The organism is Meridianimarinicoccus roseus, assembly GCF_003172915.1.
Classification (GTDB): Bacteria; Pseudomonadota; Alphaproteobacteria; order Rhodobacterales; family Rhodobacteraceae; genus Meridianimarinicoccus; species Meridianimarinicoccus roseus.
Window position 1 is genome coordinate 221305 of sequence record NZ_QGKU01000048.1, and the last position, 94758, is coordinate 316062.

Annotated in this window: 86 protein-coding genes, 1 tRNA gene and 2 riboswitches (1 of these 89 only partly in view); of the genes, 47 read left to right on the forward strand and 40 right to left on the reverse strand. The window is 67.1% G+C overall.

Features of this window, described 5'->3' with window-relative positions; translation table 11 throughout:
* Both DKT77_RS16280 and recN read left to right on the forward strand, forming a co-directional pair.
* Positions 1–657: the 3' portion of an outer membrane protein assembly factor BamD gene (locus DKT77_RS16280; protein WP_109812817.1), read on the forward strand. Its footprint begins 147 nt before the window's first position; the window shows 657 of its 804 coding nt (coding positions 148–804); its start codon lies beyond the left edge, outside the window; its stop codon occupies positions 655–657.
* Between the two features lie 57 nt (positions 658–714).
* A complete protein-coding gene (gene recN, locus DKT77_RS16285; RefSeq protein WP_109812719.1) occupies positions 715–2373 on the forward strand; it encodes a DNA repair protein RecN in 1659 nt (552 codons plus the stop codon).
* Between the two features lie 15 nt (positions 2374–2388).
* On the opposite strand, the gene DKT77_RS16290 is transcribed toward recN, so the two are convergent.
* Positions 2389–3336 (reverse strand): hypothetical protein, encoded by a 948-nt coding sequence (locus DKT77_RS16290; RefSeq protein WP_109812720.1) that lies wholly within the window; start codon positions 3334–3336, stop codon positions 2389–2391.
* Between the two features lie 22 nt (positions 3337–3358).
* The gene (gene greA / locus DKT77_RS16295; RefSeq protein ID WP_109812721.1) at positions 3359–3829 is read right to left on the reverse strand and encodes a transcription elongation factor GreA; all 471 of its coding nucleotides are present in this window, start codon (positions 3827–3829) and stop codon (positions 3359–3361) included.
* 237 nt (positions 3830–4066) lie between these two features.
* On the opposite strand from greA, the gene DKT77_RS16300 reads away from it, so the two are divergent.
* From DKT77_RS16300 to DKT77_RS16310, 3 genes are all read left to right on the forward strand, one after another.
* Complete coding sequence (locus tag DKT77_RS16300) at positions 4067–5716, forward strand: electron transfer flavoprotein-ubiquinone oxidoreductase (RefSeq protein ID WP_109812722.1); 1650 nt, start codon at positions 4067–4069, stop codon at positions 5714–5716.
* A gap of 78 nt (positions 5717–5794) precedes the next feature.
* Complete coding sequence (locus DKT77_RS16305) at positions 5795–7510, forward strand: tetratricopeptide repeat protein (protein ID WP_109812818.1); 1716 nt, start codon at positions 5795–5797, stop codon at positions 7508–7510.
* On the forward strand, positions 7488–8336 hold the full coding sequence (locus DKT77_RS16310; protein WP_109812723.1) for a 4-(cytidine 5'-diphospho)-2-C-methyl-D-erythritol kinase: 849 nt from the start codon (positions 7488–7490) through the stop codon (positions 8334–8336). Before DKT77_RS16305 ends, DKT77_RS16310 begins: the two co-directional genes overlap by 23 nt.
* A 23-nt stretch (positions 8337–8359) precedes the next feature.
* Here the strand turns inward: DKT77_RS16310 and DKT77_RS16315 are convergent, their stop codons facing one another.
* On the reverse strand, positions 8360–9361 hold the full coding sequence (locus DKT77_RS16315) for a polyprenyl synthetase family protein (protein WP_109812724.1): 1002 nt from the start codon (positions 9359–9361) through the stop codon (positions 8360–8362).
* Positions 9362–9416: 55 nt separating this feature from the next.
* Between DKT77_RS16315 and DKT77_RS16320 the strand changes: the two genes are divergently transcribed.
* From DKT77_RS16320 to DKT77_RS16330, 3 genes are all read left to right on the forward strand, one after another.
* Entirely contained in the window at positions 9417–9632 is a 216-nt protein-coding gene (locus DKT77_RS16320; RefSeq protein ID WP_109812725.1) for a putative signal transducing protein, read from the forward strand.
* A 2-nt stretch (positions 9633–9634) separates the two neighbouring features.
* On the forward strand, positions 9635–10396 hold the full coding sequence (locus tag DKT77_RS16325) for a tRNA1(Val) (adenine(37)-N6)-methyltransferase (protein ID WP_109812726.1): 762 nt from the start codon (positions 9635–9637) through the stop codon (positions 10394–10396).
* Positions 10397–10514: 118 nt separating this feature from the next.
* Positions 10515–10691 (forward strand): YdcH family protein, encoded by a 177-nt coding sequence (locus DKT77_RS16330; protein WP_109812727.1) that lies wholly within the window; start codon positions 10515–10517, stop codon positions 10689–10691.
* A gap of 166 nt (positions 10692–10857) precedes the next feature.
* On the opposite strand, the gene phbB is transcribed toward DKT77_RS16330, so the two are convergent.
* The 6 genes from phbB to DKT77_RS16360 form a co-directional block, all read right to left on the reverse strand.
* Entirely contained in the window at positions 10858–11580 is a 723-nt protein-coding gene (gene phbB / locus DKT77_RS16335; RefSeq protein WP_109812728.1) for an acetoacetyl-CoA reductase, read from the reverse strand.
* Between the two features lie 139 nt (positions 11581–11719).
* Positions 11720–12895 carry an acetyl-CoA C-acetyltransferase gene (locus tag DKT77_RS16340; RefSeq protein ID WP_109812729.1) on the reverse strand — a complete coding sequence of 392 codons (1176 nt, stop codon included), beginning with the start codon at positions 12893–12895 and terminating at the stop codon, positions 11720–11722.
* Positions 12896–13034: 139 nt separating this feature from the next.
* The gene (locus DKT77_RS16345) at positions 13035–13874 is read right to left on the reverse strand and encodes an EAL domain-containing protein (RefSeq protein WP_109812730.1); all 840 of its coding nucleotides are present in this window, start codon (positions 13872–13874) and stop codon (positions 13035–13037) included.
* 242 nt (positions 13875–14116) lie between these two features.
* On the reverse strand, positions 14117–14890 hold the full coding sequence (locus DKT77_RS16350) for an ATP-binding cassette domain-containing protein (RefSeq protein ID WP_109812731.1): 774 nt from the start codon (positions 14888–14890) through the stop codon (positions 14117–14119).
* Positions 14890–15960: an ABC transporter permease gene (locus DKT77_RS16355; protein WP_109812732.1), complete on the reverse strand. Its 1071-nt coding sequence runs from the start codon at positions 15958–15960 to the stop codon at positions 14890–14892. The genes DKT77_RS16350 and DKT77_RS16355 overlap by 1 nt, the downstream gene beginning before the upstream one ends.
* Before the next feature lie 89 nt (positions 15961–16049).
* Positions 16050–17060, reverse strand: coding sequence for a sugar ABC transporter substrate-binding protein (locus DKT77_RS16360; protein ID WP_109812733.1), 1011 nt, complete (start codon positions 17058–17060; stop codon positions 16050–16052).
* 157 nt (positions 17061–17217) lie between these two features.
* Between DKT77_RS16360 and DKT77_RS16365 the strand changes: the two genes are divergently transcribed.
* Entirely contained in the window at positions 17218–18429 is a 1212-nt protein-coding gene (locus DKT77_RS16365) for an ROK family transcriptional regulator (protein ID WP_238547956.1), read from the forward strand.
* 93 nt (positions 18430–18522) lie between these two features.
* On the opposite strand, the gene DKT77_RS16370 is transcribed toward DKT77_RS16365, so the two are convergent.
* The 4 genes from DKT77_RS16370 to DKT77_RS16390 form a co-directional block, all read right to left on the reverse strand.
* Entirely contained in the window at positions 18523–18819 is a 297-nt protein-coding gene (locus DKT77_RS16370) for an ArsR/SmtB family transcription factor (protein WP_109812819.1), read from the reverse strand.
* 336 nt (positions 18820–19155) lie between these two features.
* Positions 19156–20145, reverse strand: a complete 990-nt coding sequence (locus tag DKT77_RS16375; RefSeq protein WP_109812735.1) for a threonine ammonia-lyase — start codon at positions 20143–20145, stop codon at positions 19156–19158.
* Positions 20142–21680, reverse strand: coding sequence for a haloacid dehalogenase type II (locus DKT77_RS21440; RefSeq protein WP_338016086.1), 1539 nt, complete (start codon positions 21678–21680; stop codon positions 20142–20144). The genes DKT77_RS16375 and DKT77_RS21440 overlap by 4 nt, the downstream gene beginning before the upstream one ends.
* A gap of 35 nt (positions 21681–21715) precedes the next feature.
* The gene (locus DKT77_RS16390; RefSeq protein WP_238547957.1) at positions 21716–23290 is read right to left on the reverse strand and encodes an MORN repeat-containing protein; all 1575 of its coding nucleotides are present in this window, start codon (positions 23288–23290) and stop codon (positions 21716–21718) included.
* Between the two features lie 222 nt (positions 23291–23512).
* On the opposite strand from DKT77_RS16390, the gene DKT77_RS16395 reads away from it, so the two are divergent.
* Positions 23513–25171: an NAD+ synthase gene (locus tag DKT77_RS16395; RefSeq protein ID WP_109812737.1), complete on the forward strand. Its 1659-nt coding sequence runs from the start codon at positions 23513–23515 to the stop codon at positions 25169–25171.
* Between the two features lie 29 nt (positions 25172–25200).
* Here the strand turns inward: DKT77_RS16395 and DKT77_RS16400 are convergent, their stop codons facing one another.
* The gene (locus tag DKT77_RS16400; RefSeq protein ID WP_109812821.1) at positions 25201–25824 is read right to left on the reverse strand and encodes a choice-of-anchor C family protein; all 624 of its coding nucleotides are present in this window, start codon (positions 25822–25824) and stop codon (positions 25201–25203) included.
* Positions 25825–26011: 187 nt separating this feature from the next.
* On the opposite strand from DKT77_RS16400, the gene uvrA reads away from it, so the two are divergent.
* Positions 26012–28876 (forward strand): excinuclease ABC subunit UvrA, encoded by a 2865-nt coding sequence (uvrA, locus tag DKT77_RS16405; protein WP_109812738.1) that lies wholly within the window; start codon positions 26012–26014, stop codon positions 28874–28876.
* 363 nt (positions 28877–29239) lie between these two features.
* Positions 29240–30211: a patatin-like phospholipase family protein gene (locus DKT77_RS16410; RefSeq protein WP_109812739.1), complete on the forward strand. Its 972-nt coding sequence runs from the start codon at positions 29240–29242 to the stop codon at positions 30209–30211.
* 6 nt (positions 30212–30217) lie between these two features.
* Here DKT77_RS16410 and DKT77_RS16415 read toward each other — a convergent pair whose 3' ends face one another.
* Complete coding sequence (locus tag DKT77_RS16415) at positions 30218–31447, reverse strand: bifunctional alpha/beta hydrolase/OsmC family protein (protein WP_109812740.1); 1230 nt, start codon at positions 31445–31447, stop codon at positions 30218–30220.
* A gap of 391 nt (positions 31448–31838) precedes the next feature.
* On the opposite strand from DKT77_RS16415, the gene DKT77_RS16420 reads away from it, so the two are divergent.
* From DKT77_RS16420 to DKT77_RS16435, 4 genes are all read left to right on the forward strand, one after another.
* Positions 31839–33104, forward strand: coding sequence for a DEAD/DEAH box helicase (locus tag DKT77_RS16420; protein WP_109812741.1), 1266 nt, complete (start codon positions 31839–31841; stop codon positions 33102–33104).
* A gap of 321 nt (positions 33105–33425) precedes the next feature.
* Positions 33426–33680, forward strand: coding sequence for a PepSY domain-containing protein (locus DKT77_RS16425; RefSeq protein WP_109812742.1), 255 nt, complete (start codon positions 33426–33428; stop codon positions 33678–33680).
* Positions 33681–33684: 4 nt separating this feature from the next.
* Complete coding sequence (locus DKT77_RS16430) at positions 33685–34260, forward strand: cytochrome b/b6 domain-containing protein (RefSeq protein WP_109812743.1); 576 nt, start codon at positions 33685–33687, stop codon at positions 34258–34260.
* The gene (locus tag DKT77_RS16435) at positions 34257–34796 is read left to right on the forward strand and encodes a helix-turn-helix transcriptional regulator (RefSeq protein ID WP_109812744.1); all 540 of its coding nucleotides are present in this window, start codon (positions 34257–34259) and stop codon (positions 34794–34796) included. Before DKT77_RS16430 ends, DKT77_RS16435 begins: the two co-directional genes overlap by 4 nt.
* 310 nt (positions 34797–35106) lie before the next feature.
* Here DKT77_RS16435 and glnA read toward each other — a convergent pair whose 3' ends face one another.
* Both glnA and DKT77_RS16445 read right to left on the reverse strand, forming a co-directional pair.
* A complete protein-coding gene (glnA, locus tag DKT77_RS16440) occupies positions 35107–36513 on the reverse strand; it encodes a type I glutamate--ammonia ligase (RefSeq protein WP_109812745.1) in 1407 nt (468 codons plus the stop codon).
* Positions 36514–36582: 69 nt separating this feature from the next.
* On the reverse strand, positions 36583–36921 hold the full coding sequence (locus DKT77_RS16445) for a P-II family nitrogen regulator (RefSeq protein WP_109812746.1): 339 nt from the start codon (positions 36919–36921) through the stop codon (positions 36583–36585).
* A 148-nt stretch (positions 36922–37069) separates the two neighbouring features.
* Between DKT77_RS16445 and DKT77_RS21445 the strand changes: the two genes are divergently transcribed.
* The 4 genes from DKT77_RS21445 (at position 37070) to tig (ending at position 40160) form a co-directional block, all read left to right on the forward strand.
* Positions 37070–37723, forward strand: a complete 654-nt coding sequence (locus tag DKT77_RS21445) for an NAD(P)H-hydrate epimerase (protein WP_338016087.1) — start codon at positions 37070–37072, stop codon at positions 37721–37723.
* Entirely contained in the window at positions 37720–38592 is an 873-nt protein-coding gene (locus tag DKT77_RS21450; RefSeq protein ID WP_338016088.1) for an NAD(P)H-hydrate dehydratase, read from the forward strand. Before DKT77_RS21445 ends, DKT77_RS21450 begins: the two co-directional genes overlap by 4 nt.
* Before the next feature lie 122 nt (positions 38593–38714).
* A tRNA-Leu gene (locus DKT77_RS16460) sits at positions 38715–38799 on the forward strand.
* A 26-nt stretch (positions 38800–38825) separates the two neighbouring features.
* Entirely contained in the window at positions 38826–40160 is a 1335-nt protein-coding gene (gene tig, locus DKT77_RS16465) for a trigger factor (RefSeq protein WP_109812748.1), read from the forward strand.
* Between the two features lie 369 nt (positions 40161–40529).
* Here tig and DKT77_RS16470 read toward each other — a convergent pair whose 3' ends face one another.
* Positions 40530–41069 carry a histidine phosphatase family protein gene (locus DKT77_RS16470; RefSeq protein WP_109812749.1) on the reverse strand — a complete coding sequence of 180 codons (540 nt, stop codon included), beginning with the start codon at positions 41067–41069 and terminating at the stop codon, positions 40530–40532.
* Positions 41070–41164: 95 nt separating this feature from the next.
* Between DKT77_RS16470 and DKT77_RS16475 the strand changes: the two genes are divergently transcribed.
* A complete protein-coding gene (locus DKT77_RS16475; RefSeq protein ID WP_238547958.1) occupies positions 41165–41722 on the forward strand; it encodes a hemerythrin domain-containing protein in 558 nt (185 codons plus the stop codon).
* Positions 41723–41731: 9 nt separating this feature from the next.
* Here DKT77_RS16475 and DKT77_RS16480 read toward each other — a convergent pair whose 3' ends face one another.
* The gene (locus DKT77_RS16480; protein ID WP_109812751.1) at positions 41732–42229 is read right to left on the reverse strand and encodes a HugZ family pyridoxamine 5'-phosphate oxidase; all 498 of its coding nucleotides are present in this window, start codon (positions 42227–42229) and stop codon (positions 41732–41734) included.
* 92 nt (positions 42230–42321) lie between these two features.
* Between DKT77_RS16480 and DKT77_RS16485 the strand changes: the two genes are divergently transcribed.
* A complete protein-coding gene (locus DKT77_RS16485; RefSeq protein ID WP_109812752.1) occupies positions 42322–42801 on the forward strand; it encodes a DUF427 domain-containing protein in 480 nt (159 codons plus the stop codon).
* A gap of 14 nt (positions 42802–42815) precedes the next feature.
* Here DKT77_RS16485 and DKT77_RS16490 read toward each other — a convergent pair whose 3' ends face one another.
* Positions 42816–43673 carry a hypothetical protein gene (locus DKT77_RS16490; protein ID WP_146205025.1) on the reverse strand — a complete coding sequence of 286 codons (858 nt, stop codon included), beginning with the start codon at positions 43671–43673 and terminating at the stop codon, positions 42816–42818.
* A 101-nt stretch (positions 43674–43774) separates the two neighbouring features.
* Between DKT77_RS16490 and DKT77_RS16495 the strand changes: the two genes are divergently transcribed.
* Positions 43775–44092: an antibiotic biosynthesis monooxygenase family protein gene (locus DKT77_RS16495; protein ID WP_109812754.1), complete on the forward strand. Its 318-nt coding sequence runs from the start codon at positions 43775–43777 to the stop codon at positions 44090–44092.
* Between the two features lie 162 nt (positions 44093–44254).
* Here DKT77_RS16495 and gcvP read toward each other — a convergent pair whose 3' ends face one another.
* The 3 genes from gcvP to gcvT are packed head-to-tail and all read right to left on the reverse strand — an operon-like array spanning position 44255 to position 48627.
* Positions 44255–47101 (reverse strand): aminomethyl-transferring glycine dehydrogenase, encoded by a 2847-nt coding sequence (gene gcvP / locus DKT77_RS16500; protein WP_109812755.1) that lies wholly within the window; start codon positions 47099–47101, stop codon positions 44255–44257.
* A 10-nt stretch (positions 47102–47111) separates the two neighbouring features.
* Positions 47112–47471: a glycine cleavage system protein GcvH gene (gene gcvH, locus DKT77_RS16505; protein ID WP_109812756.1), complete on the reverse strand. Its 360-nt coding sequence runs from the start codon at positions 47469–47471 to the stop codon at positions 47112–47114.
* A 25-nt stretch (positions 47472–47496) separates the two neighbouring features.
* Positions 47497–48627, reverse strand: a complete 1131-nt coding sequence (gene gcvT / locus DKT77_RS16510; protein WP_109812757.1) for a glycine cleavage system aminomethyltransferase GcvT — start codon at positions 48625–48627, stop codon at positions 47497–47499.
* A gap of 59 nt (positions 48628–48686) precedes the next feature.
* A riboswitch (glycine riboswitch) is annotated at positions 48687–48762 on the reverse strand.
* Positions 48763–48850, reverse strand: a riboswitch (glycine riboswitch). It lies immediately after the preceding riboswitch.
* A gap of 522 nt (positions 48851–49372) precedes the next feature.
* Here gcvT and DKT77_RS16515 point away from each other — a divergent pair.
* The 6 genes from DKT77_RS16515 to DKT77_RS16540 all read left to right on the forward strand — a co-directional run bounded on the left by DKT77_RS16515 (position 49373) and on the right by DKT77_RS16540 (position 58574).
* Complete coding sequence (locus tag DKT77_RS16515; RefSeq protein WP_109812758.1) at positions 49373–51061, forward strand: glycine/sarcosine N-methyltransferase; 1689 nt, start codon at positions 49373–49375, stop codon at positions 51059–51061.
* A 113-nt stretch (positions 51062–51174) separates the two neighbouring features.
* The gene (locus DKT77_RS21635; protein WP_109812759.1) at positions 51175–52242 is read left to right on the forward strand and encodes a homocysteine S-methyltransferase family protein; all 1068 of its coding nucleotides are present in this window, start codon (positions 51175–51177) and stop codon (positions 52240–52242) included.
* Positions 52239–54905, forward strand: a complete 2667-nt coding sequence (gene metH, locus DKT77_RS16525) for a methionine synthase (protein WP_109812760.1) — start codon at positions 52239–52241, stop codon at positions 54903–54905. The genes DKT77_RS21635 and metH overlap by 4 nt, the downstream gene beginning before the upstream one ends.
* A gap of 41 nt (positions 54906–54946) precedes the next feature.
* A complete protein-coding gene (gene metK, locus DKT77_RS16530; protein ID WP_109812761.1) occupies positions 54947–56134 on the forward strand; it encodes a methionine adenosyltransferase in 1188 nt (395 codons plus the stop codon).
* A gap of 42 nt (positions 56135–56176) precedes the next feature.
* Positions 56177–57565, forward strand: coding sequence for an adenosylhomocysteinase (gene ahcY / locus DKT77_RS16535; protein WP_109812823.1), 1389 nt, complete (start codon positions 56177–56179; stop codon positions 57563–57565).
* Positions 57566–57605: 40 nt separating this feature from the next.
* Entirely contained in the window at positions 57606–58574 is a 969-nt protein-coding gene (locus DKT77_RS16540; RefSeq protein ID WP_238547959.1) for an adenosine kinase, read from the forward strand.
* A 55-nt stretch (positions 58575–58629) separates the two neighbouring features.
* Here the strand turns inward: DKT77_RS16540 and plsY are convergent, their stop codons facing one another.
* Genes plsY through DKT77_RS16565 form a run of 5 tightly spaced genes read right to left on the reverse strand, consistent with a single transcriptional unit; the run spans position 58630 to position 62558 of the window.
* Entirely contained in the window at positions 58630–59238 is a 609-nt protein-coding gene (gene plsY, locus DKT77_RS16545; RefSeq protein ID WP_109812824.1) for a glycerol-3-phosphate 1-O-acyltransferase PlsY, read from the reverse strand.
* Positions 59235–60518 carry a dihydroorotase gene (pyrC, locus tag DKT77_RS16550; protein WP_109812763.1) on the reverse strand — a complete coding sequence of 428 codons (1284 nt, stop codon included), beginning with the start codon at positions 60516–60518 and terminating at the stop codon, positions 59235–59237. Before pyrC ends, plsY begins: the two co-directional genes overlap by 4 nt.
* Complete coding sequence (locus tag DKT77_RS16555) at positions 60515–61042, reverse strand: hypothetical protein (RefSeq protein WP_109812764.1); 528 nt, start codon at positions 61040–61042, stop codon at positions 60515–60517. Before DKT77_RS16555 ends, pyrC begins: the two co-directional genes overlap by 4 nt.
* Complete coding sequence (locus DKT77_RS16560) at positions 61042–61611, reverse strand: hypothetical protein (protein ID WP_109812765.1); 570 nt, start codon at positions 61609–61611, stop codon at positions 61042–61044. Before DKT77_RS16560 ends, DKT77_RS16555 begins: the two co-directional genes overlap by 1 nt.
* Positions 61608–62558 carry an aspartate carbamoyltransferase catalytic subunit gene (locus tag DKT77_RS16565; RefSeq protein ID WP_109812766.1) on the reverse strand — a complete coding sequence of 317 codons (951 nt, stop codon included), beginning with the start codon at positions 62556–62558 and terminating at the stop codon, positions 61608–61610. Before DKT77_RS16565 ends, DKT77_RS16560 begins: the two co-directional genes overlap by 4 nt.
* A 125-nt stretch (positions 62559–62683) precedes the next feature.
* On the opposite strand from DKT77_RS16565, the gene DKT77_RS16570 reads away from it, so the two are divergent.
* The 4 genes from DKT77_RS16570 (at position 62684) to DKT77_RS16585 (ending at position 69056) form a co-directional block, all read left to right on the forward strand.
* Entirely contained in the window at positions 62684–63553 is an 870-nt protein-coding gene (locus tag DKT77_RS16570; RefSeq protein WP_109812767.1) for a uracil-DNA glycosylase, read from the forward strand.
* Positions 63550–64092 carry a molybdenum cofactor biosynthesis protein B gene (gene moaB, locus DKT77_RS16575; RefSeq protein ID WP_109812768.1) on the forward strand — a complete coding sequence of 181 codons (543 nt, stop codon included), beginning with the start codon at positions 63550–63552 and terminating at the stop codon, positions 64090–64092. The genes DKT77_RS16570 and moaB overlap by 4 nt, the downstream gene beginning before the upstream one ends.
* Before the next feature lie 81 nt (positions 64093–64173).
* Entirely contained in the window at positions 64174–65661 is a 1488-nt protein-coding gene (locus DKT77_RS16580; RefSeq protein ID WP_109812769.1) for an efflux RND transporter periplasmic adaptor subunit, read from the forward strand.
* Between the two features lie 2 nt (positions 65662–65663).
* Positions 65664–69056, forward strand: a complete 3393-nt coding sequence (locus DKT77_RS16585) for an efflux RND transporter permease subunit (RefSeq protein ID WP_109812770.1) — start codon at positions 65664–65666, stop codon at positions 69054–69056.
* Here DKT77_RS16585 and DKT77_RS16590 read toward each other — a convergent pair.
* Positions 69044–69859 (reverse strand): protein-disulfide reductase DsbD domain-containing protein, encoded by an 816-nt coding sequence (locus DKT77_RS16590; protein ID WP_109812771.1) that lies wholly within the window; start codon positions 69857–69859, stop codon positions 69044–69046. The two genes, DKT77_RS16585 and DKT77_RS16590, sit on opposite strands and share 13 nt — an antisense overlap.
* 128 nt (positions 69860–69987) lie before the next feature.
* Between DKT77_RS16590 and DKT77_RS16595 the strand changes: the two genes are divergently transcribed.
* Positions 69988–70542 (forward strand): YqgE/AlgH family protein, encoded by a 555-nt coding sequence (locus DKT77_RS16595; protein WP_109812772.1) that lies wholly within the window; start codon positions 69988–69990, stop codon positions 70540–70542.
* Positions 70543–70565: 23 nt separating this feature from the next.
* On the opposite strand, the gene DKT77_RS16600 is transcribed toward DKT77_RS16595, so the two are convergent.
* Positions 70566–71522 (reverse strand): L-threonylcarbamoyladenylate synthase, encoded by a 957-nt coding sequence (locus DKT77_RS16600; RefSeq protein ID WP_109812773.1) that lies wholly within the window; start codon positions 71520–71522, stop codon positions 70566–70568.
* Positions 71523–71606: 84 nt separating this feature from the next.
* Between DKT77_RS16600 and DKT77_RS16605 the strand changes: the two genes are divergently transcribed.
* The 4 genes from DKT77_RS16605 to DKT77_RS16620 all read left to right on the forward strand — a co-directional run bounded on the left by DKT77_RS16605 (position 71607) and on the right by DKT77_RS16620 (position 75285).
* Complete coding sequence (locus DKT77_RS16605; protein WP_109812774.1) at positions 71607–73316, forward strand: acyl-CoA dehydrogenase; 1710 nt, start codon at positions 71607–71609, stop codon at positions 73314–73316.
* Between the two features lie 53 nt (positions 73317–73369).
* Positions 73370–74428: an MBL fold metallo-hydrolase gene (locus tag DKT77_RS16610; RefSeq protein WP_109812825.1), complete on the forward strand. Its 1059-nt coding sequence runs from the start codon at positions 73370–73372 to the stop codon at positions 74426–74428.
* 84 nt (positions 74429–74512) lie between these two features.
* The gene (locus tag DKT77_RS16615; RefSeq protein ID WP_109812775.1) at positions 74513–74647 is read left to right on the forward strand and encodes an aa3-type cytochrome c oxidase subunit IV; all 135 of its coding nucleotides are present in this window, start codon (positions 74513–74515) and stop codon (positions 74645–74647) included.
* 32 nt (positions 74648–74679) lie between these two features.
* The gene (locus tag DKT77_RS16620; RefSeq protein ID WP_109812776.1) at positions 74680–75285 is read left to right on the forward strand and encodes a hypothetical protein; all 606 of its coding nucleotides are present in this window, start codon (positions 74680–74682) and stop codon (positions 75283–75285) included.
* A 3-nt stretch (positions 75286–75288) separates the two neighbouring features.
* On the opposite strand, the gene DKT77_RS16625 is transcribed toward DKT77_RS16620, so the two are convergent.
* Positions 75289–75621, reverse strand: a complete 333-nt coding sequence (locus tag DKT77_RS16625) for an AzlD domain-containing protein (RefSeq protein WP_109812777.1) — start codon at positions 75619–75621, stop codon at positions 75289–75291.
* On the reverse strand, positions 75618–76283 hold the full coding sequence (locus tag DKT77_RS16630; RefSeq protein ID WP_109812827.1) for an AzlC family ABC transporter permease: 666 nt from the start codon (positions 76281–76283) through the stop codon (positions 75618–75620). Before DKT77_RS16630 ends, DKT77_RS16625 begins: the two co-directional genes overlap by 4 nt.
* A gap of 112 nt (positions 76284–76395) precedes the next feature.
* On the opposite strand from DKT77_RS16630, the gene DKT77_RS16635 reads away from it, so the two are divergent.
* The 5 genes from DKT77_RS16635 to DKT77_RS16655 all read left to right on the forward strand — a co-directional run bounded on the left by DKT77_RS16635 (position 76396) and on the right by DKT77_RS16655 (position 82374).
* A complete protein-coding gene (locus DKT77_RS16635) occupies positions 76396–77277 on the forward strand; it encodes a formate dehydrogenase accessory sulfurtransferase FdhD (RefSeq protein ID WP_238547960.1) in 882 nt (293 codons plus the stop codon).
* Positions 77274–77885 (forward strand): molybdenum cofactor guanylyltransferase MobA, encoded by a 612-nt coding sequence (gene mobA, locus DKT77_RS16640; protein WP_109812778.1) that lies wholly within the window; start codon positions 77274–77276, stop codon positions 77883–77885. The genes DKT77_RS16635 and mobA overlap by 4 nt, the downstream gene beginning before the upstream one ends.
* The gene (gene mobB / locus DKT77_RS16645) at positions 77882–78421 is read left to right on the forward strand and encodes a molybdopterin-guanine dinucleotide biosynthesis protein B (protein ID WP_109812779.1); all 540 of its coding nucleotides are present in this window, start codon (positions 77882–77884) and stop codon (positions 78419–78421) included. Before mobA ends, mobB begins: the two co-directional genes overlap by 4 nt.
* Positions 78418–80562: a molybdopterin-binding protein gene (locus tag DKT77_RS16650; protein WP_109812780.1), complete on the forward strand. Its 2145-nt coding sequence runs from the start codon at positions 78418–78420 to the stop codon at positions 80560–80562. The genes mobB and DKT77_RS16650 overlap by 4 nt, the downstream gene beginning before the upstream one ends.
* Before the next feature lie 153 nt (positions 80563–80715).
* Positions 80716–82374, forward strand: a complete 1659-nt coding sequence (locus tag DKT77_RS16655) for a chloride channel protein (RefSeq protein ID WP_238547967.1) — start codon at positions 80716–80718, stop codon at positions 82372–82374.
* Positions 82375–82413: 39 nt separating this feature from the next.
* On the opposite strand, the gene DKT77_RS16660 is transcribed toward DKT77_RS16655, so the two are convergent.
* The 4 genes from DKT77_RS16660 to DKT77_RS16675 all read right to left on the reverse strand — a co-directional run bounded on the left by DKT77_RS16660 (position 82414) and on the right by DKT77_RS16675 (position 88446).
* Positions 82414–82755, reverse strand: coding sequence for a DUF427 domain-containing protein (locus DKT77_RS16660; RefSeq protein WP_109812782.1), 342 nt, complete (start codon positions 82753–82755; stop codon positions 82414–82416).
* 132 nt (positions 82756–82887) lie between these two features.
* Entirely contained in the window at positions 82888–84732 is a 1845-nt protein-coding gene (locus DKT77_RS16665; RefSeq protein WP_109812783.1) for an aminopeptidase P family protein, read from the reverse strand.
* Between the two features lie 128 nt (positions 84733–84860).
* Complete coding sequence (gene cobT, locus DKT77_RS16670; protein WP_109812784.1) at positions 84861–86753, reverse strand: cobaltochelatase subunit CobT; 1893 nt, start codon at positions 86751–86753, stop codon at positions 84861–84863.
* Between the two features lie 133 nt (positions 86754–86886).
* Positions 86887–88446, reverse strand: coding sequence for a CYTH and CHAD domain-containing protein (locus tag DKT77_RS16675; protein ID WP_238547961.1), 1560 nt, complete (start codon positions 88444–88446; stop codon positions 86887–86889).
* A 139-nt stretch (positions 88447–88585) separates the two neighbouring features.
* Here DKT77_RS16675 and DKT77_RS16680 point away from each other — a divergent pair, with 139 nt between their 5' ends.
* Positions 88586–88948, forward strand: a complete 363-nt coding sequence (locus tag DKT77_RS16680) for a DUF1428 domain-containing protein (RefSeq protein WP_109812786.1) — start codon at positions 88586–88588, stop codon at positions 88946–88948.
* A gap of 49 nt (positions 88949–88997) precedes the next feature.
* Here the strand turns inward: DKT77_RS16680 and cobS are convergent, their stop codons facing one another.
* The 3 genes from cobS to DKT77_RS16695 form a co-directional block, all read right to left on the reverse strand.
* On the reverse strand, positions 88998–89984 hold the full coding sequence (cobS, locus tag DKT77_RS16685) for a cobaltochelatase subunit CobS (RefSeq protein WP_109812787.1): 987 nt from the start codon (positions 89982–89984) through the stop codon (positions 88998–89000).
* Positions 89985–90093: 109 nt separating this feature from the next.
* On the reverse strand, positions 90094–91293 hold the full coding sequence (locus DKT77_RS16690) for a BaiN/RdsA family NAD(P)/FAD-dependent oxidoreductase (protein WP_109812788.1): 1200 nt from the start codon (positions 91291–91293) through the stop codon (positions 90094–90096).
* A gap of 3 nt (positions 91294–91296) precedes the next feature.
* Positions 91297–91929 carry a DnaJ domain-containing protein gene (locus DKT77_RS16695; RefSeq protein ID WP_109812789.1) on the reverse strand — a complete coding sequence of 211 codons (633 nt, stop codon included), beginning with the start codon at positions 91927–91929 and terminating at the stop codon, positions 91297–91299.
* A gap of 96 nt (positions 91930–92025) precedes the next feature.
* Here DKT77_RS16695 and DKT77_RS16700 point away from each other — a divergent pair, with 96 nt between their 5' ends.
* Entirely contained in the window at positions 92026–92283 is a 258-nt protein-coding gene (locus DKT77_RS16700; protein WP_109812790.1) for a BolA family protein, read from the forward strand.
* A gap of 7 nt (positions 92284–92290) precedes the next feature.
* Here the strand turns inward: DKT77_RS16700 and DKT77_RS16705 are convergent, their stop codons facing one another.
* Positions 92291–92596, reverse strand: a complete 306-nt coding sequence (locus tag DKT77_RS16705) for a DUF4177 domain-containing protein (protein WP_109812791.1) — start codon at positions 92594–92596, stop codon at positions 92291–92293.
* Between the two features lie 257 nt (positions 92597–92853).
* On the opposite strand from DKT77_RS16705, the gene DKT77_RS16710 reads away from it, so the two are divergent.
* Both DKT77_RS16710 and DKT77_RS16715 read left to right on the forward strand, forming a co-directional pair.
* Positions 92854–93189, forward strand: a complete 336-nt coding sequence (locus DKT77_RS16710; protein WP_109812792.1) for a hypothetical protein — start codon at positions 92854–92856, stop codon at positions 93187–93189.
* A 316-nt stretch (positions 93190–93505) separates the two neighbouring features.
* On the forward strand, positions 93506–94702 hold the full coding sequence (locus DKT77_RS16715; RefSeq protein ID WP_109809696.1) for an IS256 family transposase: 1197 nt from the start codon (positions 93506–93508) through the stop codon (positions 94700–94702).
* Positions 94703–94758: the final 56 nt, after the last annotated feature.

The window sequence follows — 94758 nt, forward strand, 5'->3', positions numbered from 1 at the left end:
TCCGAGGTGGAGCGCCTTTACCCCTATTCCGAATGGGCCAAGCGGGCGCTTATCATGCAGGCCTTCGCGCTGCATGCGGACCGGCAGTACGAGGATGCGCGCGGCGCGGCGCAACGCTACATCGACTTCTACCCGGCGGACGAGGACGCGGCATATGCCCAGTACCTTCTGGCGCTGACCTATTACGATCAGATCGGCGAAGTCGGACGCGATCAGGGCGTGACCTTCCAGGCGTTGCAGGCACTACGCACGGTGATCGAACGCTATCCCGACAGCCCCTATGCGCGTTCCGCGATCCTGAAGTTTGACCTCGCCTTTGACCATCTCGCGGGCAAGGAGATGGAGATCGGACGCTACTACCTCAAGCGCGGGCATTATGCCGCCGCCGTCAGCCGCTTCCGCGTGGTGGTGGAGGATTTTCAGACCACGTCGCACACTCCAGAGGCCCTGCACAGGCTTGTGGAGGCCTATCTCGGCCTCGGGCTGGTCAACGAGGCGCAGACCGCTGGGGCGATCCTTGGCTACAACTACCAAGGGTCGGACTGGTATCAGGATACGTTCACGCTGCTGACCGGAGAAGGGCTCTTGCTCGAACCGGCCGGGCAGGGATGGCTTCGCAGCATCTGGCGTCAGTCGGTTCAGGGCCGCTGGCTATAGCACGGGCACAAGCCGGGCGCGGCCTGCCGCCCGCCGCACAGGGATGAACGACACGCCATGCTTCGTGGCCTCGATATTCGCGACATCCTGATCATCGACCGACTGGATCTTGAATTCCAGCCGGGCCTGAACGTGCTGACCGGCGAAACCGGCGCGGGCAAGTCGATTCTGCTGGACAGTCTCGGGTTTGTGCTGGGCTGGCGCGGGCGTGCCGACCTCGTGCGCAGCGGGGCCGAGCGGGGTGAGGTGACGGCCTGGTTCGAGGTGCCCCAAGGCCATGCCGCGCGCGAAGTGCTGGCCGAAGCAGGGCTGCCGGACGGAGATGAGCTTGTGCTGCGTCGGACCAACACCACCGACGGGCGAAAGACCGCCTATGTGAACGACAGGCGCGTGTCCGGGGACGTGCTGCGCCGCCTGTCGGATTGCCTTGTGGAACTGCACGGACAGCATGATGACCGCGGACTGCTGGACGCGCGCGGTCATGGCGCATTGCTGGATGCCTTCGCCGGCCATGACAACCTTCTGTCGGAGTTGCGCGAGAGCTGGCGCGCGCTGGCCGCTGCCCGCAAGGCCGAAGCGGTGGCGCGCGACCAACTAGAGGCCGCCCGCGCGGAAGAGGACTACCTGCGGCATTCAGTGGCTGAGCTTGACGCGCTTGATCCGCAACCGGGGGAAGAGGCCGATCTCGACGCCCGGCGCCGCGGGATGCAGGCAGCCGAACGGGTGCGCAGTGACGTGCAGCAGGCGGCGCAGGTGCTGGGCGGCGACGGTGCGGAAGCGCAGCTTGTCGCCGCGCTGCGCTGGCTGGAAGGCGCTGCGGACCAGATCGGCCCGCTGCTTGAGGCGCCGCTGGCCGCGCTGGACCGGGCGATGACGGAACTATCCGAGGCGCAGTCCGGAGTGGAACGCTGTCTGCAGGCGCTGGACTTCGACCCGTTCGAATTGGAAACCGCCGAAGAGCGGTTGTTCGCACTGCGCGCGCTGGCGCGCAAACACGATGTTCTGGCCGACGATCTGGCCGGGCTGGCCGATGCGCTGCGCACGCGCCTGGCCGGTCTGGACCGGGGCGAGGAGGAACTGGCCGCGCTGGGGCGGGCCCGCGCTGATGCCGAGGCGGCGTTCGATACCGCCGCGACGGCGCTGACTGCGTCGCGCGCTGCGGCGGCCAAGCGCCTCGATGCCGCGATGGCGGCGGAACTTGCACCGCTGAAGATGGAGCGGGCGGTATTCTCGACCCGGCTTTCCGGTGCGGCGCCCGGTCCGGCCGGGCGCGACGCGGTCAGCTTCGAGGTGGCGACCAATCCCGGCGCACCGTCCGGGCCGCTGGACCGGATCGCATCGGGCGGGGAGTTGTCGCGCTTCCTTCTGGCGCTCAAGGTCTGCCTGACGGCGTCGACGCCCGGCGTGACGCTGATCTTCGACGAGATCGACCGCGGGGTCGGCGGCGCAACCGCCGACGCGGTGGGGCGACGGCTGGCATCCCTGGCGGCAACAGGCGGCGGGCAGGTGCTGGTGGTGACCCATTCCCCGCAGGTCGCCGCGCTTGGCGCGCATCACTGGCGGGTCGAAAAGTCAGTCACCGGCGGCGTGACCGTGTCGCGGGTCGTGCCGCTGGCACCGAAGGACCGTATCGACGAAATCGCGCGGATGCTGGCCGGAGATCAGGTGACTCCCGCCGCGCGCGAGGCTGCCCGTGCCCTCTTGGGCGGGCGCTGAACGTCAGCCTGGCATTCAGTCGGAGGACCGGTCGGGCGTATCGCCGAACACGCCTGCGGCGCGACCCACCAGCATGAAGGCCCGCGCGCTGCGGGTTTCCGACAGCGCGATCAACCCGTCATCGCCGAGTTGCGGCGCGATGCCGCCCAGCGTCTGGTCGAACCGCCGCAGGAAGTGATGGGCCGTGTCGCGGTAGACCGTGTTCCGCTGAAGTTTGTCCCGGCAGCGGGCCAGCGCGGCGGGATCATGGATGCCCCCAACCGCCGCGACGGCGCGGGCCCGGTCCCCGGCGGCGAAGCGGCGCCACAGGTCCGGGTTGGCCCTGTCGTGGGCAAGATCATCCATGTAGATCCCGTCCTGAGACAGCAGCGTCAGCATGTCCTGCGCGGCCTGCACTACCAGCCGCGCCTTGTGGTCGCGCAGCGCTTTCTGCAGCGCGCGCAACCCGTCGCGGTCTTCGGGTGTTTCGGGAAAATGCAGCGCGCGGATCAGATCGGGAAGGGTCAGTTCGGGAACCGGTCCCGCGCTTGGATCGAGCGGCAGGCTGCGCTGGCGGGACGCGGGCGGGTCGCGCCTGGCGGCTTGCTGCGCCGAGGGTTCGGGTGCGTTACCGGGGCGCGCCCGCTCGCGTGCCGTGGCGGCAGGGGGCGGGTTTGAGTCTGATGATACATCTTGCGGCATCGAATGTGTCTGCCCGGCGGCTTGCAGCGCTGCGCGCAGCCGGTCGCGGTCGTCTCGGAGTGCCGCCGCTTCGTCGCGCAGGGCCTCAAGCCCCAGAGCCAGCACAGCGGCCGCGCCGATCAGCACAAGCGGCAGCACCGCCGCCAGCAGTGCCCCCGCCCCCGGCGCGTCAGGATAGAGCACAAGGGCGTAAAGCGCGCACCACAGCACTGCCGCCCCGGCTGCGATCCCGATGATCCCGCCGCGCCCGATGCCGCCCGCCTTGTCCGATCGCCCTGTCATCTGGTCGGCGCGTGCGCCCCCGTCAGGAAAACTTGATGCTGAGAATCTCGTAGCTGCGATCGCCGCCGGGGGTGCGCACCTCGACGCTGTCGCCTTCTTCCTTGCCGATCAGCGCCCGCGCCAGCGGCGAGCGGATGTTGAGCTTGCCCTTTTCGATGTCCGCCTCGGGTTCGCCCACGATCTGGTAGGTCTTTTCCTCGTCCGTATCCTCGTCCACAAGCCGCACCGTCGCGCCGAACTTAACGCTGCCGGAAAACTTGCTGGGATCGATCACCTCGGCCCGACCCATAATCGATTCGACTTCCTTGATCCGCCCCTCGATGAAGCTCTGCTTCTCGCGCGCGGCGTGATATTCGGCGTTCTCCGACAGGTCGCCATGTTCGCGCGCCTCGGCGATGGCCCGGATGACGGCCGGGCGTTCCACCGACTTGAGCTTCTTGAGTTCTTCGTCCAGCGCGACGAAACCCGCGCGGGTCAGGGGAATCTTTTCCATGTGTCTTCTGTGTCCTGGCTGCGGCCCTGCACCCTTGACGGCCGGGCGCGACATTTCACAGACCACATCAAAACGGTGACCCGATTGCAAGGGGGCGCAGCAGTCGCCGGACCATGCGGCGTTGCGGCACTGATCGTGACGTTTGAATTGACCTGCGCCGATTTCAACCGATAACCAGCGTAACGCAATTCAAGCGGCGTGCCGCACCCGCAGCATCGCCCGAGAAGAGGATGGCCTATGACCGAACACGTGCGCGAGGAAATGGAGTATGACGTGGTGATCGTCGGAGCCGGCCCGGCCGGGCTTTCGGCGGCGATCCGCCTCAAGCAGCTGGACGCTGATCTGTCGGTTGTCGTGCTCGAGAAGGGCTCCGAAGTCGGCGCGCATATCCTGTCGGGCGCGATCCTCGATCCCAAGGGTCTCGATGCGCTGATCCCCGACTGGAAGGAGCGCGGCGCCCCCATCAACGTGCCCGTGACCGAAGACCGTTTCTACGTGCTGGGAGAGGCCGGCAAACTGCGCATCCCGAACTGGCCGATGCCGCCGCTGATGAACAACCACGGCAACTACATCGTGTCGATGGGCAATGTGTGCCGCTGGATGGCGGAGCAGGCCGAAGAGCTTGGGGTCGAGATCTTCCCCGGCATGGCCTGTTCGGAGCTGGTCTATGGCCCGAACGGCGAGGTGTCGGGCGTCGTTGCAGGCGAGTTCGGGCTTCAGCCGGACGGCACGCCGGGGCCGGGTTACGAACCGGGGATGATCCTGCGCGGCAAATACGTCATGCTGGGCGAAGGCGTGCGCGGTTCGCTGTCAAAACAGGTGATCGAGAAGTTCGGCCTGTCCGACGGCAAGGAGCCGCAGAAATACGGGCTCGGCATGAAGGAGATCTGGGAGATCGATCCAGCCAAGCACAAGGCGGGGTCTGTGCTGCACACGATGGGCTGGCCGCTGGGCGGCAACGCGGGCGGCGGGTCGTTCATCTATCATCTCGACAACAACCAAGTTTATGTCGGCTTCGTGGTGCACCTGAACTACGAAAACCCGTATCTTTACCCCTACATGGAATTCCAACGCTTCAAGCATCACCCGATGATCGCGGAGCTTCTGAAGGGCGGCAAGCGCGTAGCCTATGGCGCGCGGGCGATTTCCGAAGGCGGCTGGCAATCGATCCCCAAGGTCGTCTTCCCTGGCGGCGCGCTGCTGGGGTGCTCGGCAGGGCTTGTGAACGTCCCGCGGATCAAGGGAAACCACAACGCCATGCTGTCGGGCAAGGCGGCGGCCGAAGCGGCGCATGCGGCGCTCGCAGCGGGCCGGTCCGGGGACGAGTTGACAGCCTACGAGAAGAAGCTCCGTACCGGGCCCATCGCGGATGACCTGAAGCCCGTGCGCAACGTCAAGCCACTGTGGTCGAAATACGGGCTGACCACTTCGCTGGTGCTGGGTGGGCTGGACATGTGGACCAACACGATGGGCTTCTCGCTGCTGGGCACTCTGGGCCACGGCAAGACGGACGCCGAGGCGACGCAACGCACCAGTCGGCACACCCTGATCGATTACCCCAAGCCCGACGGCACGCTCAGTTTTGACCGGCTGACCAATGTCAGTTTCGCGGCGACGAACCACGAGGAAAGCCAGCCCGCCCATCTGAAGCTGAAGGACCCGGAAGAGCCGGTTGCCTCCAACTACTGGAAATACGGCGGGCTGGCGGCGCGCTATTGCCCGGCCGGCGTGTACGAATTCGTGGGCGAACCGGGCGTGGATCAGCGGTTCGTGATCAATTTCCAGAACTGCGTCCATTGCAAGACCTGTGATATCAAGGATCCGGCGCAGAACATCGTCTGGACCACGCCACAGGGCGGGGACGGGCCGAACTATCCCAACATGTGACTTCTGCTGCCAAGTTGTGATCCGCGCATTCCCTGCGCGGATTGCCAATGTGCCAAGGCAGGTCTAGGTTTGATCGAAATGATCCGATCACGGAGCCCTGTCTTGCGCATTTCCCGCCCCCTTGTCGTTCTTGCGCTTTGCGCCCAGTTTGCCGGACCGGCCCACGCTTTCGGCACTTCCGGGTCGTATCTGGCGGCGCGGCATGCCAGCTATGAAAGCAATTACGTCGCTGCGGCGGAGTATTACACTCGGGCGCTGGCGCTCGATCCCGGCAACCCTTCCCTGATGGAAGCGGTGATATCGTCCAATATCAACATGGGCGAGGTCGCGCGCGGCTTTCCAGTGGCCCGTCGGATGATTGGCGCCGGCCTGCGCAGCCAGGTGGCGAACATGGCAGGCCTTGCCGAGCGGGTGACCGAAGGCGATTTCACCGGTCTGATCGGCACGCTGCAGGGCGGTGAGACAGTTGGCGCGCTGGTAGACGGGCTGGCGCTGGCCTGGGCCCAGTTTGGCGCAGGACAGGTGACAGAGGCGCTTGCGACGTTCGACGCGGTATCTGCCGAGCAGGGGCTGAAGTCCTTTGCGCTTTATCACAAGGCGCTGGCGCTTGCGATCGCTGGAGATTTCGAAGGCGCGGACGATATTCTGTCGGGCCGTGCCTCTGGACCGCTGCAGATGTCGCCGCGCGGCATCTTGGCCCACGCGCAGGTGCTGGCGCAACTGGACCGGCGCGGTGATGCGGCCGAATTGGTCGGGTCAGTGTTCGGCGCCAATGCATCGCCGGAATTCGAAGCTCTGGTGGCGGACCTGACCTCTGGCGCGCCGGTGCCGTACGACATCGCCACCGACGCGGGGGAGGGGATCGGCGAGGTGTTTCATGCTGTCGGCTCCGCGCTGGTGGGGGAATCCGCGCCGGGCTACACGTTGCTTTACGCGCGCCTGGCCGAATTTCTGAACCCGAACAATGTGGATGCGACACTGCTCAGCGCTGAACTGCTGGAGCAGATGGAACAGTACGAACTGGCCACGCAGACCTATGACCGCGTGCCGCAGGATCACCCGGCCTTCGTGAACGCCGAGATCGGCCGGGCCGAGGCGCTGCTGGACGCCGGACGCGATGAGGGCGCTGTCGAAGCCCTGACGCAGCTTGCCAAGCGCTTTCCGGAATCACGGATCGTGCAGTACCGGCTTGGTGACATGCTGCGCAGCCTCGACCGACACGGCGAGGCCGCGGTAGCCTATGACCGGGCCATCGCACTGACGGACGATCCGCAGCAGTCCGATTGGCCGCTCTTTTTCTCGCGAGGGATCAGCCTCGAACGGACCGACCGATGGGACGAGGCTGAGGCCGATTTCCGCTTCGCGCTTGAATTGCAGCCCGACCAACCGCAGGTGCTGAATTATCTGGGCTATTCGCTCGTCGAGATGGGAGAGAACCTCGACGAGGCGTTGGGCATGATCGAACGCGCCGTCGCCGGGCGGCCCGATGACGGTTACATCACCGACAGCCTCGGCTGGGTGCTTTACCGAATGGGCCGCTACGACGAGGCGATCGTCCACATGGAACGCGCGGTCGAACTGATGCCTGTGGACCCGATCATCAACGACCATCTCGGCGACGTGCTCTGGGCCGTCGGGCGGCGGATCGAGGCGCGCTTCCAGTGGCATCGGGCGCTGTCCTTCGACCCCGAACCCGACGAAGCGCAGCGCATCCGCCGCAAGCTTGAGGTTGGGCTCGATCAGGTCCTGAGCGAGGAAGGGGCAGAACCTCTTGCCGCAATCAACGACGGCTGAGGCCTTCGCCCCGGCCAAGGTCAACCTGTCGCTGCATGTCACCGGACAGCGTGCCGACGGCTATCATCTGCTGGACAGCCTTGTTGTCTTCGCCGGGATCGGGGACCACCTGAACGCAAGGGCCGCGCCGCGCACCAGCCTGCGTGTGACCGGACCGATGCAGGGCACAGTGCCGGACGGGGGCGACAACCTCGTTCTGCGCGCTGCCGCGCTGTTCGACCCGCCCGTCGGTGCGGAGATCACCCTGACCAAGAACTTGCCCGCTGCTGCAGGCCTGGGTGGTGGATCGTCCGACGCTGCTGCCTGCCTTAGTGCGCTGTCGGGGCTGTCGGGCCGCCCGCTGCCGCCGCGCGCCGCACAACTGACGCTGGGCGCGGACGTGCCGGCGTGCGTTGTAGGTGTCCCCCTGCGAATGCAGGGCATCGGCGAGCGGCTGACCGCGTGGCCGCCGCTGCCGCCATTGTGGTTGGTGCTGGTCAATCCCGGCGTAGGCGTTTCCACTCCGGAGGTGTTTCGCGGTCTCGACAGTAGGGACAACGCGCCGATGCCCGACATGCCCCACGCCCGCAGCGCGGCCGATTTCCTGCACTGGCTGCGGGCTCAGCGCAACGACATGCAATCCGCCGCCTGCCGCATCGCGCCGGAGATCGGTGGCGTGCTGGCGGCCATCGCGGAAACGCCGGGCTGTCAGCTTGCGCGAATGTCAGGATCCGGGGCGACCTGCTTCGGGCTTTATACCAGCCCGGACAGCGCGGGGCAGGCCGCCTTGCGGATCGCCCGTGCACAACCGCGATGGTGGTGTCAGGCAGGGGCCATTCTTGACTGAACCCGCACCGGCGGCCTGAGCGGTCAGTTGATACGGGCGACCACGTAATTGGCCAGTTCGATCAGCATGTCCCGCAAATCGCTGGGCGGATGCGCGGCAAGCGCGGTCTTCGCACGGTTCGTCCAGACATTCGCATCGGCGCGCGCGGCCTCCATCGCGCCATGTCGGTCCAGCAGCGCCAGCGCATGTTCGAGATCGCCGTCCTCCTGCTTTCCCTTCTCGATGGTTCTAACCCAGAACGCCCGTTCCTCGGCATCGGCGCGGGCGACAGCCTTGATCACGGGCAGCGTCAGCTTCCGTTCGCGGAAATCGTCACCGATGTTCTTGCCGGTCTGCATGCTGGCGCCGCCGTAGTCCAGAAGGTCGTCCGCGATCTGGAAGGCGATCCCCAGCGCGTCGCCATATGTGAAAAGCGCGCGCACCTGCGCGTCGGAAGCTCCTGCCACAACGCCGCCGACTTCGGTCGCAGCCGAAAACAGCGCCGCGGTCTTGCCGCGCACGATCTTCAGGTAGACCGATTCATCCGTGGCGAGGTTGCGCGCCGCGGTCAGTTGAAGCACTTCGCCCTCTGCGATGGTGGCGGACGCGTTTGCCAGGATATCGAGAACCTTGAGCGAGCCGGTTTCGATCATCAACTGAAACGAGCGGGCGAACAGGTAGTCTCCCACCAGCACTGACGACTTGTTGTCCCAAAGAAGGTTCGCGGTGGGCCGACCGCGCCGCTTGTCGCTTTCGTCCACCACGTCGTCATGCAGCAGCGTCGCGGTATGGATGAACTCGACCGTGGCGGCAAGGTGGATGTGATGCGGCCCCTCATACCCGCACATCCGTGCGGCGGCGAGCGTCAGCATCGGGCGTAGCCGCTTGCCGCCTGCCTCGATCAGATGGGCCGAAATCTCGGGGATGCGCGGGGCGTGTTCGGAGGCCATGCGCTCGCGGATCAGCAGGTTCACCTGTTCCATATCGGGGGCAAGCACCGACGAAAGGCGTTCAACGGGCTTCACTGCGGCTGTATCGAGGCTCATCACGGTTCCGTATGCTGTCTCGACAAGCCCGGGGGCATGCCGTAACTGACTGAATATGAGGGAGCTTCTGCGCACTACCGACCCCACGATCGTGGCCTTTGCCACTGCGCTCCTACAGGGAGAGGATATAGACTGCTTTCCCATGGACGTCCATATGAGCGTTCTTGAAGGATCGATCGGCGTACTGCCCAGACGCTTGATGGTACGCGACAAAGACCTCTTCCGCGCGCGGGCGGTTATGGTGGACAACGGCATTTCCGTGGCGGACTGACGGTGGACGGGGCGCTCACGCGCGATGCTTTTCTGGGTGGCAGGCTTCACTTGTTGCAGCCGACGCGCGGCTATCGGGCGGGCACGGACCCGGTTCTGCTGGCGGCGGCGGTCCCCGCCAAGGCCGGCCAGAGCGTTCTGGACCTCGGCTGCGGGGTGGGGGCTGCGGCGCTGTGCCTCGGGGTGCGGGTGCCCGGACTGCACCTGACCGGGGTGGAGCTTCAGCCGGACTACGCCGACCTTGCCCGCCGCAACGCGGCCGAGGCCGACATCGCCCTCGACGTGGTGACAGCGGACCTTCGGGCGCTTCCGCCAACCGTTCTGGCCCATTCCTTCGACCATGTCCTGACCAATCCGCCTTATTTCCAACGCCGTCATGGAACAGGCGCAGGCAATGCCGGGCGCGAGACCGCGATGGGGGAGGCGCTGCCGCTGGCGGACTGGCTTGATGCTTCGATCCGCCGGGTGCGGCCGGGCGGCACTCTGACGCTGATCCAGCGCACCGAACGCCTGCCGGAGGCGCTAGGCGCGGTATTGGGGCGGATGGGAGCCTGCCAGGTACTCCCGATCACGGGTCGCGCGGGCCGCCCGGCCGGACTGTTCGTTCTGCACGCGGTGAAAGGGCGCCGCACACCGTTCCGGCTTTGTGCCCCGCTGGTCACCCACACGGGCGAATCGCATACGGCCGATACGGAGCAATACACGCATGACTTGTATAAGGTGCTCCGAAATGCCGCACCCCTTCCCGGCTTCCCCGCGCCCTGAATTTTATGGGTCTGCGCGCGCCCATATGACAGACGCGTAACGGAGATGTCTGTTTTTGGTGACAGGTGCCGCGAATTGTGATGCCATGAAGGGGCTCACCCTATCAAAGGAGATATCGATGTCAGTGAATGCACATCTTCAGGAACTCCGCCGCAAACACCAGCACCTGTCCACACAGGTGGAGGAGGCGCAGCGAAGTCCTGGCATCGACGGCCTTCAGGTCGCGCAGCTGAAAAAGCAGAAGCTGCAGATCAAGCAGGAGATCCATCGCCTGTCGGAGAGCCAGGTCGGCTGACGCGACGCCTTCCTTGCGAAGACCGGGGCATGTCGGCAGGCGCCGATATGCCCTTTTTCATGTGCGGCCCGGTGCATGGCCGCGCGGGCAAAAAAAAACCGGCCACAGGGGCCGGTTTTTCTGTCTGTGTCGGGGGGGGCGGCCTTGCGCGGATGCCCCGCTCGGATCAGACGAAGAACTGTCCGCCATTGGCCGAGATTGTGGAACCGTTGATGAAGCCCGCATCGTCTGAGGTCAGGAACGCGACGCAGCGCGCGATTTCGTCGGGTTCGCCCAGACGGCCCGCCGGGATCATGCCGATGATCTTCTCGCGCACCTTCTCGGGCACGGCCATGACCATTTCGGTGGCGATGTAGCCGGGGCAGACCGCGTTGGCGGTGATGCCCTTGGCGGCGCCTTCCTGCGCGAGGCTCTTGATGATGCCCAGATCGCCGGCCTTCGTTGCGGCATAGTTCACCTGCGCGAACTGCCCCTTCTGCCCATTGATCGAACTGATCACGACGATCCGGCCGAAACCGCGGTCGCGCATGCCGGGCCAGACCGGGTGCACCGTGTTGAACACGCCCGTCAGGTTGGTGTCGATCACGTCCTTCCACTGGTCCGGCGTCATCTTGTGGAACGGGGCGTCGCGGGTGATGCCCGCGTTGGCGACAACGATGTCGATCGGCCCAAGATCCGCCTCGACCTGGGCGATCCCGGCCTTGCTGGCTTCGTAGTCGGCGACGTTCCACTTGTAGGTCTTGATGCCGGTGGCCTCGGTGAAGGCTGCCGCCTTCTCGTCATTGCCCGCATAGGTCGCCGCGACCTCGTGGCCCTGTGCTTTCAATGCCTTGGAGATGGCTTCACCGATACCGCGCGAGCCGCCGGTGACAAGTGCAACACGTCCCATGTGCGCTCCTTCCCTTATCTGAGTTGTGTAGGAGTCCTGTAGGTTTTCTGTAGGAGTCCCTTGGGTTTCGATGGCGACACGAACAGGCCGCCTTGGGGCGGGCGGGACCGCGAAGGCCCCACCCGCCCGGTGCAGATGATCAGCTGCGTTCCACGCAGAGCGCGACGCCCATGCCACCGCCGATGCAAAGCGTGGCCAGACCCTTTTTCGCGCCGCGGCGTTTCATTTCGAACAGAAGCGTGTTCAGCACCCGGCAGCCCGACGCGCCGATCGGGTGGCCGATCGCGATGGCACCGCCGTTCACGTTCACGATCGCCGGATCCCAGCCCATGTCCTTGTTCACGGCGCAGGCCTGCGCGGCGAAGGCTTCGTTGGCTTCGATCAGGTCGAGATCGGAGACCTTCCAGCCGGCCTTTTCCAGCGCCTTGCGCGACGCGTAGATCGGGCCCGCGCCCATGATGGACGGATCGAGACCGGCGGTCGCGTAGGAGGCGATGCGCGCAAGCGGTTCGATGCCGCGCTTGGCGGCATCATCGGCATGCATCAGCAGCGTCGCCGCCGCGCCGTCGTTCAGGCCCGAAGCGTTGCCGGCGGTCACAGTGCCATCCTTCGTGAAGGCCGGGCGCAGTTTTGCCATGCCTTCCACACTGGCGCCGTGGCGGATGTATTCGTCCTTGTCCACGACGATGTCGCCCTTGCGCGTCTTCACCGTGAAGGGGATGATCTCGTCCTCGAACTTGCCGGCCTTCTGCGCGGCCTCGGCCTTGTTCTGGCTGGCGGCGGCGAACTCGTCCTGCATCTCGCGGCTGATCTGCCACTTCTCGGCCACGTTCTCGGCGGTCTGGCCCATGTGGTACTGGTTGAACGCGTCCCAGAGACCGTCCTTGATCATTGTATCGATGTATTTCATGTCGCCCATCTTCTGGCCGGCCCGCAGCGCGGCGGCATGGGGGCTGAGAGACATGCTTTCCTGACCGCCGGCGGCGACGATGCTGGCATCGCCCAGCATGATGTGCTGCGCACCGAGGGCGACGGCCCGAAGGCCAGAGCCGCAGACCTGGTTGATGCCCCACGCGGCGCTTTCCTGCGGCAGACCCGCATTGATATGCGCCTGGCGCGCCGGGTTCTGGCCCTGGGCTGCGGTCAGCACCTGGCCGAGAATGGTTTCGGACACCTCTGACTTGTCGATGCCGGCACGGGCGACGACGCCTTCCAGCACCGCGGCGCCCAGATCGTGCGCCGGCGTCGTGGCGAAAGAGCCAAGAAAGCTGCCGACCGCGGTCCGGCCTGCTGATGCGATAACTACGTCGGTCATGGTGGATCCTTCCCAGTATGTATCCAGCGGCACATGCGGACTGGCCACACGCACCGTTGCGCCAAGGCATAGGGGCTGAGAGGGCAAGGAGCAACTGACAGGGTGTCTCAACACCCCGGCGGGACACGGTGCCGCAGGGTCAGCGCGCCTGTAGCGCCGCGGGTTCCCCGGGCCAGCGCGGGCACAGGGTCGGGCGCCCGAGATGGTACCCCTGCAACGCGTCCACGCCGCAGGCAGCGAGCCATGCCGCGTCTGCCGGGTCTTCCACCGCTTCGGCCACGCTGAGCGCTTCGAAATGACGCGCGAGTCCGACCAGCGCGCGCAGAAGCGCCTGGTTGTCCGGGTCGCGGTGCACGTCGCGCGAGAACGCCCCGTCGATCTTGATGATGTCGAAGCGCCAGTCGCGCAGCTGCCGGAAAGCCGTGTGTCCGGCGCCGAAATCGTCGAGCGCGAGGCTGATGCCCCACGCGCGCCACTGCGCCAATGGCGCGGCAAGCGCCGCCGGGCCGGGCAGGACGGCATGTTCGGTGACTTCGAGGATCAGCCGTTCGGCGAGCGCCGGGCAGGGTTGCAGGCGCGCGCGCAACAGCGCCTGCCAGCCGGGATCTTCCAGCGTCCGGGGATCGACATTTACCGACAGACGCAGGTCGGGCACGGCGGCCAGCGTGTCCAGCGCCAGTGTCAGCGCCCGTCGGTCGAGCGCCCGGCCCAGCGGCGTGTCCATCACCGGTCCCATGAATTGCCCCGGAGTCAGCACGCGCCCACAGGGCAGGCGAAGGCGCAACAGCGCTTCATGGAAGGCGGGGCGGGTGCGCGGTCCGTGTGCACGGTGCACCGGCTGGAATGCCAGTACGATGCGGTCGCCGTGCAGTGCTTCGGAGACGCGGGCGGAGGGAAGCTCTGGCGCAGGCAGCGCGGCGACGCGCGGGTCGTTCTGGGTGTCTGGGGTTTTTTGCGGAGATCGGGACAGGCGGCGCATGGGAACCTTCCGGGCTGGGACATGGCACCGATGCTGCGCCAAAACTGGTAAACAGAGCCCTAAATGTTCATAAAATGTTCCGTATTCCGGTCTTCGCGCCGTGCCCTTTCCCGCCTGCTGTTCATTCGATGCCGTCCGGAGCCATCGTTGCAGAACGAAGTGCCTGAACGCGCGCGGGGCCGCACGCGCCGGAATTTCGGTCCATCGGCGGACCCAAGGGATGGGCCCGCCGACGTATCCAGTCAGGCTGCGCTTTCGAAATCGGGCTCTTTCGCGCCCGTCATCAGCGCCACCGCGTCGTTCATCGTGTGGTCTTGCGGCTTGATCACGCACAGCCGCTTGCCGAGGCGGTGGATGTGGATCCGGTCAGCCACCTCGAACACATGCGGCATGTTGTGGCTGATCAGCACGATCGGAATGCCGCGCGAGCGCACGTCCTGGATCAGTTCCAGCACCTTGCGGCTTTCCTTGACCCCCAGCGCCGCCGTCGGTTCATCGAGGATGATGACCTTCGATCCGAAGGCGGCGGCGCGGGCCACGGCCACGCCCTGGCGCTGGCCGCCGGACAGGGTTTCAACCGCCTGGTTGATGTTCTGGATCGTCATGAGGCCGAGGTCGTTCAGCTTTTCGCGGGCGATCCGTTCCATCTCCTTGCGGTCGAGCTGGAAGAAATACTTGCCCATGAAGCCCGGCTTGCGCAGTTCGCGCCCCATGAACATGTTGTCCGCGATCGACAGGGCGGGCGACATGGCAAGTTGTTGGTAGACCGTTTCGATGCCGTGCTCGCGCGCATCGAGCGGCGAAGAGAAGTGCACTTGCTTGCCTTCCAGCCGCACCTCGCCCTCGTCGGGGATAACGGCACCCGACACGGCCTTGATGAGCGTGGACTTGCCGGCTCCGTTGTCCCCGATCACGGCGAGGATCTCGCCGGGATAGAGTTCGAAGTCGCAGTGATCGAGCGCGGTGACGCGGCCATAGCGCTTCACCAGTTTCTTGCCTTGCAGGATCGGTTCCATCAGACTGACACCTTTCTGATCCATTGGTCCACCGCGACCGCGCCGATGATGAGCAGGCCGATCAGCAGGTAGGTCCATTGCGGGTCGGTTCCGGCCATCCGAAGGCCGAGCGAGAACACGCCGACGATCAGCGCCCCGAAGAGCGAGCCGACGATGGAGCCGCGTCCGCCGAAGAGCGAAATACCCCCGATGACGACGGCGGTGATCGCCTCGATATTGGCCAACTGGCCCGAAGTCGGCGAGACCGATCCGATGCGCCCGATCAGCACCCAGCCCGCCAGCGCGCAGATCAGCCCGGACAGCGCGTAGACCGAGATCAGAACCTTCTTGGTCTGCACGCCGGACAGTTCCGCCGCCTCGGCGTCGTCGCCCACGGCATAGACATGGCGGCCCCAGGCGGTCTGTTTCAGTGCATAGGCGAGCACGGCCACCAGCACGAGCATCAGCACCACGCCATAGGTGAACACCGCGCCGCCGATCTTGAAGCTGTTGCCGAAGAACTGAAGAGCTGCGGCCTGTTCCGCGATGTCCTGTGCGCGGATCGTTTCGTTGGCCGAGTAAAGATAGTTGGCCGCTAGGAAGATCTGCCAGGTACCCAGCGTCACGATGAACGGAGGCAGGCGCATCACAGAAACAAGGACGCCGTTGATGAAGCCCATCAGCGTGCCCGCAGCAAGGCCGATGATGATGGAGATTTCCGCGGGCAGGCCGTAGCGGAAGGTGAACTGCCCCATGATGACGGAGGAGAAGACCATGATGGCCCCGACACTCAGGTCGATGCCCGCGGTCAGGATCACGAGGCTTTGCGCCGCGGCGGTGATGCCCACGATGGCGACCTGCTGCAGGATCAGCGTCAACGCGAAGGGCGAGAAGAAATTGCTGCCGATCAGCACGGCGAACAGGATCACGGACAGAACGAGCACGATCAGCGGCACGAGGGCGGGGTTCTGGTGCAGCGTGTGCTGGATGCGGGTCAGGAACCCGCCGTGGTGTTCGAATTCCGCGACCGTCGCCGACGCGCCGGTGGCGGCCGATTCGTAGTCGTTGGGTTTCGGGGAGGTTTCGGACATGGTGACTTCCTCTGTGAGCGGGCAAGTCTCTGGGGTGGCCGGGAACGCGAAGCGCTCCCGGCCTGTTCAGGCAGCGGCTGTCGCGGGGTTCAGCCCCAGCAGCGCGCGAGGCCCTCTTCCACCGAGATGGAATCGACACCGTCCACCGGTGCATCCGTCACCAGCGACACGCCGGTATCGGTGAAGGTCTTGCCCGGGGTCGGTTCGGGCAGGGTGCCGTCTGCGGCGTAAGCGGCGATCGCCTCGATCCCGAGGGAGGCCATCAGCAGCGGGTACTGCTGCGAGGTGGCGCCGATCACGCCGTCCTGCACGTTGGCAACGCCCGGGCAGCCGCCGTCCACGGACACGATCAGCACGTCGTTCTCGCGGCCGATGGCCTTCAGCGCCTCGTAGGCGCCGGCGGCGGCGGGTTCGTTGATCGTGTAAACCACGTTGATGAAGGGGTCCTTCGCCAGAAGGTTCTCCATCGCGCGGCGGCCGCCTTCCTCGTTGCCGGCGGTCACGTCGTTGCCGACGATACGCGGATCGGTTTCGTCGCCCCACTTGTTCGGGTCGCCCAGATCGATCCCGAAGCCCTGCAGAAAGCCCTGGTCGCGCAGCACGCCGACCGACGGCTGGCTGACTGCGAGGTCGAGCATCGCGATCTTCGCGTCGGCGGCCGCATCGCCCAGTGTGGCCGCCGCCCATTTGCCGATCAGCTCACCGGCCAGGAAGTTGTCGGTGGCGAAAGTGGCATCGGCCGCGTCGATCGGTTCCAGCGGCGTGTCGAGCGCGATCACCAGCAGCCCGGCTTCGCGCGCTTGTGTGACCGAGGACACGATGGAGGAGGTGTCGGATGCGGTGATCAGGATCCCCGATGCGCCGTCGGCGATGCAGGTCTCGATCGCTGCCACCTGGCTTTCATGGTCGCCGTCGATCTTGCCGGCATAGGATTTGAGGGTGATCCCCAGTTCGGCGGCCTTGGCTTCGGCGCCTTCCTTCATCTTCACGAAGAAGGGGTTGGTGTCGGTCTTGGTGATCAGGCAGGCCGAGGTTTCGGCGAATGCCGCACCGGACATTGCCGCAAGCGCAATGGCGCTGCTGGTCATGAGTTTCTTCATGGTGTCCTCCCAGACAATGATATGCGCCCCTTGGTTCTGAGGCGTCCTTTGGCGGCACGGTGCCGCGGAAAGGATGGAACGACCTACACGCATATTTGGCAACCCGTCAATAAATAAATCAACTTGATTTATTAAATGGGCGGTGTCAGGGTCGCAGGTGGAGGACAAGACCCTGACAGAGCTCGAAGGCCACATCCCGTCCGGGGGTGCAACACCGCACCGGATGCGAAACCACAACGAACGCCTGATCTTGTCGATGATCCATCGGCACGGTGCGATGCCGGGCAGCGACATCGCGCGCCTGACCGGCTTGTCGTCGCAGACGGTGTCGGTGATCCTGCGCAAGTTGGAACTGGATGGGCTGGTGGCAAAGGGCACTCCGTTGCGCGGGCGGGTGGGCAAGCCGTCGGTTCCGATGGCGCTTGCCCGCGAGGGGCTGCTGTCGGTCGGGCTGAAGATTGGGCGGCGCACCGCGGACCTGCTGCTGATCGACTTTCATGGCGGGGTGCTCGCAGAACGTCGCATGTCCTATCGGTTTCCCACGCCGGACGAGGTGTTCGCGTTCCTGCGCGCCGGGATCGCGGCCTTCGGGGCCGGGCTGCCAGCGGGCATCGCCGACCGGATCGCCGGCATCGGCATCGCCGCACCGTTCGAAATGTGGAACTGGCATCATTCCGTGGGCGCACCGGCGAACCGGATGATGGCATGGCGCGGGCTCGATTTCGCCCGGACCATCGCCGCCTTTTCCGACCTCCCGGTCTTCGTGCAAAACGATGCCACCGCCGCCTGCCGGGCCGAGCACGTGTTCGGACAGGGCAAGCGATTCGCGTCTTACGGGTATTTCTTCCTTGGTGCCTTCATCGGCGGCGGCGTGGTGCTGAATGGCACTGTGGTCGAGGGACAGCACGGCAATGCGGGGGCCTTCGGGTCCATGCCGATGCCGTCCCCGGACGGGCCGCGCCAGCTGATCGACACTGCGTCGATCCATCTGCTGGAAAAGCGGCTGGAGGCGGACGGGCTCGATCCGCAGGACCTATGGGACGATCCGCTCGACTGGTCCTGTTTCGAGGCGCATGTCGCCCCCTGGGTGAGCCAGACGGCGGGCCAGATCGCCCATGCCGCGATCAGTGTATGTGCCGTGCTGGATATGGAGGCGATCGTGATCGACGGCGCCTTCCCCGAAACGGTGCGCGCCGCGCTGACCCGCGCCACCGGAGAGGCTCTTGGGCGCATGGATCTGCGCGGCCTGATCCCACCCGAGGTGGTGGAAGGCCGTGTCGGGCGCAATGCGCGCGCCCTTGGCGCGGCCAGCGCGCCGGTATTTTCGCAGTATTTCCTGGACAGCACGAGCGGACTTGGAGCGGTCTGACGGTCCGGCGTCGCAGGGGCCGACCTTGCCACGCCGACGTCTTGCGCGCCGAAGGGCCTTGGCTGGCGTCAGGGGCCGGGTGCGCCCGAAGACTCAGCCCTTGCCGGAACCTTCGGCGCAGAACATCTCGTAAAGCAGGGCGATGGTGCGGGCCGCGCGTTGGTCCGAGATCGAGTAGAAAATCGCCTTGCCCTCACGGCGTGACCGGACAAGCCCTTCCATACGCAGCCGTGCAAGTTGCTGGCTGACCGCCGCCTGCCGCTGGCACAACAGGACTTCAAGTTCCGTGACCGACTTCTCGCCCATGCTGAGATGACACAGGATCAAAAGCCGACCCTCGTGCGCAAGCGCCTTCAGGAACGCCGCTGCACGCTCGGAGTTCTGCTGCATTTCCGACACGATGGCGTCGTTGCCATCGAGCGTCTCGCTGTGATCGGTACTGATATCCACGGCTCGCACTCTTACCCAATTGTCGGGTGAGTGCTGCAGCGCAGCACCGGCCCGATCCGCATACGTCGCTCCGTGTTCTTGCCGGTCGTCCGGCATGTGACGGGGCTACCCCGCGCCGCGCGCCGACCGGCCCGCACCGCACCTTGTTCATAAGGTGATATAGTATGAAGCGAATACATTTACAACTTGGCCAAATGGGGTGGCCATAGCGTGCAGGATAGGCGGCCCGCCCGGCGGCAGCGCGGCGGAGGGCGGCGCTGCGTTGCCGCAAAGCGGTCAGCCGGGCAAAGCGCCAAGCGCGCGCGTGTAGACCGCCGGATCGACATTCCCGCCCGAGGCTATTGCGATTACCGGGTCGCCCTCACGCGCCCCCCCGCCGGATGCTTCTGCCAGCGCGGCGGCCAGCGCGACGGCGCCGCCCGGTTCCAGCACGATCCGCAAATGGACGAAGGCCAGCGCCATAGCCCGCAGCGCGGCAGAGTCGGGCACCGCGAGGCCTGGCCCGGCCAGCCGCGCCAGCACCGGAAGCGTGAGGCGGCCCGGTGCCGGGGTCAGGATCGCATCGCAGATCGACCGCGCCCCGGTGGGGTTGGGGCCGGGCGTACCGCGCAGTGCGCGGGCCATGTCGTCGAAGCCCTCGGGCTCCACGGTGCGCACGCGCAGCCCCGGCGCGCCGCGTTCCAGTGCCAGCGCGATGCCCGCGCTCAGCCCGCCGCCCCCGCAGCACACCAGCACGTCGGCGCGGTCGATGCCCGCCTCGGCGGCCTGCGCGGCCAGTTCCAGCCCGACGCCGGCCTGCCCGGCGATGACCTGCGGATCGTCGAAGGGCAGCACCAGCGGCAGACCGCGGTCTGCACAGATCGCCGCCGCCAGTGCATCGCGGTCACCGGTGCTTCGATCGTAGGTCGCGATCTCGGCCCCAAGCGCACGGATCGCGACGACCTTGGCGTCGGGAGCATCGTCTGGCAGTACGATGACGGCGGCGATCCCCGCCTCGGCGGCAGCGCGCGCGATGCCCTGACCGTGATTGCCCGACGAGCAGGCCACGACGCCGCGCACGTCGCTCTGCGTGCACAGCGCCGTGATGGCGGATTTGGCGCCGCGATACTTGAACGACCCGGTGTGCTGCAGGCATTCGGCCTTCACGAAGACCGGCCGTCCTGCAACAGCGTCGAGCCCGGGTGCGCGCAGCAGCGGCGTGCGGCGCACATGGCCTGCAAGCCGCGCCGCCGCAGCGTCAATCATGGCGATGTCGGGCGCCGTCATGGCAGCGCGGCGATGAACCGTGCGATGGCGTCCTGCGCCTCGGGTTCGTCGAGGAACGGCACATGGCCCCGGTCCGGCACGTCGGCGAAGGTCATATCGGGTCGGCGTGCGCGCATCGCCTCGGCCGTTGACGCGCTCAGCAGGTCGGACCGCGCGCCGCGGATCAGCGCCAGCGGCAGGCCTGCGAATGCGTCGAACATCGGCCAAAGGTCCACCGCGCCGCCGGTTGCCGACTGTTCCAGCACCGCGTCGCGCAGCCGTCGGTCATAGCGCAGCGCGACACCGGTCGGGGTCTGCCGCCAGATCCGTTCGGCATGCAGGCGCCAGCGCTCCAGCGGCACGCCGGGAAAGCGCGCCTCGTTCCCGGCCTTAAGCGCGGCGGCGCCTTCGTCCAGCGTCCGGTAGGCTGGCGGCACGCCGAGATAGGTGAAGATGTGGCCCAGCCCCGTAGTGTCGATTTCGGGGCCGATGTCATTCAGGCACACGCCCGAAAGCCGGTTCCGGTGCGGTCCAGCCGCAAGAGCCATGGCGATCAACCCGCCGCGCGAGGTCCCCAGGATCGCCGCGCGGTCCAATCCCAGATGGTCCAGCAGGTCGATCGCGTCCTGCGCCTCGCGGGCGATTGAATAGTTGCGGTAGTCCGGGTCGTAATCCGATGCGCCGCGCCCGCGCGTGTCCAGCCGGATGATCCGCGCCCGGTCCGCGAAGTCGCGCGCCACGAAATCGAAATCGGCCATGTTGCGGGTCAGCCCGCACAGGCACATCAGTGCCGGTCCGTTGCCCGTGTCGCGGTACGCGAGCCGCAACCCGTCCGACGCGGTGAAGGTCTGCGGCGGATCTTCTGGCGCGGGATGCGCCGCGACCAGTGCAGGCAGGCCGGACAGGTCCGCCGCGATGTGGGCGGGGCGCGCCGTCAGCCGGTCTACCGGCGTGCCCGTACGATTCACCCAAAGCGTGTGAAAGCCGTAGCCCGCACCGCAGCCCGCGTCCCAGCCGTTCGAAGACACGAAGATCACCGCTTCGCGCGCGATGCCGAGGCGCTGTTCCACGAGGTCGTAGACCTGCGGCGCGGGCTTGAACACGCCGACCTCTTCCACCGACAGAACGGCGTCGATCAGATCGTCCAGCCCGGCCGAGGCAACGGCGGCCTCCAGCATGGCGGGCGTGCCATTTGAAAGGATCGCGGTTGTCAGGCCCCGCGCTTTCAGGTCGCGCAGCATCGCCGCGACCTCGGGATAGGCATCAAGCTCCATGTAGAGCGCGATCAGGCGCGCCCGCAGCACCGGGTCCGAAAGGCCCTGTGCCTCCAGCGCCCAGTCCAGACCGTCGCCGGTCACCTGCAGAAAATCGGAATGGTCTCCGGCGGCGGCGCGCAGCCACGTGTATTCAAGCTGCTTGGCGCGCCAGTCCGCGGCAAGGCGCGGCCATGTCTCAGCCAATGCCTCGAAACCGGGTTCGGCCGCGGCGCGGCGCGCTGCGGCGGCCACGTCGAACAGGGTGCCGTAGGCATCGAAGACGGCGGCGCGTAGGGTCATCGGACTTCCTTTTCCGGATCATGGCGATGGCGTTTTTATTGGGCGGGCGGCTCGGCCACATCCGCGGTGCCGCCCGGTGTATCCGGGTCCGGCCCGACGGGCGGTGGAATCGGATCGGTGGGCTGTGGCAGGGCCGGGTCGGCCGCGGGGCCCGTGCTTTGCGCCCCGTCCGCGCCTGTGGTGTCCTCCGGTGCCGGGCCGACGCCATCCCCGGACGGGACAGAGGGCGTCGCCGCCTCGACCAGCACGCCGTTGCGCCAGGTGCCGCTCAGAACTTCGCCGGTGGCGTAGGTCAGCGTTCCGGTGCCCTCGCGCTTGCCGCCCTCGAACCCGCCTTCGTAGATGTCGCCAGTGGCATAGACCGCGCGGCCCTGCCCGGTGATCGCGCCATCGAGCCAGTCGCCGGAATAGGTCATCCCGTCCGGCGTCGTCATCGTGCCCGTGCCGTGGAACTGGTCGTTGCGGAAACCGCCCTCGTAGATGGTACCGTCGCCGTAGACCGCGCGCCCTTCACCGCTGCGCAGCCCGGTGTCCCATGCCCCGTCATAGCGGTACCCATCCGGTGCGGTCAGCACGCCCTGGCCGTGCTGGCGGCCGCCGGAAAAGCCGCCCTCGTAGACCACGCCGTTCGACCGGCGGCTCACGCCGCGCCCGTCGATCACGCCGCGCACCCAGGTGCCGGAATAGCTGTCGCCGTCGGGATAGGTGATGCGCCCCTCCCCATGCGGCAGGTTCTCGGCGAAACCGCCCTCGTAGATCGACCCGTCGGGATAGACCAGCCGCCCTTCGCCGTGGTGCTGCCCGTCCACCCAGTCGCCGACATAGAGATACCCGTCGGTACCCCGGAACGTGCCGATCCCGTTTCGCTGGTCGGCCGCGAAAGCGCCTTCGTAGACATCGCTGTTGGCATAGGTCATCTTGCCGTTGCCCTGCCGTTGGCCCTGCACCAGAACGCCCTCGTAGACATCGCCGTTCACGTAGGTGACGCGACCGAAGCCGCTCATCTGGTCGTCGAGCCATGCGCCGTCATAGGTAAAGCCGTCCGGAAGCGTCAGGCGCCCGTCGCCGTTGCGCCGGTCGCTGCGCATCTCGCCGACATAGGTCGCGCCGTCGGGATAGGTGATCTCGGCCGCGCCGCTGCGCAGTCCGGCCTGCCAGCCGCCGTCATAGACATAGCCGTCGGGCCGGGTCCAGACGCCACGTCCCTCGCGCTGGTTGTCCACGAAGCCGCCCTGATAGACCGACCCGTCGGCATAGGTCGCGGTCGCCTCGCCGGTCAGCACACCGTCCTGCCAGTCGCCTATGATGACCGACCCGTCCAGCAGCGCGATCTGACCGCGCCCGTGGGGCTGGCCGTCGCGGAAACCGCCCTCATAGCTGGCGCCGTCCACGAAAACCGCGCGTCCTTGTCCGGTGCGGGCCCCGTCCTGCCAGTCGCCTTCGTATACATACCCGCCTGGCAGGGTGTAGCGCCCGGTGCCGTGGGGTTTGCCGTCCCGCATCGTCCCTTCGTAAATCCCGCCATTGGCATATTGCTGGGTCACGGTGTCGCCGTTTTCCTGTGCCACCGCCGCCCAGGTCGTCACCAGCGCCGCCGCCGCAATCGCCATCACACGTCGTTTCCGCTGTCGCGCTGCCATGCCTGCCTGCTCCCGTGGTGTTCCGGCCCTTGTGACGTGCTAGATCATCGTGCCGGGATGGGCAACAATCCACCCTGTCCGGCCATTGGCGCGGCTCGGGCGCATCAGGGTTGGAACGGGTCCGGGCGTACCTTTTTCTCGGCTTTCACATCCGACGCCGCCGTCCTAAGACTGCGACAAAGGAGACCGCAGATGGCCGACACCTTCCGCATCACGCTGGCGCAGCTCAACCCTGTGGTGGGCGATCTTGCCGCCAATGCCGCGCAGGCCCGCGCTGCCTGGGATGAAGGGCGCGGTGCCGGGGCGGGCCTCGTGGCGCTGACCGAGATGTTCATCACCGGCTACCAGATCCAGGATCTGGTGCGGAAGAACGCCTTCGTGCGCGATGCGATGGCTGCGATCGACCGTCTGGCGGCGGAGTGCGCGGACGGGCCCGCGCTGGCCGTAGGCGGGCCATTCCTCGAGGACGGTCGGCTTTACAACGCCTATCATGTCTGCGTCGGCGGGCGCGTGGTGACCCGAGTTCTCAAGCATAAGCTGCCCAACACTGACGTGTTCGACGAGGTGCGGTTCTACACGCCGGGTCCGATCAGTGGCCCGGTAAGGATCGGCCCGCTGCGCATCGGCATGCCGGTGTGCGAGGATGCGTGGTCATCCGATGTGGCCGAGGCGCAGGCCGAGTCCGGCGCGGAGGTGCTGCTGGTGCCGAACGGGTCGCCCTACCACCGCGACAAGCATGACGAGCGGCTGGCGCACATGGTCGCCCGCGGGGTCGAGACCGGGCTGCCGCTGATCTACCTGAACATGGTTGGCGGGCAGGACGACCAGGTCTTCGACGGCGCAAGCTTCGGGCTGAACCCGGGCGGTCGGCTGGCCTTCCAGATGCCCGACTTCGTGACCGCGGTGCGCCATGTGGACCTTGACCGCGGGCCTGACGGCTGGCGCATCGCGCCGGGGCCGGTGTCGGCGCGTCCGGAATCGCTGGAACAGGACTACCATGCGATGTGCCTCGGGCTGTCGGATTACCTGGCCAAATCGGGCTTTTCCAAGGTGGTACTGGGCCTGTCTGGTGGCGTGGACAGCGCGCTGGTGGCGGCGATCGCCGCCGATGCGCTGGGGCCGGACAAGGTGCGCTGCGTGATGCTGCCTTCGCGCTATACCAGCCAGGCGTCGCTGGACGATGCGGCGGACGCGGCGGGGAGGCTCGGCACGAAGCTGGACACGCTGCCGATCGGCGGGCCGGTCGATGCCGTGACCGAGACGCTGGCGCCGCTGTTCGAAGGCCGCGCGCCCGACCTGACAGAGGAGAACATGCAAAGCCGCCTGCGCGGCGTGCTGCTGATGGCGCTCAGCAACAAGTGCGGCGAGATGCTTCTGACCACCGGCAACAAGTCCGAGGTCGCGGTGGGCTATTCCACGATCTACGGCGACATGGCCGGCGGCTACAACCCGATCAAGGACCTGTACAAGACGCGGGTGTTCGACATCTGCAATTGGCGCAACGACAATCACCGCGACTGGATGCAGGCGCCGGCCGGTGCCGTGATCCCGCCACAGATCATCAGCAAACCGCCCACGGCAGAATTGCGCGAGGACCAGAAGGACGAGGACAGCCTGCCGCCCTATCCCGTGCTTGACCGCATCCTGACGATGCTGGTGGACGAGGACGCATCGGTGGCCGACGTCGCGGCGAGTGGGATTGACCGCGCGACGGTCGAGAAGATCGAACACCTCGTCTACATCAGTGAGTACAAGCGCTACCAGGCCGCGCCCGGCGCGCGGCTATCGAAACGGTCGTTCTGGCTGGATCGACGCTATCCGATCGTGAACCGCTGGCGCGACCGGGGCTAGGTCGGCCCCGGCATCGCTTTTTCGTTGCCTCAGCCCCGGCGGCGCAGCATCCCCAGCCCGCCGATGGCGCCACCCAGCAGCCACACCGCGGCAGGCAAGGGCACCGGCGCATCCACCGCCGACAGGCGCACGTCGTCCAGCGCGGGGCCATAGGCATTCGGCTCGTTGCTGGTGAAGGTCAACGTTTCCGACGTCGCATCGGCGGTGAAGTTGAACGTCTCGGTTACCCAGTTCATGTTCCCCAGCGTGTTGCCGGTCACGTCGTAGGTATAGCCGCCCGCCTCGTTCCCCACGCTCACCGACAGGGACTTGACGCGGTTGCCGCTTGTCGGGTTTCCCGACAGCGCAAAGGACAGCGCGTAGGTGGTACCGACGCTCAGGCCGGTCAGAACCTGCGAGATCGCCCCGGCACCCCCGCCGCTCAGATCAAGGCTGCGGTTGCCGTCCGCGTTCTGCCAGTAGGTTCCGATCCAGTCGACCGACGATCCGCCGACCGTCCAGCCGGTGATCGCCGTGCTGCCATTGCCGAGATTGGCGAAGCCGCCGACGGGCAGGGCGGCATCCTGCTCGAACGACCCGTTCACGACGGATGCGCCCTGCGCCGATGCCGCAGCAACGCACAGCACCAGTGCGCAAGAGAGTATGGACTTCATCGGAGCCTCCGATTTTCAATGAATTTGCATCAAGATACCACGACCGTCATCGGTAGGTAGTCTTCCGTGGGGAACTGGTTAACGCTTTTGTCGGCTGCACTTCATTTCGTGTTCACCTTTTGTGCTTTATTTCTGATTGGAGACTCACCGGCGATCCCCTAGGTTATGAACGTAACCGGGGTGCAGCATGGCCGAACTCAAGAACATCGAAGTGCGCGGCGCGCGCGAGCATAATCTTAAAAGCATCGACGTGGACATTCCGCGTGATCGGCTTGTGGTGATCACGGGCCTGTCCGGCTCGGGCAAGTCGTCGCTCGCCTTCGACACGATCTATGCCGAGGGGCAGCGCCGCTACGTGGAATCGTTGTCGGCCTATGCGCGCCAGTTCCTCGACATGATGCAAAAGCCGGACGTCGACCACATCAGCGGTCTGTCCCCCGCGATCAGCATCGAACAGAAGACGACGTCCAAGAATCCGCGCTCCACCGTCGGTACGGTGACGGAGATCTACGACTATCTGCGCCTCCTTTTCGCGCGAGCCGGCACCCCCTACAGCCCCGCCACCGGGCAGCCGATCGAGGCGCAGCAGGTGCAGGACATGGTCGACCGCGTCATGGCGCTGGAAGAGGGGACGCGCGGCTATCTGCTGGCTCCGATCATCCGCGACCGCAAGGGCGAGTATCGCAAAGAGATGCTGGAACTGCGCAAGCAGGGCTTCCAGCGCATCAAGGTGGACGGGGAGTTTCACGACCTCGACAGCCCGCCGAAGCTGGACAAGAAGTTTCGCCACGATATCGACGTGGTGGTTGATCGCATCGTGGTGCGCGAGGGGCTGGAGACGCGGTTGGCCGACAGTTTCCGCACCGCGCTCGATCTGGCGGATGGCATAGCGATCCTCGAGACTGCCCCGAAAGAGGGCGATCCGGAGCGGATCACCTTCTCCGAGAATTTCGCGTGCCCGGTGTCCGGCTTCACAATCCCCGAAATCGAACCGCGGCTCTTTTCCTTCAACGCGCCGTTCGGGGCCTGTCCCGATTGTGGCGGGCTCGGAGTGGAGCTGTTCTTCGACGAGAACCTCGTCGTGCCCGACAGCGCGCTGACGCTGGCGAACGGGGCTTTGGCGCCGTGGCGCAAGGGCAAATCACCCTATTTCCTGCAGACTATAGAAGCCATCGCAAAGCATTACGAATTCGACAGCCGCACACCGTGGGGCAAGCTTCCTGCCCACGTGCAGCAGGTGTTCCTGCATGGGTCGGGCGATGAAGAAATCCTGTTCCGCTACGACGAAGGCGGTCGTGTCTATCAGGTGACACGCGTGTTTGAAGGCGTGATCCCGAACATGGAACGGCGCTACCGCGAGACCGACAGCAACTGGGTCCGCGAGGAATTCGAAAGATACCAGAATAACCGTCCCTGCGGCACCTGCGAAGGCTACCGCCTGCGCCCCGAAGCGCTGGCCGTGAAGATCGCGGGCCTTCATGTCGGGCAGGTCGTGGAAATGTCAATCCGCCAAGCGTTCGACTGGTGCGAAGGCGTGCCCGCAAGCCTGAGCGCCCAGAAGAACGAGATCGCCCGCGCCATCCTTAAGGAAATCCGCGAACGGCTGGGGTTCCTGAACAATGTCGGACTGGAATACCTCACGCTGTCGCGCAACGCGGGCACGCTCTCGGGCGGCGAATCGCAGCGCATTCGCCTCGCCTCCCAGATCGGCAGCGGGCTAACCGGCGTGCTCTACGTGCTGGACGAGCCGTCCATCGGCCTGCACCAGCGCGACAACGACAGGCTTCTGACCACGCTCAAGAACCTGCGCGACCAGGGCAACACGGTCATCGTCGTCGAACATGACGAAGAAGCGATCCGCGAGGCCGATTACGTCTTTGACATTGGCCCCGGTGCGGGCGTGCATGGCGGGCAGGTCGTCGCCCACGGCACCCCGGCCGAGATCACCGCGAACACTGGATCGATCACCGGTCAGTATCTTTCCGGCACGCGCGAGATCGCGGTGCCGCCCGAACGGCGCAAGGGAAAGGGCAAGGCCAAGAAGATCACTGTGAAGGGCGCGACGGGCAACAACCTCAAGAACGTGACGGTCGATTTTCCACTGGGCAAATTCGTGTGCGTGACCGGCGTTTCGGGCGGCGGCAAGTCCACCCTGACCATCGAGACGCTGTTCAAGACCGCGTCGATGCGGCTGAACGGGGCGCGGCAGGTGCCCGCGCCCTGCGAGACGATCAAGGGGCTTGAGCTTCTCGACAAGGTCATCGACATCGACCAGCGGCCCATCGGGCGAACCCCGCGATCAAACCCCGCGACCTATACCGGCGCCTTTACACCGATCCGCGACTGGTTCGCCGGGCTGCCCGAGGCGAAGACGCGCGGCTACAAGCCGGGACGGTTCAGTTTCAACGTCAAGGGCGGGCGCTGCGAGGCGTGCCAGGGCGACGGCGTCATTAAGATCGAGATGCACTTCCTGCCCGATGTCTATGTCGAGTGCGAAACGTGTAAGGGCGCGCGTTACAACCGCGAAACGCTGGAGGTGAAGTTCAAGGGCAAGTCCATCGCGGATGTGCTCGACATGACTGTGGAGGACGCGCAAGGCTTCTTTCAGGCCGTCCCGTCGATCCGCGAGAAGATGGACGCGCTGGTGCGGGTGGGCCTCGGCTACATCAAGGTCGGCCAGCAGGCGACGACGCTGTCGGGCGGCGAGGCGCAGCGCGTCAAGCTTTCGCGCGAGTTGTCCAAACGGTCGACCGGGCGCACGCTTTACATCCTCGACGAGCCGACCACGGGCCTGCATTTCGAGGACGTGAAGAAGTTGCTGGAGGTGCTGCACGAACTGGTCGATCAGGGCAATTCGGTGGTGGTGATCGAACACAATCTCGACGTCATCAAGACAGCCGACTGGCTGATCGACATCGGCCCCGAGGGCGGTGACGGCGGCGGACAGGTGGTCGCCACCGGAACCCCCGAAGAGGTCGCCGAGGTAGAGGCGAGCCATACCGGGCGCTACCTGAAGCCGATGCTGAAAGCGCGGCGCGTCGCGGCGGAATAGCCGCGCACCAAAAACAAGCGGCGGAAAAACCGCGCACCAAAACGAGCGGTGGAATAGCCGCGCACCAACGCGCCCGGTCAGTTCCGCCGCAGCCCATCCGGCAGCCGCTGCGGGGATCATTCTCTGGCGGGCAATCCGGTGCGGGAAACGACACCGGCAGATCGCTGCGGGCCCGCTGTGCGACGTGGCGGTGTCCTTCGCCGGACCGCCGGCTGGGACATGAGCAACCCCAAAGGCACTTCGGTGCCCGTGCCCGGCGGGCCGACGTCGGGGCAGGCCCGCCTGTACGCCCTCAAACCGGCCTGACACCGCCCCGCACTCTGCTATCCTTGTGGCACCTCTTTCCCCTGCACGGACAGCCCAATGACACGCACCGATCCCGACCCGCCCCGCCGCCCGCGTATCGGGGTCGCGTTGGGCAGCGGCGGCGCGCGTGGCTGGGCGCATCTGGGCGTGCTCGCGGCGCTGGCAGAACGTGGCATACGCCCCGACATCGTGACGGGTGCGTCCATGGGCGCATTGGTCGGCGCGGCGGCGGCGGGCGATCGGCTGGACGCACTCGAGGCGTGGTGCCGCCGCCTGCAAAACGCAACCGTGCTGCGCTACATCGACATGCGCATCGCGGGCGGCGGGCTCGTGGCCGGACAGGAGGTCGCCCGGATGCTGCGCAAGATCGGCCTCCCCGACCGGATCGAGGATCTGCCGCTTCCCTTCGGCGCCGTTGCCACAGACCTTGAAACCGGGGCCGAGGTCGCGCTGACGCGCGGGCCTATCGCCGGGGCGGTGCGCAGCTCGCTTGCCATTCCGGGGGTGTTCAGCCCGCACTGGCATGACGGGCGCTGGCTGCTGGACGGTGCGTTGTGCGACCCGGTGCCGGTGCGGCTGGCCCGCGCGCTCGGGGCCGAGGTGGTCATCGCCATCGACCCGAACGCCAGTTGCGGCAAGCCACTGTGGCACGCGCAGACCCCCGAGGCGCCGGGTCAGACCCTGCTGTCCCGCGTCGGCATGGCCGAAGTGCTGCCGAAGGCCTGGCGCGGCATGCTGCCCGGGGCGGAGGACGGCGCCGAAGCCGAAGATGCGTCCACCGCGCCGTCTTCGCAGCCGCCGGGTTACTTTCAGGTCGTGTCCACCGCCATCGACATCATGCAGGTGCACATCCTGCGCCAGCGATTGGCGCAAAACCCCCCGGACCTGCTTCTGGAGGCGGACCTCAAGCATGTCGGCATTCTGGAACTGCATCGCGCGCCCGAGGCGATGGAGCATGGCCGCGCGCTGGTGGACCGGCACGCGACGGCACTGGACCGGCTTTGCCTGCGTCCCGCCGCCCCGGTCTGACCGCGCTCAGGCGATTTCGGTCTCGTCTGCCAGGCGGGTGACCACGGTGGCCCCGGCCTCGAGCGTGCGATGCACCGGGCAGCGGTCGGCGATCTCGCGCAGGCGCGTGCGCTGCTCGGGATCGAGTGGCCCCTTCAGCCGGATCACACGCGTGAAACGGTCGATGCGCGGGCTGACGGCTGTCTCGGTGTCTTGCGCATGCACCTTGTCATGGGTGATGTCCACCGAAACGCCTTCCAGTGGCCAGCCCTTGCGCCGGGCATACATGCGGATCGTCATCGAGGTGCAGGCGCCAAGACCGGCGGCAAGGAAACCATAGGGCGACATGCCTCGGTCGGTGCCGCCGTAGGCGCGCGGCTCGTCCGCAAGCGCATGATGCTTCTGACCCGCGCTGATGTCCTGCAGAAAGCCCTCCGGGTCGGCCTCGGTCACGCGCAGCACGCCCTCGGGCGCGCCGGGCGGCGGGGCAGGCGGGCTCAGTTCGAGATAGCGGGTGGCCCAGGCGGCGATCACGCCCGCGGCATATTCGGCATCGCGCGGGCGCGAGATCAGGTGGTCGGATTCGTCCAGCGTGACGAAGCTTTTCGGGTGCTTGGCTGCGGTGAAGATGCGGGTAGCGTTGTCGATCCCGACCACCGCATCGCGGGGGGCGTGCATCACCAGCAGCGCCTTGTCGAGCCCGTGCAGTGCATCGGTCAGTCGCGCGCCGGCCACGTCTTCGACGAAGCCCTGCCCGATGGAGACGGGGCGTCCGCCCAGATCGACCTCGGCCTGCCCGTCGCGGGCAATACGGTCCAGCGCGTGTTCGAAGTTGTGCGTCACGTGCGCTGGATCGAACGGTGCGCCCAGCGTGACCACGGCCCGTGCCGACGGGATACGCCCGGCCGCGCGCAGCACCGCTGCACCGCCCAGCGAATGGCCGATCAGCAGGTCCGGTGCCATGTCGCGCGCGGCAAGCGCTTCGGCGGCCGCGACAAGATCGTCCGCGTTGGTCGTGAAGCTGGTATTGCGGAACTCGCCCTCGCTGTGGCCCAGCCCGGTGAAGTCGAACCGCAGCACGGCGATGCCCGCCCCCGCAAGGCGCGCAGCGATGCGCCGGGCGGCAGGAATGTCCTTGCCGCATGTGAAGCAATGAGCGAACAGCGCGGTCGCCCGGTGTTCGCCTTCGGGCAGATCGAGCCGGGCGGCCAGGTCGTGCCCGGCATGGCCCGGGAAGGTGAAACGCTGTGTCGGCATGGCCGCCCTCCTCGGTGTTGGGCGAAACATGCGCGCTCGGGTCCGGCGGGGCAAGGCGGCTGTAGGATGCGTCACGCAAGGGTGACAGGCCCGGAGCCGTCTTGCGGCGGTGCAGCACAGTGCGGGTTGACTTTGCTGCCGCAAGCCGCCATGTGCCTGACCAAGTCCAACGATCCGCTGCCGCGTGAGCAGCCGCAGGCGCACAGCGCCGCACCGATCCTGGCACACCCATCCGGTTCCCACATCACGCAGGGGGTCACGCGCGCGGCAACCGTGCAGGCATCCGGCCTGGCGGACAGCGCCCCGTGCAACCACTGCGGCCCCCCGACGCCAGACCGGCGCGGGCGCGTCGTCTTGCCGGGCGCGTCCCGGCCGAAAGGAACGATCCTTTATGGATTTCGACATGCTGGGGCTCACACCCCGACTCGTGGCCAGACTGGCCGAACTGAAGATCACCGATCCCACGCCGATCCAGGCGCAGGCGATCCCGCACGCGATGAACGGGCGTGACGTGCTTGGTCTCGCGCAGACCGGTACCGGCAAGACGGCGGCCTTCGGGCTGCCGCTGGTGCACATGATGTCGAGCGTGGGCACGAAACCCGCGCCCAAGACGGTGCGCGGCCTTGTGCTGGCGCCGACGCGGGAACTGGCCAAGCAGATTTCAGACGCGCTGCGCGATTTCTCGGACGGCTCGCACCTTAAGGTCGCGCTCGTCGTGGGCGGGGCTTCGATCAACCCGCAGATCAAGCGACTGGAACGCGGCACCGACCTGCTGGTCGCAACGCCCGGTCGGCTGATCGACCTGCTGGACCGGCGCGCCGTGCGGCTGGACGAGACGCGCTTCCTGGTGCTGGACGAGGCCGACCAGATGCTCGACCTTGGGTTCATCCATGCGCTGCGCAAGATCGCGCCGCTGCTGGCGAAAGAACGTCAGACTATGCTGTTCTCGGCCACCATGCCGAAGCAGATGGCCGAACTGGCCAGCGCTTACCTGACCGATCCGGTACGCGTTGCCGTCAACCCGCCGGGCAAGGCTGCCGACAAGATCGACCAGTCGGTGCATTTCGTCGAGAAGAGCGAAAAGAGCGATCTGCTGATCAAGCTGATGGGCAAGCACATGCAGGACCGTGCGCTTGTGTTCGTGCGCACCAAGCACGGTGCGGACCGGCTGGCGCGGCAACTTGAACGGTCTGGCTTCGACGTGGCCGCGATCCACGGCAACCGCAGCCAGGGCCAGCGCGAACGGGCGATCGTCGCCTTCCGCGAGGGCCGGATCAAGGTGCTGGTGGCGACCGACGTGGCCGCGCGCGGCATCGACATTCCCGACGTGCGCCACGTTTACAACTATGATCTGCCGAACGTGCCCGACAACTATGTCCACCGGATCGGCCGTACCGCGCGTGCCGGGGCCGACGGCGCGGCCATCGCGTTCTGCGCGCCCGACGAGATGGGTGAACTGCGCGACATCCAGAAGACGATGAAGGCCGATATTCCCGTGGCGGGCGGCACACCCTGGATCGTCGCGGGCGACAAGGCGCGCCAGCCTGTGCGCGGCGGCAAGCCCGGCGGCGGTGGCAACGGTGCGGGCAACGGCCAGCGCCGTCGCAGGCCGCAGGGCGGTGGCGGTGGCCGACCCCGGTCGCGCAAGGCGGCCTGAGCGTTCCAACCAACCCGGACAATCGGAAAGGGGCCAGTTTGTGGCCCCTTTTTTGCGCCCGCTGACATTGGGCAACTCTCTCCGTCGCGGCTCTGTACATCGGGCCACCCGTGCTGCCGTGAGAGGCGGGGCTGCGCGCGGCCGAGGGCGTCAGGTGCTGCCAAGGCGCATCTCCACCATAAGCACGCGCTTATCCGGCCTCGCATAAACCCTGCGCTACTGGTTTGCAGCTCCCGTTCCTCCGAAATGACAGCACGCGGCGCATTTGATCGTCGCGATGTCGCACCGGCATTTCGGTGCACCGGATAAAGGAATAATGACATGCGGAAGCTTCCCCTGATTGCGCTGATCGCCCTCGCAACCCCGGCGCTTGCTGAAGACGTGACGATGGACAGCGTCCTCGGCACCACAATGGAAGAGGTAAAGGCCTCTCTGACTGCGATGGGCTACGAGGCTCGCAAGGCCGAAATGGAAGATGGCAAGATCGAGGTCTATTTCGTGCGTGATGGCAAGATGGGCGAGGTCTATGTTGATGCCCGGACCGGTGGCGTCACCAAGCTTGATCTGAAGAATTGATCCCATGACAACCGTTGCAGAACGGACCAGCGGGCGCGCCAGCGCCCGCCAGGTCGCCGTCTGGGACCCGTTGGTGCGGTTGATCCACTGGATGCTCGCGCTCTCGGTCCTGCTGAACGGGGCGTTTCTTGACGCTGACGGCAAGCCGCATGAATGGATCGGCTATATCGCGCTTGGTCTTGTCGGCCTGCGACTGGTCTGGGCTACGGTCGGCCCGAGACACGCGCGGTTTTCCGCCTTCCCGCCCAGCCCTGCCATGGCGCTGCGCCATCTTCGGGCTCTGCTGGCCGGGGTGCGGGACATTCACCTGTCGCACAACCCGCTCGGGGCCTTGATGGTCTACAATATCTGGCTCAGCGTCATCGCGATGGGAGTAACCGGATACATGATGACAACAATCACGTTCTTCGGTGTAAAATGGGTCGAAGACGCCCATGAAGTTATCTTCGGCTGGCTGCTGATTTCGGTCGCGTTGCACGTGGCTGGCGTTGCCTTCGACAGTTGGTGGTCGGGTGTCAATCTGGTCCGTGCCATGGTAACCGGCTGCAAGAATATTCCAGGCGGACAAGACGTGAAATGACCCTCCGGCTCTGGCCCGTTAAGACCAAGGAGAGGCGCGCGACGGTGCTTGCGGGCCTCATCCTTCTGCAGGCATTGTGCGCGCTTTTCTTCGTCAGCGACGTGGTCGAAGACTTCCGGTTGGACGGCAAGCTCGACAACCCTCACCTTGCTCTGGAAACGGTGGCTGCCTTTGCACTGATAAGCGGGGTGGTCTTTCTGATGGTCGAGTTGCGCGCCTTGCTTTCGCGTATGTCCAACATGCAAACCGGCCTCGATATCGCCCATGGGCAGTTGGCCGGGGTGATCGAAGAGTTCTTTGATGACTGGCACCTCACAGCTGCGGAACGGGATGTCGCCCTCATGATCCTCAAGGGTCTGGACAACGACTCGATCGCTCGGGTCCGAAAGACCGCGCCGGGCACGGTGCGCGCGCAGGCGACCAGCGTCTATGCCAAGTCGCGGACCGAAGGACGCGCGCAATTCATCAGCCTGTTCATCGAAGAACTGCTGGCCGGGTCGGATCATCCGGACGACGGCGTCCGAAAACTGTCATAGGTTGATCGCGATCGGGAGACGGCCCGCTCGCAGACGCCGCAAGGGGGCACCGCGACGGCCTTTGTGAGGCCCGCGGCGTAGGGTGGTCTCGTGCCAGGCACCGAGCGCTCCGCTCTGGCGGGCTTGTCCGGTGTTCCTTTCCCGGTGTTCGGCGCCAACTCCGCACCATGCATTCAACTCTCAGACAGCATCTTCCTCTACCGGCCTCCTCCAAGACTTCTGCAGAATCCGTCGCGCCCAAGCGGTCTGCCCGGCACGAAAAAGGGGCACCCGAAGGTGCCCCCTGATCCTTGCAACCGGTGCCGACAGATCAGCAGCTGTAGTACATCTTGAACTCGACCGGGTGGGGGCAATGCTCGTAGGCATAGACCTCTTCCCACTTCAGCGCGCAGTAGCCTTCGATCTGGTCCTTCGTGAACACGTCGCCGGCCAGCAGGAACTCGTGATCGGATTCAAGGCTTTCCAGTGCCTCGCGCAGGCTGGCGCAGACCGTCGGGATCTCGGCCAGTTCTTCCGGCGGCAGATCGTACAGGTCCTTGTCGTTGGCTTCGCCGGGGTGGATCTTGTTCTTGATCCCGTCGAGCCCGGCCATCAGCAGCGCCGAGAACGCGAGGTACGGGTTCGCCGACGGATCGGGGAAGCGCGCCTCGACCCGCTTGGCCTTGGGGCTTTCGGCATAGGGAATACGCACGCAACCCGACCGGTTCGACGCGGAGTAAGCCCGCAGAACAGGGGCTTCGAAGCCGGGGATCAGGCGCTTGTAGCTGTTCGTCGACGGGTTGGTGAAGGCGTTCAGCGTCTTGGCGTGCTTCAGGATGCCGCCGATGAAGTAGAGCGCTTCGTCGCTGAGGTCGGCGTACTTGTCGCCCGCGAAGAGCGGTTTGCCGTCCTTCCAGATCGACATGTTCACGTGCATCCCGGTGCCGTTGTCACCGGCGATCGGCTTCGGCATGAAGGTCGCGGACTTGCCGTAGGCGGCGGCGACGTTCTGAACGACATACTTGTATTTCTGGATCTCGTCGGCCTGCTTGGTCAGCGTGCCGAAGATCAGGCCAAGCTCGTGCTGGCACGAGGCGACTTCGTGGTGGTGCTTGTCCACCTTCATGCCCATACGCTTCATCGTCGACAGCATTTCGGCGCGGATGTCCTGCGCGTCGTCGATCGGGTTGACCGGGAAGTAGCCACCCTTGACGCCAGGACGGTGGCCCGAGTTGCCCATTTCGTATTCGGTGTCGGTGTTCCAGGACGCGTCCTGCGCATCCACCTGGTAGGAGACCTTGTTGATGCCGACCGAGTAGCGCACGTCGTCGAACAGGAAGAATTCCGCTTCCGGGCCGAAGAAGGCCGCGTCACCGATCCCCGACGAGATCAGGTAGGCTTCGGCGTTTTCCGCGGTGCCACGCGGGTCGCGTGCATAGCGCTCGCCGGTGTCCGGCTGCACGACGGTGTTGTGCAGGCACAGCGTCTTCTCGGCGTAGAACGGGTCGATATACGCGCTGTCCGTGTCCGGCATCAGTTTCATGTCGGATTCGTTGATCGACTTCCAGCCGGCGATCGACGAGCCGTCGAACATGAACCCTTCATCAAGAAAGTCCTCATCGACGAGATCAGCCATGACCGTCACGTGCTGCAGCTTGCCGCGCGGGTCGGTGAAACGGATGTCGACATATTCGACACCCTCGTCCTTGATCATCTTGAGTACTGCTTCCTTGCTCATCTCGTCTCGAGTCCTCTTGGCTGGTGGTAAGGTCCCGCCGGTGGCGGTGTGGGTCCGGGCTGTTTCAGGTCAGAGGGCGGCTTCGCCTTCCTCTCCGGTACGAATGCGTATGGCTTGGTCGATGGTTGACACGAAGATCTTGCCGTCGCCGATCTTGTCCGTTTTCGCTGCGTTCAGGATCGCCTCGATGGCACCTTCGGCCTGGTCGTCCGGCAGGACGACCTCGATCTTCACCTTGGGGAGGAAATCCACGACATACTCTGCACCGCGATACAGTTCCGTATGCCCTTTCTGGCGCCCGAAGCCCTTGACTTCGACCACTGACAGACCCTGAACGCCGATGTCCTGCAAAGCCTCTTTGACTTCATCGAGCTTGAAGGGTTTGATGATGGCCTCGATCTTCTTCATGCTGTGTCTCCCCCGCACGTGCGTTGGCTGCCGTGAGAACACTTCCACCCGTCCGCCACAATTGGCTAGGCTTGAGGTGTTTCACGGAGCAGGACGATTCCCGCCCCAACAGTTAAAAAATGGGCAGACCGCCTAGTAAATGGACGAAATGAAAAAAAGACCGCTGACGGGCACGAATGGCGTGCTGAGTGCCGAGGAAATGCGCAGTCTGGAAAGAGCCGCCCTGGCATCGGGTGCGGTGTCAGGCGCCGTGCTGATGGACCGTGCCGGGCAGGGTGCGGTGGCCGCGATGCTGGCGCACTGGCCTGAACTTGGCGCCGGAGCGCGGCGTGCGGCTGTGCTGTGCGGACCGGGCAACAATGGGGGCGACGGCTATGTAATGGCGGCTGACTTGGCGCGTCGCGGCTGGAGTGTCGATGTCTACGCTTTAGGGGATCCCACGCGCCTGCCGGGTGATGCGCGCGCGGCCCATGACCTTTGGGCAGAGCGGGGCGCGGTCCATCCGCTGGGCCAGGCGGCAGGCGGCTTGGCCGGATACGATGTGGTGATCGACGCGCTCTTCGGCATCGGTCTGGCGCGTCCGCTGGGCGGCGACATTGCGGCGGTGCTTGCCGGCGTGCCCGCCAAGGCGCGGCGGGTGGCAGTGGACGTGCCCAGCGGGCGCGATACGGACAGCGGCGCGGTTCTGGGCGATGCGGCTTTCCCGGCGGACCTGACCGTGACCTTCCATTCCCGAAAGCCTGTCCATCAAGTGCTGGAAGCGGCCGGCGGTGCGGTGCATGTCGTGGATATCGGGCTGTGAGCGGCGCGCAATCACTGTCGCCCGCGCTGGCCGCGCGGCTGGCCAAGCATGCACATCAGCACAAATACGACCACGGTCACGCACTGATCGTGGCGGGCGGCCCGGGACGCGGCGGCGCTGCCCGGCTTGCGGCGCGTGCTGCGTTGCGGGTCGGTGCGGGGCTGGTCACCGTCGGATGCCCCGCCGAAGCGCTGACCGAGAACGCGGCGCAACTGACCTCGGTCATGCTGTGCGCGCTCAAGGGGTCCGCGGGGCTAGAGGACACGCTGGCCGACCCGCGCATAGGCGCGCTTTGCCTCGGGCCGGGGCTGGGGCTTGGAACGGAGTCGCGGAACATGGTGCGTGTCGCGCTGGCCACGCGCCGCGCGGTGGTGCTGGACGCCGACGCGCTGACCAGTTTTTCCGAAGCGCCGCGCGCGCTGTTCGCGCTGTTGCACGGGATGGCGGTGCTGACCCCGCACGAGGGCGAGTTCCGGCGCCTGTTTCCCGAACAGGCCCGACATCTGGGAGACGATCCACGTGGCGAACGGCTCGATGCGCGCCGCGAAGCGGTTCGGGCGGCCGCCGCCCGTAGCGGCGCGGTCGTGCTGCTGAAGGGCGCGGTGACGCTGGTGGCCGACCCGTCGGGGCACATGATAGAACAGCACCTGACCGGCGCGGCTGCTGCGCCATGGCTGGCGACGGCGGGGGCGGGCGACGTTCTCGCTGGGCTGATCACCGGCCTTCTGGCGCGCGGTTTCTCGCCCGTGCAGGCTGCCGAGGCGGGCGCCTGGCTGCACGCCGCGGCCGCCCGCGCGGTCGGGCCCGGCCTGATCGCCGAGGATCTTCCCGACGCCCTGCCGACGGTGTTCCGGGAACTCGGGCTGTAACGGAAGCGTGCGGGCGGATGCGGGCCGACTGCGGTGCCATTTTACCCCTCGCATCCCCCGTGGCCCTTTGCTAGAAGGCGCGAAATTCGCGGGCGGCCCTTGGGCTGCCTGTGCTGGCTTTCGCGGGTGTGGCGGAATTGGTAGACGCACCAGATTTAGGTTCTGGCGCCGCAAGGCGTGGGGGTTCAAGTCCCTTCACCCGCACCATGACACGGATATAAGGACGAAGATACATGCAGGTCACCGAGACCCTGAAGGACGGCCTCAAGCGCGGCTACGAGATCACGCTCACCGCGAGCGAGCTTGACGCTAAGGTCATGGAAAAGCTGGCCGAGGCGCAGCCCCAGGTCGAGATGAAGGGCTTTCGCAAGGGCAAGGTGCCGATGGCGCTGCTGAAGAAGCAGTTCGGCGCGCGGGTGATGGGCGAGGCGATGCAGGAAAGCATCGACGGCGCGATGTCCGACCATTTCAAGGAAACCGGTGACCGTCCCGCGCTCCAGCCCGAGGTCAAGATGACCAACGAGGACTGGAAGGAAGGCGACGACGTCGTGGTATCGCTGAACTACGAGGCGCTGCCGGAGATCCCGGAAACCGACCTTTCCGGCATCACCCTCGAAAAGATGGTGGTGAAGGCCGACGACGCATCGGTGGACGAGGCGCTTGGCAATCTCGCCGCCTCGGCGCAGGATTTCGCCGACAAGCCCGAGGGCGAGGCCGCCGAGAGCGGCGATCAGGTCGTGATGGACTTCGTTGGCAAGATCGACGGCGAGCCGTTCGAGGGCGGTGCCGCCGAGGACTACCCGCTGGTGCTGGGCTCCAATTCGTTCATTCCGGGCTTCGAGGACCAGTTGATCGGCGCAAAGGCCGACACCGAAGTCGCAGCGACCGTGTCTTTCCCCGAAGATTACCAGGCGCCGCATCTTGCCGGCAAGGAAGCCGTGTTCGACTGCACGATCAAGGCGGTCAAGGCCCCCAAGGCAGCCGAGATCGACGACGAGCTGGCCAAGAAATTCGGGGCTGACGATCTGGCCGCGCTGAAGTCGCAGATCGCTGAGAGGCTGGAAGCGGAATACGCAAGCGCATCGCGCGCAGTGATGAAGCGCAACCTGCTCGACCGGCTGGACGAACTGGTCAGCTTCGAGCTGCCTCCGACGCTGGTCGATGCCGAAGCCAAGCAGATCGCGCACCAATTGTGGCATGACGAACACAAGGACGTGGAGGGCCACGATCATCCCGAGATCGAGCCGACCGACGAGCATGTGAAGCTGGGCGAGCGCCGGGTGCGCCTTGGCCTGTTCCTGGCCGAGCTTGGCCAGAAGAACAGCATCGAAGTGACCGACGCCGAGATGACACAGGCGGTTATGGCACAGGCGCGCCAGTATCCGGGGCAGGAACGCCAGTTCTTCGAATTCATCCAGCAGAACCAGCAGATGCAGCAGCAGCTGCGCGCGCCGATCTTCGAGGACAAGGTGGTCGACTACGTGTTCGAACTGGCGACCGTGACCGAGAAGGAAGTCAGCAAGGACGAGCTTCAGAAAGCCGTAGAGGCGCTGGACGACGAAGACTGATCCGCCCGCGCTTGGCCGTCCGCCCTACATGGCGCGGCGGGACGGTTGCAGGTGACAGGAAAAATCCGGGGCCGCCTTTCGAGGCGGCCTTTTTCTTGTGCAGTTTTCCAGGCTATCGGCCGGTCAGCGCGGGCAGGCCCTGACCATTGGTATAGTTATCAGTGCAAAGGGATACGCGTCCTGCGCAGCCGACTTGCATCCGTATAGGTGCTTTCGTCAGCGATTGGCGCGTCGGCCTGTGGCGCATAGGCTGACAGCGCATCCTTGGAGACGGCGAATGGTCCTGCACTGCCCCGATATCCTGCAATCCGCGGTTCAACCCGCCCAGTCATCGCAGGTCCGGGTCCGGCGCGCGCGGAACTACGGGTATCAGGGATCGACCAGTACGCTTTCCATTACTGTGACTGCCCCGTCTGGCGCGATACGGATCACGAACGCCTCGCCCGACCGGACGCCACGCCCGGTCAGCGCGGTAATGTTGACTTGGTGCGTGACCAGCAGCAGGGGCCCCTCTGCGGCCAGCAGCACCTCGCGCAGTGCGCGTGTCTGCGCCGGGCCACGCGCGCGGTCGCCGAAGAACGAATTGAGCGCCGGTTCCTCTGTGACTGGTCCCAGCGCCATCAGGCGCGCCGTCTCGAGGCAGCGGCACCACTGGCTGGAAAGCACCGCGTCGAACCGGGCACCGGCCGCGCGCAGGGTCGCGCCAAGCACTGCCGCCTGTGTCCTGCCCCGTGCGTCTAGGTTGCGCTGCGTGGCGCAGTCGCGCAGGGTGAAGCCGTCCGGGTCCCCGGTGCCCGGTGCCAGCGCGTGGCGCACGATCAGGTGCGTTCCGGGCTGGGCCAGCGCGGCAAGATCGGCGGCGCGCCCGGGGACGGCGAGGGCGAGCAGTATGATCAGTAGTTTCCACATGACCGCGAAGATAGGCGGGGGGCGCGTGTCTGCCACCCTGCTGCGGTCTACGGGGCGGCTGGATGTGGTTTACAAGTGCGGGGAGTGCGAAAGCCGTGGCGGATGACGATGACGAACTGAAGCTGGAAACGCGGGTCGGCCTGCCCGACGCGCTACGCGTGCTGCTGGAGGAGCTTCCGCGCGCGGGTTGGGAGGCGCACCCCGGCTTTCACGGGCTGGCGCGCTTCTGGATGCAGCGGCACATGCTTTTCCGCCAGATCATGGATGCGCTGACCGAAGAGGCTGAGTTGCGGCTGGACGCGCAGGTTTCGGCCGACCGGCTGGGCGCGCGGGTGAACCGGCTGGGCGGGATGCTGATGAGCACATTGCACGAGCACCACTCGATCGAGGATACAGTCTATTTCCCCAAGATGCAGGTCATGGAGCCGCGCCTGCTGCGCGGGTTCACCATGCTCGACAAGGACCACCACGCGCTGGACGAATGGCTGAACCGCTTCGCAGATGCTTCGGCCGGTGTGGTCAACACCCCGTCGCGGGACACGACCTGGGTGTTTCATTCCGAACTGGAACGACTGGGCCCACTGCTGGAGCGGCACCTGCGCGATGAAGAGGATCTTGTCGTGCCGGTGATCCTGCGAACCGGGCTACAATGACCCGTCGCCCTAGCCGCCGGGCAGTCCAAGATCGGCGGCTGTGAGGTTGAACGCCTTACCGAACCCGCCATTGAGTGCGGCGCGTTCCACCTCCAGCCGCGCGAAGGAAAAATCCGCGAAATCGATATAGAGTTTCGCCTTGGGGTGCTGAGACATGTAGTGGCCGCGAAGCTGGGACCAGCCATCGGCGCCATGGGCGATGAACCGTGCGCGGCAGGCCAGCGTCATGCGCGGATGGGTCAGCGGGTCGCCCCGCGGGCCGGGCTCGCCCACCAGCAGAGAGCAGGTCGGCGTCGCCTGCAGCGCGGCGGTATGCGCCGACAGGTCCGAAATCAGCGTCAGCGGCTGGCCGTCCGGCGCGGTCGCGACGGCGATGCGGCTGACCGAGGGTGCGCCGCTGGCCGGGTCGATCACGCCAAGTGCGCCGAACCGCGCGCCAGCCAGCAACTCGCGCGCCAGCGCGCGCGCGTCGTCATCCGTGGGGTTGATCGGCGATGTCTCGGCCATGCGTCAAGCCTAGCGCGGCGTGGGCGCGGCGCAAGCAGGAAGGCGGCGCATCCCGGCTCGCCCGTCGGTCTGCGCGACCTAGCTTGCAAGGCATGACGAATTTGCCGACCGAGAACGTCCAGTCCTATCCCCGCCCGCCACTGCTGGAGCGGGTGCCCCATCGCTTGCGGGTCGTTTTCGGCGGGCTGACCGTGGCCGATACGTTGGACGGCTGGCGGGTCTGCGAAACCCATCATCCGCCCAGCTATTACATCCCGCTGGGGGACTGGCTGCCGGGGTCGCTGTTGGCCTGCGACGGTGGGGCGACGGTCTGTGAATGGAAGGGACGTGCGCAGTATCACGACGTGCATGCGGGAGGGCGCGTCGCTGCGCGCGCGGCGTGGTCCTATCCGCGTCCCACGCCGGGCTTCGCGCCTCTGGCGGGGTGTGCCACGGTCTATCCGCGCGCAATGGATGCTTGCCATGTCGGGGAGATCGTGGTCACGCCGCAACCCGGCGCGTTCTATGGCGGTTGGGTGACGCCGAACCTGACCGGAAGGATCAAGGGCGCGCCGGGCACTGCGCATTGGTGACGCCGCGGGCATGATTACCATTCCAGCCAGAGCGCGGCCTTGGTGCCCACCGCGTCGCTACCGTGGAGGCCCCAGATCGCGCTGGTTTCCAGCGACACGCCCTGCCACAGGCGCAGCACGAGGCCTGGAACCAGTTTCACGAACGGCTCTGCGCCGGGGTAGTCGCCGGACTGGAGCTGCACCATGTAGGTCCAGCGCCCCTCGGGCGCGAGCCCTGCGGTTGCGTCCAGCTTCACCGCCCGCCCGCCGGTGTTGCCGCGAAGTTCCAGCGAGCCGTCCAGCGCCAGCCAGCCCGGTCCCCAGGCGCTGTCGAAACCCATGCCCCAGGACGCAGCGGGGCGCAGGATCGGTTCATGCTCGATCGTCTCCAGCCCGTAGAACAGGCCAAGCTGTTCATAGCTGCGCGCGCCGATGCCCAGCTGCACCGCGAAACGGTGCCGCGCGTCCAGCGGCCCGATCGCGTAGCGCAGGAAGGCCACTCCCGCCCAGGTCGGTTTCTGCAGCCAGTCCGTTGCATCCTCGCGGCCGTCCGTGCGCGGCAGGCCCATCAGGCTGGCGGTAATCTGCCGTCCGGCCCATGCGCCGTTGTCGGCGTCGTCCTGCCCGGCATCGATCCCGAAGGTCAGCCGCTGCGTCACGCCGATTTCCGCATAGAGTGTCCGGTAGCCGGTGAAATCCGGGCTTGGGTCGGCTTCGAGTCCGCTGGTCGAGAACGCATTCCTCGTACTGGCGGCTTCGAAGCCGACCGACACGAAGCCGCTTCCGGGCGCGCGTGGCCATGCGCCTGCCGGGGCCTGCGCAGCGCACAGACCGATCCCCACCGACAGCAGCCAGACGCGCAGCACAGCCCACATGCTTGCGATGCTGACCACTCAAGTTTAACGCATCCTTAACGCCGCATCATACCTGCTGGGCGTCCGCTTGACTGGTCCGGCGCGCGGGCGCAGGCTGGCCGGGCAGGAGGAGCCTTGCCATGCAGATCATATCCACGTCGCCGCACCAGACCGTCATCACCACGTTCGAGGTCACGCCGGGCACCTGCCAGGACCTGATCGACGAATTGCGCGATGCCTATGACCACTTCATCTCGCGCCAGCCCGGCTTCGTGGCTGCCGCGCTGCACGTGAACGACGCCCAGACGCGGATCGCCAACTACAGCCAGTGGCAGCGGCGCGAAGATTTTCAGGCGATGCTGCGCACCGACGAGATGCGCAGCCGCAACCGCAGGATCAACGCGCTGTGCCGCAGTTTCGAACCGGTGATGTACGACGTGGCGCACACGCTGGGATGAACCCGCCCGCTCTGCCCGATGGGCGAAACCTCGCCGGCCGGGGTGGGCAGCAAGGCAATGTTCTTTCATGTTGCCTAATGTCAAAGGGCGCGCCCGTCGGCGCGCCCTTCTTGGCTCCGGCGTGGTCAGCCGGTATCGTCCCCGGAACCTTCCGCAAGCCGCTTATTCCGCCGCGTCCTGGTAGCTTTCAAGCGGCGGGCAGGTGCACACGAGGTGCCGGTCGCCGTACACGTTGTCCACGCGGCCAACGGGCGGCCAGTACTTGTCCACCCGGAACGCGCCCACCGGGAAGCAGCCCGCCTCGCGGCTATAGGGGCGGTTCCATTCGGCGATCAGGTCCGAGGTGGTGTGCGGCGCGTTCTTCAGCGGGTTGTTGTCGCGGTCCATCTCGCCCGCCGCGATCGCGTCGATCTCGGCCCGGATCGCCAGCATCGCGTCGCAGAAACGGTCCAGTTCCGCCTTGGTTTCGCTTTCAGTCGGCTCGACCATCAGCGTGCCCGACACCGGCCAGCTCATGGTCGGCGCGTGGAAGCCGTGGTCGATCAAGCGTTTGGCGATGTCGTCCACAGTGACGCCGTGATCCGCGAAGGGCCGCGTGTCGAGGATGCATTCATGCGCGACACGCCCGTTGTCGCCCTTGTAGAGGATCGGGTAGGCGCTCTCCAGCCGCTTGGCGATGTAATTCGCGTTCAGGATAGCGACCTTGGTGGCCTGCGTCAGCCCGTCGCCGCCCATCATGAGGCAGTAGGCCCAGCTGATCGGCAGGATCGAGGGCGAACCGTAGGGCGCGCCGCTGACCGGCCCCTCGGCGCCGCCGCTGAATGGATGGCCCGGCAGGTGCGGCGCAAGATGCGCCTTGACGCCGATCGGTCCCATCCCCGGCCCGCCGCCGCCATGCGGAATGCAGAACGTCTTGTGCAGGTTCAGGTGGCTCACGTCCGCGCCGATCTTGCCGGGGCGGCTGAGCCCGACCATGGCGTTCAGGTTCGCGCCGTCAAGATAGACCTGCCCGCCGAAAGCATGGGTGATCTCGCAGACCTCGCGCACGGTGCGTTCGAACACTCCGTGCGTGGAGGGATAGGTGATCATGCAGGCGGCCAGCCGGTCACCCGCCGCTTCGGCCTTCCTGCGGAAATCCTCCACGTCGATGTCGCCGCGCGCGGTGCATTTGACCGTCACCACCTGCAGTCCACACATCTGCGCGGAGGCTGGGTTGGTGCCGTGCGCGTTGGTCGGGATCAAGCAGATCTTGCGCTGGTCGTCGCCATTGGCCCGGTGAAAGGCGGCTATGGTCAGCAGGCCGGCGTATTCGCCCTGCGCGCCGGAATTGGGCTGCATGGACATCGCGTCATAGCCGGTGATCGTGCACAGCGTGTCCGAAAGGTCGGAGATAAGCTGCCGGTAGCCTTGCACCTGGTCCTCGGGCGCGAAGGGGTGGATGCGCGAGAATTCGGGCCAGCTGACAGGCATCATCTCGGCGGCGGAATTCAGCTTCATCGTGCACGAGCCCAGCGGGATCATCGCCCGGTCAAGTGCGAGGTCGCGGTCCGACAAGCGGCGCATGTAGCGCATCATCTCGGTCTCGGCCCGGTTCATGTGAAACACCGGGTGGGTCATGAAGTCGCTTGTGCGCACAAGTTCCAGCGGAACGCGGTAATAGGCGGCCAGATCATCGTCGCGGCGTGTGATGCCGAAGGCGCGCCAGACTGCCTCGACGGTTTCGGGCCGGGTGCATTCATCCAGTGCGATGCCGACGCGGTCGTCGCCGACGGGGCGCAGGTTGATCCCCTCGGCCACGGCGGATTTGAGGACCACGCCCTGCATCGGCCCGACTTTCACGGTGATCGTATCGAAGAATTCCTCGGGCTCGACGTCGAAACCGGCTTCTTCCAGACCGCGCGCCAGCCGTGCGGTCTTGCGGTGGATGCGCTGCGCGATGGCCTTCAGTCCCTTGGGGCCGTGAAACACCCCGTAGAATGATGCCATAACCGCCAGCAGCGCCTGCGCGGTGCAGACGTTCGAGGTCGCCTTCTCGCGGCGGATATGTTGTTCGCGGGTCTGCAACGACAACCGGTAGGCCGGGTTGCCATGGCTGTCCACCGACACGCCGACGATACGGCCGGGCAAAGACCGCTTGTAGGCGTCCTTGCATGCAAGATACGCGGCATGCGGGCCGCCATATCCCAGCGGAACGCCGAAGCGCTGCATCGAGCCTACGGCGATATCGGCATCCATCGCGCCCGGTTCCTTCAGCAGGGTCAGCGCCAGCGGATCGGCGGCAATGATCCCCACCGCCTTGTGTTCGTGCAGCGCGGCGATCGGGGCGCTGAAGTCGCGCAGCCCGCCATAGGTACCGGGGTACTGAAAGATTGCCCCGAACACGGCGGCCGGGTCGAGATCTTCGGGGGCACCGACGATCACTTCGATTCCCAGCGGCGCAGCGCGGGTGCGGATCAGCGCGATGTTCTGCGGGTGGCAGTTCTTGTCCACGAAAAAGGCGGTCGCCTTCGACTTCGCGCCGCGCTGTGCCATCGTCATCGCCTCGGCACAGGCCGTGGCTTCGTCAAGCAGCGATGCGTTGGCCACGTCCAGGCCGGTCAGGTCGCTGACCATAGTCTGGAAGTTCAGCAGCGCCTCAAGTCGCCCTTGGCTGATCTCGGGCTGGTAAGGGGTGTAGGCGGTATACCAGGCTGGGTTCTCGAATACGTTGCGCTGGATCGCGGGCGGCGTGATCGTGTCATGGTATCCCATGCCGATCAATGACGTCATAACCTTGTTGCGACCGGCGACACGGCGCATGTGCAGCAGCAGTTCGCTTTCCGACATCGCCCGACCAAGGTTCAGCGGCTCGTCCTGGCGAATATCGTCCGGCACCGTTTCGTCGATCAGCGTATCGAGAGACGCCGCACCGACCACGCCCAGCATCGCGGCCATTTCCTCGGGCGAGGGGCCGATATGGCGGCGGTTGGCGAAGTCGTAGGGCAGGTAGTCGGTGGGCGCGAAGGGCATGCGATGCTCCTTATCCGATGTACTTGTTGTAGGCGGCTTCATCCATCAGGTCGTCCATCTGGGACGGGTCCGAAGGCTTTATCTTGAAGAACCAGGCTTCGCCGAGCGGGTCGTCATTGACCAGTGCGGGGTTCTCGACCAGCACCTCGTTCACCTCGACGATCTCGCCGTCGATGGGCGCGAGGATGTCCGAGGCGGCCTTGACGGACTCGATCACGACGATCTCGTCATCCTTGCTGACGGTGATCCCGGCTTCGGGCAGTTCCACGAACACAAGGTCGCCAAGTTGCGTGGCGGCATGTTCGGTGATCCCCACGACGATCACGTCGTCCTCGGGCCGTAGCCATTCGTGTTCTTCGGTGTATTTCATGCCATTTCTCCGGTGTCTGGCAGGGTCAGCGTTTGAACTGGGCGGGGCGGAAGGGCATAGCGGTGACCGTCGCGGGCAAGCGTTTGCCGCGCACGTCACCGAAGACGGTGGTGCCCGGATCGGTGTGCCCGGCGGCGAGGTAGCCCATCGACATCGGCGCCTCGATCCAGGGACCGTAGGCGCCCGAGGTCACGGTGCCGATCGGGTTCTCGGCGGTTTCGTCGGCGTAGATCGCCGTTCCGGCGCGCATGGGGGCGCGGCCTTCGGGCAGCAGGCCCACGCGCTTGCGCGGGGCGCCCTCCGACATCTGCCGCAGGATCACCTCATGCCCGGGAAACCCGCCTTCGCGGTCCCCGCCAAGGCGGCGCACCTTCTGGATCGCCCAGGTCAGGTCTGCTTCCACCGGCGTCGTATCGGGCCCGAGGTCCGAACCATAGAGGCACAGGCCCGCTTCCAGCCGCAGGCTGTCGCGCGCGCCAAGACCGATCGGGGCGACACTGCTGTCGGACAGCAGGGCGCGGGCCAGATCCTCGGCGCGGTCGGCCTTGACGGAAATCTCGAACCCGTCCTCGCCGGTATAGCCTGACCGGGAAATCCACAGCGGGCCGAAATCGCTGGGCGCGGTCATCACGTCCATGAAGCCCATGCCCGTCACGTCGTACACAATCGGCAACATGGCGGCCTCGGCGCTGGGGCCCTGAAGCGCGATCAGCGCGCGGTCCGTGACCTCGATCACCTCGCAGCTGTCCGACAGCGCGGCACGCATCCGGGCGATGTCGGCCTGCTTGCAGGCGGCGTTGACCACGACGAAAAGGTGATCGCCTCGGTTGGCGATCATGAGGTCGTCCTCGATTCCGCCCGCATCGTTGGTGAAGAATCCGTAGCGCTGGCGCCCCTCATGCAGGCCCAGCACGTTGACCGGCACCAGCGTTTCCAGCGACCGCGCAGCATCGGCCACGTCGCCGGACCGGGGTACGATCAAAACCTGCCCCATGTGGCTGACATCGAACATACCGGCCTGCCCGCGGCAGTGCTGGTGTTCCTTCAGCACGCCCATCGGGTATTGCACCGGCATGTCGTAACCGGCGAAGGGCGTCATCTTCGCGCCAAGTTCGGCATGCAACGCATATAGTGGCGTCCGCTTCAGGTCGGGCATATCGCCTCCGTATGTGGCCGGATGGCACCGGCATCAAAAGGGCGGTATCGCCCCGTGTTGATGCCCCCTCTGTCCGTGCGCCTGAGATCATTATCCCTTCGGCGGGCGCCAGGTGGCGCCACTCTCCAGAGTGTCTGTTCAGCGGCGGTCCTTGTGCCTGAGAGTTTACCGGGGCGGTTGCTCCTTCGGCACCGGTCTTGCCGGATTCTCCCGTCGCTTCACTGAGTGCTAGCGCAGGGGCCCTGATCCGGCAAGTGGCTTGGCGGCGCGCGGCACCTGCATGTCGCTTGGGGATTCGGAAATGTCGCTTTCGGTCGGTCCGATGTTGGTCGTCAAACGGGTCGATTTCACGCGAGTCATGCCGCATCGGGCGTGTCCAGAGGCGCTCAGAAGGCGGTCGACGAGCCCTGTCGCAAAACAATCACCAAACAAAGACCATAATACTTTCATATGCTTAGGTTCGCAAACTCGCCTCTTGCGACATTTAATTGCGTGTCACTGTTGATTGAACGGGGGTGTCTGGGTAGCGTCTGGGCAAGTTTGGGTTTGCGGCGCGATGTCGCAGCACCCGGTCGCTATGAAGAACCCGCACCCGAAAAGTCGGGTCGGCTTGCGACCAAAAGCGTCCGACGTGGCGCGCCGCGTCCCGCAGTTCTGCGGGTCGGCAGAAACAGAAACCTGCGTTCGACGGTGTTGGCCCTTCCAGGGTCGACCTATGTTGTGCGCCCGGCAACATGGAGCCACGATGAGCAACGATCTGTCCGCCAACCGTAACGCCGATCTGGTGATGGACCAGCAGTCCTACGAAGGCGATCCACTGGAGAACCGCGAAACCGACCGCTATCGCGCAGAATACGTGATGAGTTTCGTGGAAAAGTGGGACGAGTTGATCGACTGGCAGGGACGTGCCACCAGCGAAGGACAGTTTTTTATCGACATTCTGCGCGCTCGCGGCAAGGAAAGTGTGCTCGACGTGGCAGCGGGTACCGGCTTCCATTCCGTGAGGCTGACGGAGGCGGGGTTCGATGTGACCACCGCCGACGGGTCGGCCGCGATGCTGGCCAAGGCCTTCGCCAATGGACAAAGACGCGGTCTGATCCTGAAAACGGTGCAAGCCGACTGGCGCTGGCTGAACCGGGACATCAAGGGCAAGTACGACGCGATCGTTTGCCTTGGCAATTCCTTCACCCATCTGCACGAGGAAAAGGATCGCCGCCGCGCGCTGGCCGAATACTATGCCGCACTGAAGCATGATGGCATTTTGATCCTCGATCAGCGCAACTATGACGCCATGCTGGACAGCGGTTTTTCGACCAAGCACAAGTACTACTACTGCGGCGACAAGGTCACGGCAGAGCCGGATCACGTGGACGAAGGGCTGTGCCGGATGCGCTACAGCTTCCCCGACGGGTCGTCGTATACTCTGAACATGTGCCCGATCCGCAAGAACTACATGCGGCGGCTGCTGCACGAGGCCGGGTTCGAGCGCGTGCGCACCTACGGGGATTTTCAGGAAACCTATGCCGAGGGCGAGCCGGATTTCTTCATCCATGTGGCCGAGAAGTCGTCGCTTCATCTGGTGCGCTGGGGCGGACAGTCGGAAGACGGAACCGACATCCGCACCGTAACCGAGGATTACTACGACAGTGACGATGCGGACCTGTTCTATTCGACGATCTGGGGCGGCGAGGACCTGCATATCGGCGACTATAGCGAGACGAAGGTCATCCGCGAGGCGTCGGACCGGATCGTCTACAAGATGCTCGACAAGCTTGACGGGCTGGGTACGGACAGCTGCGTGCTGGACCTTGGGGCGGGCTATGGCGGCGCGATGCGCAAACTGGTCAAGAAGACCGGGGCGCAGGCGGTTTGCCTGAACATTTCGGAGACGCAGAACGACTACAACCGCGCGAAGATCCGTGAAGCCGGGCTTGGCGATGCGATCACGGTGCGCCACGGCGTGTTCGAGGACGTCCCCGAGGAGGATGGTACTTTCGACGTGGTCTGGTCGCAGGATGCATTCCTGCATTCGGACCAGCGCGGCAAGATCCTGGCCGAAGCGTTCCGCGTGCTCAAGCCGGGCGGCACGCTGATCTTCACCGATCCGATGCAAGCCGACGACGTCGCGCCCGGAACGCTTCAGCCGGTTTATGACCGGTTGCAACTGAACGACCTCGGGTCGATGCAGTTCTACCGGCAGGCGGCAGAGGTCGCGGGCTTCGCGCTGGTCGAACAGGAGGACTTGCTGGAGAACCTGCGCACCCATTACGCCCGCGTTCTTGAAGAGCTTCAGTCGAACGAGGACAAGTTGCGCGATGCCGGCGCCTCGCTGGAATATCTCGGGAAGATGGCCACCGGGTTGCAGAACTGGATCACGGCGGCGGATGACGGGCATCTCGCCTGGGGCATCCAGGTTTTCCGCAAGCCGGGCTAGGCGCGCTTCGTGTGCGCAAGGTGCCGCTGGATTACAGCGGCACGCTGTTATATTGCGTCGTCATGAAAAGTGGGGTTTTGCCCCCGCCGGGCGGCATCGAACAAGGACATTCCATGACAAAGGCGACTGATCTAGAACTGGAAGCCGCCAAGCGTATCCTCGTGCTGGACGGTGCGATGGGCACCATGATCCAGACCCGCAAGCCGGACGAGGCGACTTATCGAGGCGCGCGGTTTGCGGATCACCCGCAGGATGTGGGCGGAAACAACGAGCTTCTGAGTCTCACGCAGCCCGACATGATCCGCGAGATCCATGCCGATTTCCTGAATGCGGGAGCGGACATCCTGTGCACCAACACCTTCGGTGCCAATGCGATCAGCCAAGCCGACTACGGCATGGTGGACCTGTCGTTCGAAATGAACGTGGCCTCGGTGAAGCTGGCGCGCGAGGCGGCGCAGCAGGCCGCGCCAGACCGCAAGGTCTGGGTCGCGGGGGCCATCGGCCCGACCAATCAGACAGCGTCGATCAGCCCGGACGTGAACAACCCCGGTTTTCGGGGCGTGACCTTCGACCAGTTGGCCGATGCCTATGGCGAGGCGGCGCGAGGGCTGATCGAGGGCGGGGCCGACATCATCCTGATCGAAACGGTTTTCGACACACTGAACGCCAAGGCCGCTGTCTATGCTGTCGAAGCGCTGCGCGACGCGGGCGTGGACGTGCCGCCTGTCATGATCTCGGGAACGATCACCGACCGGTCGGGCCGAACCCTGACAGGGCAGACGCCAGAAGCTTTCTGGGCGTCCATGAGCCACGCGCGCCCTTTTTCCGTGGGGCTCAACTGCGCGCTCGGCGCCGCCGAGATGCGCCAGCACATCCGCACCCTGTCGGGCGTCGCCGATACGCGCATCAGCGCCTATCCGAACGCGGGCCTGCCCAACGACATGGGCGGGTATGACGAAACCCCGCGCGAGACATCCGATCACATCGGTGAGTGGGCCGATGCCAGTCTGGTGAACATCGTCGGCGGCTGCTGCGGCACGACCCCCGACCACATCGCCGCCATCGCCGCGGCGGTGAAGGGCAAGGCCCCGCGCAAGGTGCCAGGCAAGGTCCGGCACATGCGGCTCTCCGGCCTCGAGATGTTCGACCTGCCCGGCCCCGACATGGAGGGCGCCGCATGACCGGCATCACCCGTTTCATCAACATCGGCGAGCGGACGAATGTTACCGGTTCCGCCAAATTCAAGAAATTGATCATGGGCGGCGATTATGCCGCCGCTCTGGACGTGGCGCGAGACCAAGTCGAGAACGGAGCGCAGATCATCGACGTGAACATGGACGAGGGGCTTCTGGACAGCGCCGAGGCGATGACCACGTTCCTCAACCTGATCGCGTCCGAACCCGATATCAGCCGCGTGCCGATCATGATCGACAGCTCCAAGTTCGAGGTGATCGAGGCCGGTCTGAAATGTGTGCAGGGCCGCAGCGTGGTGAACTCCATCTCGCTCAAGGAAGGTGAAGAGCCGTTCCTCGAACAGGCCCGCACGATCCGCCGCTACGGCGCGGCCGTGGTGGTGATGGCCTTCGACGAAGGCGGTCAGGCGGAAACCGCGCAGCACAAGTTCGACATCTGCAAGCGATCCTACGATCTGCTGACCCAGAAGGCCGGGTTCGATCCGTGGGACATCATCTTCGACCCCAACATCTTCGCCGTGGCCACCGGCATCGAGGAACACAACGATTATGCCAACGCCTTCTTCGAGGCGACGCGCATGATCAAGGAGGCGATGCCCGACTGCCATGTCTCGGGCGGGCTTTCGAACGTGTCGTTCAGCTTCCGCGGCAACAACGCAGTTCGCGAAGCGATGCATTCGGCGTTCCTTTACCACGCGATCCCGCTCGGGCTCGACATGGCGATCGTGAACGCGGGGCAGATCACCGTTTACGACGATATCCCCGAGGAGCTGCGCGATCATGTCGAGGACGTGCTGTTCAACCGCCGCTCCGACGCGACCGACCGGCTGCTGGCCATCGCGGACAAGTACAAGGGGTCGGGCGAGGCGACCAAGAAGGAAGACCCCAAGTGGCGCGAACAGCCCGTCGAGAAGCGGCTGGAACACGCGCTGGTCCACGGCATCACCGATTTCGTCGTCGCCGACACCGAGGAATGCCGCCAGAAGGCCGACAAGCCGCTCGACGTGATCGAGGGTCCGCTGATGGACGGCATGAACGTGGTGGGCGACTTGTTTGGCGCGGGAAAGATGTTCCTGCCGCAAGTGGTCAAATCGGCCCGCGTCATGAAGACTGCGGTCGCGCATCTGCTGCCTTACATGGAAGAGGAAAAGCGCCTGTCCGGCGATACCTCGGCCAAGGGCAAGGTGCTTATGGCGACGGTCAAGGGCGACGTGCACGACATCGGCAAGAATATCGTCGGCGTCGTTCTGCAGTGCAACAATTTCGACGTCGTGGACATGGGTGTCATGGTCCCGACCGAGGATATCCTCGCCAAGGCGCGGGAAGAGAATGCGGATATCATCGGGCTGTCCGGTCTTATCACACCGTCGCTCGACCGCATGGTGGAAGTCGCGGCAGAGATGAAGCGCCAGAACTTCGAGGTACCGCTGCTGATCGGCGGAGCGACCACGTCGAAGAAGCACACCGCGCTGCGCATTGCCACCGAATACGATCATGGCGTTGTGCATGTGGACGACGCGTCCAAGGCGGTCGGCGTCGTCTCGACGCTGCTGTCGAAGACCCGCGCGCCGGAATACCTTGACGGAGTGCGTGCCGATCAGGACAAGCTCCGCGACGGGCGCGCCGCCTCTGACGAGCGTCGCACGACTCCGTTGGCCGACGCGCGCGCGAATGCATTCGACGGCGGATGGGATGACTACCACCCGCCCAGCCCCCAGACACCGGGATTGAGCGTGATCGACGACATGGCGATTGCGGATCTTGTGCCGTTCATCGACTGGTCGCCTTTCTTCTGGACTTGGGAGATGCGGGCGACCTTCCCCGGCATTCTCGATCATCCGCAGATGGGCGAGACGGCGCGCGAACTGCACGGCAACGCGCTGGCGATGCTGGACCGCATCGTCGCCGAGAAATGGTTCACACCGCGCGGCGTTGTCGCGCTGTGGCCGGCCAACAGCGATGGCGACGATGTCGTTGTCTGGACCGACGAGGACCGGAACGCCGAAGCCGCACGGTTCTGCATGTTGCGCCAGCAGGGAACCAAGTCGAGGGATCGCGCCGCGATGTGCCTTGCGGATTTCGTTGCGCCGAAGGGCATCCCGGACTGGGTCGGCGGCTTCGCCGTGAACGCCGGTCCCGAGGTCCACGAGATCGCAGAGAGGTTCAAGTCGGATGGCAACGACTACGACTCCATCCTCGTGCAGGCACTGGGGGACCGTCTTGCCGAAGCCTATGCCGAGGCGCTGCACGCGCGCGTGCGTCGCTCGCTCTGGGGGTATGCGGCGGACGAGGGGCTGCGCAACGACGACCTGATCGCCGAGAAGTACCGTGGCATCCGCCCTGCGCCAGGCTATCCGGCCAGCCCCGACCACACCGAGAAGCGAACGCTGTTTTCGTTGCTGGACGCCCCGCGCAATGCCGGGCTGGAGCTTACCGAAAGCTGCGCGATGTGGCCTGCTTCGGCCGTTTCTGGGCTGTACTTCGCCCATCCAGGGGCATCCTATTTCGGCATCGGGCGCATAGGCGCCGATCAGGTCGCCGATTATGCGGCCCGGAAGGGCATGGATATCGCCGAGGCGGAGCGCTGGCTTGCGCCAAACCTTGGCTACACGCCGGGCAAGACCGACCCTGCGGCACAAGCCGCCGAGTAACGACGCCCGGACACGAAAATGTAATCAAGGAGACTCCGAACATGACTGCCAAGAGTTGGCTTTTTACCAGCGAATCCGTTTCAGAAGGCCACCCTGACAAGGTTTGTGACCGTATTTCCGACTCCATTCTCGATGCGTTTCTGGCCGAGGATCCGCATGCCCGCGTCGCATGCGAAACGCTTGCCACCACCGATCACGTGACCATCGCCGGCGAAGTCCGCGGCCCCAACGCCGTGCGCCAGCGCGTCGAGGAGATCGCCCGCGAGGCGATCCGTGACATCGGCTACGAGCAGAAAGGCTTTTCTTGGAAGACCTGCGCGGTCAACAACCTTCTGCACGAACAGTCAGCCGACATCGCGCAGGGCGTCGACGAGGGCGACAAGGGCGAGGAGGGTGCAGGCGACCAAGGCATCATGTTCGGCTATGCCTGCAACGAGACGCCTGAACTGATGCCGATGCCGATCCAGGTGGCACACCGCATCCTGCGTTTGATGGCACAGGACCGCAAGTCCGGCGCACAGCCCGGCTTCGGCCCTGACGCCAAGAGCCAGGTCACCCTGCGCTACGAAGGCGGGATGCCGGTCGCTGTCGATACGGTCGTCGTGTCCACCCAGCACGCCGAGGACCTGAGCACCGATCAGGTGCGAGAACTGGTCAAGCCCTACGTGGATCAGGCAATGCCGGAAGGCTGGACCACCGTTCCCGACGACAAGCTGATCGTGAACCCGACCGGGCGGTTCGTGATCGGCGGCCCCGATGGCGATGCGGGCCTGACGGGGCGCAAGATCATCGTTGACACCTATGGCGGTGCGGCCCCGCATGGCGGTGGCGCGTTCTCGGGCAAGGACCCGACCAAGGTGGACCGCTCGGCGGCCTACATCTCGCGCTACCTTGCCAAGAACGTCGTGGCCTCCGGCGTGGCCGAGAAGTGCCAGATCCAGCTGGCCTATGCCATTGGTGTGCCCGAGCCTGTCGCGCTCTATGTCAACACTCTGGGGACTGCGCAGGCCGACGAAGACGAGATCGCCGCGACGCTGCGCGAGTTGGTCAAGCTGACGCCGCGCGGCATCCGCACCAAGCTGGACCTGCTCAAGCCGATCTACGCGCGCACCGCGGCCTATGGCCATTTCGGGCGCGACCCCGACGCCGAGGGCGGCTTCACTTGGGAACGCACCGACCTTGCGGCCGAGATCGCAAGCCGTTTCGGCGCCACCAAGGCTGCCCAGTAACCTAACAGTTTCAAGGACATATTCATGAACACCCAAGAAACCATCGCCCCTGACTACGTCGTCAAGGACATCGAGCTTGCCGCTTACGGCCGCAAGGAACTGGACATCGCCGAAACGGAGATGCCGGGCCTGATCGCGCTGCGCGAGGAATTCGGCGAAGACAAGCCCCTGAAGGGTGCGCGGATCGTCGGCAGCCTGCACATGACGATCCAGACCGCCGTTCTGATCGAGACGCTGAACGCGCTTGGCGCCGATGTCCGCTGGGCGTCGTGCAACATCTTTTCGACCCAGGACCACGCCGCCGCCGCGATCGCCGCGGGCGGCACGCCGGTCTTCGCCGTCAAGGGCCAGACGCTGGAAGAGCACTGGGACTATCTCGACAAGTCCTTCATGTTCGAGGACGGCCCGAACATGATCCTCGACGATGGCGGCGACGCGACGCTCTATGTCCTGCTGGGCGCACGCGCCGAGGCGGGCGAGGATGTCATTCCGGTTCCGCAATCCGAAGAGGAAGAGGTCATCAAGGCGCAGATCGCCAAGCGCATGAAGGCCTCGCCGGGCTGGTTCACCAAGATCCGCGACCAGATCCGCGGCGTGTCCGAGGAAACAACTACCGGCGTGAACCGGCTCTACCAACTGATGCGCGAGGGACAGTTGCCGTTCCCGGCGATCAACGTGAACGACAGCGTCACCAAGTCGAAATTCGACAACAAGTATGGCTGCAAGGAATCGCTGGTCGACGGCATCCGCCGCGCGACGGACACGATGATGGCCGGCAAGGTCGCGGTCGTGTGCGGGTATGGCGACGTGGGCAAGGGATCGGCCGCATCGCTGGCGGGCGCCGGCGCGCGGGTGAAGGTGACCGAGATCGACCCGATCTGCGCGCTGCAGGCGGCGATGGACGGGTTCGAGGTGACGACACTCGAGGATGTGATCTCCACCGCCGACATCTTCATCACCACCACCGGCAACAAGGACGTGATCCGCATCGAGCATATGCGCGAGATGAAGGACATGGCGATCGTCGGGAACATCGGTCACTTCGACAACGAGATCCAGGTCGCCAGCCTGAAGAACCACAAGTGGACCAACATCAAGGACCAGGTGGACATGATCGAGATGCCTGGTGGCAACCGGATCATCCTGCTGTCCGAAGGCCGCCTGCTGAACCTCGGCAACGCGACCGGTCACCCGTCCTTCGTGATGTCCGCGTCCTTCACCAACCAGGTGCTGGCGCAGATCGAACTGTGGACCCGCGGCGACAAGTACAAGAATGAGGTTTACGTGCTGCCCAAGCACCTAGACGAGAAGGTCGCGCGCCTGCATCTCGGCCGGATCGGCGTGAAGCTGAGCACGCTGTCGCCGGAACAGGCCGCCTATATCGGCGTGACGCCGGAAGGCCCGTTCAAGCCCGAACACTACCGTTACTGAGGAAAGGCGGGGCGGCGCGATGCCGCCCCGACACCAGCACATGAGCAAGTCACAACCGCAAATCGCCGGCATCGGAAATCCGCTGGTGGACGTTCTCGCGTCGGTCGGGCCTGATGCGCCGGGCAAGCATGGCCTGACGGTGGGCGAGATGCATCTCGTTGATGCCGCGACGGCCAAGGCGCTTTATGCCGATATCGGACCGGGCATCCAGCAGTCCGGCGGGTCGGTCGCCAACACGATCGCCCATGTCGGTGATATGGGTCTGAAAGGCACGTTCCTCGGCAAGGTGGCTGGCGACGATCTTGGCGGGGTGTTCCGCCGGGACATGGCCGCACTGGGAATCGACGTTCCGGTGCCCGATCAGGCCGATGGCACCGCGACGGGCCACTGCGTGGTCATGGTCACACCCGACGGCGAACGCACGATGTCCACCTATCTTGGCGCCTGCGAATGCCTGGCGCCGGACGATCTGCCCGAAACGCTGCCCAGCGAGACGGCGATCCTATTGGTCGAGGGGTATCACTTCGACACCCCGCACGGCGCGGCGAATGTCGCGCGCGCGGTCGAACTTGCACGCGGCGTCGGTGCACGGATCGCGCTTACGCCGTCCGATGCGGCCTGCGTGGACCGTCAGCGCGCGGCCATGCTGGCTTTGATCGAAGGCGAGTGCGACATCTTGATCGGCAACGAGCTGGAACTTGCGGCGCTGTCCGGGGCGCAGGACCCGATGTCGGCACTGCACTGGGCGCTCGATCACGTGCGCACCGTGGCGCTGACCCGGTCCGAGAACGGTGCGTTGCTGGCCGATGGCGGCCCGGTGGTCGAGGTCGCGGCCCAGCCGGTACCGAAGGTCGTGGATACCACCGGTGCGGGCGATGCTTTCGCTGCCGGGTTCCTTTCGGCGCTGGCGCTTGGCAAGGACGTGGCCGAAGCCGGCCGGGCAGGGGCATCGCTTGCCGCCCGCGTGATCGGTCACTTCGGCGCGCGCGAAGCCGGCACTGCGGCCTGACAAAACCGGCCTGTCCGTACAGGCGGGGACCGCGTAACACTGGTCGGGCGGAAGGTTACTTCCGCCCGATTTTCGTTTCCATCCCGGCGCGCAGCCGCGCGATGTTTTCGTGGTGACGCAGGAAGATCAGCGCGGCCAGCAACGCTGCGGCCAATGCCATGTCCGTCCGTCCCAGAAGGGCGGCGACGACCGGCGACAGCGCCGCCGCGACCAGTGCCGAAAGCGAGGAATAGCGCGTCAGCGCCGCCGTGGCGGCCCAGCAGGCGCAGGCGGCAAGCCCGACCGGCAGTGACAGCGCCAGCAGCGTGCCCAGGAACGTGGCGACGCCCTTGCCTCCGTGAAACCCAAGATAGACGGGAAAACAGTGGCCTAGGAAGGCCGCGACCCCGGCGAGTTGCGCTGCGTCGGGGCCAAGAACTGCGCGGGCGACCAGCACCGCGATCGCGCCCTTAGCGGCATCCAGCACCAGCGTAAGGAACGCGGCAGCCTTGTTGCCGGTGCGCAGCACGTTGGTCGCGCCGATATTGCCCGACCCGATGCTGCGCAAATCGCCCAGCCCGAAAAGGCGCGCCATGACTAGCCCGAACGGCACCGCGCCCAGCAGGTAGGCCAGTCCCGCCGCAAGCAGGAGCAGACCGGGCGGCGTGGTCAGCGCGGGGATCATCCGAACACCCGCGCGCCGCCGACCCATGTGCCGCGCACCCGGCCCTGAAGCCGCGCGCCGTCGAACGGGGTATTCTTGGACTTGGAATGGAGTTTGAAACGGTCGAGAACGAAGGGCGCGTCCGGATCGAAGAGCACCAGATCTGCCGGTGCTCCCGGTGCCAGAGTGCCGCCGGGCAGGCCCAGTCGCCGCGCCGGGTTCAGCGCCATTGCGCGGAACAGCGCCTGCAGCGAAAGGTCTCCCGAATGGAAAAGTCGCAACGCCGCCGGCAGCAGCGTTTCAAGACCCACGGCACCGGCCGCGGCTTCCTCGAACGGCAGGCGCTTGGATTCCTCGTCCTGCGGTGTGTGCATGGAACAGACGATGTCGATCAATCCCTCGCGCAGCGCCTCCACCATCGCCAATCGGTCCTCCTCGTGGCGCAGCGGCGGCTTGACCTTGAAGAACGTTCGGTAGTCGCCGATGTCGAGCGTGTTCAGCGTCAGGTGATGGATCGATATACCGGCCGTCACGTCCAGACCGGTCGCTTTCGCCCGGCGCAGTGCAGGCAGGGCGGCAGCTGTGGTCACCTGGTCGGCGTGGTAGCGCGCGCCGGTCAGTTCCACCAGCGCGAGGTCGCGTTCCAGCCCGATCCTCTCGGCCATCGGCGGCACGCCCGGAAGTCCGCGCAACGTGGCGAACTTGCCGCTGGTGATGCAGGCACCCGAGCTGAGTCCCGGGTCCTGCGGGTGGCCGATCACCAGCGCACCGAGGCTGCGCGCGTAGGTCAGGCATCGTACCAGCACGCGATGGTCGGTCAGCACATGATCTCCGTCCGAAAAGGCCACCGCGCCCGCGTCCTTCAAAAAGCCGATCTCGGTCATCTCTCGCCCGGCGCGGGCGCGGGTGAGTGTGGCCATGGCGGCGATGCGCACGGGCGCGGTTTCCTGTCCGCGTCGGGTGACGAATTCCAGCGTCTCGGGGTTGTCGATCGGGGTCAGGCTGTCGGGCCGGGTGACCATCGTCGTCACGCCGCCCGCGGCGGCAGCGCGCCCGGCGGTCTTGAAGCTTTCCTTGTGCCGCTCGCCCGGTTCGCCGACCTTGACGCCCAGATCGACGATGCCCGGCGCAAGGCACGCGCCTGCGCCATCAATCCGCGTTGCACCGCCGGGCGGGGTCGGCGCGGGGCCGGTGCCGGTCGCGGCGATGACTCCGTTCTCGACGCGCAGCCAGCCGATGGGGGGCTGGCCGTCCTCCGCCTCGGGGTCGATCAGTCGGATGTCGGTGAACAGGAGCGTCATGTCGCCTCGCGCTGGACCTGCTGCATCAGGTCATGGACGGCCCGGATATCGGCCAGATGGGTGAAGCCGACCGGGCGCTGCGTCTGGCCATCGGCGGTCTTCACGAGGTCGGTGGCGAACCAAAGGTTGCGCCCGTCGCGCCGGATGCGGGTCTGCGGTGTGATCGGGTAGGCGTCGAAGGCGCGGCGACCCAGAACGGCCGTGGCGATGAAGGCGCGCTCGTCGGTCAGCGTGTACCAGGTCCGGCGCCGCACATAGGCGTCCCACAGCCGTTCCGCCCCGGCCCGTTGCAGCCCGAGCACAAGGAAGGGCAGCCCGAACAGCGGGAACACGAGCCCCAGGAAGCTCCCGCCGGGCAATTGCCCCAGCGCCATCGCCATCCAGAACAGCGCGAAGCCCGCGAAGGCTCCGCCGAACAGCCCGTCGGACAACCGCCAGCCGGTCCAGTCCGGCGTTGGATCCGGCTGGCCCTGCCACAGCACCCGTTCGCCGGGGTTGAGGATGCCGTCCCAGCCGCCGGTCATCAGCGCCCGCCCAAAACAGCCAGCGCGGCCACGATCGCACCCGCGGCAAGCAGCCCCAACAGCAGCACCAGCGGCGGCATCGCCCGGCGCGGCGGCGCTGGCGGCGTACGGCCCTGCGCGCTGACCGGATCGGGATGTGCGGCGCGCGGCATGTCCCGCGCCGGGCCCGGGTCGCGGATCGTGTCGAACTCGGCCATTGGCTCCAGCCAATCCGCCGGGGACAGCCGGTGCGCGCTGCCGCCGAAGGCCGGGGACTGCACGATCAGCACATGGCCCGACACCGCGTCCAGCCGCGCGCGCGCCGCCGCGATCTGGTCGTCCGGCACGTCGTGGCCGGACCGCAGGTAGGTGTCGAAACCGATCGCCCGCACGTCCGATACCGGCACAAGCGTCAGCCAGTGGCCCTCCAGCGGGCCGGTTCCCAGCGCTGCGCCGACCTGTGCGCCGATATCCGGTGCGTCCTGTGCAAAGGCCGCGCGCAGCGCTGCCGCCTCGGCCCGGTCCTGCGACAGGGCATAGAGCCGCAGGCGGCCGCCTTCGCCCGTCGAGACGGTGTCGGACACGGTCACGCCGCGCCGTCCGTGGCCGCCGCGCGCAGGTTTCGCGCCAGCAAGTCCATCGCCGCCATCCGCACGGCGACGCCCATTTCCACCTGCTCCTGAATCACCGACCTGTTGATGTCATCAGCGAGGATGCCGTCGATCTCCACCCCGCGATTCATAGGGCCGGGATGCATCACGATCGCATCGTCCTTGGCATAGGCCAGCTTCTCCGGGTCGAGCCCGTAGCGGTGGTAATACTCGCGCTCCGACGGGATGAACCCGCCATCCATTCGTTCCTTCTGAAGCCGCAACATCATCACCACGTCGCAGCCGGTCAGCCCCTCGCGCATGTCTTCGAATACCTCTACGCCAAGCTCGCGGACCTCGCTGGGCATCAGCGTGGGCGGGCCGATCAGGCGCACGCGGTTTTCCATCTTGCCCAGAAGCAGGATGTTCGACCGTGCCACACGGCTGTGGGCGATGTCGCCGCAGATCGCCACGTTCAGCCGGTGCAGTCGGCCCTTGGCGCGGCGGATCGTCAGCGCGTCCAGCAGCGCTTGCGTGGGATGTTCGTGCCGCCCGTCACCCGCGTTCAGAACGGCGCAGTTCACCTTCTGCGCCAGCAGGTCCACCGCGCCGGAATTGGGGTGCCGCACGACAAGAAGATCGGGGTGCATCGCGTTCAGTGTCAGCGCCGTGTCGATCAGCGTTTCGCCTTTCTTGATGGAACTGGCCTGCATTGCCATGTTCATCACGTCCGCGCCCAGCCGCTTGCCCGCCAATTCGAAACTGGCCTGCGTGCGGGTGGAGGCTTCGAAGAACATGTTGATCTGCGTCAGCCCGGCCAGCACGTCCGAATGCTTCACCGCCTGCCGGTTCAGGTCCACATAGGTGTCGGCAAGGTCCAGCAGGGTGGTGATCTCGACCGGGTGCAGCGGCTCAATGCCCAGCAGGTGCCGTGCCCGATATGTCATGCCGCCCCCTCGTGGTGATCTGGGGGCGTTATAGGCGCGCGCCGGATCAGCGGCAAGTGCCGGGCCCGCGCCGCCCGGCGCCGACGCGATTGTTATTGCCGTGCCAGCGGCCTAGATTGCACTGCATGACAGGGATCGGCGATGCACATGCGCTCAAGGCGCTTCTGGACTGGCAAGCGGAGCTTGGGGCCGACCTGCCGATCGGCGATCTGCCGGTCAATCGGTATGCCGCACCCGCCCGCCGCCCCGCGGCCGCCGCTCCTGCCGCCGCCGCCGGGGGCGCGGCGGCGGCCGCGACGGCGCCAAACACCGCCATGCGGGCGGACGCACGAGCGGCTGGACCGACGGACGGGCCGGATCCGGTCGCCGTCGCCGAGACTGCCGCCGCTGGCGCGGGCGATCTGGCCGCTTTGCACGCCGCGATGGCGGGGTTCGGACATTGTGACCTTCAACAGGGCGCGCGCACGCTTGTCTTCGCGGACGGCCAGCCGGGCGCGCGGGTGATGATCGTCGGCGAGGCGCCGGGCCGAGAGGAAGATCTTCAGGGCAAACCCTTTGTCGGGCAGGCCGGGCACCTGCTGGACCTGATGCTCGCCACCATCGGATTGGCGCGCGGCGCGGCGGAGCTGGACAAAGCGGTCTACATCACCAACCTGATCCCGTGGCGCCCGCCGCAGAACCGCGCCCCCACATCCCAGGAATGCGCCATGATGGCCCCCTTCGCGCGACGCCACATCGCGCTGGCCGCGCCCGAGATCATCGTGCTGATGGGCAACACCGCCTGCGAGGGGTTGCTGGGCCGCAAGGGCATTACCCGCCTGCGCGGCCAGTGGTCCGAGCTTGGCCCGCTACCCTGCCTGCCGATGCTGCACCCCGCCTACCTGCTGCGCAACCCGGCCGCCAAGCGCGATGCCTGGGCCGACCTGCTGGCCCTGCGCGCCCGGCTGGACGCGGACGCGGCCCAGTCCCGTCTCAAAGGACACGCCCCGCCATGAGCCGGATCGACGAATCCAAGCCCTTCATGCCCGTGCGCATCGCCGTTCTGACGGTGTCCGACAGCCGCACCCCGGACGAGGACCGTTCGGGCGCGGTGCTGGTGGACAGGATCGCGTCGGCGGGCCACGTGCTGGCCGCCCGTGCGTTGCTGCGCGACGAACGTGCGGAGATCGCGGCGCAGTTGCGGGCCTGGTGCGCCGATCCCGGGATCGACGTGGTGATTTCCACCGGTGGGACCGGCCTGACCGGTCGCGATGTCACAGTCGAGGCGCACCGGGACGTCTATGAAAAGGAAATCGACGCGTTCGGCACGGTGTTCACGATGGTTTCCTTCGCCAAGATCGGCACCTCGGCCGTTCAAAGCCGCGCCACCGGCGGCGTGGCTAACGGAACCTACCTGTTCGCGCTGCCGGGCAGTCCCGGCGCCTGCAAGGACGCGTGGGACGAAATCCTGTCGCTGCAACTCGATTACCGGCACCGGCCCTGCAATTTCGTCGAGATTCTGCCCCGGCTGGACGAACATCAGCGACGGAAGTGACGCCGCCGCGCGTTGAACGGGCATGGCGGGAACAGCGCGCCCCCGCCGGACGGACCCGCCAAGGCGCGTGGAAGGATCGGAATGCATTTTCTGCGCAGTGCCCTTGTCGGTGTCCTGCTGGCCGCGCTCAGTTTCGGGGCGCTGGGATGGGCGGGCATGGCAGTGTGGTCGGCGCTGAGCACCGCGATGGGCGATGCGCCGCCTGACCGCGCGCGGCGCGAGGTGGTACTGGCGGTCCGCGCGGTTACAGTGACGCCTGGCCGCGCCGTGCCTGTGATCGACGCGTTCGGAACCCTGCGCAGCACCCGTACGCTCGATCTGCGTGCCGCGAGCGGCGGACAGGTGGTGGCGCTGGCCGATCCGTTCCGCGACGGGGTCCGCGTGGCGCGGGGTGATCTGCTGGTTTCGGTCGATCCGGCCGAGGCCAAGGCGGCGCTGGCCACGGCGCGGGCCGACCTGTCCGAGGCGGAGGCAACACTGCGCGATGCCGAGCGCGGGGTGACCTTGGCGCGGGACGATCTGACCGTGACGCAGGAACAGGCCGACCTGCGGGCGCAGGCCCTGTCGCGTCAGAACGATCTTGCCGCGCGCGGCGTGGGCAGTGCGTCGGCGGTGGAAACCGCCGCGCTGGCGGCGGCACAGGCCCGGCAGGCGGTAGTGGGGCGCCGCCAGGCCCTGGCCGAGGCCGAGGCGCGGCTGGACCAGTCCCGCACCGCGCGCGACCGCGCCGAAATCGCTCTTGGCGAAGCGCGCCGCCTGCTGGAAGACACCTCGCTGACCGCCCAGTTCGACGGCGTTCTGTCGGACGTCGCGGCCGTGCGCGGCGGGCGTGTCGCGCCCGGCGATCTGCTGGCGCGGCTGGTGGACCCCGCCGCGCTGGAGGTCGCCTTCCGGCTGTCCACGGCGCAGTTCGCCCGGCTGACCGCGCGCGATGGCGCGCCGCTGGCGGATCGTGCGCTGACCGTGCGGCTCGATCTGGGCAGCGACGGGGATGTGCTGGAAACGCCAGGCACCGGCCTGCGCGAAAGCCCGGTCGTGGGCGAGGGCGAGAGCGGCCGCGCGTTGTTCGCCGGGCTGGAGCGTCCGGCCGGCTTCCGACCCGGCGACATCGTCACCGTCCGCATCGCGGAGCCGCCCCTGTCCGGCGTGGCGCGCCTGCCCGCCAGCGCGGTCGGGTCCGATGGCCGCGTGCTGGTGATCGGGCCGGAGGAGCGGTTGCGCGAAGCGTGGGTGCAGATCGTCCGGCGGCAGGACAACACGGTGCTGGTGCGCGCGCCGGGGCTGGAGGGCGCACGGATCGTCGCAGATCTTGGCCCGGCACTTGGCGCGGGGCTGAAGGTGCGCATCATCGAGGAGGCGGCTTCCCCTGCGTCTGCCTCCGCCCCTGTCTCGGCGCAACAGGATGCGCTGATCGACCTGACCCCGGCGCGCCGCGCAGCGCTTATCGCCGCCGTGCAGGCCGATGCCTCGCTGCCTGCGCAGGACCGGGACCGGATGCTCGCGCTGCTGGAAGGTGGGGCGGTCCCGCTGGGCATCGTCCAGCGCATCGAACAGAGCCGAGGCGGCTAGGCGTGGGGCGCAGCGGCCTGATCGGATATTTCGCGCGCCACCGGACGGCGGCGAACCTGCTGCTGGCAGTGATGGTCGTTCTGGGCCTTGCTTCGGCAGCGCAGATGCGCGCTCAGTTCTTTCCCGACATCGTTCTGGACGATGTCAGCGTGCAGGTCGCGTGGGAAGGGGCCGGGCCCGAGGACGTGGACCGCGCCATCGTGGCGCCGCTGCTGCCGGTGCTGCAGGCCGTGGACGGGGTGGCGGAAACCGACGCGGTATCCCGCGAGGGCAGCGCGCGCATCGCGCTGGAATTCGAGCCGGGCTGGGACATGGGCCGCGCGCTCGATTCGGTGCAGGCGGCTGTGGACGGGGTGAGCGACCTGCCCGACGATGCCGAGCGGCCGGAGGTAACGCGCCGCGAATGGCGCGACCGGGTGACCGATGTGGTGCTGACCGGCCCGGTCGGCGTGGACCAGCTGGCGCGTTTCGCGGACGATCTTGTGTTGCGCCTGTTCGAGGCCGGGGTCACGCGCACCACGCTAAGCGGAATCGCCGCCCCGGAGATTCTGCTGACCGTGCGCAGCGCAGCGCTGATCCGCCATGACCTGTCGCTGGCCGAGATCGCGCAGGCGGTGGCGGCGCAGGCAGACACCGCCCCCGCAGGCAGCGTGGAGGCGGCGGGCGCCCGGCTGCGCAGCGGCGCAGAACGGCGCGGCGCGGCCGAGATCGAGGCGATCGTGCTGCGCAGCGACGCGGATGGCGCGACGCTCAGGGTCGGTGACGTTGCGGCGGTTCAGGTCGGCGGGGTGGACCGCGTGGCGGCCTATTTCGTCGGCACTGACCCCGCGATATCGCTGCGCGTGGACCGGTCCGCCGAAGGCGACGCGATCCGCCTGCAGCGTACGGTGGCCGAGGTCGCGGCAGAGTTCCAATCCGGCCTTCCCCCTGGGGTCCGCGTGGACCTGATCCGCACCCGCGCCGACGCGATCTCGGCCCGTCTCGACATCCTGCTGCGCAACGGGTTGACCGGCCTTGCGATGGTGGTGGGGCTTCTGTTCCTGTTCCTGAACGCGCGCACTGCGCTGTGGGTCGCAGCCGGCATTCCCGTCGCAATGTGCGCTGCGATCGCGGTGATGTATGCGGCTGGCGTGACGCTGAACATGATCTCGCTGTTCGGTCTGATCCTGACGCTGGGGATCGTGGTGGATGATGCCATCGTCGTGGGCGAACATGCCGATTTCCGCCACCGCACGCTTGGCGAGCCGCCTGGCCAGGCGGCGGAGCGCGCGGCGCGGCGCATGGCGCTGCCGGTCTTCTCGGCCGCGCTGACGACGATCATCGCCTTCTGGGGTCTGACCGCGATCGGCGGCCGCTTCGGAACGATGATCTGGGATATTCCCGTCACCGTGGTCGCGGTGCTGGCGGCATCGCTGGTCGAATGTTTCCTGATCCTGCCCAGCCACATGCGCCACGCGCTGGCGGCCTCGGCCCGCGACGCATGGTACGACTGGCCGTCCCGCCAGATAAACCTCGGCTTCGCGGTGCTGCGCGACCGGGCCTTCCGCCCGCTGGTCGGACTGGTGATCGCTGCACGCTATCCGGTGATGGCAGGGCTGGTGGCGCTGCTGGCCGCACAATCGGTGCTGCTGATCTCGGGGCAGGTGCCATGGCGGTTCTTCAACGCGCCCGAACAGGGGTCGATCACCGGCAATTTCGTCATGACGGCAAGCGCGGACCGGGCGGACACGTTGGCCCAGATGGCCGAGTTGCAGCGTGCGGCCGACGCCGTCGCCGCCGCGCTGGAGGTGGAGCACGGGCGCAACCCGCTGTCCTATGTGCTGGCGCAGGTCGGGGGCACCACCGGGCGCGGGCTGGCCGCCGCCGACGAGAAGGACCCGGACCAGCAAGGCTCGATCTCGATCGAACTGATCGGTGCGGACCTGCGGCCCTACTCGTCCTTCGACGTCCTGCGCCGCCTGCAGGACGAGGTCACGCGCCTGCCGCTGACCGAGGAACTGAGCTTCCGAAGCTGGCGGTCGGGGCCGGGGGGCGACGCGCTCGACATTCAGCTGTACGGAGCGGACACCTCCGGGCTTAAGGCGGCGGCCGAGGCGCTCAAGCGCAGGCTCGAAACCTATCCGGAAGTTTCGGCGCTGCAGGACAGTATGCCTTGGGACAAGCGCGAGATCACGCTTGACCTGACACCGCGCGCGCAGGTGCTGGGCTTCTCCATCGATGAGGTCGGGCGCGTGCTGCGCGACCGGCTGAACGGGATCGAGGCGCTGAACTTTCCCGACGGGCCGCGCACTGGCACGATACGGGTGGAAGTGCCGCAGGCCGAGGCCACGGCGGATTTTCTGGGCCAGGTGCTTTTGCGCGCCCCATCGGGTCAGTATCTGCCTCTCGCCGATCTGGTCGATTGGCAGGCAGAGCCGGGGTTCGCCAGCATCCGCCGCGAAAACGGCCTGCGCACGGTCACCGTCACAGGCGATCTGTCCGAGGACGATCCGGCCCGCGCGGCCGAGATCATGACCCTGCTCGAAACCGACATCCTGCCAAGGCTTGAGGCCGAGCACCGTGTCGGCTGGCGCCTTTCGGGGCTGGCCGAGCAGGAACGCGCATTCCTGTCCGATGCGCGTGTCGGCGTGACGCTGTGCCTGCTGGGCATCTTCATGACGCTGGCCTGGGTGTTCGCAAGCTGGACCCGTCCGCTCGTGATCATGGCGATCATTCCCTTCGGCTTGATCGGCACGGTCTGGGGGCATTTCATCTGGGAGGTTCCGCTGTCGATGTTCAGCGTGGTCGGGCTTATCGGCATGACCGGCATCATCATCAACGACAGCATCGTTCTGATCACGACGATCGATGCCTACGCCAAGACCCGCGCGCTGCGCCCCGCCATCGTGGATGCGGTGTGCGACCGTCTGCGCCCGGTTCTGCTGACCACGCTGACCACTGTGCTGGGCCTTGCGCCGCTGCTGTACGAGACTTCACAGGACGCGCAATTCCTCAAGCCCACGGTCATCACGTTGGTATACGGGCTGGGCTTCGGCATGGTGCTGGTGCTGATCGTGGTGCCGGCTCTTCTTGCGGCGGGGCAGGACGTGACCCGAAGTCTGCGCGCAGCGCGCCGGGCGCTGCGCGGGCGCGGACGGGCGCGCGCCGCGTTCCGGCCCAGCCTCGGGCTGGCCGCGCTGCTGGCGGGCTGGGGGGCGGCGACGCTGGGCGCGCAGGCGGTGACCGGTGGAATGGCTCCGGGGCTTCCGGCGCTGGCCGGTGGCGGGCCGACGACCGCGTTCGGGGTCTTCGTCGCCGGGGCGGTCGTGATGACGCTTCTGGCGCTACTCGGAAGCTTCCTTTCGCCACGGCGCCGCGCGGCGGCGAACGGGACGGGCGGCGATCAGTCCGCCTGACAGCCCCGCATCTCGACCGCGCCGTCGGCGCCCAGCACAGTGAATCGCAGCGCGCCCCGGTCAAGCGCGAAGGGCTGCGCTTCGGGCGGGACAAGCTCAGTGACGGCGGTGATCGTGTCGCCACGGCGTGTCACCTCGGACGGCGAGGCCCACACATCCACCCGGCCGGGTTCGAGGAACACCCGTTCGGTGCCACCCTGCGGGGGCACGGCGATCGTGGCGGTCACGCGCAGCCCGTCGCGGATCGGTTCTACCGTGCAGCGCGCGACATCGAGGCCCCGAACCGCGCCCGGCACCGTCGCCAGCGCCTGCGCGATCTCGGGCACCGGTAGCCCCGCGCCCGGCGCGATTTCTGTCGAAAAGCGCACGTCGACCGGCAGGCAGATGTCCTTGCATACCCCGATGGAGGCCCGGCCGGACAGGCCCATCGCCTCTCCCCCGTCGCGCGGTTCCAGTTCCACCGGCAGAACGACCTGCGTGCTGTAGCCGATCGTTTCCAGTCCGTAGCTTTCGAAAACGCTGGGGCGCGGCCAGAACACGCTGACCGAGGCCACGTTTCGCGACCCTTCGAAGCCGAATTCGGGCGGAATGCCGGATTCCCCCGGCACGCGCCAGTAGGTCTTCCAGCCCGGCGCCAGCACGATCCGCAGCCCGGCCATGTGGCTACCGGTTTCGGTCCGCCAGCCCGGCTCGAGGGTGATGCGCACGACATCCTCGACCGGCTCTGCGCTGGCTGGGGGCGGGGCGGCGATCAGCACGGGGGCGCACAGCAGCGCCGAAAGGGTCAGACGAAAGCGGTTCATGACGCTTTGGTTGCAGAAAAGCCCGCCAAGCCCAAGTCACTTTCAGGCGATGCGGCGTGATTTCACGCCGTTGGCCTTGCGCGGGCGCCCGGAACGCGGTGAAATCCGGCAAAGATCAAGGGGCTAACATGGACCTGACAGGCAAACTGCTGCTCGCGATGCCGGGCATGACCGATCCGCGCTTCGAAAAGAGCGTGATCTTCATGTGCGCCCATTCGGGCGACGGCGCGATGGGGCTGATCGTGAACCGCCCCGCGCAGGACATCACCTTTTTGCAATTGCTGTCGCAACTGTCGATCTCGGCGCGCGGGGACGTGCCCGTCCCGCAGGTGCATCTGGGCGGCCCGGTGGAACACGGCCGCGGCTTCGTTCTGCATTCCGACGACTACACCGGCAACGATGCGACCCTCGCGGTGCCCGGCGGGTTCGGCATGACCGCGACGCTGGACGTGCTGGAGGACATTGCACAGGGCGAGGGGCCGGCCGCCTGCCTGCTTGCGCTCGGCTATTCCGGCTGGGGGCCCGGGCAGCTGGAAGGCGAGATGACGCAGAACGCCTGGCTGGTGGCCGATGCGTCCTCGGCACTGATTTTCGATCCGGACAGCGACGGAAAATGGGCCGCGGCCCTTTCGGCGATGGGGATCGACCCGGTGACGCTGTCGGGCGCTGCGGGACGGGCCTGACGCGAACACCGGCGGACCGCGCTTCAGTCGCGCGGCGCGGCGGCGCGGCGCAGCCGGTCGTTGATCGCGGCGCCTAGCCCGCTGTCCGGGATCGGCGAGACGGCGATTGCATCCGCGCCCGCGGCGTCAAGCTCGTGCAGCGCCGAGAAAAGCCGCGCCGAAGCCTCGGCCAGATCGCCCCGCGGCGACAGGTTGATTGCCGCGTCCGCGACAGGCCCGAAGCCCAGAAGCACCTCGCCCGGCTGCGCCCGAGCCGCGTTCAGCCTCACCCGCCCGCGCGGTGCATAGTGCGACGCAAGCTGACCGGGCGCGACCGGCCGTGCAGCGTCGCCGTCCGGTCCGCGCGCCGGTGCGGTGCCAAGCGTCGCCGCCAGCGTCTCGGCGGACAGTCCGCCGGGCCGCAGCAGCCGGGGCAGGCCGGTCAGATCGAGGATCGTCGACTCCACGCCCACCGCGCAGGGCCCGCCGTCCAGCACGGCCTCGATCCGGCCCGACAGGCCGGCCATCACATGCGCCGCCGTGGTCGGGCTGACGCGGCCGGACGGATTGGCCGAGGGCGCGGCCAGCGGCATCCCGCAGCGCCGCAGCAGCGCCTGCGCCACCGCGCCTTCGGGCACGCGCAGCGCCACGCTTTGCAGCCCGGCGGTCACCAGACGTGAAAGGCCGGCATCCGCGCGCAGCGGCAGCACCAGCGTCAGCGGCCCGGGCCAGTGCGCCTGCGCGACCCGCATCGCGAGCGGGCCGAACGTGGCGAGCGCGCGGGCCGCGCCAAGATCCGGCACATGCACGATGAGCGGGTTGAAGCGTGGTCGGTCCTTGGCCGCGTAGATCCCCGTCACCGCGGCATCCGACCGCGCATCCGCGCCAAGGCCATAGACGGTCTCTGTCGGGAAGGCGACGCGGCCGCCAGCGTCCAGGATCGCCGCCGCGCGGTCGAGGCCGGGCGCATCGGGAAGCAGCAGGGCTGTCTCAAGGGGCATCGGCGCAATCCCGTGACGCGGCGTTTCGGTTGTCAGGCGGGCGGTCTGATATAGGGTCCGCGCAAAGCTGCCCGAGGAGTGTCCATGCCCTACACCGCCCCTGTTTCGGAGTTCAAGTTCCTGCTGGAGCACGTGGTGGACATTGCGCAGATCACCGCGACCGAACGGTTCTGCGAAGCGACCCCTGATGTCGTGGACGCGATCCTGCGCGAGATAGGACATCTGTGCGACGGGATCATCGCGCCGCTGCAGCGCGAGGGCGACCTGCACCCTGCCGCGCTGGAAAATGGTGTCGTGCGGACCTCGCCGGGGTTCGCGGCGGGCTACCGGGCCATCGCCGAGGGCGGTTGGCTGGGCCTGTCGGCCAGTCCCGAGCATGGTGGCATGGGCCTGCCGCTCACGCTGAACACCGCGCTGAACGAGATGCTGTCGGGTGCCTGTCTTGCGCTGCAACTGTGCCCGCTGCTGAGCCAGGGCCAGATCGAGGCGCTGGAACATCACGCCAGCGACGAGATCAAGGCGGTTTACCTGCCGAAGCTTGTGTCCGGTGAATGGACCGGCACGATGAATTTGACCGAACCGCAGGCGGGGTCCGACGTCGGGGCGGTGCAGACCCGCGCGCGGGACAACGGCGATGGCAGCTTCGCGATCACCGGGCAGAAGATCTACATCACATGGGGCGATCACGACGTGGCCGAGAACGTTGTGCACCTCGTTCTGGCGCGCCTGCCGGATGCGCCGACCGGAACTCGGGGCCTCAGTCTGTTTATCGTCCCGAAATGGCTGCCCGACGCGGACGGCGTGCCGGACGCGCCCAACGGCGTGACGGTGGTGTCGCTGGAACACAAGCTCGGTCTGCACGGCTCTCCGACCTGCGTGATGCAGTACGATGGCGCGACCGGGTGGCTGGTCGGAGCGCCGCAGGGAGGCATGGCGGCGATGTTCACGATGATGAACAACGCGCGGCTCGGGGTGGGCACACAGGGCATCGGCGTGGCCGAGGCGGCCTTTCAGCACGCACTGGCCTATGCGCGCGACCGGCGGCAGGGGCGAACCCCGTCTGGCGAACGGTCGATCCTCGGCCATGCGGATGTGCGCCGGATGCTGGGCGGGATGCAGGCGGACATTTTCGCCGCGCGCGCCATAGCGCTGTCCTGCGCTGCGGCGATCGACATGCAGCAGGCCACCGGCAGCGCCGAATGGGCGGCGCGCGCCGCCTTCCTGACCCCGATCGCCAAGGCATTCGGCACCGATACCGGCATTGCCGTCGCCAACGAGGGCGTGCAGGTGCATGGCGGCATGGGCGTGATCGAGGAAACCGGCGCCGCGCAATTCTGCCGCGACGTGCGCGTGACGGCGATCTACGAAGGCACCAACGGCATCCAGGGCATGGATCTTGTCGGGCGAAAGCTGTCCGATGGCGGTGAGGCCGCGTTCAGCCTGATCAAGGAGGTCGAGGACACGGCCCGCGCCGCGCGCGATGCCTTTTCCGCCGAGGCCGAGGCGCTGTGGGACGCGGCGCAGTCCCTGCGCGAGGGCACCGAATGGCTGCTGGCGCAGGACGATCTGAACGACCGGTTCGCTGGATCGGTGCCGTTTCTGCGCGCCTTCGCGCGGGTGCTGGGCGCGCAATTCCATCTGCGGGCGGCGCAGGCCGCGCCGCGGGGCAACCGGGCCGCGCTGATGCGGCTCTACTTCGCGCAGCAACTGCCCGAACTCGGTGGTCTTCTGGCGCAGGCGCAGTCAGGGGCGGGGCCGCTCTATGCGCTGGATTTCCACGCGCAGGGTGACTGAAGGGTGGTGGCGACAGGCTTGACACGGCTGGCTTGCGCCTGTCTGACCGCGCCATGAAAGATGCAGCCCCTTCACGACCGCCCGCCGCGCAGATCGTGCACCCCTTCGCCGAACCGCCCGCGCCGGGCACCGCGACCGAGGTGGCCGAAGGTGTCATGTGGATGCGCGTGCCGTTGCCGATGGCGCTGGATCACGTCAACATCTACGCGCTGGCAGGCGATGACGGCTGGACGCTGATCGACACCGGGCTCGGCACCAAGCGCGGCCGGGCCGAGATGCAGCGCCTGCTGGACGGTCCGCTGTCCGGCGCACCGGTAGCGCGGGTTCTGGTCACCCATCACCATCCCGACCACGTGGGGCTGGCGGGCTGGTTCCAGACCGAACACGGTGCCGAACTGATCGCCACACGCACCGCGTGGCTTTTCGCACGGATGCTGCAGCTTGACGAACAGGACCGCCCCACGCCCGAAACGCTTGCCTTCTGGCGCGGCGCGGGCATGGCTCCCGAGATCCTCGCGCAGCGCGCGCAGGAGCGGCCGTTCAACTTCGCCGACGTGGTGGCCCCGATGCCGGTTGGTTTCCGGCGGATCCGCGACGGAGAGGTGATACAGCTGGGGCACCGGCGCTGGCGCGTGCGCACCGGCCACGGACATGCGCCCGAACAGGCGACGCTGTGGTGCGAGGACGCGCCGCTGGTGCTGGGCGCGGACCAGCTTCTGCCGTCGATCTCACCCAATATCGGGGTCTATGCCACCGAACCTGACGCCGACCCGCTGACTGGCTGGCTGGAAAGCTGCGCCGCCTTCGCCGCGGTGGCGCGCGCCGATCACCTTGTGCTGCCGGGCCACAAGCTGCCCTTTACCGGCCTGCCGTTCCGGCTGACACAGCTGGCCGAAAACCATCACGGCGCGCTGGAGCGGTTGCGCCGCTTTCTTTCCACCCCGCGCACGGCGGGCGAGTGCTTCGTGCCGATCTTCAAGCGCGAGATCGCGGGCGACGCCTATGGTCTGGCACTGGTGGAGGCGGTGGCGCATCTCAATCACCTTCTGGCCTGCGGCGAGGTGCACCGTCGCCGACGCGCGGACGGCGCTTGGATGTGGCAGTCAAAATGACGCCTTGGCGCGGAGCGCGTTGGGCGTGACAGGCGTGAGGAAATCCACTAACCCCGTTACCGGACCAGCATGAGGGAGACCGCCATGGCAAAGCACGAGCACGGCAAGATGGACATCGACACGCAGGAAAAGACCTTCCACGGCTTCATGAAGGCATCGGCCTATGTTGCGGCCGGGGCGATCCTGCTTCTGATCTTCATCGGCCTGGTGAACGGCTGATACGGCACCGCGCAGAGCGCGGGGCAAAGGGCGTGCGGCGCGGGCTGCGCGCCTTTCTCGTGGCGGGTGCCCTTGGTGTGCTGGCCGGTTGCGTGGATAAGACCCCGCAGGCCAGCGATGCCGACATGGCGCGCCTGAGCTATGTCAGTGATGATCCGCCCTCGCTGACGCTGGTGACCAGCATTTCCAACCGCTCCGGGGCGGGGGCCCATTCGGCGTTGATCATCAACGGGCCGGAGAGGGCCGTGTTCAATCCTGCCGGCACATGGCGCCATCCGCTGGCTCCCGAGCAGGGGGATTTCCACCGCAACTTCTCGCCCGGTATGGAGAAGTGGTTCTTCGACTACCACGCCCGCGAGACGTTCCGCATACGCGCCCAAACGGTCGAAGTGCCGATGTCGGTGGCAGCGCAAGCGCTGGAGGCCGCGCGCGCCTACGGCTCTGTGCCGCCTGCGCAATGCACCCGGTCAATCACGGTGATCCTGCGCGACCTGCCGGGGTTCGAGGATTTTCCGGTCAGCTGGTTCCCGCTGCACGCCTCCGCCAGTTTCGCCAAGCTGCCGGGCGTGACCACGGTGCTTTACACCGATGACAGCCCCGACGACTGGTCCGATCTCGACCTCGAATTCAACGACTGACGGTCAGCCCAGAAGTGCGAGCATCCCGTAGAGTGTGACAAGGCCGGCCGCGACGGCGCCCACCACGTTGCGGGTCCACAGCCCGACGCCGAGCGTCACGGCGGCGGCGGCAAGGCGCGCCGGGTCGGGCTGACCGCCCGTCGCCTGCGGCCATAGGATCAGGGGCGCGACAAGGCCCGGCATCACCGCGACCGGAGTGTAACGCAGCAGCCGCAACAGCCAGCCGGGCAGCGGGCGGTCGCCGACCAGCCCGAGGAAAGAGAACCGGATCAGGTATGTGCCGATCCCCAGTCCCGCAATCACCAGCCAGACATGCGCATCGCTGAAACCGGTCATGCCCGCCGCTCCATAGCGAGTTCCGTGGCCGCCCCCGCCGCCATCGCCGTGACCGCTGCCAGCAGTAGGCCCGTGCCGTACGGCAGGCCTGCCAGCGCCAGCGCCGCTAAGGTGGACACCAGAGCGGCGACGATATGTGGCAGTGTCCGCAGCGCCGGTGCAATGAGCGCGAGAAAGGTGATCGGGATGGCGAAATCAAGCGCGAAACTGTCCGGGATGGCCGTGCCGACCTGCGCGCCGACCAGCGTCGCCGCGTACCAGAACGGGGAGATCACGAGGAAGCTGCCCATGAAGAAGGCGAAGCGTTCGGGCAGCGGCATTGCGGTGCGTTCGAATTCGAGGATGCTCACGGCATAGGACTGATCCACCAGCCCGTACGCCACCAGCGCACGCTGCCACAGCGGCGCGCGGCCCAGATGAGGCACGAGAGAGGCCGAATACATCGCCATGCGCAGGTTCACGGCAAGCGCGGTGGCCAGCACGATCACCGTGGGCGCATTGTCCACCATCAACTGCACGGCCGTAAACTGTGCCGCACCCGCGATGACGAGAACGGTGAATCCCATCACCTGCGCGATGTTCAGCCCGGCTTCGGTGCCGATGACGCCGAACAACAGCCCGAACGGCGCGATCACGAGGATGAAGGGCGCGGCGCCCCGCATCCCGCGCAAGAAGGCGCGCCGCGCGGCCGGGGTGATTTTGGGTGTGGAGGTTGGCAAGGCTTCGTCCTATCGTCGGTGCCGACGTGCTAGGCCATCTGTGGGAGGGGCGCAATTGGCGACGCGATCCGAAACCGGCGAATTCCTCGTCGCCCCCGATCCTGGCCGGGCGGGGCTGACACGGGCCGTGCGCGGGGTGGACCAGACCGGCGCGGTGCAGGACATCGCCGTGGTCGAGGAACGGCCGCTGACGATCTACCTCAACAGCCGCGAGATCGTGACGGCGATGACGATCGGGGACTATCCCGAATACCTTGCGCTGGGGTTCCTGCGCAATCAGGGGATGCTGTCGGACGGTGACGAGGTGACCGGCATCGATTATGACGAAGAACTCGAGGTCGTTGTGGTGCGCACCGCGGTCGTGACCGATCACGAGGCCAAGCTGGCGCGGAAGACCCGCACCTCGGGCTGCGCCGTGGGCACGGTCTTCGGCGACATGATGGCCGGGCTGGAGGGGCTGACGCTGCCGCCCGCGACGCTGCGCACCTCGGATCTTTATGCGCTGTCCCAAAAGATCAACCGCACCCCGAGCCTGTATCTGGAGGCGGGGGCGATCCACGGAACTGTGCTGTGCGAAGGGCCGCGCCCTCTCGTCTACATGGAGGACGTGGGCCGCCACAACGCGGTTGACAAGGTCGCGGGCTGGATGTTCGCCACCGGTGCCAGCGCCGCCGACAAGACGCTCTACACCACGGGCCGGCTGACCAGCGAAATGGTCATCAAGACCGCGCTGATGGGCATCCCGATCCTCGCCTCGCGGTCCGGCTTCACCGCTTGGGGTGTGGAGATCGCGCGGCAAGTCGGGCTGACGCTGGTCGGTCGGCTTCGCGGCCAGCGCTTCGTGTGCCTTGCGGGCGAGGAGCGGCTGGTACGCGACGCCGATCTCGCAAGTGTCGCTGACGAGCCGGGCAAGGCCCGTCGGAAGGGGGCCGCATGACAGATATTGCCGGAGTGATCCTTGCAGGCGGTCAGGCGCGGCGCATGGGCGGCGGCGACAAGGGGCGTCTGATCCTTGGCGGACGCGCGCTTCTGGACCGGGTGATCGACCGGCTCGGCCCGCAGGTCGGGCGCATGGCGCTCAGTGCGAATGGCGATCCGGGGCGCTTTGCCGAATACGGCCTGCCGGTGCTGCCCGACACGGTGGCGGGGTTTCCGGGGCCGCTGGCCGGGGTTCTGGCCGGCCTCGACTGGGCGGCGGAACTTGGCCTGTCGCATGTGCTGACCGCCGCCGCCGACACGCCGTTCTTTCCCGCCGATCTCGGCCCGCGCCTGCGCGCCGGGGCCGCGCGGGCGGGCACGCCGATGGCGCTCGCCGCCACGCTGGAGGACGGGCGCCTCGTGCGGCATCCGACGTTCGGTTACTGGCCGGTCTCGCTGCGCCACGATCTGCGCGTCGCGCTGGAGGACGGGCTGCGCAAGGTCGTGCTGTGGACCGACCGGCACGGCGCCGCGTCCATCGTGTTCACGGGCGATCCGTTTTTCAATATCAACACCCCCGAGGACTACATGCAGGCCGAACGGATCGTCCGGACAGAGGCGGAATGAGGATCTTCGGCGTCACCGGCTGGAAGAACGCGGGCAAGACGGGGTTGATGGAACGGCTGGTGGCGGACATAACCGCGCGCGGCTTCAGCGTCTCCACGCTCAAGCACGCGCATCACAGCTTCGACGTGGATCAGCCCGGCAAGGACAGTCACCGCCACCGCGCGGCCGGCGCGACCGAAGTGCTGCTGGTGTCTGGCCACCGCTGGGCTTTGATGCACGAGTTGCGCGGTCGGAACGAGCCGCCGCTCGAGATGCTGCTGGCCAAGCTCGCCCCGGTCGACCTTGTGCTGATCGAAGGCTACAAGTCCGAACGCCATCCGAAGATCGAGGCGTGGCGCGCAGCTGCCGGGCATGGGCTGATCGCGCCGGACGATCCCACGATCCGCGCGGTGGCGTCGGACACGGTGCTGCCGGATCTTCAGGTCCCGCGGTTCGACCTCGACGATACAGCCGCGATCGCGCAGTTCGTGCTGGCTCAGGTCGGGCTGACGCATGTCGGTCTGGCGGGAGCGCCCGCGCGGACGACCAGGGCGTGACCGACTTCGACCGGATCGTCGTGGTGGACTGGTCGGCGCGGTCGGCCCCGTCGCCTGTGCGCCCCGCCGCGGACGCGATCTGGATCGCCGAAGCAGGCGCGGACGGCAGCCTGAGCACCGCTTATCACCGCACCCGCAGCGCCGCGATGGCCGCTCTGACCGCCCGCCTCGCGGCTTGCCGCGCCGTGGGTGAGAGGGTGCTGGCGGGCTTCGATTTCCCGTTCGGCTACCCTGCGGGTTTCGCCCGTGCGGTGACTGGCGGCGACGACCCGCTGGCGCTTTGGGACGCGCTCGCGGACCGCATCGTCGACGGGCCGGACAACGCGAACAACCGTTTCGAGGTGGCAGCGGCGCTGAACGCGCTGCTGCCCGGCACAGGGCCGTTCTGGGGTCGGCCGGTGCGGCCCGACGTGCCGGGCCTGCCCGCGCGCGGTACCGCGCGGCAGGGCCACGGCCTGCCCGAACGGCGTGCGGTGGAGGTGCGGCTGCGCACCGCCCAGCCGTGCTGGAAGCTCTATACCACCGGGTCGGTCGGCAGTCAGGCGTTGCTGGGTCTGCCGCATCTCGCGCGGCTGCGCGCACGCTTCGGCGCGGATCTTGCGGTCTGGCCGTTCCAATCAGCGGACGCCGCGTTGGTTTTGGCCGAGGTTTATCCATCCCTGCTGAACGAAGCTGTGCGGGCCGAATTGGCGACGGCCACCGCCCCGCCGGTCAAGGACGCGGCGCAGGTCCGCGTGCTGGCGCGCGCGCTGATGACCGCGCAACGCGATGGCACGTTGGCGGCCATGCTGGACGCGGTGCCGGACGGCCCGCCGCAAAGGGAGGAAGGCTGGATCCTGGGTGCGGGAGCCGAGGCATCGCTGCGCGCTGCCGCCGCGCCGGGGCTGGTGCCGCCGCGCCTGTCGAACGACTGCTTTGCGCTGCCGCAGGGGGTGGACTGGACTCCGGTGGATGATGCGCTGGCGCTGCTGCGCGACCGGCTGCGCCCGGTGGTCCCGCAACTGACCTGTGCCACCGTGGACGCGCTTGGCAGGGTTCTGGCCGAAGATGCGACCGCGGCCCGGTCGAACCCGCCGGGCGCCAATTCTGCGGTGGACGGTTACGGCTTCGCGGCAGCCGCCACCGGTGCTGGCCGGCAGGTGCTGCCATTGGTGTCCGGGCGCGCGGCGGCGGGGGCAGCCTATCGTGGCCGGGTTCCGGACGGGCACGCGGTGCGCATCCTGACGGGGGCGCTGGTGCCCGATGGCGTCGACACCGTCGTGCTTCAGGAGGACGTGGCGGTGCGGGACGGGCAGATCGCCTTCGACGGCCCGGTCAAGCCCGGCGCCAACACCCGCCGCGCGGGCGAGGATGTGGAACGCGGCGCGCTGGCGCTGCCCGCGGGCCGGGTGCTGACGGCCGCCGATCTCGCGCTGCTGTCGGCGCTGGGGCTGGCGGAGCTTGCTGTCTTCGCACGGCTGCGCGTAGGCGTACTGTCCACCGGCGACGAGCTGGTCGCCGCGGGCAGCGCCGCGGGACCGGACCGGACCTATGACGCGAACCGCCCGATGCTGCTGGCGCTGGCGGCGCGCTGGGGCCATGCGCCAGTGGATCTTGGCCATGTTGGCGACGACCGCGCGGCCCTGCGCGCCGTGCTGGATGGAGCCGCCGCGCGGGCCGACGTGATCCTGACCTCGGGCGGCGCTTCCGCCGGGGACGAGGACCACGTTTCGGCCCTGCTGAAAAGCGAGGGCGCGCTGGATAGCTGGCGTATCGCGGTCAAGCCGGGCCGCCCTCTGGCACTGGGCATGTGGCACGGCGTTCCGGTGATCGGCCTGCCGGGCAATCCGGTCGCCGCCTTCGTGTGCACGCTGGTCTTCGCTCGCCCGGCGCTGGCGCGCCTGTCCGGCGCCGACTGGAGCGTGCCGCGCGGCTTCACGGTGCCGGCCGCCTTTTCCAAGTCCAAGAAGCCGGGTCGGCGCGAATACCTGCGCGCCCGCCTTTCGCCCGACGGGGCGGCTGAGGTCTTCGCCTCAGAAGGGTCGGGCCGGATTTCCGGGCTCAGCTGGGCGGAGGGACTGGTCGAACTTGGCGACGGTGCGCAGCGGATCGCGCCGGGAGATCCCGTGCGGTACCTGCCGTTCGGGGCATTCGGGCTCTGAGCCGGGCGCAGGCGCGGCCCCGCGGCGACAATTCCGCACCTTCAGGGGGGCGGGGCTTGCCCTTGCGCTGCGCCGCCGCGAAAACTGGTCCCGGCGGGCGAGGCATCGCAATGCAGAGGTAGGATCAGCGTGAAGCCGGAACGGCAGACCTGGGTGGGCGAACAGATCGGTGCGTTGCGCGACCTGTTCGTCGGCGCGCTGCGCACCGTGAGGCGGCGCGGCCCGGACCGGGTGCAGTTCTGGTTCATTGCGCTGGTGATCGGCACGGCTGCGGGCGCCGCCGCGATGTTCTTCCGCAAGGCGATTTCGGCGCTGCAGAACCAGCTTTACGGCACGACCGACGTGTCGCTTGCCACCGTCGCGGGCGAATTGCCCTGGTGGTGGGTGCTGATCCTACCGATCTTCGGCGGGCTGTTGGTGGGTGCAGTGCTGCACCATTTCACCCCGGACGGGCGCGTCCGGTCGGTCGCCGACGTGATCGAGGGCGCGGCGATGCAGGACGGACGGGTGGAAACGCGCGCCGGGCTGGCGTCGGCGGCCGCGTCGCTGATCACGCTCTCCACCGGCGGGTCCAGCGGCCGGGAAGGTCCAGTCGTGCACATCGCCGGGGTGATTTCCACATGGGTCAGCGCGCGACTGCACGCGGACGGCATCACCGGGCGCGATCTGCTGGGCTGTGCCGTGGCCGGGGCGGTGTCGGCGTCGTTCAACGCGCCGATCGCGGGCGCGCTGTTCGCGCTGGAGGTGGTTCTGCGCCACTTCGCCGTGCATGCCTTCGCGCCCATCGCCATCGCCGCTGTGGCCGGCACGGTCATCAACCGCATCGAATACGGTGGGGTTACGGAATTTGTCCTGCCGGAACCCGGCTCGCTTGCGTTCTTCGTGGAACTGCCGGCTTTCGTGATCCTAGGCATCGTCTGCGGGCTGGTTGCGGCGGCGCTGATGCGGCTGGTGTTCTGGTCCGAGGATCTCGCCAGCCTTGTGACGCGGGCCGCACGGATGCCGCGCTGGCTGCGTCCGGCGGTCGCCGGCGCGTTGCTGGGCGCGCTGGCGATCTGGTTTCCCCACATCATCGGCGTGGGCTACGAGACGACGGCGGCGGCGCTGACCGGGCAATTGCTGTTCCACGAGGCGGTGGTCTTCGCCGTGCTGAAATGCATCGCTGTGGCGATCACCTTCGCGGGGCGGATGGGCGGCGGGATCTTCTCGCCCTCTTTGATGATGGGCGCGCTGACAGGACTGGCCTTCGGCATCGTCGCCACGGCGATCTTCCCGCAGGTGTCCGGGTCAGAAACGATCTATGCGCTGGCTGGGATGGGCGCGGTTGCCGCGGCGGTGCTGGGCGCGCCGATCTCGACCACGCTGATCGTGTTCGAACTGACCGGGGACTGGCAGACCGGCATCGCGGTGATGACCGCGGTTTCGCTGTCCACCGCGCTGGCAAGCCGGATGGTAGAGCGGTCCTTCTTCCTGACGCAGCTCGAACGGCGCGGCGTGCATCTGGCCAAGGGTCCGCAGCAATACCTGCTGGCGATGCACAGGGTGGGGACCGTCATGGCGGGCCCGAAACACCCCGACTATCCGGGCGAGGACGCCGCGCGGGCCTTGCACGCGGCGGGCATGTCCGTGCAGCGCACGGCCACGCTGGAAGAGGCCATGCCACTGTTCGCAAAGTCGGAAACCCACTGCATCGCGGTGATGGAATGGGCTGCGGACGGCACACCGGAGCTTGCGGGCGTGCTGTTCGAACTTGATGCGCTGCGCGCCTACAACAGGGCGCTGGCGGCGACGGCGGCGGAGGAACACTCCTGACCCGGCCGGGGGGCCGGGTGGGAAAGTGGGGGGCGCGCGTTACTGCAGTTCGACGTTCACCTCGTCGCCGTAGAAGGCGAGGTGGCCCGCGATCTCTTCAAGGCCGGCATTCGGCGTCTCGTAGGACCACGCGACATTTTCCAGCACCATCGACTTTGTATCGATCGAATAGTAGCTGGCGACGCCCTTGTGCGGGCAAGTCGTTGTTTTGTCTGTTTTGTCGAAGAACGCCATCGCCATGTCGGCACGCGGAATATAGATCACCGGCGGCAGGCTGCCTTCGGTCAGTTCCAGCGCGTTCTCGGTTTCGCCATAGACTGCGCCGCGCGCGAAGATGACATATTTGCCGGGGGCCTTGCGGATCGTGATGTGGTCGCTCATGGGGTCATGGTCCTGATACTGCTGAATTTACCGTGTAGGAAACCTGTAGGAGTCCTGTAGGGGTCGCGTAGGTGTCCGGCGCTGCCCGGTGCGGGCAGATACCGGCCCGGTCCGGCCATGGGGCCGCCGGTGTCATGTCGGCGCAGCCCGCGTGGGCCCGGTGCCAAGTGGCGCGGTCGCCGCCACGAGCCAGTCGCGCGCGGCGGGACTGACCAGCCCTTCGAGCCTGCGCCGGGTTTCGGCGTGATAGGCATCGAGCCACGCGGTTTCGGCCGAATCGAGCGTGCCGACGTCGAGTGCGCGCCGGTCGATCGGCACATGGGTCAGAGTACGCAGGCACAGCATCTTGCGCGCCGGGTCGCCGCCGGGCAGCGCGGGGGCCGGTTCGACCGCCACAAGGTTCTCGATCCGGATGCCGAAGGCATCTTCGCGGTAATAGCCCGGTTCGTTCGACACGATCATTCCGGGGCGCAGCGGTTCGGCCCCGGCGCGCGAAATGCGCTGCGGGCCTTCATGCACCGACAGGAAGCTGCCGACGCCGTGGCCGGTGCCGTGGTCGTAATCCTGCCCCGCCAGCCAGAGGGGAAAGCGCGCCAGCGCATCCAGATCGCGCCCCGCCACGCCGTCGGGAAACCGCGCGCGGCTGACCGCGATCATGCCCTTGAGAACGCGGGTGAAGGCGGCGCGCGCCTCGGACCCGACGTCGCCCACGGCGATGGTTCGGGTGATGTCGGTGGTGCCATCGTCATACTGCCCGCCGCTGTCGATCAGCAGCAGATCGCCCGGCGCCACGGCCCGATTGGTCCCTTCGGTGACGCGGTAATGCACGATGGCGCCGTGCGGGCCGGTCCCGGCGATGGTGTCGAAGGCGATGTCGCGCAGGCAGCCGGTCGCCGCGCGAAACCCTTCAAGCGCGCGCACGCAGTCGATTTCGGTCAAAGTCTCGTCCGGCAGGTTGGCGGTGCGTCTGTCCAGCCAGCACAGGAATTCGACCATCGCCGCGCCGTCGCGCAGATGCGCAGCGTCGGCCCCGGCCAGTTCGGCGGCCGTCTTGCACGCCTTTGGCAGCAGGCATGGATCGCGCCCTGCAACCGGTGTCGCCGTGCCTTGCGCCAGGTCCATCTGCACAGCAAGTGGGGCGCTGTCACGGTCAAGCCGCACAGTGCCCGTCTGCGCGCGCAGCGCGGGGCTGAAGGCCGCGGCGGGCTGCACTGTCACCTCGGGGCCGAGATGCGCGGCCAGCCCGTTCAGCTTGGCGGGGTCGGTAAAAAGGTCCACCCGGCCATCCGCGTGCAACAGCGCGAAGGCCTGCACGATGGGGATGCGGGGAATGTCGCCGCCGCGGATGTTGAGCAGCCACGCGATGCTGTCGGGCTGGGTCAGCACGGCGGCGTCATGCCCGGCCTCGGACAGCGCGGCGGCCAGATCGGCCCGCTTGGCAGAGGCGGCGCGCCCGGCCAGCGCGTCGGGCTGCGCGCGGGCCGCAGCGACCGGCGGAGCGGGCCGGTCGGGCCAGACCGCGTCCACCAGATTGGCCTGTTCCAGCAGCGTGATGCCGCTGCCGGCAAGGTCCTTGCGCAGGCCCTCGATCTCGGTGACGGTGTGCAGCCACGGGTCGAAGGCGATGACCGCATCGTCAGACGCTGCCTCGCGCAGCCATGCCGCGAGCCGGGTGTCGGGCCAGGGCACGATGTCGAAGGCCAACGCGTCGGTCTGCGCGCGGGCCTGCACCCGGTAGCGTCCGTCAACGAACAACCCGGCCCGGTCCGGCAGCACGGCGCAGAAACCGGCCGAGCCGGTGAAGCCGGTCAGCCATGCCAGCCGTGCGTCGCAATCGGCCACGTATTCGCCCTGGTGGGCATCGGCGCGGGGCACGAGGAAGCCGTTCACGCCCACGCGGGCCATTTCGGCGCGCAGGGCCGCAAGGCGGGGTGGCCCGGCATCGGGCCGGGTCGGGGCATCGAACGTCTGGAACATGGGGCGGGCCGCGTGTTGCCGCCGGGACCGGTCCCGGCGCGCACAGTTAGCCGTGTCCGCACCGGGGTGACAACCCCCGCAGGGACCGCGCCCCGGAGCGCCGGGCGCGACGGTGATCGCGGGCCGGGTCAGCCCGCGCGGCGCATCGGGCCGGCGTTGCGCAGGCCGAGTGTGCGGGCCCGCGCGCGCGGGTCGCTGTCGAAGAGGCCCGCCAGCTGTTCGGTCATCGCGCCGGCAAGCTGTTCGACATCGGTGATGGTCACGGCGCGGTTGTAGTAGCGCGTCACGTCATGGCCGATCCCGATGGCGATCAGTTCGACCTGGCGGCGTTTCTCGACCATCGCGATCACGTCGCGCAGGTGCTTTTCAAGGTAGTTTGCCGGGTTCACCGACAGGGTGCTGTCATCGACGGGGGCGCCGTCCGAGATCACCATCAGGATCTTGCGCGCCTCGGGCCTGCCGGTCATTCGGCGGTGCGCCCATTCCAGCGCCTCGCCATCGATGTTTTCCTTCAGCAACCCCTCCTTCATCATCAGCCCGAGATTGGGGCGGGTGCGGCGCCAGGGGGCGTCGGCGGACTTGTAGATGATGTGGCGCAGGTCGTTCAGGCGGCCGGGCTGCTGCGGGCGGCCCGCGTTCAGCCATGCCTCGCGGGATTGGCCGCCCTTCCAGGCGCGGGTGGTGAAGCCGAGGATTTCGACCTTCACATCGCACCGTTCCAGCGTGCGGGCGAGCACGTCGGCGCAGATCGCGGCGATAGAGATGGGGCGCCCCCGCATCGAGCCGGAGTTGTCGAGCAGCAGGGTGACCACGGTGTCGCGGAACTCCATGTCCTTTTCGACCTTGAAGCTGAGCGGTGTGGTGGGGTTGGCGACCACACGGGCGAGGCGACCCGCGTCAAGGATGCCTTCCTCGCGGTCAAATTCCCAGCTTCGGTTCTGCTTGGCCTGCAGGCGGCGTTGCAGTTTGTTGGCCAGCCGCGACACGGCGCCCTTCAGCGGTTCGAGTTGCTGGTCGAGATAGGCGCGCAGGCGTTCAAGCTCGATCGGTTCGGCGAGATCCTCTGCGCGGATCTCCTCGTCGTGCTCGGTGGTGTAGACGGTGTAGTTGACATCGGCCTCGGACACCGGCGGGGGCGGGGGCGGATCGAGCGGCGCGTCGCCGTCGGGCATCTCCTGCTCGTCGGCGTTCTCAGCGTCGGCCATCTCGTCCATGCTGACTTGGGCGTCGGCGGCGTCCTGCGTGTCGTCCTGCGACTGCTCCGGCGCGGCCTCGTCGTTCTGGTCGGGATCGTCTTCGTCCGGCGGAGTGGTGTCGGGGTTGTCGTCCTGGTCGTCGGCGGAGGCCTCGTCCTCGGTGTCGTCCTCGCTGTCGTCGGGGTCTTCGCCAAGCTGGTCGCCGTAGCCGAGATCCTCGATCATCTGGCGGGCGAACTTGGCGAAGGCGGTCTGGTCGCGCAGGCACCCTTCGAGCCCTTCGAGCGTGCCGCCGGCCTCGCTTTCGATATGCTCGCGCCAGAGTTTCATGACGTTGTCGGCGCCTTCGGGCAGGCCGCGACCGGTGGCCAGATGGCGCACGAGATAACCCGCAGCGACCGACAACGGCGCGCCCGAGGCTTCCTCGATCTGGGCATAGCCGCGGCGGTCGGCCTCGACTGCGATCTTGGCGTCGATATTACCGGCGGTGCCGGGCATGGCGCGGGCGCCCACCGCTTCGCAGCGGGCGGTTTCCAGCGCGTCGTAAATGTCACGCGCCATCTGGCCCTGCGGCACGTAGCGAGCATGTGTCGCCTCGTTGTGGAAGCGGCGGCGCAGGGCGTAGGCATCTGCGGTGCCTCTTGCCAGCAGCACCTCGGCCTGGGTCATGCGGCGGCTGACCTGGGGCAGGCGGACGCTGTCGTTGGTCATGCCCGGCGGATCGACCGAATAGCTGATCGCCATGTCGGGATCGTTGGCCAGGACGCGCGTCGCCTCGGCCAGGGCCTTCTTGAACGGTTCCGAGGGATTGTCTGACTGTGCCATGCGCGACTTTCTCGTGTCCTTGGGCGTGCAGGGCCCGCGACCGGGCAGCACCACGCAGCCGCGGCTGCCCTGCACGGCTCTTATATGGCGCGTTTGGCCGGGCTTGGCCAGTGCCGCCCGGGCAGTCGGTGGCCTAGCCGGGCGTGTCCCACGGGCGCGGGGCGTCGCGCAGCGCGTGCCAAAGCTTGCGCGCCCCCGCCCAGTCCGCTTCGGCGCGCACGCTGCGCGAGCCGAGGATCCAGCCCACGGCGCGCTGCGCCTGCGGATCGTCGCCACCGGGCGCATCGGCACCGGTCAACATCTCCTGCGCCATCGCGAGGTCGTTCAGTTCGCCGAAGAGGTCCTGCAGGGTGCGCAGCCGCTTGGTGAAAGTCTTGGTCGCCCCGGCGGGCAGAACGGGCGCGAGAAACTCGACCGCGTAGCGCAGTCCTTTCAGCGCCTTGCGCAGATCGTGGCGCGCCTCGATGTCGAGATGGTCGATGCCTCGCGCACGCTTGGCCGCGCGCTTCCAGTGCCGGTCCAGCGCCGCAGTTGCGATCGCGGACAGCGGTTGCGCGAGCTGCGCGCTCTGGCCGAAATCGGCGAGGTCCAGCCAACCCCGCGCCTCGGTGAAGCGGGCAAGGTCCAGCAGAAACGCCTGTGCCCGCGCACCCGTCAATGCCCCGCGCAACGACAGGCGCTGCGCGTCGGCGCGGGCTGTCAGGTGAGCGGCCAGACGTTGGAAACCCGGCTCCATCGGGTGTGCGGTGGCTTCGGGGGCCAGCAGGTCCTGCACCGTCACGTCAAGATCGCGCACCGCCCCGGCCTCGTGTGCAAGCCACCGCGCCTCGGCCTTCAGGTGCGCGCAGGCCGGGCCATCCAGGACGACGCCGAACACGTCGAACGCGGCGCGCAAGCGGCGCAGGCCGATCCGCAGCTGGTGCGGCCCTTCGGGCGCGTCGCTGACCTGCACGAAATCGGCATTGCGGGCGATTTGGTCGAAGCATTCGCGCAACACGTCGCGCGCCGCCGACTCGGCGGTCTGATGCGCTTGCAACGGCACAGGGTTCGCCTTGCGCAGCGCGGGCCGGTCCACAGCATCGTGCCCGTCGGCCAGCGCGAAGGCGCGCGCGGCCTTGGACCGGCGCGACAGCCGAAGCCCGCCTTCGGGCAGGATCTGCCGGGCAAGATCGTAGACCGCCGGGACCGTCCCGCCTTTCAGTTCGATCTCCAGTTCCGTGAGGGGGGCAGAGCGGCCGCCGCCGCGCAGCGTGCCGCGGTCCACCGCGATTTCCGCCGCGCCGCCGCCCGGCAGGGACACGGTTGCGCTGTGGCGGCGCATTTCGGTTTCGACCCGCGCGGCGAGCGGCGCGCCCGCTGTCAGCGCCTGCACCTGCTCGCGCAGACCGTCGTGCGGGATGGCCGCCACATCGAGCGCGCCGTCCGGGCGCGGCGTTTCGGATTCCAGCGTCGTCTGGATGCCGCCGTGATGGCTGATCGCGCCCTTGGCTGTCTGCACGCAGCCAAGGCCGTCATGTCGCAGCCGCAGGGCGATCCCGGCGCCGCGCAGCGCACCGGATTCGGTGTCGTGATAGGCCGACCGAAGCTGGCGCGTTTCGGGCCGGGCGTGCAGGCCCTGAAGCGTGGGAAGCAGCGCGTCGAGCGCGTCGGCCTGTTCCTCGGTCAAAAGGAATTTCAACTCGATCTCTTTCATGGACCCGAGATATTCCTGTTGCGCGATGGCGGCAATCCAAGATGCCGTGTTCTGGTCGCAACGGGGGCCCTTGCGTCGCGGCGCTTTGGGCCTCACGCGACCCATGCTAACCTGACACGAAGCGTTCGGGGAGGGGCCTATGGATTATGTTGACGGGTTCGTGGCGGCAGTGCCTTTGACCGCCAAGGCGGCCTTCATCGCCCATGCGGAAGCAGCGGCGGTGGTGTTCCTCGAACACGGTGCGCTGTCGGTGCGCGAATGCTGGGCCGACGACGTGCCGCCGGGCGAGGTTACGTCCTTTCCGCTGGCGGTGCAGTGCCGCGATGACGAGGCAGTCGTCTTTTCCTGGGTGACATGGCCCGACCGCGCCACCCGCGATGCAGGCTGGGCCGCGGTGATGGCGGATCCGCGCATGAGTGCCGAGGAGAACCCGATGCCGTTTGACGGCAAGCGCATGATCTATGGCGGGTTCACCCAGATCGTAGGCGCCGGCCCCGGCTGATCGGCGCCGCCGGGCCGCATCGATGTGACGCGGCGCTGTTTGGGACAGGTCAGCCCAGCGAGGTGCTGACAGCGCTTTCGGGAAGTTCCTCGGCGAAGCAGCGCTGGTAGAACTCGGCCACGGTCTGGCGTTCAAGCTCGTCGCACTTGTTCAGGAACGACAGCCGGAAGGCATAGCCAACGTCCTTGAAGATGCGCGCGTTCTGCGCCCATGCGATCACGGTGCGCGGGCTCATCACGGTGCTGAGTTCGCCGTTCATGAAGGCGGTTCGGGACAGGTCGGCCACGGTCACCATCTGGCTGACGGTTTGACGGCCTTCCTTGGTGTTGTATTGCGGACACTTGGACAGCACGATCGCGGCCTCGGCATCGTGGCTGAGGTAGTTCAGGGTGGCCACGAGCGACCAGCGGTCCATCTGGCCCTGGTTGATCTGCTGGGTGCCATGATAGAGGCCGGTGGTATCGCCAAGGCCGACGGTGTTCGCTGTGGCGAAAATGCGGAAACTGGGGTTCGGGCTGATCACCTTGTTCTGGTCCAGCAGCGTCAGCTTCCCGTCAGCTTCCAGCACGCGCTGGATCACGAACATCACGTCGGCGCGCCCGGCGTCGTATTCGTCAAAGACGATCGCGGTCGGCGTACGCAGCGCCCAGGGCAGGATGCCTTCCTGGAATTCCGTGTACTGCTTGCCGTCCTTGAGCTTGATCGCGTCCTTGCCGATCAGGTCGATCCGGCTGATGTGGCTGTCGAGGTTGACGCGCACCAGTGGCCAGTTCAGCCGCGCGGCGACCTGTTCGATATGGGTGGACTTTCCGGTACCGTGGTAGCCCTGGATCATCACGCGGCGGTTGAAGGCGAAGCCCGCCAGAATCGCCAGCGTGGTATCGCGGTCGAACTTATAGGTCGGGTCAAGGTCGGGCACGCGGTCGGAGGCTTCGGCGAACCCTTTCACCACCATGTCGGTGTCGATGCCGAACACCTCGCGGACCGAGATGTCTTCGGAGGGTTTGCTGTTCACGTCCATGCTGCCGTCTGCCATGTTGCTGCCTTTCTGTCGGGTCGGTGGTGCAACATATCGCGGAAGGGTGCAAGGGGAAGGGCCGCACCGCGCGGGCGCAGTGTGCGCGGGGCGGGCCGGTTGCACCCGCCTAGGCGGCGGCGCGGCGTGCGGCGATGGCCTGTCCCGCGGCCCAGCCCGAGGACCACGCCCACTGGAAGTTGTAGCCGCCCAGCCAGCCGGTGACGTCCACCACCTCGCCCACGAAGAAAAGGCCGGGCACGGTGCTTTCCATGCTGCGCGAGGACAGCGCGGCGGTGCTGACGCCGCCGGCCGTTACCTCGGCCTTGCGGTAGCCTTCGGTTCCGGTGGGGCGCAGTCGCCAGTCGGCAAGCTGCGTGCCGAGGGCGGCGAGGCGCGCGTCGGACAGGTCGGCCAGCCGGCCGGTCACCCCCGCTGCCACGGTCAGGTGCTCCGCAAGGCGTTTCGGGATCAACTCGCCGAGCACGGTGGCAACGTCGCGGCGGCCTGCACGGCCGCGTTCGGCGCGCAATGTACCCGGCAGGTCGGTGCCGGGACACAAGGTGACCGCGATCTCGCCGCCCTCCGACCAGTAGCTCGAGGCCTGCAGGATCGCGGGGCCGGACAGGCCGCGATGGGTGAACAGAAGCGCCTCGTCGAAGGCCGCGCCGTTCGCGGCGATGCGGGCGTTCACCGCCACGCCGGACAGATCCGTGAAACTGTCGCCGAAGGTCAGCGGCACCAGCGCGGGGCGGGTGGGCACGAGCGGCAGCCCGAACTGTGCGGCGATGCGGTAGCCAAGGCCGGTCGCCCCGATCTTGGGGATCGACTTGCCGCCGGTGGCGACGACCAGCGCGGGGGTGCGCACCTGCGTCTCGCGCCCCCCGCGGGTCAGTGTCACGGTGAAGCGGTGCCCGTCATGGGCGATCTCGCCGACGTGGGTGTCGAGCCACAGTTCCGACCCCGCGGCCGCGATTTCCGCGGTCAGCAGGTCGATGATCTGCCGCGCGCTGCCGTCGCAGAACAACTGGCCCAGCGTTTTCTCGTGCCAAGCGATGCCGTGGCGCTGGACCAGGTCGATGAAATCCCACTGGGTGTAGCGGCTGAGCGCGGACTTGGCAAAATGAGGGTTGTCCGAGAGGAAGTTTTCTGGCGCGGTATGCAGGTTGGTGAAGTTGCAGCGCCCGCCGCCAGAGATGCGAATCTTTTCGCCGGGGACGGGCATGTGATCGACCACCAGCGCGCCGGTCCCGGCATGGGCGGCGCACATCATTCCCGCCGCCCCCGCGCCGAGGATCAGCGCGGGCACATCGAGACGGCCAGCGGGCATCGGTCAGTCCTTGAAGCTGCGGCTTTCCTTGATCTGGTCCCAGGCCCAGACGACTTCCTGCAACCGCTCTTCGTCGGAGCGATCGCCGCCGTTCATGTCAGGATGCAGGATCTTGATCAGGCTCTTGTACTGCTTGCGGATCTCGACCTTGGTCCAGTGGTCCTTCGCTTCAAGGATCTCCAGAGCGCGACGTTCGGTCGGCGGCAGGCGGCGGGTGCCGGTGATCGACTTGCCGGGGTTCTGCGTTGCCTTGTCCCCCAGCACCTGGTGCGGATCGTCCACGCCCAGCCGCTGCCACGCGCGCTGTTCGTCGCTCTGGCGGCCGAAGGGCTTGGTCTTGCGGCCCCAGACGCGGTCCTCTTCGATCTGCGCGTCCATCTCGGCCTCGGTGGTACCGTTGAAGAAATTCCACTTCAGATTGTATTCGCGCACATGGTCCTTGCAGAACCACAAGTAGTCATCAAGGCTGTCGGGCGAGCGCGGCGCGCGGTACTGGCCCGCCAGATCGCAGCCAGGATGCTCGCACACACGCGTTGAGGTTTCGAACGCGCCCGACATGCCGCGCTTGCCGCGGGTCTTCTTCTTCTTGGCAGAAGAGACCGACATATCAAAACCGAAGGGGTCGTTCTTCGACATGGGCAAAACCTTTCCGACTCGCACGGGCGGCATTCCAACCGCGGGCGATGGAGTCTAACCTTTCTGACGCAGAGAGAAAGAGGGGCAGGCCGAAAAATGGCTATTGCAGACGAGATAACAAGGCGGCTCGAATCAGCGTTCCGGCCCACACGGCTGGTCGTGACCGACGACAGCGAGGCGCATCGCGGCCACGGCGGTTGGCGCGAGGGCGGCGAGACGCATTTCCGGGTGGAGATCGCGGCGGACGCCCTTGGCCCACTGAGCCGGGTGGAACGGCACCGTGCCATCCACCAGGCTATCGGGCCTGAGCTTGTGGCCCAGATCCACGCGCTGGAGATCCGCATCGAGGCCTGAGCGCCGGTCAGTCTTCCCAATCCGTGCGGTTTTCCAGTAGCTTGAGCGCCTCGCGGGTCGCATCGGCCTTTTCAGGGTCGATCCCCTCGGCGGGGCGGCGGAAGACCAGCATCGTGCGAAAGCCGGTGCGCGACCCGGTCAACCCGACGCGTTCGCGCACCGGCAGCGTTTCGGCGCGCACGAACTCCCAGCCGCCGCGCGCTTCGGCGTTCAGCGCGTCGGCCAGCGTTTCGGCGAACGGGTCCGCGCCTTTACGGCGCGATTTGCCCGCGCGGTCAGGTGCGGGAATGACGCGGTAATCGTAGTCTGGCATCGGATTTCCCGGTTCGGTCAAGGGTGCCAAGGGCTTACGACGGCGGGCCCGGTTTGGCAAAGGCGGCGTGTGAAACCGGGCGCGGCCGCGGCGCAGCGTCACCCCGGTGCAACAGGCCCGCCACTAGCCGGAAGTTAACCCTTTTGCGGAATGCTTCCCTCAGACTGGCCGGAATTCGGTATCAATGTGATGGGCGGGGGGCGGTCGGCTGTGTGCGAGGTACGGTGACGATGCGCTCTTGGTTGATTGTACTTGGTATGATTTCGTCGCTTCCCGCCTGCTCGGCGCCAGATGTCGCCAGCGACGGTTCGGTCGGTGAGACGGCTGACAGTCTCGAACGGCGCCGTGCCTTCAACGCGGCCATTGTCGGGCACACCCTGCGCGGCGACGGCGTGGACGTGACCGTGGCCGAGGACGGCGCGCTTGTCGGCACGCATCTGGGCGTTCCCTTCGTGGGATCATGGGAATACCGCCGGGGGCTTTTCTGCACCTCGCTGCGCAGCGAGGACGTGCGCCGTGCAGCGGACCGGCGCTGCTATCGCGCGGCGACGGATGGGCGCAGCGTGACCCTGGTGCCGGTGATCGACACCTGATCGTGCGGGCTTGCACGGGGCAGGTAGCAGCACGCGTGGCTGCGGGTTCGACGGCACGCGGGGCCCAGGGCGGGGAGCGTGGATGTCGAGCTGCGGTACGTCAAACCTTCGAATACCGCATTCCTGACGGGCGTTGTCGCCGCGATACAATGTGAGAAACGGTGCGGGAGCAGTGCCCCCGGACGTGGTGTAGGAGGAGGCCGCGCGCGGAGCCTCCGGCGNAGCGCAGCGCGCGGCCGGCGGTGACGCTGGCGGCCATCGCCGGTCTTCGGAGAAGGTTCGGGTTGCGAAACCTGGAACCGAACCGGAGACGACGATGACCGACGATAGAATGACCCTGATGGAGCTGGTGGAGAAGTCCGCCGACGAGGATCTCGTCCGCGACATGCTCGCCTATGCCGCCGAGCGGCTGATGGAGATGGAGGTCGAGGCTGCGACGGGCGCGCCAAAAGGAACGCGCACACCGGCGCGCACCACGCAGCGCAATGGATACCGCGAGAGAGGCTGGGAGACCCGCGCCGGCCGGATCGACCTGGCGATCCCGAAGCTGCGCAAGGGCAGCTACTTCCCGAGCTTTCTCGAACCGCGCAGGACGGCGGAGAAGGCCCTCGTGGCCGTCATCCAGGAAGCCTATGTGCACGGCGTCTCGACGCGCGCCGTGGACGATCTGGTGCGTGCCATGGGCGGGAGTGGCGTGTCTAAGAGCCAGGTGAGTCGGCTCTGCGCCGAGATCGACGAGCGCGTGCTGGCATTCCTCACCCGGCCTCTCGAGGGCGCCTGGCCCTATCTCTGGCTCGATGCAACCTACATCCGGGTGCGCGAGAACGGCCGGATCATCAGCCGTGCCGTAATAATCGCGGTGGCGGTCAACGGGGACGGCCGACGCGAGGTGCTCGGCGTCGCCACCGGCCCCTCCGAGGCGGAGACGTTCTGGACTGGCTTCCTGCGCTCTCTCGCCGATCGCGGCCTGCGCGGCGTGAAGCTCGTCGTGGCCGACGATCACAAGGGGCTCAGGGCCGCAGCCCGCCGAGTGTTCGATGCGACCCACCAACGGTGTCGCGTGCACTGGCTCAGAAACGCGCTCGCCCATGCCCCGGCCAAGAGCCGCACCGCCGTGGCCGCAATGCTCAAGACGATCTTCGCCCAGGAGACCAAGGCCGAGGCGGAGACCCAGTGGGACGCCATCGCCGACGCCCTCCGTGAGAAGAATGACCGGCTCGGCGCCATGATGGACGCCTCCCGCGACGACGTGCTCGCCTACATGGACTTCCCCAGGGAGCACTGGGCGCAGATCAGCTCGACCAACCCGCTTGAGCGCGTCAACAAGGAGATCAAGCGCCGTTCCAATGTCGTCGGGATCTTTCCGAACGACGCGGCCATCATCCGTCTGGTCGGCGCGCTGATGATCGAAACCAACGACGAGTGGGCCGTCGCGCGCCGTTACATGGGGCTGGAGTCGCTGGCCCGCATCACCGATACTCACAACGTCAGACTGCCCGCCGTGGCGACCTGACCAACTCGAGCCTCTCCGAAGGCCGGCCCTCTTACACCACGCCGCGGGGCACTACC

Coding starts and splice junctions, on each gene's coding strand:
- cobS (WP_109812787.1), bottom strand. CDS start 89,984: ATGGCAGACGGCAGCATGGACGTGAACAGCAAACCCTCCGAAGACATC.
- DKT77_RS16615 (WP_109812775.1), top strand. CDS start 74,513: ATGGCAAAGCACGAGCACGGCAAGATGGACATCGACACGCAGGAAAAG.
- DKT77_RS16320 (WP_109812725.1), top strand. CDS start 9,417: ATGAGGGAGCTTCTGCGCACTACCGACCCCACGATCGTGGCCTTTGCC.
- metK (WP_109812761.1), top strand. CDS start 54,947: ATGACTGCCAAGAGTTGGCTTTTTACCAGCGAATCCGTTTCAGAAGGC.
- DKT77_RS16355 (WP_109812732.1), bottom strand. CDS start 15,960: ATGTCCGAAACCTCCCCGAAACCCAACGACTACGAATCGGCCGCCACC.
- DKT77_RS16305 (WP_109812818.1), top strand. CDS start 5,795: ATGATCCGATCACGGAGCCCTGTCTTGCGCATTTCCCGCCCCCTTGTC.
- DKT77_RS16290 (WP_109812720.1), bottom strand. CDS start 3,336: ATGACAGGGCGATCGGACAAGGCGGGCGGCATCGGGCGCGGCGGGATC.
- DKT77_RS16695 (WP_109812789.1), bottom strand. CDS start 91,929: ATGTCGAAGAACGACCCCTTCGGTTTTGATATGTCGGTCTCTTCTGCC.
- DKT77_RS16595 (WP_109812772.1), top strand. CDS start 69,988: ATGGACCTGACAGGCAAACTGCTGCTCGCGATGCCGGGCATGACCGAT.
- DKT77_RS16470 (WP_109812749.1), bottom strand. CDS start 41,069: ATGTGGAAACTACTGATCATACTGCTCGCCCTCGCCGTCCCCGGGCGC.
- tig (WP_109812748.1), top strand. CDS start 38,826: ATGCAGGTCACCGAGACCCTGAAGGACGGCCTCAAGCGCGGCTACGAG.
- pyrC (WP_109812763.1), bottom strand. CDS start 60,518: ATGACGCTCCTGTTCACCGACATCCGACTGATCGACCCCGAGGCGGAG.
- DKT77_RS16300 (WP_109812722.1), top strand. CDS start 4,067: ATGACCGAACACGTGCGCGAGGAAATGGAGTATGACGTGGTGATCGTC.
- DKT77_RS16375 (WP_109812735.1), bottom strand. CDS start 20,145: ATGACGGCGCCCGACATCGCCATGATTGACGCTGCGGCGGCGCGGCTT.
- DKT77_RS16415 (WP_109812740.1), bottom strand. CDS start 31,447: ATGCCGACACAGCGTTTCACCTTCCCGGGCCATGCCGGGCACGACCTG.
- DKT77_RS16600 (WP_109812773.1), bottom strand. CDS start 71,522: ATGCCCCTTGAGACAGCCCTGCTGCTTCCCGATGCGCCCGGCCTCGAC.
- DKT77_RS16705 (WP_109812791.1), bottom strand. CDS start 92,596: ATGCCAGACTACGATTACCGCGTCATTCCCGCACCTGACCGCGCGGGC.
- cobT (WP_109812784.1), bottom strand. CDS start 86,753: ATGGCACAGTCAGACAATCCCTCGGAACCGTTCAAGAAGGCCCTGGCC.
- DKT77_RS16625 (WP_109812777.1), bottom strand. CDS start 75,621: ATGACCGGTTTCAGCGATGCGCATGTCTGGCTGGTGATTGCGGGACTG.
- DKT77_RS16345 (WP_109812730.1), bottom strand. CDS start 13,874: ATGCGCCGCCTGTCCCGATCTCCGCAAAAAACCCCAGACACCCAGAAC.
- DKT77_RS16515 (WP_109812758.1), top strand. CDS start 49,373: ATGAGCAACGATCTGTCCGCCAACCGTAACGCCGATCTGGTGATGGAC.
- phbB (WP_109812728.1), bottom strand. CDS start 11,580: ATGGGACGTGTTGCACTTGTCACCGGCGGCTCGCGCGGTATCGGTGAA.
- uvrA (WP_109812738.1), top strand. CDS start 26,012: ATGGCCGAACTCAAGAACATCGAAGTGCGCGGCGCGCGCGAGCATAAT.
- gcvP (WP_109812755.1), bottom strand. CDS start 47,101: ATGCCCTTCGCGCCCACCGACTACCTGCCCTACGACTTCGCCAACCGC.
- DKT77_RS16390 (WP_238547957.1), bottom strand. CDS start 23,290: ATGGCGATTGCGGCGGCGGCGCTGGTGACGACCTGGGCGGCGGTGGCA.
- DKT77_RS16665 (WP_109812783.1), bottom strand. CDS start 84,732: ATGTTCCAGACGTTCGATGCCCCGACCCGGCCCGATGCCGGGCCACCC.
- DKT77_RS21445 (WP_338016087.1), top strand. CDS start 37,070: ATGAAAAAAAGACCGCTGACGGGCACGAATGGCGTGCTGAGTGCCGAG.
- DKT77_RS16430 (WP_109812743.1), top strand. CDS start 33,685: ATGACAACCGTTGCAGAACGGACCAGCGGGCGCGCCAGCGCCCGCCAG.
- DKT77_RS16485 (WP_109812752.1), top strand. CDS start 42,322: ATGACGAATTTGCCGACCGAGAACGTCCAGTCCTATCCCCGCCCGCCA.
- DKT77_RS16710 (WP_109812792.1), top strand. CDS start 92,854: ATGATTTCGTCGCTTCCCGCCTGCTCGGCGCCAGATGTCGCCAGCGAC.
- DKT77_RS16630 (WP_109812827.1), bottom strand. CDS start 76,283: ATGCGGGGCGCCGCGCCCTTCATCCTCGTGATCGCGCCGTTCGGGCTG.
- DKT77_RS16700 (WP_109812790.1), top strand. CDS start 92,026: ATGGCTATTGCAGACGAGATAACAAGGCGGCTCGAATCAGCGTTCCGG.
- DKT77_RS16435 (WP_109812744.1), top strand. CDS start 34,257: ATGACCCTCCGGCTCTGGCCCGTTAAGACCAAGGAGAGGCGCGCGACG.
- DKT77_RS16570 (WP_109812767.1), top strand. CDS start 62,684: ATGACAGGGATCGGCGATGCACATGCGCTCAAGGCGCTTCTGGACTGG.
- DKT77_RS16565 (WP_109812766.1), bottom strand. CDS start 62,558: ATGACATATCGGGCACGGCACCTGCTGGGCATTGAGCCGCTGCACCCG.
- DKT77_RS16410 (WP_109812739.1), top strand. CDS start 29,240: ATGACACGCACCGATCCCGACCCGCCCCGCCGCCCGCGTATCGGGGTC.
- DKT77_RS16445 (WP_109812746.1), bottom strand. CDS start 36,921: ATGAAGAAGATCGAGGCCATCATCAAACCCTTCAAGCTCGATGAAGTC.
- DKT77_RS16330 (WP_109812727.1), top strand. CDS start 10,515: ATGTCAGTGAATGCACATCTTCAGGAACTCCGCCGCAAACACCAGCAC.
- DKT77_RS16495 (WP_109812754.1), top strand. CDS start 43,775: ATGCAGATCATATCCACGTCGCCGCACCAGACCGTCATCACCACGTTC.
- DKT77_RS16480 (WP_109812751.1), bottom strand. CDS start 42,229: ATGGCCGAGACATCGCCGATCAACCCCACGGATGACGACGCGCGCGCG.
- DKT77_RS16715 (WP_109809696.1), top strand. CDS start 93,506: ATGACCGACGATAGAATGACCCTGATGGAGCTGGTGGAGAAGTCCGCC.
- DKT77_RS16675 (WP_238547961.1), bottom strand. CDS start 88,446: ATGAAAGAGATCGAGTTGAAATTCCTTTTGACCGAGGAACAGGCCGAC.
- DKT77_RS16590 (WP_109812771.1), bottom strand. CDS start 69,859: ATGAACCGCTTTCGTCTGACCCTTTCGGCGCTGCTGTGCGCCCCCGTG.
- DKT77_RS16395 (WP_109812737.1), top strand. CDS start 23,513: ATGGCCGACACCTTCCGCATCACGCTGGCGCAGCTCAACCCTGTGGTG.
- DKT77_RS16690 (WP_109812788.1), bottom strand. CDS start 91,293: ATGCCCGCTGGCCGTCTCGATGTGCCCGCGCTGATCCTCGGCGCGGGG.
- DKT77_RS21440 (WP_338016086.1), bottom strand. CDS start 21,680: ATGACCCTACGCGCCGCCGTCTTCGATGCCTACGGCACCCTGTTCGAC.
- DKT77_RS16420 (WP_109812741.1), top strand. CDS start 31,839: ATGGATTTCGACATGCTGGGGCTCACACCCCGACTCGTGGCCAGACTG.
- gcvT (WP_109812757.1), bottom strand. CDS start 48,627: ATGCCCGACCTGAAGCGGACGCCACTATATGCGTTGCATGCCGAACTT.
- DKT77_RS16680 (WP_109812786.1), top strand. CDS start 88,586: ATGGATTATGTTGACGGGTTCGTGGCGGCAGTGCCTTTGACCGCCAAG.
- greA (WP_109812721.1), bottom strand. CDS start 3,829: ATGGAAAAGATTCCCCTGACCCGCGCGGGTTTCGTCGCGCTGGACGAA.
- mobB (WP_109812779.1), top strand. CDS start 77,882: ATGAGGATCTTCGGCGTCACCGGCTGGAAGAACGCGGGCAAGACGGGG.
- gcvH (WP_109812756.1), bottom strand. CDS start 47,471: ATGAAATACACCGAAGAACACGAATGGCTACGGCCCGAGGACGACGTG.
- plsY (WP_109812824.1), bottom strand. CDS start 59,238: ATGATCCCCGCGCTGACCACGCCGCCCGGTCTGCTCCTGCTTGCGGCG.
- DKT77_RS16660 (WP_109812782.1), bottom strand. CDS start 82,755: ATGAGCGACCACATCACGATCCGCAAGGCCCCCGGCAAATATGTCATC.
- DKT77_RS21635 (WP_109812759.1), top strand. CDS start 51,175: ATGACAAAGGCGACTGATCTAGAACTGGAAGCCGCCAAGCGTATCCTC.
- glnA (WP_109812745.1), bottom strand. CDS start 36,513: ATGAGCAAGGAAGCAGTACTCAAGATGATCAAGGACGAGGGTGTCGAA.
- DKT77_RS16540 (WP_238547959.1), top strand. CDS start 57,606: ATGAGCAAGTCACAACCGCAAATCGCCGGCATCGGAAATCCGCTGGTG.
- DKT77_RS16350 (WP_109812731.1), bottom strand. CDS start 14,890: ATGGAACCGATCCTGCAAGGCAAGAAACTGGTGAAGCGCTATGGCCGC.
- recN (WP_109812719.1), top strand. CDS start 715: ATGCTTCGTGGCCTCGATATTCGCGACATCCTGATCATCGACCGACTG.
- DKT77_RS16605 (WP_109812774.1), top strand. CDS start 71,607: ATGCCCTACACCGCCCCTGTTTCGGAGTTCAAGTTCCTGCTGGAGCAC.
- DKT77_RS16315 (WP_109812724.1), bottom strand. CDS start 9,361: ATGAGCCTCGATACAGCCGCAGTGAAGCCCGTTGAACGCCTTTCGTCG.
- DKT77_RS16610 (WP_109812825.1), top strand. CDS start 73,370: ATGAAAGATGCAGCCCCTTCACGACCGCCCGCCGCGCAGATCGTGCAC.
- metH (WP_109812760.1), top strand. CDS start 52,239: ATGACCGGCATCACCCGTTTCATCAACATCGGCGAGCGGACGAATGTT.
- moaB (WP_109812768.1), top strand. CDS start 63,550: ATGAGCCGGATCGACGAATCCAAGCCCTTCATGCCCGTGCGCATCGCC.
- mobA (WP_109812778.1), top strand. CDS start 77,274: ATGACAGATATTGCCGGAGTGATCCTTGCAGGCGGTCAGGCGCGGCGC.
- DKT77_RS16360 (WP_109812733.1), bottom strand. CDS start 17,060: ATGAAGAAACTCATGACCAGCAGCGCCATTGCGCTTGCGGCAATGTCC.
- DKT77_RS16580 (WP_109812769.1), top strand. CDS start 64,174: ATGCATTTTCTGCGCAGTGCCCTTGTCGGTGTCCTGCTGGCCGCGCTC.
- DKT77_RS16400 (WP_109812821.1), bottom strand. CDS start 25,824: ATGAAGTCCATACTCTCTTGCGCACTGGTGCTGTGCGTTGCTGCGGCA.
- DKT77_RS16370 (WP_109812819.1), bottom strand. CDS start 18,819: ATGCAGCAGAACTCCGAGCGTGCAGCGGCGTTCCTGAAGGCGCTTGCG.
- DKT77_RS16340 (WP_109812729.1), bottom strand. CDS start 12,895: ATGACCGACGTAGTTATCGCATCAGCAGGCCGGACCGCGGTCGGCAGC.
- DKT77_RS16555 (WP_109812764.1), bottom strand. CDS start 61,042: ATGACCGGCGGCTGGGACGGCATCCTCAACCCCGGCGAACGGGTGCTG.
- DKT77_RS16425 (WP_109812742.1), top strand. CDS start 33,426: ATGCGGAAGCTTCCCCTGATTGCGCTGATCGCCCTCGCAACCCCGGCG.